The organism is Cupriavidus sp. 2TAF22, from assembly GCF_052115045.1.
In the GTDB taxonomy this organism is placed as follows: domain Bacteria; phylum Pseudomonadota; class Gammaproteobacteria; order Burkholderiales; family Burkholderiaceae; genus Cupriavidus.
The window spans coordinates 1-112848 of sequence record NZ_JBFRFX010000012.1 but is presented as its reverse complement, the minus strand read 5'-3'; the positions used below and the strand labels follow the sequence as shown (position 1 = coordinate 112848).

General features: G+C 68.5%; 101 protein-coding genes and 3 pseudogenes (1 of these 104 only partly in view). 47 read left to right on the top strand and 57 right to left on the bottom strand.

Going from position 1 to position 112848, the window contains the following annotated elements:
• Nucleotides 1-1266: the 3' portion of an aminotransferase-like domain-containing protein gene (locus AB4Z48_RS16155; RefSeq protein ID WP_441615626.1), read on the top strand. The gene continues 165 nt to the left of window position 1, outside the view; 1266 of the gene's 1431 nt are visible here — the last part of the coding sequence; its start codon lies beyond the left edge, outside the window; the stop codon is at nt 1264-1266.
• Between the two features lie 6 nt (nt 1267-1272).
• Here AB4Z48_RS16155 and AB4Z48_RS16150 read toward each other — a convergent pair whose 3' ends face one another.
• Nucleotides 1273-2850 carry an ABC transporter permease/substrate-binding protein gene (locus AB4Z48_RS16150; protein ID WP_441615740.1) on the bottom strand — a complete coding sequence of 526 codons (1578 nt, stop codon included), beginning with the start codon at nt 2848-2850 and terminating at the stop codon, nt 1273-1275.
• A gap of 164 nt (nt 2851-3014) precedes the next feature.
• Here AB4Z48_RS16150 and AB4Z48_RS16145 point away from each other — a divergent pair, with 164 nt between their 5' ends.
• The 15 genes and pseudogenes from AB4Z48_RS16145 to AB4Z48_RS16075 all read left to right on the top strand — a co-directional run bounded on the left by AB4Z48_RS16145 (nt 3015) and on the right by AB4Z48_RS16075 (nt 20240).
• Nucleotides 3015-4094 (top strand): LysR family transcriptional regulator, encoded by a 1080-nt coding sequence (locus AB4Z48_RS16145; protein WP_441615624.1) that lies wholly within the window; start codon nt 3015-3017, stop codon nt 4092-4094.
• On the top strand, nt 4091-5572 hold the full coding sequence (locus tag AB4Z48_RS16140; RefSeq protein ID WP_441615622.1) for an NAD(P)-binding domain-containing protein: 1482 nt from the start codon (nt 4091-4093) through the stop codon (nt 5570-5572). Before AB4Z48_RS16145 ends, AB4Z48_RS16140 begins: the two co-directional genes overlap by 4 nt.
• A gap of 72 nt (nt 5573-5644) precedes the next feature.
• Nucleotides 5645-6801, top strand: a pseudogene (locus tag AB4Z48_RS16135) (CMD domain protein).
• Nucleotides 6802-7069: 268 nt separating this feature from the next.
• Nucleotides 7070-8836 (top strand): ABC transporter ATP-binding protein, encoded by a 1767-nt coding sequence (locus AB4Z48_RS16130; RefSeq protein WP_441615620.1) that lies wholly within the window; start codon nt 7070-7072, stop codon nt 8834-8836.
• A gap of 128 nt (nt 8837-8964) precedes the next feature.
• Nucleotides 8965-10674 (top strand): ABC transporter substrate-binding protein, encoded by a 1710-nt coding sequence (locus tag AB4Z48_RS16125; RefSeq protein WP_441615618.1) that lies wholly within the window; start codon nt 8965-8967, stop codon nt 10672-10674.
• Between the two features lie 12 nt (nt 10675-10686).
• Nucleotides 10687-11718: an ABC transporter permease gene (locus tag AB4Z48_RS16120; protein ID WP_441615616.1), complete on the top strand. Its 1032-nt coding sequence runs from the start codon at nt 10687-10689 to the stop codon at nt 11716-11718.
• Nucleotides 11715-12554: an ABC transporter permease gene (locus AB4Z48_RS16115; protein ID WP_441615614.1), complete on the top strand. Its 840-nt coding sequence runs from the start codon at nt 11715-11717 to the stop codon at nt 12552-12554. The genes AB4Z48_RS16120 and AB4Z48_RS16115 overlap by 4 nt, the downstream gene beginning before the upstream one ends.
• 21 nt (nt 12555-12575) lie before the next feature.
• Complete coding sequence (locus AB4Z48_RS16110) at nt 12576-13847, top strand: SfnB family sulfur acquisition oxidoreductase (RefSeq protein WP_441615612.1); 1272 nt, start codon at nt 12576-12578, stop codon at nt 13845-13847.
• Between the two features lies 1 nt (nt 13848).
• On the top strand, nt 13849-15111 hold the full coding sequence (locus tag AB4Z48_RS16105) for an SfnB family sulfur acquisition oxidoreductase (RefSeq protein ID WP_441615610.1): 1263 nt from the start codon (nt 13849-13851) through the stop codon (nt 15109-15111).
• On the top strand, nt 15111-16472 hold the full coding sequence (locus AB4Z48_RS16100; RefSeq protein ID WP_441615608.1) for an LLM class flavin-dependent oxidoreductase: 1362 nt from the start codon (nt 15111-15113) through the stop codon (nt 16470-16472). Before AB4Z48_RS16105 ends, AB4Z48_RS16100 begins: the two co-directional genes overlap by 1 nt.
• An 87-nt stretch (nt 16473-16559) precedes the next feature.
• Nucleotides 16560-17378: a MetQ/NlpA family ABC transporter substrate-binding protein gene (locus AB4Z48_RS16095; RefSeq protein WP_441615606.1), complete on the top strand. Its 819-nt coding sequence runs from the start codon at nt 16560-16562 to the stop codon at nt 17376-17378.
• A gap of 4 nt (nt 17379-17382) precedes the next feature.
• Nucleotides 17383-18543 carry a methionine ABC transporter ATP-binding protein gene (locus tag AB4Z48_RS16090; RefSeq protein WP_441615604.1) on the top strand — a complete coding sequence of 387 codons (1161 nt, stop codon included), beginning with the start codon at nt 17383-17385 and terminating at the stop codon, nt 18541-18543.
• Complete coding sequence (locus tag AB4Z48_RS16085) at nt 18524-19177, top strand: methionine ABC transporter permease (protein WP_441615602.1); 654 nt, start codon at nt 18524-18526, stop codon at nt 19175-19177. Before AB4Z48_RS16090 ends, AB4Z48_RS16085 begins: the two co-directional genes overlap by 20 nt.
• Nucleotides 19178-19569: 392 nt before the next feature.
• Nucleotides 19570-19851: a type II toxin-antitoxin system RelE/ParE family toxin gene (locus tag AB4Z48_RS16080; RefSeq protein WP_441615601.1), complete on the top strand. Its 282-nt coding sequence runs from the start codon at nt 19570-19572 to the stop codon at nt 19849-19851.
• Nucleotides 19852-19892: 41 nt separating this feature from the next.
• On the top strand, nt 19893-20240 hold the full coding sequence (locus tag AB4Z48_RS16075) for a HigA family addiction module antitoxin (protein WP_441615599.1): 348 nt from the start codon (nt 19893-19895) through the stop codon (nt 20238-20240).
• Nucleotides 20241-20255: 15 nt separating this feature from the next.
• Here AB4Z48_RS16075 and AB4Z48_RS16070 read toward each other — a convergent pair whose 3' ends face one another.
• From AB4Z48_RS16070 to AB4Z48_RS16030, 9 genes are all read right to left on the bottom strand, one after another.
• Complete coding sequence (locus tag AB4Z48_RS16070) at nt 20256-21497, bottom strand: acyl-CoA dehydrogenase family protein (RefSeq protein ID WP_441615597.1); 1242 nt, start codon at nt 21495-21497, stop codon at nt 20256-20258.
• Between the two features lie 62 nt (nt 21498-21559).
• The gene (locus tag AB4Z48_RS16065; RefSeq protein WP_441615595.1) at nt 21560-22768 is read right to left on the bottom strand and encodes a sigma-54 interaction domain-containing protein; all 1209 of its coding nucleotides are present in this window, start codon (nt 22766-22768) and stop codon (nt 21560-21562) included.
• Nucleotides 22769-22772: 4 nt separating this feature from the next.
• Nucleotides 22773-23957, bottom strand: a complete 1185-nt coding sequence (locus AB4Z48_RS16060; protein ID WP_441615593.1) for an acyl-CoA dehydrogenase family protein — start codon at nt 23955-23957, stop codon at nt 22773-22775.
• Nucleotides 23954-25102 (bottom strand): FMNH2-dependent alkanesulfonate monooxygenase, encoded by a 1149-nt coding sequence (gene ssuD / locus AB4Z48_RS16055; RefSeq protein WP_441615591.1) that lies wholly within the window; start codon nt 25100-25102, stop codon nt 23954-23956. The genes AB4Z48_RS16060 and ssuD overlap by 4 nt, the downstream gene beginning before the upstream one ends.
• Nucleotides 25103-25116: 14 nt before the next feature.
• The gene (gene msuE / locus AB4Z48_RS16050) at nt 25117-25683 is read right to left on the bottom strand and encodes an FMN reductase (RefSeq protein ID WP_441615589.1); all 567 of its coding nucleotides are present in this window, start codon (nt 25681-25683) and stop codon (nt 25117-25119) included.
• Nucleotides 25684-26177: 494 nt separating this feature from the next.
• On the bottom strand, nt 26178-26558 hold the full coding sequence (locus AB4Z48_RS16045; RefSeq protein ID WP_441615739.1) for a cupin domain-containing protein: 381 nt from the start codon (nt 26556-26558) through the stop codon (nt 26178-26180).
• A 126-nt stretch (nt 26559-26684) separates the two neighbouring features.
• A complete protein-coding gene (locus tag AB4Z48_RS16040) occupies nt 26685-27437 on the bottom strand; it encodes a DUF2968 domain-containing protein (protein WP_441615587.1) in 753 nt (250 codons plus the stop codon).
• Between the two features lie 39 nt (nt 27438-27476).
• Nucleotides 27477-27656, bottom strand: coding sequence for a hypothetical protein (locus AB4Z48_RS16035; RefSeq protein WP_441615585.1), 180 nt, complete (start codon nt 27654-27656; stop codon nt 27477-27479).
• A 182-nt stretch (nt 27657-27838) separates the two neighbouring features.
• Nucleotides 27839-31564: a DNA translocase FtsK 4TM domain-containing protein gene (locus AB4Z48_RS16030; protein ID WP_441615583.1), complete on the bottom strand. Its 3726-nt coding sequence runs from the start codon at nt 31562-31564 to the stop codon at nt 27839-27841.
• 272 nt (nt 31565-31836) lie between these two features.
• Between AB4Z48_RS16030 and AB4Z48_RS16025 the strand changes: the two genes are divergently transcribed.
• Nucleotides 31837-33054 (top strand): EAL domain-containing response regulator, encoded by a 1218-nt coding sequence (locus AB4Z48_RS16025; RefSeq protein WP_441615581.1) that lies wholly within the window; start codon nt 31837-31839, stop codon nt 33052-33054.
• Between the two features lie 29 nt (nt 33055-33083).
• Here AB4Z48_RS16025 and AB4Z48_RS16020 read toward each other — a convergent pair whose 3' ends face one another.
• Together AB4Z48_RS16020 and AB4Z48_RS16015 are read right to left on the bottom strand one after the other, a co-directional pair.
• Nucleotides 33084-33497 carry a DoxX family protein gene (locus AB4Z48_RS16020; RefSeq protein WP_441615579.1) on the bottom strand — a complete coding sequence of 138 codons (414 nt, stop codon included), beginning with the start codon at nt 33495-33497 and terminating at the stop codon, nt 33084-33086.
• A 210-nt stretch (nt 33498-33707) separates the two neighbouring features.
• Complete coding sequence (locus AB4Z48_RS16015; RefSeq protein WP_441615577.1) at nt 33708-34661, bottom strand: LysR substrate-binding domain-containing protein; 954 nt, start codon at nt 34659-34661, stop codon at nt 33708-33710.
• A 169-nt stretch (nt 34662-34830) separates the two neighbouring features.
• Here AB4Z48_RS16015 and AB4Z48_RS16010 point away from each other — a divergent pair, with 169 nt between their 5' ends.
• The gene (locus tag AB4Z48_RS16010; protein WP_441615575.1) at nt 34831-35451 is read left to right on the top strand and encodes an FMN-dependent NADH-azoreductase; all 621 of its coding nucleotides are present in this window, start codon (nt 34831-34833) and stop codon (nt 35449-35451) included.
• A 134-nt stretch (nt 35452-35585) separates the two neighbouring features.
• On the opposite strand, the gene AB4Z48_RS16005 is transcribed toward AB4Z48_RS16010, so the two are convergent.
• The 3 genes from AB4Z48_RS16005 to AB4Z48_RS15995 all read right to left on the bottom strand — a co-directional run bounded on the left by AB4Z48_RS16005 (nt 35586) and on the right by AB4Z48_RS15995 (nt 39223).
• The gene (locus tag AB4Z48_RS16005) at nt 35586-37124 is read right to left on the bottom strand and encodes an acyl-CoA synthetase (protein ID WP_441615573.1); all 1539 of its coding nucleotides are present in this window, start codon (nt 37122-37124) and stop codon (nt 35586-35588) included.
• A 54-nt stretch (nt 37125-37178) separates the two neighbouring features.
• The gene (locus AB4Z48_RS16000) at nt 37179-38300 is read right to left on the bottom strand and encodes a DUF5938 domain-containing protein (RefSeq protein ID WP_441615571.1); all 1122 of its coding nucleotides are present in this window, start codon (nt 38298-38300) and stop codon (nt 37179-37181) included.
• A 95-nt stretch (nt 38301-38395) separates the two neighbouring features.
• Entirely contained in the window at nt 38396-39223 is an 828-nt protein-coding gene (locus AB4Z48_RS15995; protein WP_441615570.1) for an SDR family NAD(P)-dependent oxidoreductase, read from the bottom strand.
• Nucleotides 39224-39395: 172 nt separating this feature from the next.
• On the opposite strand from AB4Z48_RS15995, the gene AB4Z48_RS15990 reads away from it, so the two are divergent.
• Both AB4Z48_RS15990 and egtB read left to right on the top strand, forming a co-directional pair.
• Nucleotides 39396-40088 (top strand): TetR/AcrR family transcriptional regulator, encoded by a 693-nt coding sequence (locus AB4Z48_RS15990; RefSeq protein WP_441615568.1) that lies wholly within the window; start codon nt 39396-39398, stop codon nt 40086-40088.
• A 205-nt stretch (nt 40089-40293) separates the two neighbouring features.
• Entirely contained in the window at nt 40294-41583 is a 1290-nt protein-coding gene (egtB, locus tag AB4Z48_RS15985) for an ergothioneine biosynthesis protein EgtB (protein ID WP_441615566.1), read from the top strand.
• A gap of 51 nt (nt 41584-41634) precedes the next feature.
• Here egtB and AB4Z48_RS15980 read toward each other — a convergent pair whose 3' ends face one another.
• From AB4Z48_RS15980 to AB4Z48_RS15960, 5 genes are all read right to left on the bottom strand, one after another.
• Entirely contained in the window at nt 41635-42333 is a 699-nt protein-coding gene (locus AB4Z48_RS15980; RefSeq protein ID WP_441615564.1) for an ankyrin repeat domain-containing protein, read from the bottom strand.
• Nucleotides 42326-43120, bottom strand: coding sequence for a TatD family hydrolase (locus AB4Z48_RS15975; RefSeq protein WP_441615562.1), 795 nt, complete (start codon nt 43118-43120; stop codon nt 42326-42328). The genes AB4Z48_RS15980 and AB4Z48_RS15975 overlap by 8 nt, the downstream gene beginning before the upstream one ends.
• 102 nt (nt 43121-43222) lie before the next feature.
• A complete protein-coding gene (locus AB4Z48_RS15970) occupies nt 43223-45022 on the bottom strand; it encodes an acyl-CoA dehydrogenase family protein (RefSeq protein WP_441615560.1) in 1800 nt (599 codons plus the stop codon).
• A gap of 56 nt (nt 45023-45078) precedes the next feature.
• Entirely contained in the window at nt 45079-46314 is a 1236-nt protein-coding gene (locus AB4Z48_RS15965; protein ID WP_441615559.1) for a CaiB/BaiF CoA transferase family protein, read from the bottom strand.
• A gap of 39 nt (nt 46315-46353) precedes the next feature.
• On the bottom strand, nt 46354-47331 hold the full coding sequence (locus AB4Z48_RS15960) for a tripartite tricarboxylate transporter substrate binding protein (RefSeq protein ID WP_441615557.1): 978 nt from the start codon (nt 47329-47331) through the stop codon (nt 46354-46356).
• 161 nt (nt 47332-47492) lie between these two features.
• On the opposite strand from AB4Z48_RS15960, the gene AB4Z48_RS15955 reads away from it, so the two are divergent.
• Complete coding sequence (locus AB4Z48_RS15955; protein WP_441615555.1) at nt 47493-48491, top strand: LysR family transcriptional regulator; 999 nt, start codon at nt 47493-47495, stop codon at nt 48489-48491.
• Here the strand turns inward: AB4Z48_RS15955 and AB4Z48_RS15950 are convergent.
• The 5 genes from AB4Z48_RS15950 to mltG form a co-directional block, all read right to left on the bottom strand.
• Nucleotides 48488-49009 carry a GNAT family N-acetyltransferase gene (locus tag AB4Z48_RS15950; protein ID WP_441615553.1) on the bottom strand — a complete coding sequence of 174 codons (522 nt, stop codon included), beginning with the start codon at nt 49007-49009 and terminating at the stop codon, nt 48488-48490. The genes AB4Z48_RS15955 and AB4Z48_RS15950 overlap by 4 nt on opposite strands.
• A 90-nt stretch (nt 49010-49099) precedes the next feature.
• Nucleotides 49100-49564, bottom strand: coding sequence for a PilZ domain-containing protein (locus tag AB4Z48_RS15945; RefSeq protein WP_441615551.1), 465 nt, complete (start codon nt 49562-49564; stop codon nt 49100-49102).
• A gap of 156 nt (nt 49565-49720) precedes the next feature.
• Nucleotides 49721-50728, bottom strand: coding sequence for a DNA polymerase III subunit delta' (locus tag AB4Z48_RS15940; protein WP_441615549.1), 1008 nt, complete (start codon nt 50726-50728; stop codon nt 49721-49723).
• Between the two features lie 73 nt (nt 50729-50801).
• A complete protein-coding gene (tmk, locus tag AB4Z48_RS15935) occupies nt 50802-51416 on the bottom strand; it encodes a dTMP kinase (RefSeq protein ID WP_441615547.1) in 615 nt (204 codons plus the stop codon).
• 10 nt (nt 51417-51426) lie between these two features.
• Nucleotides 51427-52422 carry an endolytic transglycosylase MltG gene (mltG, locus tag AB4Z48_RS15930; RefSeq protein ID WP_441615545.1) on the bottom strand — a complete coding sequence of 332 codons (996 nt, stop codon included), beginning with the start codon at nt 52420-52422 and terminating at the stop codon, nt 51427-51429.
• Between the two features lie 212 nt (nt 52423-52634).
• On the opposite strand from mltG, the gene ygfZ reads away from it, so the two are divergent.
• From ygfZ to AB4Z48_RS15915, 3 genes are all read left to right on the top strand, one after another.
• A complete protein-coding gene (ygfZ, locus tag AB4Z48_RS15925; protein ID WP_441615543.1) occupies nt 52635-53630 on the top strand; it encodes a CAF17-like 4Fe-4S cluster assembly/insertion protein YgfZ in 996 nt (331 codons plus the stop codon).
• A 29-nt stretch (nt 53631-53659) separates the two neighbouring features.
• Complete coding sequence (locus tag AB4Z48_RS15920; RefSeq protein ID WP_441615541.1) at nt 53660-53950, top strand: DUF4936 family protein; 291 nt, start codon at nt 53660-53662, stop codon at nt 53948-53950.
• Between the two features lie 123 nt (nt 53951-54073).
• Nucleotides 54074-54898, top strand: a complete 825-nt coding sequence (locus AB4Z48_RS15915) for an NRDE family protein (RefSeq protein WP_441615539.1) — start codon at nt 54074-54076, stop codon at nt 54896-54898.
• Between the two features lie 56 nt (nt 54899-54954).
• Here AB4Z48_RS15915 and AB4Z48_RS15910 read toward each other — a convergent pair whose 3' ends face one another.
• Nucleotides 54955-55437, bottom strand: a complete 483-nt coding sequence (locus AB4Z48_RS15910; protein ID WP_441615537.1) for a hypothetical protein — start codon at nt 55435-55437, stop codon at nt 54955-54957.
• Between the two features lie 102 nt (nt 55438-55539).
• Entirely contained in the window at nt 55540-56415 is an 876-nt protein-coding gene (locus AB4Z48_RS15905; protein ID WP_441615737.1) for a class I SAM-dependent methyltransferase, read from the bottom strand.
• A 91-nt stretch (nt 56416-56506) separates the two neighbouring features.
• On the opposite strand from AB4Z48_RS15905, the gene AB4Z48_RS15900 reads away from it, so the two are divergent.
• A complete protein-coding gene (locus AB4Z48_RS15900; protein ID WP_441615736.1) occupies nt 56507-56980 on the top strand; it encodes a helix-turn-helix domain-containing protein in 474 nt (157 codons plus the stop codon).
• Here AB4Z48_RS15900 and AB4Z48_RS15895 read toward each other — a convergent pair.
• Nucleotides 56958-57857: a LysR substrate-binding domain-containing protein gene (locus AB4Z48_RS15895; RefSeq protein ID WP_441615535.1), complete on the bottom strand. Its 900-nt coding sequence runs from the start codon at nt 57855-57857 to the stop codon at nt 56958-56960. The two genes, AB4Z48_RS15900 and AB4Z48_RS15895, sit on opposite strands and share 23 nt — an antisense overlap.
• Nucleotides 57858-57975: 118 nt before the next feature.
• Between AB4Z48_RS15895 and AB4Z48_RS15890 the strand changes: the two genes are divergently transcribed.
• Nucleotides 57976-59265 (top strand): MFS transporter, encoded by a 1290-nt coding sequence (locus tag AB4Z48_RS15890; RefSeq protein ID WP_441615533.1) that lies wholly within the window; start codon nt 57976-57978, stop codon nt 59263-59265.
• Between the two features lie 6 nt (nt 59266-59271).
• Here the strand turns inward: AB4Z48_RS15890 and AB4Z48_RS15885 are convergent, their stop codons facing one another.
• The gene (locus AB4Z48_RS15885) at nt 59272-59697 is read right to left on the bottom strand and encodes a GNAT family N-acetyltransferase (RefSeq protein ID WP_441615531.1); all 426 of its coding nucleotides are present in this window, start codon (nt 59695-59697) and stop codon (nt 59272-59274) included.
• Nucleotides 59698-59921: 224 nt separating this feature from the next.
• On the opposite strand from AB4Z48_RS15885, the gene AB4Z48_RS15880 reads away from it, so the two are divergent.
• The 7 genes from AB4Z48_RS15880 to denD all read left to right on the top strand — a co-directional run bounded on the left by AB4Z48_RS15880 (nt 59922) and on the right by denD (nt 67074).
• Entirely contained in the window at nt 59922-60674 is a 753-nt protein-coding gene (locus AB4Z48_RS15880) for a FadR/GntR family transcriptional regulator (protein WP_441615529.1), read from the top strand.
• Nucleotides 60658-61599 carry an L-threonate dehydrogenase gene (gene ltnD, locus AB4Z48_RS15875; protein WP_441615527.1) on the top strand — a complete coding sequence of 314 codons (942 nt, stop codon included), beginning with the start codon at nt 60658-60660 and terminating at the stop codon, nt 61597-61599. Before AB4Z48_RS15880 ends, ltnD begins: the two co-directional genes overlap by 17 nt.
• Before the next feature lie 119 nt (nt 61600-61718).
• The gene (gene otnK / locus AB4Z48_RS15870) at nt 61719-63020 is read left to right on the top strand and encodes a 3-oxo-tetronate kinase (protein ID WP_441615525.1); all 1302 of its coding nucleotides are present in this window, start codon (nt 61719-61721) and stop codon (nt 63018-63020) included.
• A complete protein-coding gene (gene otnC / locus AB4Z48_RS15865) occupies nt 63017-63655 on the top strand; it encodes a 3-oxo-tetronate 4-phosphate decarboxylase (protein ID WP_441615523.1) in 639 nt (212 codons plus the stop codon). Before otnK ends, otnC begins: the two co-directional genes overlap by 4 nt.
• A gap of 162 nt (nt 63656-63817) precedes the next feature.
• Nucleotides 63818-65170 carry an MFS transporter gene (locus AB4Z48_RS15860; RefSeq protein ID WP_441615521.1) on the top strand — a complete coding sequence of 451 codons (1353 nt, stop codon included), beginning with the start codon at nt 63818-63820 and terminating at the stop codon, nt 65168-65170.
• A gap of 58 nt (nt 65171-65228) precedes the next feature.
• On the top strand, nt 65229-66011 hold the full coding sequence (gene otnI / locus AB4Z48_RS15855; protein WP_441615519.1) for a 2-oxo-tetronate isomerase: 783 nt from the start codon (nt 65229-65231) through the stop codon (nt 66009-66011).
• Between the two features lie 76 nt (nt 66012-66087).
• The gene (denD, locus tag AB4Z48_RS15850) at nt 66088-67074 is read left to right on the top strand and encodes a D-erythronate dehydrogenase (RefSeq protein WP_441615517.1); all 987 of its coding nucleotides are present in this window, start codon (nt 66088-66090) and stop codon (nt 67072-67074) included.
• 99 nt (nt 67075-67173) lie between these two features.
• Here denD and AB4Z48_RS15845 read toward each other — a convergent pair whose 3' ends face one another.
• The 3 genes from AB4Z48_RS15845 to AB4Z48_RS15835 all read right to left on the bottom strand — a co-directional run bounded on the left by AB4Z48_RS15845 (nt 67174) and on the right by AB4Z48_RS15835 (nt 69935).
• The gene (locus tag AB4Z48_RS15845; protein WP_441615515.1) at nt 67174-67611 is read right to left on the bottom strand and encodes a YbgC/FadM family acyl-CoA thioesterase; all 438 of its coding nucleotides are present in this window, start codon (nt 67609-67611) and stop codon (nt 67174-67176) included.
• Between the two features lie 125 nt (nt 67612-67736).
• Nucleotides 67737-68723, bottom strand: a complete 987-nt coding sequence (locus tag AB4Z48_RS15840; RefSeq protein WP_441615513.1) for a tripartite tricarboxylate transporter substrate-binding protein — start codon at nt 68721-68723, stop codon at nt 67737-67739.
• A gap of 183 nt (nt 68724-68906) precedes the next feature.
• The gene (locus tag AB4Z48_RS15835) at nt 68907-69935 is read right to left on the bottom strand and encodes an alpha/beta hydrolase (protein WP_441615511.1); all 1029 of its coding nucleotides are present in this window, start codon (nt 69933-69935) and stop codon (nt 68907-68909) included.
• Between the two features lie 232 nt (nt 69936-70167).
• On the opposite strand from AB4Z48_RS15835, the gene AB4Z48_RS15830 reads away from it, so the two are divergent.
• Nucleotides 70168-71316, top strand: coding sequence for an iron-containing alcohol dehydrogenase (locus tag AB4Z48_RS15830; RefSeq protein WP_441615510.1), 1149 nt, complete (start codon nt 70168-70170; stop codon nt 71314-71316).
• Nucleotides 71317-71416: 100 nt separating this feature from the next.
• A complete protein-coding gene (locus AB4Z48_RS15825) occupies nt 71417-71938 on the top strand; it encodes an O-acetyl-ADP-ribose deacetylase (protein ID WP_441615508.1) in 522 nt (173 codons plus the stop codon).
• Between the two features lie 41 nt (nt 71939-71979).
• Here AB4Z48_RS15825 and AB4Z48_RS15820 read toward each other — a convergent pair whose 3' ends face one another.
• The 15 genes and pseudogenes from AB4Z48_RS15820 to AB4Z48_RS15750 form a co-directional block, all read right to left on the bottom strand.
• Nucleotides 71980-72687: an aspartate/glutamate racemase family protein gene (locus AB4Z48_RS15820; RefSeq protein ID WP_441615506.1), complete on the bottom strand. Its 708-nt coding sequence runs from the start codon at nt 72685-72687 to the stop codon at nt 71980-71982.
• A gap of 131 nt (nt 72688-72818) precedes the next feature.
• A complete protein-coding gene (locus AB4Z48_RS15815) occupies nt 72819-73739 on the bottom strand; it encodes an alpha/beta fold hydrolase (RefSeq protein WP_441615504.1) in 921 nt (306 codons plus the stop codon).
• Between the two features lie 106 nt (nt 73740-73845).
• Entirely contained in the window at nt 73846-74748 is a 903-nt protein-coding gene (locus AB4Z48_RS15810) for an SDR family oxidoreductase (RefSeq protein WP_441615502.1), read from the bottom strand.
• Between the two features lie 70 nt (nt 74749-74818).
• Nucleotides 74819-75760 (bottom strand): glutathione S-transferase family protein, encoded by a 942-nt coding sequence (locus tag AB4Z48_RS15805; RefSeq protein WP_441615500.1) that lies wholly within the window; start codon nt 75758-75760, stop codon nt 74819-74821.
• A 79-nt stretch (nt 75761-75839) separates the two neighbouring features.
• Nucleotides 75840-76660, bottom strand: a pseudogene (locus AB4Z48_RS15800) (SDR family oxidoreductase).
• 4 nt (nt 76661-76664) lie between these two features.
• Entirely contained in the window at nt 76665-77519 is an 855-nt protein-coding gene (locus tag AB4Z48_RS15795) for a class II aldolase/adducin family protein (RefSeq protein WP_441615498.1), read from the bottom strand.
• Nucleotides 77520-77590: 71 nt separating this feature from the next.
• On the bottom strand, nt 77591-78601 hold the full coding sequence (locus AB4Z48_RS15790) for an NADP-dependent oxidoreductase (RefSeq protein ID WP_441615496.1): 1011 nt from the start codon (nt 78599-78601) through the stop codon (nt 77591-77593).
• Nucleotides 78602-78691: 90 nt separating this feature from the next.
• Nucleotides 78692-79999, bottom strand: a complete 1308-nt coding sequence (locus AB4Z48_RS15785) for a serine hydrolase domain-containing protein (RefSeq protein WP_441615734.1) — start codon at nt 79997-79999, stop codon at nt 78692-78694.
• Nucleotides 80000-80187: 188 nt separating this feature from the next.
• Nucleotides 80188-80631 (bottom strand): PaaI family thioesterase, encoded by a 444-nt coding sequence (locus tag AB4Z48_RS15780; protein WP_441615494.1) that lies wholly within the window; start codon nt 80629-80631, stop codon nt 80188-80190.
• Nucleotides 80632-80724: 93 nt separating this feature from the next.
• The gene (locus AB4Z48_RS15775; RefSeq protein ID WP_441615492.1) at nt 80725-81507 is read right to left on the bottom strand and encodes an SDR family oxidoreductase; all 783 of its coding nucleotides are present in this window, start codon (nt 81505-81507) and stop codon (nt 80725-80727) included.
• Between the two features lie 73 nt (nt 81508-81580).
• Nucleotides 81581-83431 (bottom strand): acyl-CoA dehydrogenase, encoded by a 1851-nt coding sequence (locus AB4Z48_RS15770; RefSeq protein WP_441615490.1) that lies wholly within the window; start codon nt 83429-83431, stop codon nt 81581-81583.
• Between the two features lie 217 nt (nt 83432-83648).
• Entirely contained in the window at nt 83649-84077 is a 429-nt protein-coding gene (locus tag AB4Z48_RS15765) for a PaaI family thioesterase (RefSeq protein WP_441615489.1), read from the bottom strand.
• A 16-nt stretch (nt 84078-84093) separates the two neighbouring features.
• Nucleotides 84094-85272: an acetyl-CoA C-acyltransferase gene (locus AB4Z48_RS15760; RefSeq protein WP_441615487.1), complete on the bottom strand. Its 1179-nt coding sequence runs from the start codon at nt 85270-85272 to the stop codon at nt 84094-84096.
• Nucleotides 85273-85332: 60 nt separating this feature from the next.
• Nucleotides 85333-85986 (bottom strand): bifunctional nicotinamidase/pyrazinamidase, encoded by a 654-nt coding sequence (gene pncA / locus AB4Z48_RS15755; RefSeq protein WP_441615485.1) that lies wholly within the window; start codon nt 85984-85986, stop codon nt 85333-85335.
• Between the two features lie 36 nt (nt 85987-86022).
• Complete coding sequence (locus AB4Z48_RS15750; protein ID WP_441615483.1) at nt 86023-88104, bottom strand: 3-hydroxyacyl-CoA dehydrogenase NAD-binding domain-containing protein; 2082 nt, start codon at nt 88102-88104, stop codon at nt 86023-86025.
• Nucleotides 88105-88591: 487 nt separating this feature from the next.
• Between AB4Z48_RS15750 and AB4Z48_RS15745 the strand changes: the two genes are divergently transcribed.
• The 3 genes from AB4Z48_RS15745 (at nt 88592) to AB4Z48_RS15735 (ending at nt 92635) form a co-directional block, all read left to right on the top strand.
• On the top strand, nt 88592-90097 hold the full coding sequence (locus AB4Z48_RS15745; RefSeq protein WP_441615481.1) for an amino acid permease: 1506 nt from the start codon (nt 88592-88594) through the stop codon (nt 90095-90097).
• A 180-nt stretch (nt 90098-90277) separates the two neighbouring features.
• Complete coding sequence (locus tag AB4Z48_RS15740) at nt 90278-91651, top strand: esterase-like activity of phytase family protein (protein ID WP_441615479.1); 1374 nt, start codon at nt 90278-90280, stop codon at nt 91649-91651.
• A gap of 414 nt (nt 91652-92065) precedes the next feature.
• The gene (locus AB4Z48_RS15735; RefSeq protein WP_441615477.1) at nt 92066-92635 is read left to right on the top strand and encodes an imm11 family protein; all 570 of its coding nucleotides are present in this window, start codon (nt 92066-92068) and stop codon (nt 92633-92635) included.
• A gap of 13 nt (nt 92636-92648) precedes the next feature.
• On the opposite strand, the pseudogene AB4Z48_RS15730 reads toward AB4Z48_RS15735, so the two are convergent.
• From AB4Z48_RS15730 to AB4Z48_RS15700, 7 genes and pseudogenes are all read right to left on the bottom strand, one after another.
• Nucleotides 92649-93122 (bottom strand): annotated as a pseudogene (locus tag AB4Z48_RS15730) (POTRA domain-containing protein); the annotation flags it as partial.
• A 308-nt stretch (nt 93123-93430) separates the two neighbouring features.
• On the bottom strand, nt 93431-94144 hold the full coding sequence (locus AB4Z48_RS15725) for an ABC transporter ATP-binding protein (RefSeq protein WP_441615475.1): 714 nt from the start codon (nt 94142-94144) through the stop codon (nt 93431-93433).
• On the bottom strand, nt 94144-94917 hold the full coding sequence (locus AB4Z48_RS15720) for an ABC transporter ATP-binding protein (RefSeq protein WP_441615473.1): 774 nt from the start codon (nt 94915-94917) through the stop codon (nt 94144-94146). Before AB4Z48_RS15720 ends, AB4Z48_RS15725 begins: the two co-directional genes overlap by 1 nt.
• Nucleotides 94914-96233 (bottom strand): branched-chain amino acid ABC transporter permease, encoded by a 1320-nt coding sequence (locus AB4Z48_RS15715; protein ID WP_441615471.1) that lies wholly within the window; start codon nt 96231-96233, stop codon nt 94914-94916. Before AB4Z48_RS15715 ends, AB4Z48_RS15720 begins: the two co-directional genes overlap by 4 nt.
• A 4-nt stretch (nt 96234-96237) precedes the next feature.
• Entirely contained in the window at nt 96238-97185 is a 948-nt protein-coding gene (locus tag AB4Z48_RS15710) for a branched-chain amino acid ABC transporter permease (RefSeq protein WP_441615469.1), read from the bottom strand.
• 179 nt (nt 97186-97364) lie between these two features.
• Nucleotides 97365-98603 (bottom strand): branched-chain amino acid ABC transporter substrate-binding protein, encoded by a 1239-nt coding sequence (locus AB4Z48_RS15705; RefSeq protein WP_441615468.1) that lies wholly within the window; start codon nt 98601-98603, stop codon nt 97365-97367.
• 148 nt (nt 98604-98751) lie between these two features.
• On the bottom strand, nt 98752-100377 hold the full coding sequence (locus tag AB4Z48_RS15700; RefSeq protein ID WP_441615466.1) for a 3-(methylthio)propionyl-CoA ligase: 1626 nt from the start codon (nt 100375-100377) through the stop codon (nt 98752-98754).
• A 408-nt stretch (nt 100378-100785) separates the two neighbouring features.
• Between AB4Z48_RS15700 and AB4Z48_RS15695 the strand changes: the two genes are divergently transcribed.
• The 5 genes from AB4Z48_RS15695 (at nt 100786) to AB4Z48_RS15675 (ending at nt 104797) form a co-directional block, all read left to right on the top strand.
• Nucleotides 100786-102342 carry a protein adenylyltransferase SelO gene (locus tag AB4Z48_RS15695; protein ID WP_441615464.1) on the top strand — a complete coding sequence of 519 codons (1557 nt, stop codon included), beginning with the start codon at nt 100786-100788 and terminating at the stop codon, nt 102340-102342.
• Nucleotides 102343-102508: 166 nt separating this feature from the next.
• Nucleotides 102509-102955: a peptide-methionine (R)-S-oxide reductase MsrB gene (gene msrB, locus AB4Z48_RS15690; RefSeq protein WP_441615462.1), complete on the top strand. Its 447-nt coding sequence runs from the start codon at nt 102509-102511 to the stop codon at nt 102953-102955.
• A gap of 70 nt (nt 102956-103025) precedes the next feature.
• Complete coding sequence (locus AB4Z48_RS15685; RefSeq protein ID WP_441615460.1) at nt 103026-103565, top strand: septation protein A; 540 nt, start codon at nt 103026-103028, stop codon at nt 103563-103565.
• Between the two features lie 118 nt (nt 103566-103683).
• Nucleotides 103684-103998 carry a BolA family protein gene (locus AB4Z48_RS15680; protein ID WP_441615459.1) on the top strand — a complete coding sequence of 105 codons (315 nt, stop codon included), beginning with the start codon at nt 103684-103686 and terminating at the stop codon, nt 103996-103998.
• 4 nt (nt 103999-104002) lie between these two features.
• Nucleotides 104003-104797 (top strand): peptidylprolyl isomerase, encoded by a 795-nt coding sequence (locus AB4Z48_RS15675; RefSeq protein WP_441615457.1) that lies wholly within the window; start codon nt 104003-104005, stop codon nt 104795-104797.
• A gap of 146 nt (nt 104798-104943) precedes the next feature.
• On the opposite strand, the gene AB4Z48_RS15670 is transcribed toward AB4Z48_RS15675, so the two are convergent.
• Entirely contained in the window at nt 104944-105627 is a 684-nt protein-coding gene (locus AB4Z48_RS15670) for a TetR/AcrR family transcriptional regulator (RefSeq protein WP_441615455.1), read from the bottom strand.
• A 117-nt stretch (nt 105628-105744) separates the two neighbouring features.
• Here AB4Z48_RS15670 and AB4Z48_RS15665 point away from each other — a divergent pair, with 117 nt between their 5' ends.
• Complete coding sequence (locus AB4Z48_RS15665) at nt 105745-107385, top strand: isovaleryl-CoA dehydrogenase (protein ID WP_441615454.1); 1641 nt, start codon at nt 105745-105747, stop codon at nt 107383-107385.
• Between the two features lie 37 nt (nt 107386-107422).
• Here AB4Z48_RS15665 and AB4Z48_RS15660 read toward each other — a convergent pair whose 3' ends face one another.
• The gene (locus AB4Z48_RS15660) at nt 107423-108646 is read right to left on the bottom strand and encodes an HD-GYP domain-containing protein (RefSeq protein ID WP_441615452.1); all 1224 of its coding nucleotides are present in this window, start codon (nt 108644-108646) and stop codon (nt 107423-107425) included.
• A 347-nt stretch (nt 108647-108993) separates the two neighbouring features.
• Between AB4Z48_RS15660 and AB4Z48_RS15655 the strand changes: the two genes are divergently transcribed.
• A complete protein-coding gene (locus tag AB4Z48_RS15655; protein WP_441615450.1) occupies nt 108994-109287 on the top strand; it encodes a putative quinol monooxygenase in 294 nt (97 codons plus the stop codon).
• A 30-nt stretch (nt 109288-109317) separates the two neighbouring features.
• Here AB4Z48_RS15655 and prpR read toward each other — a convergent pair whose 3' ends face one another.
• Nucleotides 109318-111330 carry a propionate catabolism operon regulatory protein PrpR gene (gene prpR / locus AB4Z48_RS15650; RefSeq protein ID WP_441615448.1) on the bottom strand — a complete coding sequence of 671 codons (2013 nt, stop codon included), beginning with the start codon at nt 111328-111330 and terminating at the stop codon, nt 109318-109320.
• A 296-nt stretch (nt 111331-111626) separates the two neighbouring features.
• On the opposite strand from prpR, the gene prpB reads away from it, so the two are divergent.
• Both prpB and AB4Z48_RS15640 read left to right on the top strand, forming a co-directional pair.
• Nucleotides 111627-112535: a methylisocitrate lyase gene (gene prpB, locus AB4Z48_RS15645; protein WP_441615446.1), complete on the top strand. Its 909-nt coding sequence runs from the start codon at nt 111627-111629 to the stop codon at nt 112533-112535.
• 86 nt (nt 112536-112621) lie between these two features.
• A partial coding sequence (locus AB4Z48_RS15640) for a citrate/2-methylcitrate synthase (RefSeq protein WP_441615444.1) occupies nt 112622-112848 on the top strand: 227 nt, incomplete at its 3' end.

Here is a 112848-nt window from a genome sequence, read left to right as displayed (position 1 = left end):
GTACGGGCGCGCGAGCGCTCGGGCTACTACGTGACCGGCCCGGTCGGACGCACGCTGCCGTTGCCGCAGACCGCGGTGCGGCGCACGCACCAGGTCTCCACCGACGTGGATATCTCCAAGCTGGTGTTCTCCGTGCTGGACGCCGCCCGCGATCCGCAACTGATCCAGCTTGGCTCGGCCTTCCCGTCGCCCGAGCTGTTTCCGTGGGAGCGGCTGGGCAAGTCGCTGGCGCGCGCCGGCCGTGAGCTCGATCCGTGGTATTCGGTCAACGACATGCCGGCCGGGCATCTGGCGCTGCGCCAGCAGATCGGGCTGCGCTACCTCGGCGCGGGCGCGCCCCAGCCGACCGAGGAGATTATCGTCACCAGCGGTGCGCTGGAGGCGCTCAACCTGTGCCTCATGGCGGTGACCCAGCCCGGCGACGTGGTGGCCATCGAATCGCCAGGCTTCTACGCCTCGCTGCAGGCGCTGGAGCGCCTGCGCCTGCGCGCGGTGGAGATCCCCGTGGACCCGAGCGAAGGCATCGATCTCGAGGCGCTGGAAAATGCCCTCGAGCGCCACCCCATCAAGGCCTGCTGGTTCATGACACAGTTCCAGAACCCGCTTGGGGCCAGCATGTCCGAAGCACGCAAGCAGGCGCTGGTGACGCTGCTGGCACGCCACCGCGTGCCGCTGATCGAGGACGATGTGTATGGCGAGCTGTACTTCGGCAACCGCTGTCCGCTGCCCGCCAAGGCCTTCGACCAGGAAGGCCTGGTGATGCATTGCAGCTCCTTCTCCAAGACGCTGGCGCCGGGTTTCCGCGTGGGCTGGGTGGCGCCGGGACGCTACGGCGATATCATCCAGCGGCTGCGCCTGATGACCACGCTGTCGGCCGGCGTGCCGACCCAGGTGGCGCTGGCGGAATACCTGCAGAACGGCGGCTACGACAAGCACCTGCGGCGCCTGCGCCATGTGCTGGAAATACAGCAAGGCCAGCTGATCGCGGCGATCGGCCGGCACTTTCCGGAATCGGTGCGGGTCTCGCAGCCGGACGGCGGCTACTTCCTCTGGGTCGAGTTTCCCGAGGGCTTCGACGCACTCGCCCTGCACCGCGCGGCGCTGGAGCACGGCATCGGCATCGCGCCGGGGCCGATCTTCTCGGCGCGGCAGGGCTACCGGAACTGCATCCGGCTGAACTACGGCCATCTCTGGAGCGATGCGGTGGAGAACGCGGTGGCGACGCTCGGCGCGCTGGCCAAGGCCCAGCTTCAGCTTCAGCGATAGCGCTGCTCAGTGCCTGCTGCCGGTGCGTCCGTGCCGGCCCAGGTACCACTCCGCCAGCTCGAAGCCGCCCTGCACCACCAGCGCCAGCACGGCGGCCGGGATCGCACCGGCCATCAGCAGCCTGTCGTCGTTCAGCGCCAGCCCCGTGACGATGCGCTCGCCGTAGCCGCCGGCGCCGACAAAGGCCGCAATGGTGGCCGTGCCCACGCTGATGATGGTGGCGGTCTTGACGCCGGCCAGCAGCACCGGCATCGACAGCGGCAGCTCTACATAGCGCAGCACCTGGCCGGGCCGCAAGCCCAGCGCGCGCGCCGCGTCGCGCATGCCGGCGGGCACCTGGCGCAGGCCGGTCAGCGTATTGCGCACGATGGGCAGCAGCGCATAGAGGAACAGCGCCACCAGCGCAGGCCATACGCCGATGCGCCCCATCAGCGGGATCAGCATCGCCAGCAAGGCCAGCGACGGCACCGTCTGCAGCACGCTGACCAGCGCCAGCACCGCCTGCCCCGGCCGCGGCCGGCGCGCCGCCACGATGCCCAGCGGCACGCCCAGCAAGGTGGCCGCGCCCACCGCGCCGAGCACCAGCCCCAGATGGCGCCATGTCAGGTTCAGCGTGTCGCGGCTGAACAGTGTGCCGGCGAGCCCGGCGCGCGCGCCCGCCGCCGTCTCGCCCGCCTCCACGCCGCCGATGCCGCGCGCCAGGAAATTGCGCGCCACGGTGACGAACGAGTTTCCGTCCAGTTCGGCGGCCGCGTTCATGGCGATCATGTCCGCCGTGCTGATCTTGCCGGCCAGCCCTTCGAGCGCCTGCCAGGCACCGGGAAATCGTTGCGGCACGTCGCGCCGGTAGAGCACCACGGCGTCATAGCGCGGGAAATAGTGACGATCGTCGGCCAGCACGCGCAGCCCGTACTTGCGGATCTTGGCGTCGGTGGAATAAATGTCGATCGCGTCGACCTGTCCGCTGGCCAGCGCCTCGTAGGCCACGCCGTGGTCCAGCCCGAGCGGCCGCTGCCGCAGGCCGTAGCGCCGGGCCAGGCCGGGCCAGCCGTCCGCGCGGCCCAGGAACTCGTGCGACAACCCCAGGCGGAGATCGGGATGCGCGGCCAGGTCATCCAGCGTCGCCAGCCCGAGCCGGCCCGCCTTCGCGCCTGCCATGGCCACCGCGTAGGTATTCTCGAAGCCGAACGCGATGCCCGCCGCCAAGCCGAGCGGCGCCAGACCCTGGTTGATCTGCTCGAGGCTGGCGCCGGCCGGCAGCCTGAGGATTTCGCTGGCGATGGTGCCGGTGTAGTCCGGGTAGAGGTCGATGCTGCCGCTCTTGAGCGCCTCGAACACGATCGCCGTGTTGCCCAGGCCAGGCGTGTTCTCCGTGCTGGCGTGGGCGGCCGCGGTCTGGCTGAGGATCTCGCCGAGGATATAGGACTCGGTGAAGCGCTTGGAGCCAACCCGCAGCGTATCGGCGCGCACCGGCGCCAACAATGCCAGCCACGCCAGCGCCCAGCACAAGGCCAGCGCCAGCCGGGGCCGCAATGGATACCGGCGGGCGAAACAAGGTTGCGGTGTCGAAGGCAGGCTTTCCATGAGCGGCGGCATGCGGATGGCGACGTCGGTTGATCGCATGATACGTGCTCGCCCCATGCGGCGCCTCGGCCATCTGTCGTAGCACGAAGGAATGCAAAAATAGTATTTGCAATCAGAATACTTAACGATGGAGAATGCTAAAACCACATACATCGTGCCAAACCATGGAAATCCGGCAGCTGGAAGCCTTCGCGGCAGTCATCACCAGCGGCAGCATCACGGCTGCTGGCCGCCTGCTGGGCCGCTCGCAGCCTGTCATCACGCGGCTGATCCAGGAACTGGAGGCCGAGATCGGCTTTGCGCTGTTCGTGCGCAGCGGGCCGCGCGTGACGCCGACCGAGCGTGGTTTCCTGCTGTACGAGGACGTGGAACATGCGCTGGTGGGCCTGAAGCAGATCCGTGCCCGGGCCGACGAGATCGCCCGCGACGCGAACCGGCCGCTGCATATCGCCGCCACGCCGGCGCTGGCGGCCGGGCTGCTGCCGCTGGCGCTCGCCGGGCGCCTGCCGGATCACGCCGTGGGCCAGGCCATGGGCCAGGCCGCAAACCAGGCCGGCCATCCCGCGCACGGTACGTATGGCGCGCATGGCGTAGCGGGCCAGTCCAGCCAGATCCATATCGATAGCCTGTTCCCCGAGAAGGTCGTGCATGCGGTGCTGACCGGCGCCGCCGAGATCGGCGTCACCAGCCTGCCGCTGGAGCATCGCGGCGTGACCGTGCACTGGATCGGACAGGCCGCCTGCGTGGCCGCGGTGCGCGCCGACGATCCGCTCGCCGCGCTGGCTGCGATTCCACTGTCGGCCTGCAGCGGCCGGCGCATCATCACCATGCACAACCCTTACCGGCTGCGCCGCCGCGTGGACGAAGGCTTTGCCCGCGCCGGGGTGACACCGGCCGCACTGATCAATACCAATTCGTCCTTCAATGCGCTGACCTCGGTGCGTGCCGGCCTGGGCATTGCCGTGCTGGAGCCGGTTACCGCGCGCGGCGTGCCGCTGGCCGACATCGTGGTGCGCCCGATCGATACCGACATTCCCTTTTACTTCGGCGTGATCACGCCCCAGGGCCGCCCGGCCAGCGCGGCGGTGCTGGCGCTGATCGACGCCCTGGCCGATGCAGCCCGCGCGCTGCTTCCCGACTTCACGCAGCGCGGCCCCGAAGAGCATAGCGCGCTGCTGCAAGCGCTCTATGGCCCCGCCGACGACGCGCACGCCTCCCAAGATACGGAAACGAACGAATCATGACCCTGACTGCCGACATCACCCCGGCCCGGCCGGCCGCCGCCGGCGCCGCCCAAGGCCTGGCCGCACTGGAAGCACGCCTACGTCAGGACCTGGCCTGGCTTGAGCTGCCCGCCAAAGCGTGGGTTCCCGCGCGCACGCATCAGGGCCAGCCGGTGCTCGACGTGGCGGTGGTCGGCGGCGGCATGGCAGGCATGGCCGCGGCCGCCACGCTCAAGCACCTCGGCATCGCGGTGCGCATCTTCGACCGCTCGCCCGAAGGCTTCGAAGGCCCGTGGGCCACCACCGCGCGCATGGAGACGCTGCGCTCGCCCAAGCAGCTCACCGGCCCCGCGCTCGGCCTGCCCGCGCTGACCTTCCGCGCCTGGTTCGAAGCGCAGTTCGGCACGCCGGCCTGGGAGGCGCTGGACAAGATCCCGCGCCTGCAATGGATGGACTACCTGCGCTGGTACCGCCGCGTGCTCGAACTCGATATCCGCAACGCGCACACCGTGGCGCGCGTGCTGCCGCGCGCCGACGGGCTGGTGGCGCTGGAAATGCGCACCCCTGACGGCATGCAGACCGTGCTGGCGCGCCGCGTGGTGCTGGCCACCGGCCGCGACGGCCTCGGCGGCGCCTATGTGCCACCCTTCGCGCAAGCGCTGCCGCGCGCGAGCTGGGCGCATTCCAGCGACGAATTCGACTACGGCACGCTGCGCGGCAAGCGCGTGGGCGTGATAGGCGCCGGCGCATCCGCCATGGACAGCGCCGCCACCGCGCTGGAAGCGGGCGCGGCCAGCGTGGACCTGCTGATCCGCCGCGCCGACATCCCCCGCGTGAACAAAGGCAAAGGCGCCGGCAACGCAGGCATGACGCATGGCTATCCGGGGCTGCCCGACGAATGGAAATGGCGCATCCGCCATTACATCAACGTGCAGCAGGTACCGCCGCCGCGCGGCAGCACCCAGCGGGTGTCGCGCCACGCGAACGCGCGCTTCAACCTCGGCTGCGCGATCGGGCGCATCGAGCAGGCCGGCGACACCTTGCGCGTCCATACGTCCAGGGGCGTGTTCGAGCTGGACTTCCTGGTGTTCTCCACGGGCTTTCGCATCGCGCTCGAGAGCCGCGACGAGTTCGCCGCCTTCGCCCCGCATATCCGCTACTGGCGCGACCGCTACGCGCCGCGCGCGGGGCAGGAAGACCAGGAACTGTCGGACTCGCCGGACCTCGGCCCCGCCTTCGAATTCCTGGAGACGACGCCGGGCGCCTGCCCGGGGCTGTCGCGCATCCACTGCTTCAACTACCCCGCGGCACTGACGCACGGCACCGTGTCGGGCGACATCCCGGCCATCAGCGATGGCGCCAGGCGGCTCGGCCAGGGCATTGCCGCGCTGCTCTACCAGGAAGACGTCGAGACGCACTACGCCAATCTGGAGGCGTTTGCCGAGCCCGAGGTCTTCGGCGACGAATGGGTGGCCGCCGACCCGCCGCCAGCGCGCTGATCCCGCCATCCGGACCAACCGATTCCCGAGCCAGAACGAAACCGTCAACCGAACCGAGACGAAGACAAGGTCATGACCCAAGCCAACCCCAATCCCGACGTGGTCGACCGCGTGGCCGGCATCGCGGCCGGCTCCGCCACGCATGCGCTGCGCCACCAGCGCGACAAGGTAGCAGCCGCCACCCAGGGCAGCTACGATGCCCTGTTCGATCCCGCCCTGCCCGGCCTCCCGCTGGCCGAGCGCCTGCTGGTCGCGCTCTATGCGGCACGCCTCACGCCCTCGCCGGAACTGGCCGCGCACTACCGCCAGCGCCTGGAGGCAGCCGGCGCCGACGCCGCACTGATCGAAGCCGCCGGACATGGTGATCCAGCCACGCTGGCCGACGCGCGCCTGCGCGCCATGCTGGCCTTCACCCGCACCTTGATCGAGAACCCGGTGGCCGGCGACGAAGCCGCGCTCAGGACGCTGCCCGCGGCGGGCCTGTCCACGCCGGACGTGGTGACGCTGGCGCAGCTGATCGCATTCCTGTCCTACCAGGTGCGGCTGGTGGCCGGCCTGAAGGCCCTCAAGACCCTGCAAGCCGAGGAGAACGCAGCATGAGCGCGCCCGCCAACTTGTCCGCCAACTTGCCCGCCAACGCACCCATCAAGGCCCACGGCTTCACCAACGAAGTGCTCGACTGGAAGGCATGGCTGGATGTGGCCCGGCTGGACCAGGCCACGCCCGCACAGATCGCGGTGCTGGAGGAAAGCCACCCCAAGGCCAAGGTATCCGACTACTACCTGTTCCTGGTGCACCAGCCCGAGATCCTGCGCCAGCGCTCCACCGCCTTCAACGCCATCATGTACGCCCCCGGCGGCATGGCGCGCGCCGAGCGCGAGCTGGCCAGCACGGTGGTGTCGCGCGTCAACGGCTGCGTGTACTGTGCCTCGGTCCATGCCCAGCGCTTCGAGCAACTGGCCAAGCGCAACGACGTGATCGCCCAGGTGTTCGAAGACCCGCGCGGCGCCGGCACCACCGCGCGCGAGCAGGCCATCGCGAAGTTCTCCATCGAACTGACCGAGCAGCCCGACGAAGTCAGTGCCGACAGCCTGCGCGCGTTGCGCGAAGTGGGCGTAAGCGACGCCGAGATCCTGGACCTGATCCACTCGATCGCCATCTTCGCGTGGGCCAACCGCCTGATGCTGAACCTGGGCGAGCCGGTGTTCCCGGCGCCGCAAGCCGCCTAGGCTGGCCGGGGGCGGGCACGCGCTGCCCGCCTGCCAACATGGCGCGCGCAAACTGCATGCCCGCCAGCAGGCGCCGCCGCGCCGCCCAGGTGCGCGAGCGCCGCCACGCAAGCAACGCCCGTCCCGCCAGCCCAGGCGCCATGGGGGTTGCGCGCCCTGCGCCGCGCCGCGCTAGCACAGCGCGCCGGCAGCCACAAACGCATATCCGAGTAAGCATCTACGCAAATATTCGTGGGAAGACCGCGGGGTGCCATGCTGCAATGCACGCATGGTTTTTCCTGCCCAGACTCCCCGATCCGATGCCACCCCGGCCGCCAGCATAGCCGCGCCGCTGCTCGCCGTGCGCGGGCTCGATGTGCACTTTCCCGGCAAGCACGCCGTGCAGGGACTCGACCTGCAGCTCGCCGCCGGCGAGATGCTGGCGCTGGTGGGCGAGTCCGGCTGCGGCAAGTCGAGCGCCGCGCTGGCGCTGATGGGCCTGCTGCCCGCCTATGCGCGCAGCACCGGCAGCGTGCGCCTGGACGGCCGCGAACTGATCGGCCTGGGCGAGCGCGCGCTGAGCGCCGAGCGCGGGCGCAGCGTGTCGATGATCTTCCAGGAACCGATGACCTCGCTGAACCCGGTGCTCAGCGTGGGCCAGCAGGTAGCCGAGGCCATCACCCTGCACCAGCCGCTGTCGCGCCGTGCCGCGCGTTCGCGCGCCATCGAGCTGCTTGAACTGGTGCGCCTGCCCGAACCCGCGCGGCGCTTCGACGCCTATCCGCACGAATTCTCCGGCGGCCAGCGCCAGCGCGTGATGATTGCCATGGCGGTGGCCTGCGGCCCGCGCCTGCTGATCGCCGACGAGCCSACCACSGCGCTCGACGTYACCATCCAGGCGCAGATCCTGGCCCTGATCGACAGCCTGCGCCACACGCTGGGCATGGCGGTGCTGCTCATCACGCACGACCTCGGCGTGGTGGCGGACTACGCCGACCGCGTGGCGGTGATGCACGGCGGGCGCAAGCTGGAGGAAGGCGCCACCGGAACCTTGTTCGCCGCGCCGGCTCATGCCTACACGCGCGGCCTGCTGGGCGCCTCGCTGCACGTCGCCGGCGGGCTGCACTATAGCCGCGACAGGCTGGCGGAGATCCGCGCCGGGAGCGACGGCGATTTCCGGCTGGTGACGCCGCCCGCCGCGCCACGGCGCATCGAATCGCGCGCTGCGGCGGCCGCCATGCCACTGCTCAGCGTGCAAGACCTGACGCTAAGCTACCCCGGCGACGATCACCAGCGCGTGCGCGCGGTGGACGGCCTGTCGCTCGACATCGCCGCCGGCGAAACGGTGGGCCTGGTGGGCGAATCGGGCTGCGGCAAGTCCAGCCTGTCGCGCGCCATCGTGCGCCTGGCGCAGGCCGATGCCGGCCGCGTGCTGTTCGCCGGCCAGGACCTGCTGGCGCTGGCGCCGCCCGCCCTGCTGCCGTGGCGGCGGCGCGTGCAGCTGATCTTCCAGGACCCATACGGCTCGCTCAATCCGCGCCAGCGCGTGGAAGAGATCCTCGGCCACGCGCTGGCCATCCACGGCGTGCGCGAGCGCCCCGAACGCGCGCGCCGCATTGCCGCCATCCTCGACGACGTGGGCCTTGGCCGCGCCGCCGGCGGGCGCTATCCGCATGAGTTTTCCGGCGGCCAGCGCCAGCGCATCGCGATTGCGCGCGCACTGGTGCTGCGCCCCGAGCTGGTGATCTGCGACGAGCCAGTCTCGGCGCTGGACGTGTCGATCCAGGCCCAGATCCTGAACCTGCTGGCGGACCTGAAGGCCGAGCATGGCCTGACCTACCTGTCTATCTCGCACGACCTGTCGGTGGTGCGCTATATCGCCGACCGCATGTGCGTAATGCAGGCCGGACGCATCGTGGAAAGCGGCACGCCCGATGCGCTGTGGGCCAGCCCGCGGCACCCGTACACGCGCTCGCTGCTGGCCGCCGTGCCGGGCACCGCGCGGCCGTGCCGCGACGATGCGCCGGCACCGCCGCAACTGGCGCTGGCCGGCTGATTCGATTCCATTCCGTCTGACTTCGTTTTCCTGCGCTACGCCTTCGCTGCACCTTCGCCGCTTTCATCGCGCCGCTTTCGTTCCTTCGCCCTTTCCAACATTCCGCCTTCCGGCCTCACAGACGCCCCATGACCGCTCCAGACCGCGCCATCGCCGATCCGTCCTCCGCTGCCGACGCAGCCTCTCCCGGCACCGCCGACCTGCAGAGCCCGCAGCGCCGACAATGGCTGGGCGCCGGCGGCGCGCTGCTGGCCGGCGGCCTGTTCGGCGGCCTGTTGCCCGAGGCACAGGCCCTGACCAAGTCCGCGCCGAATACCGAGCAAGGCGCTCAGCGCGGCGGCGCGCTCGATGCCGTGGTGCACCCCGAGCCGCCCACGCTGGCCTTCTTCATCAATACGTCGACCCCGGGCCGCACGGTGGTCAGCAAGATCTTCGACGGCCTGCTCGACTACGGCCCCGACCTCAAGCCGCGCCCGCAACTGGCCGAGAGCGTGGACGTCTCGCCCGATGGCCTGACCGTGCGCATCAAGCTGCGCCGCAATGTGCTGTGGCATGACGGCAAGCCCTTCGGCGCCGCCGACGTGAAGTTCTCCGCCGAGCAGATCTGGTCCAGGTACGCGCCGACCGCGCGGCGCGTGTTCCAGCACCTGCGCAAGGTGGAGACGCCCGACAACTACACCGTGGTGCTCACGCTGGCCAAGCCGACCCCGGTGATCCTCAACGCGCTCGACGTGGTGGCCGCGCCGGTGCTGCCGCGCCATCTCTACGAAAACACCGACATCCCCAACAACCCGTACAACAACAAGCCGGTCGGCACCGGCCCCTTCGTCTTCAAGGAGTGGGTGCGTGGCCAGCACATCGCACTGGAGCGCTTCGACAAATACTGGGCGCCGGGCCTGCCTTACCTTGACAAGCTCACCTTCAAGATCATTCCCGACGTGGCCGGCCGCGCCACCGCGCTGGAAACCGGCGCGGTGCAATACGGCGAGCGCAACCCGGTGACCTTCGCCGATGCCGACCGCCTGGCCAAGTCGCCCAACCTGGTGGTCAGCACCGAGGGCTACAACGGCTTTGCCGGCTGGCTGTGGCTGATCCCCAACCTGCGCGACCCCATCATCGGCAAGCTCCAGGTGCGCCAGGCCATCCTGCACGCGATCAACGACCAGGCGCTGGTCAAGACCGTGTGGGGCGGCTACGCGGAACCCGCCACCGGGCCGGTGTCCTCGCTGCTCAAGACCTTCTACACGCGCGACACCAGGCAATACCCATACGACCGCAAGAAGGCCGAAGCCCTGCTCGACGAAGCCGGCTTCCCGCGCAAGGCCGACGGCTGGCGTTTCAAGCTGGACCATGACTACATCCCCTTCGGCGACGATTACCGCCGCACCGGGGAGTTCGTGCGCCAGTCGCTGCGCGCGGTGGGCATCGACGTGAACCTGCGCGGCCAGGACCTGCCCACCTGGACCAAGAACGTCTTCAGCGACTACAACTTCCAGCTGGTCAGTTCCTGGGGCATCAACTGGCAGGACCCGCAGATCGGCGTCGAGCAGCACTACTGGTCCAAGGCCGAATCGAAGGGCACGCCGTGGCAGAACGCCTCCGGCTACGCCAGCCCGGAAGCGGACCGCCTGCTCGAAGCGGCCCAGGTGGAACCCGACCCGGCGCGCCGCGTGCGGCTCTACCAGGATTTCCAGAAGCTGGCCCAGCAGGACCTGGCGCTGCTCAACCTGTTCGAGTTCCGCTGGTTCGGCGTGTGGGACAAGCGCCTGCGCAACGTCACCGACACCTTCGACCACAGCCAGAGCAATTTTGCCCGGGTCTGGCTGGCCGCCAAGTAAAGCGAGGACGCCGTGCGCATAGCCAGATCCCTGCTCAGGTCGCTGCTCAGGCGCCTGCTGCAACTCCTGGGCGTGGTGTTCGCCACCGCCGTGCTGGACTTCGCCCTGCTCAAGGCGCTGCCGGGCGACCTGGTCGACGTGATCGCCAGCGAGAGCGGCAACGTGCCGCCCCAGTACGTGGCACAACTGCGCCAGCTCTACGGGCTGGACCGCAGCCTGCCGGAACAACTGCTGGCCTACCTGGGCCGCATCGCGCAGGGTGACCTGGGCTACTCGTTCCGCTTCGGCGAGCCGGTGCTCAACCTGCTGCTGGACCGGCTCGGCCCCACGCTGGCGCTGGTCGGCGCGGCGCTGCTGCTGTCCACGCTGGCCGGCGTGCTGCTGGGCGTGGCGGCGGCGCGGCGCCCGCACGGGCTGACCGACACCGTGCTGTCGGCGCTGGCCACGGTGGGCTATTCGGCACCGATGTTCTGGACTTCGCTGATGCTGATCGTGCTGTTCGGCGTACAGCTCGAATGGCTGCCGGTAGGCGGCCTGCGCGAGGTCAACGCCGGCTACCACGGCGTGCAACTGTGGCTGGATTACCTGCGGCACCTGGCGCTGCCGGTGCTGACGCTGGCGATCTACTACGTGGCGGTGTACGCGCGGCTGGCGCGCGCCGCCATGATCGAGACGCTGGCCGAAGACTACATCCGCACCGCGCGTGCCAAGGGCGCGCGCGAGCACCAGGTGATCTTCCGCCATGCGCTGCGCAACGCGCTGCTGCCGGTGGTCACCATGCTGGGCGTGCAGAGCAGCGCCCTGCTGGGCGGCTCGATCGTGGTGGAGACGGTGTTCGCCTGGCCCGGCCTCGGACAGTTGTCGTTCGAAGCCATCAAGAGCCGCGACATCCCGGTGCTGCTGGCCGTGCTGATCTGCAGCGGCGTGCTGGTGGTGCTGGCCAACGTTCTCGTGGATCTGGCGCAGGCCGCGCTCGATCCGCGCGTGCGCCGCGCGGCCTCGCCGGCGCGCCCGCCTGCATCCGCTACCGGGAGCGCCGCATGAAACGCTGGTACCTGCAACCTTCGATCTGGCTCGGCGGCATCGTGCTGCTGGTGGTGGCCGCGGCCGCCGCGCTGGCCGGCGTGCTGTTCCCCGACGACCCGCTCGACATGGTGGGCGCGCCCTACACCTGGCCCGGCGCCGGTCCCGCCACGCCGCTCGGCACCGACCTGATGGGCCGCGACCTGCTGGCCGGGCTGGCGCACGGCGCGCGCGTGTCGCTGCTGGTGGGCGTGTCGTCGGCGCTGGTGGCGCTGGCCATCGGCGTCACGGTGGGCGCCGTGGCCGGCTTCTACCGCGGCCGCACCGACGCCGTGCTGAGCCGCATCACCGAGTTCTTCCAGACCATCCCGGCCTTCCTGCTGGCCATCATCCTGGTGGCGGTGCTCAAGCCCACGCTGGGCACCATCGTGTTCGCGCTCGGCGTGACCTCGTGGACCAGCGTGGCGCGGCTGGTGCGCGCGGAATTCCTGTCGCTGCGCGAGCGCGAGTACGTGCGCGCCGCGGTGGCGGTGGGCGCCGGCGACGTGCACCTGATCTTCCGCGAGATCCTGCCCAACGCCTGGACGCCGATCATCGTCTCCACCGGGCTGCTGGTGGCCAACGCCATCCTGTCCGAGGCCGGGCTGGCCTTCCTCGGCCTGGGCGACCCCAATGTGGTGAGCTGGGGCTCGATGATCGGCCTGGGCCGCGACGCCCTGCGCACCGGCTGGTACATGACCGCCATCCCCGGGCTGGCGGTAGTGCTGACCGTGCTTGCGCTCAACCTGCTCAGCGATGGCCTTCAGGCCGCCCTCAATCCTCGCCTGCGCCGCGTCCGCACCACGGCGCCGGCCTAGCTTTTCCTTTCCTCGACTGCCATGACCCGACTGTCAGATTTTCCTGCTTCCGCCCTGCCGGCCGCGCCGGCGCGCCTGCCCGACCCCGAGCGCGTGCGGCGCATCGCCACCGACGCCCAGGCCCTCGAGGCCGCGCGCGATCTTGCCACCCGCTTCGCAGAGGGCGCGTCCGGGCGCGACCGCACGCGCCGCCTGCCATGGGAAGAACTGGACCTGTGGTCCGAGAGCGGCCTGGGCGGCATCACGGTGCCGCGCGCCTACGGCGGCGCCGAGGTGTCCTACGCCACGCTGGCCGAGGTCTTCGTGATCCTGTGCGCGGCCGATCCGGCGCTGGGCCAGATCCCGCAGAACCACTTCGGCCTGCTGGGCGTGCTGCGCGAAGCCGGCTCCGCGGCGCAGAAGCGCCGCTTCTACAGCGAGGTGCTGTCCGGCGCGCGGCTGGGCAACGCCGGCCCGGAACGCCGCTCCGAGCATAGCCCGGACGTGCTGCAAGGCACCACGCGCTTGAGCGAGACGCCGCAGGGCCTGCGCCTGAACGGCCGCCGCTTCTATTCCACCGGCGCGCTGTTCGCGCACCGCGTGCCGGCGCGCGCGCTCGATGCGCAGGGCCGCGCGGTGCAGGTGTGGTCGCCGCGCGAGGCGCGCGGCCTGTCCATCGTGGACGACTGGTCCTCCTTCGGCCAGCGCACCACCGCCAGCGGCGGCGTGGTGTTCGACAACGTGCCGGTCTCGCCCGACGACGTGCTGCCGGTGTGGCAGCTGGCGGAGCGCCCCGGCCTGTACGGCGCCACCTCGCAACTGATCCAGGCCGCCATCGACCAGGGCATCGCAGAGGCCGCGCTGGCCGACGCCATTGCCTTCGCGCGGCAGTACGCGCGCCCGTGGATCGACTCCGGCCTGGAGCACGCCACCGACGACCCCCATCTCATCGCCGACGTGGGCCGCCTGCAGATCGATGTGCACGCCGCGCGCGAAGTGCTGCTCGAAGCCGGCCGCGCGCTGGACGCCATCGCCGCCGCGGCCGCGCCGCAGGGGCCGGACGCCGAGGCCAGCGCACGCGCTTCGGTCGCCGTGGCCGAGGCCAAGGTGCTGACCACCGAGGCCGCGCTTGCCGCCAGCGAAAAGCTGTTCGAGCTGGCCGGCTCCTCCGCCACGCGCGCGCGCCACAACCTCGACCGCCACTGGCGCAACGCGCGCACCCACACGCTGCACGACCCGGTGCGCTGGAAGACCCACCTGATCGGCAACTACTACCTCAATCACGTGCTGCCCGCGCGCCACTCCTGGAACTGACATGTCCTTGCTACTTACCCCGGTTCCCGCCGACGACAGCCCCGCCAGCCGCCCCGCGCCCGCCGCGCCGCCGGCGCAGGCGCCCGCCCTGATCCGCGACGACGCCGACGCCATCGCCACCGCACGCCGGCTGGCCGCGCAGTTCGCGCCCGGGGCCGCGCTGCGCGACCGCGAGCGCCGCCTGCCCTGGGCCGAGCTCGACGCCTTCAGCGCCAGCGGCCTGTGGGGCATCACGGTGCCGCGCGAGTTCGGCGGCGCCGGCGTCTGCACCGTGACGCTGGCCGAGGTGATCGCCACCATCGCCGGCGCCGACGGCTCGCTGGGGCAGATCCCGCAGAACCATTTCTATGCGCTGGAAGTGCTGCGCGTGGGCGGCAGCGAAGCGCAGAAGCGCTTCTTCTACGCACGCGCGCTGGCCGGCGAACGCTTCGGCAACGCGCTTGCCGAGATCGGCCACAAGGACTTCAAGCGCCGCACCCGGCTCAGCCCCGACGGCGACGGCTGGCGCGTGGACGGCAAGAAGTTCTATTGCACCGGCGCGCTCTATGCGCACTGGATCCCCACGCTGGTGGTGGCCGAGCAGGACGGCCGCGAGGTCACGCTGCTGGCGGTCGTTCCGCGCACCGCGCCGGGCGTGACCATCACCGACGACTGGGACGGCTTCGGCCAGCGCATCACCGGCAGTGGCTCTGTCACGTTCGAGAACGTGCGCGTGGAGGCGGACTGGGTGGTGCCCTTCCTGGCCTCCTTCGAGCAGCCCACCACCATCGGCCCGGTGGCGCAGATCATGCACGCCGCCATCGACCTCGGCATCGGCCGCGGCGCCTTCGAGGCCACGCTGCCCTTCGTGCGCGAGCAGTCGCGCCCGTGGCTGGATGCCGGCGTGGCGCGCGCCGCGGACGATCCGCTGACCATCCACCAGGTGGGCGAGGTGGCGGTGCGCCTGCGCGCGGCCGAAGCGCTGCTGCGCCGCGCCGGGCGCATCGTCGACGTGGCCCAGGCCGCGCCGGACGAGCGCAGCGTGGCCGCGGCCTCGATCGCCGTGGCCGAGGCGCGCGCGCTCACCACCACCGCATCGCTGCTGGCCGGCAGCAAGCTGTTCGAGCTGGCCGGCACCAGCGCCACGCTCGATGGCCTGGGGCTGGACCGCTTCTGGCGCAACGCACGCACTCACACGCTGCATGACCCGGTGCGCTGGAAGTACCACGCGGTCGGCAACTACTACCTCAACGACCGCCTTCCCACCCGGCACGGAGCCCTCTGATGGCACGCAAGCAAATCCTGCTCAACGCCTTCAACATGAACTGCGTGGGCCATATCAACCACGGCCTGTGGACGCATCCGCGCGACCGCTCCATCGACTACAACACGATCGAATACTGGACCGGCCAGGCGCGCACGCTCGAGCGCGGCCTGTTCGACGGCCTGTTCATCGCGGACATCGTGGGCGTGTACGACATCTACCAGGGCAACGTGGACGTGACGCTGCGCGAATCGATCCAGTTGCCGGTCAACGACCCGCTGCTGCTGGTATCGGCGATGGCCGCCGTGACGCAGCACCTGGGCTTCGGCGTCACCGTCAACCTCACCTACGAGCAGCCCTACCTGCTGGCGCGGCGCTTCTCCACGCTTGACCACCTCACGCGCGGGCGCGTGGGCTGGAATATCGTCACCGGCTACCTGGACAGCGCCGCGCGCGCGATGGGACTGGACAACCAGATCGCCCACGACGAGCGCTACGACCGCGCCGACGAATACCTGGAGGTGCTCTACAAGCTGTGGGAAGGCAGCTGGGAAGACGACGCGGTGCGGCGCGACAAGGCCGCGCGCGTGTTTGCCGACCCCGGCCGCGTGCACAAGGTGAACCACCAGGGCAAGTACTACAAGGTCGAGGGCTGTCACCTGGCCGAGCCGTCGCCGCAGCGCACGCCGGTGCTGTTCCAGGCCGGCAGCTCGGGGCGCGGCCAGCAATTCGCCGCGCGCCACGCCGAATGCGTATTCATCTCGCCGCCCAGCAAGGAAGCCGCGCGCAACACCGTGCGCGCGCTGCGCGAGCAACTGATGGCGGCCGGCCGCCGGCCCGACGATATCAAGGTATTCGCCGGCGCCGCCGTGGTGGCGGGCCGCACCAATGCCGAGGCGCGCCAGAAACACGCCGACTACAAGGACTACGCCAGCCGCGAGGCTGGCCTCGCCCACTTCGCCGCCAGCACCGGCGTGGACTTCGGCCGCTACGACCTCGACGCACCGGTCGACTACAACGGCGGCAACGCCATTGAATCCGCCACGCGCACAGCCCAGCAGCACGGCTGGACGCGCCGGCGGCTGCTGGAGCTGTTCGAGCTGGGCGGGCGCTATCCGGCCATCGTCGGCGACGCCGCGCAGGTGGCCGACGAGCTGCAGTCCTGGATCGACGAGACCGGCATCGACGGCTTCAACCTGAGCCGCACCGTGGTGCCGGAAAGCTACGAGGACTTCGTCGAGCTGGTGGTGCCCGAGCTGCAGAACCGCGGCCTCTACAAGACCCGCTACGCCGAGGGCAGCCTGCGCGGCAAGCTGTTCGGCGAAGGCGATCGCCTGCCGGCGCGCCACGCGGCGGCGCAGTTCCGCCGGCTGTCGGACTAAGGCGGCCGGGCAGGTTTCAAACAACTGCGCAAACAACCGCGCAAGCCACTGCGCATCCACTTCCGTTTCAACCGGGCATCCAAGCAAATGACACTCAAGCGACTGTTGATTTCCGCCCTCGCGGGCTTCTCCCTGGCGACGGCCCTGCATGCCGCCCATGCCGCGCCGCTGCGCATCGGCGTCACCCCGGGCGCGCTGGCCGACTCGGTCGAAGTGGCCGCGGCCGAGGCGCGCAAGCAGGGCCTGGACGTGAAGGTGGTCGAGCTGACCGACTGGACCACGCCGAACGTGGCGCTGGCGTCAGGCGATCTCGACCTCAACTACTTCCAGCACCAGGCCTTCCTCGACAATGCCGTGAAGGAACGCGGCTATGCCTTCAAGAGCGTGGCAGTGGGCGTGTTGCCCAATATCGGCCTGTACTCCAGCCGCATCAAGCGCTTCGACGAGCTCAAGGACGGCGCGCGCGTGGGCGTGGCCAGCGACCCCGTCAACCAGGGCCGCGGCCTGTTGCTGCTGCAGAAAGCCGGGCTGATCAAGCTGCGCGACGGCGTGGGTGCGCGCGGCGGGCTCGACGACATCGTGGCCAACCCGAAGAAACTCAAGTTCGTGGAGATCGAAGGCCCGCAACTGGTACGGGCGCTCGACGACGTGGACCTGGCGCAAGGCTACCCGGCCCACTTCGTCAACGCGGGCAAGCCGCAGATCGCTGGCGCCGGCCTGCTCTATTCCGGCGTGGACGACGTCTACTTTGCCATCCGCTTCGTCAGCCGCCAGGACAATGCCGGCGACCCGCGCATCGCCCGCTTCGTCAGGCTCTACCAGGAGTCGCCGGCCGTGCTGCAGAAGCTGCGCGAGTCCTACGCCAATAACGACAAGCTCTATAGCCTGCCGTGGCGCAAGCAGTGACGCCATGGGCACGCTGACCTTCCTGCGCCGGCTCGGAGCCGCGCCCGACCGGGCGAGCCTGCCCGCCCATGCCGGCAGCCCGCGCGATGCCGCCACGAACACCAGGCAGGCCACGAACGCCGCCGGCGCCGTCGCCTTCCGGCAGGTCTGCAAGGTCTACCACACGCCGGCCGGCGACGTGCATGCGCTGCGCGAGATCGACGTCGACATCCCCGCCGGCGGCGTGTTCGGCATCATCGGTCGCAGCGGCGCCGGCAAGTCCAGCCTGCTGCGCACCATCAACCGGCTGGAAACGCCCAGCAGCGGCAGTGTGCTGGTGGACGGCGCCGACCTTGCCACGCTCGACGCCGCCGCGCTGGTGGCCTTGCGCCGCCGCATCGGCATGATCTTCCAGCACTTCAACCTGCTCTCGGCCAAGACCGTATGGGACAACGTGGCGCTGCCGCTCAAGGTGGCCGGCGTGCCGCGCGCCGAGATCGCGCCGCGGGTAGAGGAACTGCTCGGCCTGGTCGGGCTGGACGGCAAGCAGTACGCCTACCCGGGCCAGCTCTCCGGCGGCCAGAAGCAGCGCGTGGGCATTGCCCGCGCGCTGGTGCACCGGCCGCAGATCCTGCTGTGCGACGAGGCCACCTCGGCGCTGGACCCGGAAACCACGCAGTCCATCCTGGCGCTGCTGCGCGACATCAACCGGCGCTTCGGCCTGACCGTGGTGCTGATCACGCACGAGATGCGCGTGATCCGCGACATCTGCGACCGCGTGCTGGTGCTCGAGGGCGGCCGCATCGCCGAACATGGCCCGGTCTGGGAAGTGTTCGGCAATCCGCGCCATGCCGCCACGCAGGCGCTGCTGCAGCCCCTGCAAGCCGGCCTGCCCGAAGACCTCGCGCAGAAACTGCAGGCCGCGCCGCCGGCGCACGGCGCCTGCGAACAACTGGTCGAGCTGCGCTACAGCGGCGCAGGCGCCGCCCCCGAGCTGGCCGGCATCGCCGCCGCGCTGGGTGGCCGCGTGCGCCTGCTGCACGCCGGCATCGACCGCATCCAGGGCCACAGCCAGGGCCGCCTGCTGCTGGCCGCGCCCGGTACCAGGCTGGCGCCCGAGGCGCTGGCCGCCGCCATCCAGTCCCAACACGCCAAGGTGATCGGCTATGTCCCCACTGACCATTGAACGTATCTGGCAAGGCTTGTTCGATACGCTGACCATGGTCGGCGCCTCGGCACTGGTGGCGGTGGCGCTGGGCATTCCGCTGGCGCTGGTGCTGGTGCTCAGCGCGCCCGGCGGCGTGCTCGCGTCGCCGCGCCTGCACCGCGCCCTGGGCAGCGTGGTCAACGGCTTTCGCGCCACGCCCTTCATCGTGCTGCTGGTGGCGTTGCTGCCGTTCACGCGCCTGGTGGTGGGCGCGACCATCGGCGTGTGGGCAGCCGTGGTGCCGCTGTCGATCAGCGCCACGCCTTTTTTCGCCCGCATTGCCGAGATCAGCCTGCGCGAAGTCGACCGCGGCCTGGTGGAAGCGGCGCAGGCCATGGGCTGCCAGCGCCGCCATATCGTCTGGCACGTGCTGCTGCCGGAAGCGCTGCCCGGCATCGTGGGCGGCTTCACCATCACCGTGGTATCACTGGTAGGCGCGTCGGCSATGGYCGGCGCGGTSGGCGSSGGCGGRCTCGGCGATMTCGSCATCCGCTACGGCTACCAGCGCTTCGACACCACCGTGATGGTGGTGGTGATCGTGCTGCTGATCGGCCTGGTCAGCATCATCCAGTGGCTGGGCGACCGCTGCGCGCGGCTGCTGCGGGCGCCCTGAGCGCGGGCCGGGCCGGCAGGGCCCGATACGGCCGACTAACCGGGCGCCTTGAGAATCGTCCCATGCATGCCCGGGGAGAGCGGATTTACGCTCTCTGGCTGGACCGCGAGCGGTTCGCCATGCATGGACCTCATGAAACCTCCGCCTTCAGCACCCCGGACGTCCCGGCACGCTTCAACACCCGGGCGTCTTCGCCCCCGCGCCTTGCGCATGCCGCGAGGCGCGGTTGCCTTCCCCCAGGCGCCTCGCGCACCCGTTTCTATTTCCGCAAGCGTCATATCGGCGCCGCCATCCGCAACCCCAGCGTGCCGGCGTGTGCATCGCGCGGACGCGACTTAACGTGAAGCGAATAACGCTTGACGTTAAACTCAACGCATTATAGGATTGCCGACATGATTCGAAGCTTCGCCAGCAAGGCCACCGCAGCGGTGTACGCCGGCAAGTTCGTGAGCAGCCTTCCGCGCGAAATCCAGCGGCCCGCGCTCCGCAAGCTCGAGATGCTCGACGCGGCGGCCGCACTCGAGGACCTGCGGGCGCCGCCCGCCAACCGGCTGGAGGCACTCAAGGCTGACCGCAAGGGCCAGTGGAGCATCCGGATCAACGACCAGTGGCGGATCTGTTTCCGCTTTGGCAGCGGCGACGCCTACGAGGTGGAAATCACCGACTACCACTGACCACACCGACCACATCGACCACATCGACCATCGAGGCCACCATGACGATCAAGCGCGCGGACCTGAACAAGGTCGATTTCTCGGATGTCGCCACCGGCGAAAGCATCGAGCCGGTCCACCCCGGCGAGATCCTGCGCGAGGACTTCCTCGTTCCGAACAACATGACGGCGCATGCCCTGGCCATGGCCCTGCATGTCCCGGCACCCCGCATCAACGACATCGTGCGCTGCAAGCGCGCCATCTCGCCGGAGACGGCACTACGCCTGGCACGCTACTTCGGCACCACGCCGGAATTCTGGGCGAACCTGCAGGCAGCCTACGACCTGCGCGTGGCGTGGGCAGCGTCGGGCGAGGCTATCGCCCGCGAGATCGTGCCGCTGGCGGCCTGAGCCCCACCGGACCGGTCAGGCCGCCTTGGCGCCCACCGACCAGTAGTAGGTAGGCGCGGCGCCATTGATCGCGTTGTCCCCCACCGCCCTCGCCTTGTAGATGGCCGGATTGTGCGAGGCCAGCGTGCGGGCATTGCGCCAGTGCCGGTCCAGCCGGCGGCTTTCGTCGAGGGCCGAGGCGCCGCCGATATCGAACAGGCGCGTGGCGGCTGCCAGCACCAGGTCGGGCACCACCGACTGCGCCTTGGCCGCGCGCAGTTCCACCTCGTCGAGCAGGGCCGCGGGCACGGTCTCGCCGCGCTGGCGCACGCGGTCCACTTCGCCCAGGCCCTGCGCCACCGCGGCGACCGCGCTGGCGGCGACGAAGGCGGTGCCGCTCAACTGTCCCACCACTTGCTGCACCAGCGGATCTTCGGCCGGCGTGGCGCCGCTGCCGTGGCTGTAGACGCGGCGCCGCGCGCGCACGAAGGCGGCGGCGTCGCGCTCGACCGCGCGCGCGATGCCGGCCAGCGTGGCCAGGTGCACCAGCTGGAAGAAGGCGGTCATGGAGGTGGGCACATTGCGCGGGAAGCTCAGCACCTGCGCATCGCCGACCGTCACGCCGTCGAAGCGCGTGGTGCCGGAGCCGGTCAGGCGCTGTCCGAAGCCGCGCCAGTCGTCGACGCGCTCGATGCCGGCCGCATCGGCAGGCACCAGCACGTAGACCGTATCGACGGTGTCGGGCGCGCTGTCCTCGCCGACACGGTTGGCGGCCACCGCGATCCAGTCCGCATAGAGCGTGCCGGTGCTGTAGAACTTCTCGCCGTCCAGGCGCCAGCCTTCGCCGTTGCTTGCGTCACGCGTCAGCGTAGTGCGATGCCGGCCCAGCGTGCCGTCACCGGTCTCGGTGGTGGCGTTGCCGAAGATGGTGCCTTGGGCCACCAGCCTCAGCCAGCGTTCGCGCAGCGCGGGCGCCACCTCGGCATAGAGGCGTTCGACGAAACCGAAATGCGCGCGCAGGATCTGCGGCAGGTTGGAGTCCGCCGCGCCCAGCTCGACCAGCAGTTCGGCCAGTTGCTCGGGCGAGGCGCCGAACCCGCCTAGCGCCACCGGCACCCGCAGCGCGCCGAAGCCGGACTCGCGCAGCAGTTTCACGGCATCGAAGGCCAGTTCGCGCGTGTGCTCGCGTTCGGCCGCGCGTTCGGCGATCCCGGCGAACAGTGGGCGGAAGCGGGCGGCCAGTTCGGCCGACGCGGGGAAATGATCTTTTTCTGGCATGGTGGAAATGGCGGTGTTGCGCCTGGTTGGATTGTTGCCCTGGACGCCGGCCTGACCCAGGTTCAGATGGCGATGGCGAATACCTTCGCGGCGCCGGCTTGTGCCGTGCCACCGGCGGCCTCGCCGATGCCGGCCGGATCGGTGCTCGCCGGCTCTTCTGGCTCGCCCGGCTTGCGCCGGTTGACGCGCAGCTCGCCAAGCTGGATCAGCCTGGCGCGCGTGATGTTCCGGCTCAGGCCAAGCAGCGCCGCGGTGTGGACCTGATTGAAGCGGCAGTAGCGGAAAGCGGCGCGCAGCAGCGCGCTCTCCACGGTTTCGTGCACGCCTTCCGGTGCTTGCTCGAACAGGCGCAGCAGCGCGCGTTCCAGCAAGGCGGAGGCAGCTTCATCGTCCGGCCCGGCGGCGGCCGGCATGGCGCCCGCGGCGAGCGCCACGCCGGGAGCCGCATCGGGCAGCACCGCGGTGACGTCCCCGCCCGGCTCCCGCACATGCAGGTCGCCGGCGTCGATGCAGTCGTGCTGGCAGGTCAGCAAGGCGTGGTGCAGCACGTTCTCCAGCTCGCGGATATTGCCGGGCCACGCATAGCGCTGCAGCTTGCGCTGCGCGTCCGGGCTCAGCGCGACCTCGCCGTAGCCGAGCCGCTCGCCGTACTTGCGCAGGAAATGCTGCGCCAGCGGCAGGATGTCGCCGGGGCGTTCCTGCAGCGCACGGATCTCCAGCGTCACCACGTTGAGGCGATAGAACAGGTCCTTGCGGAAGCTGCCGTTGCGGATGGCTTCGTCCAGCGGCCGGTTGGTGGCGGCCAGCACGCGCACGTCGATCGGCACCGGCTTGCGCGAACCCAGCCGCACCACTTCGCGCTCCTGCAGTACGCGCAGCAGCTTGACCTGCAGCGACATCGGCAGGTCGCCGATCTCGTCGAGGAACAGCGTGCCGCCGTCGGCTTCCTCGAACCAGCCCGGCTTGGCGCCGAGGGCGCCGGTGAAGGCGCCCTTCTCGTGGCCGAACAGTTCGGCATCGACCAGCGACTCGGAGAACGCGCCGCAGTTGACCGCGACGAAGCGCCGGTGGCGGCGCGCGCTCAGGTTGTGGACGTGGCGCGCCATCATCTCCTTGCCGGTGCCGGTCTCGCCCACGATCAGGATGCTGGCCTCGCTGGGCGCGACCTTTTCCACGTGGCTGAGCAGGGCCAGAGATCTCGTGTCGGCGAAGACGTGCGCGAGGTGCTGCGCCGGACGCGACGCCGGCGGTGGCCAGGACACTAGCTGCATGGGATCATGAGTAGAAGGATGGGCTTGGCACGGCGCCGTTCAGTGCCCAGTCGCCGAGTTCGTGGAGCTTGTAGTCGAGCGGGTCGTGCAGCGACTGCGTGCGCAGGTTGCGCCAGTGGCGGTCCAGCCGCAGCGCGCCGTGCGTGGCGCGCGCGCCGGTGACCTCGAAGATGCGGCTGGCGAGGTCGAGCCCGGTGCGGGTCGAAGCCACCTTGGCCGCGGCGATGTCGACCGCGAGCGCGCCGCGCGCATCGGCATCGAGCCGCTCGCCGGCCTGCCAGGCCTTGTCGAAGTGGGCGGCGGCGCGCTCCACCAGCAGCCGCACGCTTTCCAGGCCGACCCAGAACTCGCCGTAGCGCGCCAGCACATAGGGATCCTCGGTGACGTGCGCGGCCGCGGAGCGGAACCACGGACGCGCCTCGTTCCGCGTATAGCCGCGCGCTTCCTCGAAGGCGCCTTCGGCGATGCCCAGGAAGGTATGGCAGAACACCAGTTGCGCCAGCAGCGGCCGCAGGCACGCGAACGGCGTGCTCAGCGGCCCCGGGTCGAGCAGCAGTTCCTGCGCCTCGACGCGCACGCGCTCGAAGGAGACGCTGCCGCTGTCGGTCTGGCGCTGGCCGATGCTGTCCCAGTCATGATGCGGCGTGATGCCGCTGCGGCTGGTCGGCAGCGCGGCGATCAGCAGGCGGCCACTGCCATCTTCCAGCGCCGATGCCACCAGCATCTCGGAATCGAGGGCACCGGAGCAAAAGCTCTTCTTGCCGGAGAATTCGTAGCAGGCCGCGCCACGGCTGGCCACGGTGCGCGCATCGAGCGGGTTCAGCGCGTTGCCCCAGAACCAGCCGCGCAGCGCGGTCTGCTCCCACCACGGCCGCCACTGGCCGGCGTTGCCGAACAACCGCAGCGTGGCCAGTGTCAGGTGATGGAAGCCATAGACATGGGCCAGCGACGCATCGGCGCTGGCCAGCGTGCGCACCACGGCCAGCATGTCGGCCCAGCTGCCGCCCAGCCCGCCGAGCTCGGCGGGAATGGTCAGGGCCAGCAGGCCGCTGGCGCGCAGCGCATCGCGCTCGGCCTTGGGGGTGCCGCCGCGCGCATCGCGCTCGGCGGCGGTCCCGGCAAAGTCGCGCGCCAGCGCCTGGGCCGTGCGGCGCGGGTCCAGCGGCACCACGCGCGGGCGCACGCTCATGCCGCGGCCTTGCTGCCGGGCAGCACGTCGTTGGCGATCATCTCGCCGAACGGTCCGGTCAGGTTGGTGGCGCCGCCGCGCGCAAGGCTGGCATACGGCTCGGGCAGCAACGGGAACACCAGTTCGGCGAAACGGTAGGCTTCCTCCAGGTGCGGGTAGCCCGAGAAGATGAAGCTCTCGATGCCAAGATCGGCATACTCCTTGATGCGCGCCGCGACCTCCTGCGGGCTGCCCACCAGCGCGGTGCCGGCGCCGCCGCGCACCAGGCCCACGCCGGCCCACAGGTTGGGATAGATCTCGAGCTGGTCGCGGCGCCCGCCATGCAACTGCGCCATGCGGCGCTGGCCGACCGAATCGAAGCGCGCGAACGATGTCTGCGCGGCGGCGATGGTCTCGTCGGATATCTGCGCGATCAACTGGTCCGCGGCGCGCCATGCTTCCTCGCTGGTGCGGCGCACGATCACGTGCAGCCGCACGCCGAAGCGCACCGTGCGCCCGAGCCGCGCGGCGCGCTCGCGCACGTCGGCGATCTTCTGCGCCACCGCGGCGGGCGGCTCGCCCCAGCTCAGGTAGACGTCGACCTGCTCGGCCGCCAGTTCGTGCGCCTCTTCCGAGGAGCCGCCGAAGTACAGCGGCGGATAGGGGCGCTGCACCGGCGGATAGAGCGCCTTGGCGTTCTCCACCTTGATGTGCTCGCCCGCGAAATGCACTGCCTCGCCTTCGAGCACGCGGCGCCATACGCGCAGGAATTCGGCCGACGCGGCATAGCGCTGGCTGTGATCCAGGTAGAGGCCGTCGCCGCGATTCTCGTCGGGATCGCCACCGGTGACCACGTTGATCAGCAGCCGGCCGTTGGTGATGCGGTCCAGCGTGGCCGCCATGCGGGCCGACACCGTGGGCGAGATGATGCCCGGGCGGATGGCCACCAGGTAGCGCAGCCGCTCGGTCCAGGGCGCGACAGCCGAGGCGATCACCCAGGAGTCCTCGCAGGAGCGTCCCGTGGGAATCAGCACGCCGTAGTAGCCGAGGTCGTCCGCGGCCTGCGCGATCTGCTTCAGGTAGCGCAGCGAGACCGGCCGCGCGCCTTCGGTGGTGCCGAGGTAATGGCCGTCGCCGTGGGTGGGAAGGAACCAGAATACGTTCATCGCCGGCGTGCTCCTCAGGCGGCGCGCTGCAGCGCCGTGCGGCGGTGCGCGGCAAACAGCGGCGCGGCGCGATCGGCGGCCAGGCGGATGCGCTCGGCCAGCGCGGGGCTGCTCACCTTGTAGTGCTCGAACTCGCCGGGGCTGCCGTACACGCCGATCGGCAAGGTCAGCGCCTGCATGAAGCCGAACAGCGGCCGCAACTGGTGCTCCAGCACCAGCGCGTGGCGGTCGCTGCCGCCGGTGGCGGCCAGCAGCACCGGCTTGTCGACCAGCGCCTCCTGCCCGATCAGGTCGAACAGGTGCTTGAAGTGGCCCGGATAGGAACCGCGGTAGACCGGCGCCGCCACCAGCAGCAGGTCCGCCTGCTCGATCGCCACCAGCTCGCTTTCGATCTCGTGGGGCAGTTCCGCGCGTGTCAGCGCGGCGCCCAGAGGCCGCGCGATGTCGCCCAGGTTGACGATGCGGCGCTGGATCGCGAGCCGCGCGTCCAGCTCGTCCAGCAGTGCCTGGACCAGCGCCAGCGTGCGCGACGGTTGCTGCGCGCTGCCGTTGACGGCAACTACGTTCAGCGGTTTAGCCATTGAGAAAACCTCCTGAGGAATGGATCCGGATTGACGCCGCGGGGAAAACGATCGGCCGTCCGCCGGCGCTTGCCGCGTGCGCTTGTCGGCTGACGACGCAAGAAGCAAGCCCGCACGGATCGCCCGCGATTGGAGCTATCCGCGGCCATTTGCGGCCACCTGCGACGATCGGCGGCGCGATCGCAGCAGCTGCAGGCGCAGCTTGTTGAATCGCTGTTGCACCGGCAACAGTGGCGGCGCGTGCCCGCGCTGGCGAGGACTCGGGGAGCCGCGCGGGTAGCCGCGCCTGGAGCGGGAAAGACATGATTCGGGATGGGCGGGTTATCAGGCCGCTGGATACGCGGCGAGCCCGCTATGGACTGGTTGGCTTGCCAAGCTCACACGATAGCCGAGCGGCGCCCCGCGCCGAAGCGCGCATTTCGTCTATGCATAGAGCAGCGGCCCGCATATGGGTATGCGGGTGTCGGGCATGCGGATGCGGGACGAGCGCTGGCTCAGCCTTGCGCACCCGGTTCGCAATGCACGGCGAGCCAGACCGAAGGCTGCGCCGCATCGGTCCAGGCCACGCGATGGCGGCAATGCGCCGGCAGATACAGCCAGTCGCCGGGCAGCAGGCGGCGCGCTTCGGCTTCGCCATCGATGTGCAGGCCGGCGCTGCCGCTGAGCAGCAGCACCCATTCGTCCTGCGCGCTGTCGTACCAGAAGTCCGGCGGGCTGGCCTGGCCATTCGAGACGATGCGCTCGATTTTCAGGCCAGGGCGCTCGAGCAAGGCGTCGAAGCGCTCGGCGGCGCGCTCCACCGGCACGCCGGCCAGCAGATTGCCATGCGGGATTGCCGGCGGCGTGGCGCCGGCCGGCTTGTCTGTCGTGTCCATCATCGTCTCCACAGCGCGGGCGGCCGGCATGGCGCAATGCATGCCGGTCCCGCATTGTGCCGGCTCACGCGGGCAAATTGTGCGCAGGTGTGCCGAGGCGTGCCGGGCGGCTCGCCGTACGCGTTCTCAGCGGCCCGGCAGATGCGGCAAGCCTTCGCTCTCGGCCAGCATGAGCTGGTGGGCCTGGCGGGTGGACTTGTTGAGCTGGGCCTGGGCGGTGACGCGCAGGCCCTCGAGCCGGGCCAGTTCCCTGCGCACCTGTTGCTGGCGGCTGCCCAGCGCCTGGTCCTGCATGGCAACGCGCTGCAGGTCGCTGCGCAGGCGCTCCGCTCTCTGCTCCGATTGCTCGAACATCCGCGCCATCTGCTCGTTCCTTGCCTTGACCAGCGCGCAGCGTGCCTCGCCCTCGGCCCAGCGCCGTGTACGCTCCTCGAAGTGGACGAAAACCGACTCGCTGGCCTCGTGATCGACGGAAGTCATCACGCGCCAGGGAGAACCGTCCTGGTAGAGCACGGTATAGAAGACCATCTCCGCGGCGTGGAAGAACAGGACCACTGAGTAGCCGAAGCTGCGGAACACGCGGAATTCCGTCAGCGCGTTCTGCTCGACGAGTCGCTCGAACCCGGCGATGTCGGCCACCTTGACGGTGCGCGCGCCGGACTGGGCGGAGGCGACCGCCACCGGCAGCAGCCGCGGGAACTGGCGCGGGCCCTCTTTGCCATCGGGCTGGCCGGTCGCGGGATCCGCAAGCTCGCTGCCATCGATGGCGTCGTTGGCGTCGATGGCGTCGATGGCGTCGGCATCCTCGCCAAGGACCTGCCTGAGCGGAGGCGGCTCATAGTTGTCCGCATCCAAGAACTGTTCGGCGACATTTTTCACTGGAGATCCTTTAGCGCTCGGGAACCGGTTGCAGAGATGTCAATCCCACTGGCGCTGTCGTGCGCAGCGCATCTGATTGGCCATGATCGCCTTCTGCTCGCACTCGGCGACGACCCGCAGCGTCGCCTCCTGCAGTAGCGAGCCCTGCGTCAGCACGGTGGCGAACGCCTTGAGCTGGTCGAGGGAAAGGGAAACCGGGATTGTCTGTTCTTCGCCCATGCTGGCCTGCCGAAGTTCGATGACCCCAGCATATTGGAGGCGGCGCGACGCGCAGGCGGACATTAGCGAGGAAAAGATGGCGCTATTCGGCCATTGCGCACGGGATGTGCGTCTTCTTGCATGCCGGCAGCCCGGCAAGGCGGGATCGGCGCCGCAAACCCCGGCCCCGACCCCGCCGCGGTCTAGTCGCCGGAGCCTGGCGCGAGCACGTCGCGCGCGCCGTTGCGGCCCATCGGCGAGACCAGGCCCGCCACTTCCATCTGCTCGATCAGGCGCGCCGCGCGGTTGTAGCCGATGCGCAGCTGGCGCTGCACGGCGGAGATCGACGCGCGCCGCGTATTGAGCACGAAGGCCGCGGCTTCGTCGTAGAGCGGATCTGCCTCGATATCGCCACCGCCTTCGCCGAACAGGTCGGCGGCCGCGGCCTCGCCCGGGTCGCCGGCGAGGATCGCTTCGTCGTAGTCAGGCTCGCCGAACTGCTTCCAGTGCTCGACCACGCGGTGCACTTCCTCGTCGGCCACGAAAGCGCCGTGCACGCGCTGCGGGTAGCCGGTGCCGGGCGGCAGGAACAGCATGTCGCCCTGCCCCAGCAGGCTCTCCGCGCCCATCTGGTCGAGGATGGTGCGCGAGTCGATCTTGGACGAGACCTGGAAGGCCACGCGGGTCGGGATATTAGCCTTGATCAGGCCGGTGATGACGTCCACCGAAGGCCGCTGCGTGGCGAGGATCAGGTGGATGCCGGCCGCGCGCGCCTTCTGCGCCAGGCGGGCGATCAGTTCCTCGATCTTCTTGCCGGCCACCATCATCAGGTCGGCCAGTTCGTCGATCACCACCACGATCAGCGGCAGCTTGCGCAGCGGCTCGGGCGCGTCCGGCGTGAGCGAGAACGGGTTGGGCACGTGCTCGCCCGCGGCCTCGGCGGTGCGGATCTTCTGGTTGAAGCCGGCCAGGTTGCGCACGCCCAGCGCGGACATCAGGCGGTAGCGTTTTTCCATCTCGCCCACGCACCAGTTGAGCGCGTGCGCGGCCTGCTTCATGTCGGTGACCACCGGCGCGAGCAAGTGCGGGATGCCTTCGTAGACCGACAGCTCCAGCATCTTGGGGTCGATCATGATCAGGCGCACATCGTCCGGCGTGGCCTTGTAGAGCAGCGACAGGATCATGGCATTGACCGCCACCGACTTGCCCGAGCCGGTGGTGCCGGCCACCAGCAGGTGCGGCGCGCGCGCCAGGTCCGTCAGCACGGGATTGCCCGTGATGTCCTTGCCCATCGCCAGCACCAGGTGCGAATTGTGCGCGAGGAAGGACGAAGCCGCCACGATCTCGGACAGGCGGATCATCTGGCGCCGCGCATTGGGCAGTTCCAGGCCCATGCAGGTCTTGCCGGGAATGGTTTCCACCACGCGGATGGAGGTCACCCCCAGCGCGCGCGCGAGGTCCTTCATCAGGCCGACCACCTGCGCGCCGCGCACACCCATCGCGGGGTCCACCTCGAAGCGCGTGATCACCGGGCCGGCCGAGGCGCCGACCACCGACACCGGCACCTTGAACTCGGCCAGGCGCTGCGCGATCAGGTTGCCGGTTTCCTGCAGGCGTTCTTCGCTGACCTGCTCGACATCGGACGAGGCGGCCTCCAGCAGCGCCAGCGGCGGCAGGCGGTAGTCGGCGATGCGGGCGGGCGCAGGCGTGACGGCGATGGCCTGCGCGGGCGGCAGCGCCGGTGCAGCGGGGGCCAGCGGCACGGTCTTGCCGACCACGGCGGGCAGTACGATACGGGGCTTCGGCGTGGGGGCGGCGGGAGCCGTCCCGGGCTGTGGAGCGGGCGCGGGCGCGGCCGCGGCCGTTTCCATTTCCGGCGCCGGCTCGGGCTGCGCTACGGCTTCGGCTTCGGCTTCGGCTTCGGCTTCGGCTTCGGCTTCGGCTTCGGCTACGGCTACGGCTTCGGCTACGACTTCTTGTTCGGATTCGGTGATTTCGGGTGCGTGGACAACATGACCCTCCGGCCCGGCGCCGGCACCTGCATCCGTAGCGGCATCGGCATCGATATCCGTCCCCGCTCCAGACTCGGCCCCTGCCCGGGCTCCCGCATCGTCGGCAACATGCAGCCCTGCTTCTGGCTCTACTTCCGGCTCCACCTCCGGCTCCACTTCCGGCTGCGCTTGCGGACCGGCCCGGTCTGCCTCGGACGCCATCTGGCCGGCGGCCACGGCAACGCTTTGCGCGATGGCGGCAGTTGCAGCCGCCGCGATGCTCTCGCCGCGATGCTCGACCAGCAGGTTGGCATCGAGCACGCTGTCGGCGCCCTCTTCCGTGCCAGTCTCCGTGCCGGTCTCCGTCCCGGCTATCGCCTCCGGCTCGTCCGCGGCGGGCGCCTCCAATGCGTCAGCGAGCAGGATGGGCTCGCGCAACGCAGCCGGAGCCGCTTCGGCGATCGCCGGCTGCGCGGCCTGAATACCGGCGGTATCCGGTGCGGCGTCGCTATCGGTGGCGCCAGGCGTTCGGGCCTCGACCTGTTCGGCCAGGTCGGCTTGCTCAACTATCCCGGCTTGCCCGACCGTCCCGGCCACCGGCGCATCCGCCCCTGCGTCCGCCTGCGGCGCCGCTTGCCGGCCGGCAGCCAGCGCCTTCAGTTCGGCCAGCAGCGTCTCCGCCTCCTGGCGGATCTGTTCCAGCGTCACATCATGCGTCTCGACGCCGATGCCGGCGCCGGCGGCGGCAGCAGCGGGTGGAATGGCCACATCCTCCGCGGACAGCACAGCCACCGGCTGCAGCGTTTCGGGGGCCGTGGCCGGGGCATCGGCCACCAGGACATCGGCCTCGGGCGTCTCGGTGGCGGCTTCCGCGGCCGACTGCGCTTGCGGCTGGGCGATGACGTCAGACCTGGCGGCCAACGGTTCGTGTTCGGGGGCCGCCGCGGACTGCGCGGTTGTTTGCGCGATGCCGGCCGCGGCGGGCTCGGCCGCGGGCGGGGACGCCGCAGCCGCTGCTGCGCCGGCCGGCTCCGGGCGGCGCGCCTGCGCGGCTTCGGGCAGGGTCGTGATGGCCGCGCGCTGCGCGGCGTTCGGCTGGCGGAACGGGCTGCTGACCACGGTCGCGCGGGGTGCCGCGGCAACGGGCAAGCCGACGGCGGCGCGCGCCTGCGCTACCGCGGCCGCGCGCCCGGCAGCCCGCGTGGCATCCTGCGGCTGGCTGGCCGGGCGTTCCTGGGCTGGCCGGGAGGGTGCCCGCGCGGCCACCGGCGGCGGCACCGGCGCCACCGGTTCGGGCGTGACCGGGCCCGGCGGTGCGGCCTGCTGCAGCCAGATCTCGCCCGGTTGCGGCGGGGAATTGCGGGTACGCGTGGGCGGTTGCCAGACCGGCTGGCGCCGTGCCGAAACCGCCTCGATGCCCTTGTGGCGCGGCACGTAGTCGACCGCGCCCGGGATGGCGGAATGGGTGGCGCCCAGATGCGTCGTCTCCCAGCTGTCAGGCTCGCGCGCGCCCCGGGCCGGCGCGCGTGCCGGGGTACGGACCGGTGCGAAATCTTCCTCTTCCGGTTCGGCCACCTGCGGCTTGCGCGAGAACAGGCTTCGCCAGGTCTCGCCGAAGACCATGGGAGCGGCCAGTGCCAACACCCCCAGCATGATCAGCAAGCTGACGCTCCAGCCGAGCATGCCGCTCAGCAGCCCGCCGAGCGCGCGCCCGGCGCCGCCTCCCGACGTGCTTGCCGCCATGCCGCCCTCGCCCGCGGCGCCCGTGAGCGCCTCCAGCGACGCGCTCGCGCACAGCACGATCACCGTGCCCACCCAGACGCGCAGCGTTCCGCGTCCACTGAAGAAGCGGCGCTCGCCGGCGAGCAGGCGCGTCACCATGCGCCACAGCAGCGGCAGCAGCCACAAGGTCGAAAATCCGAACCAGCCAAAACCCATTATGGAAACGCCATCATCAAATACCTCGGGCAGCGATTGTAGCGGGTCTGGACGCCGTGGCACCGCGCAACTTGGCTACCGTGGCGGAATACCCGCATTTCTGTGGCGGCGCGCACTGGCTTGTTCGCCGGGCGCGGCGGTAACGGCGCGCACGACGGCATGCCCGCCGCGCGGCATGTGAGCTACTATGGCGCGACGCCCGCCCCGATTGCCGGAGGCGCGGCCTGACCCAATCGAAGCCGAACCCTGGCGCTCCCGCCGCCGAGCCAATCATGCAGACACGCTATGCCGGACTGTCGGCCCTGGTGGTCGATGACCACCCATTCCAGCTGCTGGCGGCAGAGCAGTTGCTGACGCAGCTGGGTGTCACCGACGTCCATGGCGCAGCCGACGGCCGCGTCGCGCTGGACCTGCTGGCTGCGCGCAAGTTCGACCTGGTGCTGTGCGATATCGAAATGCCGGGCCTCAACGGGCCGGCCATGATGGACGAGCTGACCCGGCGTGCGGACCACGCCTTCGTGGGGGCGCAGCCGCTGTGGGTATGGGTGTCGGCGCTGGAAGACGACATCATCGATTCCCACGTGAGCCTGGCGGATTCGGTCGGGCTTGCCCATGTGCGGGCCGTGCGCAAGCCGATCTCCGCCGTGGTGCTGGAAGAGATCCTGCAGGACGTGCTGGCGCGCGACCTGACCGCCGCGGCGCCGGTGGCCGCGCAGAACCAGCCAGACGATGCCGAGCTGCTGGCCGCGCTGCGCACGTCCGGCGCCATCTTCATCATGCTGCAGCCGCAGTTCCATATCGTCAGCGGCAAGCTGGCGGGAGCCGAGGCGCTCTGCCGCTGGCGCCATCCCTCGCTGGGCCTGATCCGGCCCGACCTGTTTATCCCGCGGCTGGAAACGCTGGGCGAGGCGGATGCGATTTTCCAGCTGGCGGGCCAGCAGTGCCTGGCGGTGCAACGGCAATTGCTCGCGCGCGGCGTACGCATCGCGCTGAGCATCAATGCATCGGCGCAGACGCTGTGCCGGCCTGGCGTGCTGGATGCCTTCGATGCCATGGTGGAAGCGAGCGGCATGCCGCGCCAGTTGCTGATCATCGAGCTGACCGAAGGCTATCCGGTACACGACACGCGCGCCTTGTCGATCGCGCTGAACCGCCTGCGGCTGCTCGGCTACGGCGTGGCGATCGACGATTTCGGCGTGGGCATCGCCACCCTGAAGCTGCTGGCCGACCTGCCCTTCACGCAGGTCAAGCTGGACCGCTCCTTCGTGGTAGCGGTGCCGGGCAACAGCCAGCGCGCGGCGATCTGCCGCAATATCATCAACCTGGCGCGCGATCTCAAGCTGGAGTGCGTGGCCGAAGGCATCGAGACGCCCGCGCAGCGCGATGCGCTGCAGGCGCTGGGCTGCGACCTCGGCCAGGGCTATCTGTGGTCGCCGGCGCTGCCGCCCGATATGTTCGTGGCCGAGGCCCTGGGCCGCTGGGCCACCTGAGGAGGCGCGCCGGCGGGCCCGGGCGGGCGCTAGTTCCAGCGCCCGGCGATACCGCCCACGCTCATGCGCCCGGCGCCCAGCAGCAGCACCGCAAGTGCGCTGGCCAGGTACAGTGCCTGCAGCTCCACCGCCCAGCCGCCGGTGTCGTTGATCAGGCCGAGCTGCTTGGTATGCACCAGCGCCACCGCCACCAGCATGTTGACGGCCACGATCAGCGCCGCGATGCGCGTCCACAGGCCAATGATCAGGAGGATCGGCGCCACCACTTCGCCGATATAGACCAGGTATGCGACGGCCGGCGGCAGGCCCGCCTGCGCCACCATCTGCGTGACGAAACCGGGGCCGTTGATCAGCTTGGCGACGCCGTGGAAGAGAATCAGCGCGCCGAGCACGATGCGCAGTATCGCCTTGCCGAGGTCCTGGGTTGCCTGAGTACCGCTCATGGTCGTCACTCCTTGTCCGGTCTTGTCCGGTCTTGTCCGGTCGAAACGCCCGGAAAGCGCCCGGAGAACCGGGACGCCGGCCGGTGGCCGATGCGCCTTTCGCTCCACGCGGGGCGCGCATCTGTACCTTAGTGCGCGCCGCCGTGAAGGTAAAGCCACAAGTTGCGCGCACGCGTCACGGCACGGTGGCCGCGCGCCGGGCAGGCGCTGTCAGGCCTGGCCAATCGGCCGGTGCATGCCCGGCTGGCGCAACTGCATGCCGGCCTTGCGCGCGGTCTCCGGCAGGATCTCGGAGAGAAAATCGAGGAAGCGCCGCAGCGCCGGTGGCATGCCTTTGCGCGAGGGGAATACCGCGTGCAAGGTGCCGACCGGCATGATCCATTGCGGCAGCAGCACCTCCAGCTCGCCGCTCTCGATGGCTTCGCGGCAGAACATGCGGGGCAGCATGGCCACCCCGACGCCGGCGATGGCGGCCTCGCGCAGCAGTGCGAATTCATCGGTGATCAGGCGCGGATCGTAGGCGATGTGCAAGGCCTGGCCGCTGTCGCAGCTCAGCGTCCATACGTGTTTGCCGTCGTGCGGCTTCTGGTTCACGCCGGGCATGCCGTCGAGCGCCTGGGGGGTGCGGGGCCGGCCGATGCTGTCCAGCAGCGTGGGGCTGGCCACCAGCATCAGCGGGCTCTCGCCATAGGTGCGCACCACCAGCGAGGAATCGTCCATGACATCGCGCACGCGCAGCGCCAGGTCGAAGCCTTCGCCGATCACGTCCACGCGCCGGTTGGTGGCTTCGATCTCCACCCGCACGCCGGGATTGGCCTGCATGAAGCGGCCGATCTCCGGCGCCAGCAAGCTTTGCGCGATGGCCACCGGGCAGCTCACGCGCAAGGTGCCGCCAGGTTGTTCGCGCGCTTGCTCGATCACCTCGTGTGCCGCTTCCGCCTCAGCCAGCATGGCCCGGCAGCGCTCGTAATAGGCCTCGCCGATGGGCGTCACGCGCACCTGGCGGGTGGTCCGCCGCAGCAATTGCACGCCCAGCTCGCGCTCGAGCTGCGCAATGCGCCGGCTCAGGCGCGATTTCGGCACGCCGCTGGCACGGCTGGCAGCGGAAAAACTGCCGTGCTGGACTACCTGGGCAAACAGCGAAAGATCGTTCAGGTCTTGCATCGGACTGCCTTTCGGGTAACGGGCCGGGGCCACCGGCTGGAGTTGCTTAGCCAGGTGTTCTGCCCTTGGAACAATAAGTTCTATTTTGCACCACTACCGGCATCAATGGCAGACCGCTATCTTTTGCTTCACCTAACCCCGAAACACAAATTCCCCAGTGGAGCTGAACATGAACATCCTGCAAATCGACTCGAGCGTACTTGGCGGCCATTCCGCTTCCCGTAGCCTGACCGCACAGGTCGTGGCCGATCTGCGCGCCAAGAACCCCGCCGCCAGCCTGACCGTGCGCGACCTGGACCAAGACGCCCCCGCCCACCTGTCCGGCGCGCTGCTGCCGGTGCTGGGCGGCCCGAAGGACGGCCTGAACGCCGTGCAGGAAGCCGAACTGCAACGCACCGAAGCCTTCCTGAAGGAATTCCTGGAAGCCGACGTGCTGGTGGTAGGCGTGCCGCAGTACAACTTCGGCATTCCCAGCCAGCTCAAGTCGTGGATCGACCGCATCGCCCAGGCCGGCCGCACCTTCCGCTACACCGAGAAGGGCCCGGAAGGCCTGGCCGGCGGCAAGCGCGTGATCGTGGTCTCGTCGCGCGGCGGCGTGCGCGCGGATGCATCCGCCCTGGACCTGCATGAGCAGACCGTGGACGTCGTGTTCCGCTTCCTCGGCATCACCGACATCACCTACGTGCGCGCCCACGGCCTGGCCTTCGGCCCCGACGCCCGCGAAGCCGCCCTGGTGTCGGCCCGCACCGAAGTGGCAGCACTGAACGACGCCGCCGCCCTGGCAGCCTGATCGCCCTCCAGGCGGCATTGCGCCGCCCGGCACAGGCGCACGGCCAGACTCCCGCCCGCGATTGCCGCCGGCGGGAGTTTTTCATTGCGGGCATCGGCATGGCGCTAGTGCTAGTGCCAGTGGTAGTGCCAGTGCTAGTGCGGATCCTCCAGCAGCCTGGCCCGGATGTCCTTTTTCAGCACCTTGCCAACCTTGGAGCGCGGCAGGTCAGGCCAGATTTCGATCTGCTTGGGCGCCTTCACGCTGCCGATGCGCGCCTTGGCAAAGGCCTTGATCTCGTCGCCGTCCACCTGCCGGCCGGGATGGAGCTGCAACACGGCCACCACGCGCTCGCCCCATTTCTCGTCGGGCAGGCCTACCACCGCGCTGTCCTGCACGTCGGGATGCTGCATCAGGACCTGTTCCACCTCGGTGGAGTAGACGTTGAAGCCACCCGATATGATCATGTCCTTGGCGCGGTCGACGATATAGAGGAAGCCGTCCGCGTCCAGGTAGCCGATATCGCCGGTGTGGTGCCAGCCATGGCGCGACGCTTCCTGCGTGGCTGCCGGATCCTTGTAGTAGCCCATCATCACCAGYGACCCGCGCACCACGATCTCGCCGCCCTGGCCGGCGGGCAGCAGCCGCCCGTCCGGGTCCATGATGCCCACCTGCACCAGCGGGCCCGGCCTCCCGGCGCAAGCCAGGCGGTGGCGGGCCACCGAGCCGTCGGCATTGAAATGCTCGGCCGGCGACATCATCGAGACCATCATCGGCGCCTCGGTCTGGCCGAACAGCTGGGCCATGACCGGGCCAAGGCGCTGCAGCGCCTCTTCCAGACGCGCGGCCGACATCGGCGCCGCGCCGTACCAGAAGCACTGCAGCGAATCGAGCGTGGCCGCAGGCAAGTCCGGATGCTGCAGCAGCATGTAGATCAGCGTGGGCGGCAGGAAGGTATGGGTCACGCGGCGCAGCGCGACCAGGCGGAGGAATTCGCCGAGGTCCGGCTTCGGCATGATCACGACCTCTCCGCCTAGCGCCATGACCGGCAGGCACAGCACGCCGGCCGCATGGGTCAGCGGCGCCAGCGCCAGGTAGACGGGCCGCCCGCGGAACGGATAGCCCATCAGGGTCAGCGCGGACATGGCCTCGAGGTTGCGGCCGGACAGCATCACGCCCTTGGGCTTGCCGGTGGTGCCACCGGTGCCGGCGATCATGACGAGGTCATCCGCCGCGGGCTGCTCCAGCGGCTCGCCGGAGCAGCCCGCCAGCCATTGTTCCAGTGAGGGCGCGAATGGCTGGGCGCGGTCCAGGCACACCACTTCGCGCAGCTTGGGCAGGTCGGCGCGCAGTTGCGCCACCAGTGGCGCGTAGTCGCTATGGAAGATCAGGCAGGCGCAATCGAAGGCGTCGAGCACGTAGCGGTTTTCGGTCGCTTCGTTGCGCGGGTTGACCGGGCACCAGACCGCCGCGGCGCGCGACAGGCCGAATACGCAGGCAAAGGCGCTGGCGTCGTTCGACGACAGCACCGCCACCTTCTCGCCCGGCCGGATACCGTTGCGCTGCAAGGCGCGCGCAACACGGTTGCTGAATTGCTGCACGTCGGCGTAGGACAGCCGTGCCTCGCCCATGGTCAGGCAGGGCGCGGCGGGATCCAGCGACGCGCCCTTGTCCAGGTAGTCGATCAAACGCATGCGGTTCTCCGCGAGAGGGAATGCCGGGGCCCGCCGGCCCCGGCGCAGGCCGTGCTAGCGATGAACCGTCAGCACCGGTTCCATCACCAGCCCGAAGCTCTTGAGCACGCCCAGCAATTCGCGGTGCCCGAAGGCCTGGCAGCCGGAGGCCAGCCCCGCCCGCCGTGGCGCCTGTTGCAGCAGCGAGTACGCGGCATAGGCCTGCAGCAGGCCGGTCTGCTTGTAATTGCAGTTGCCGTGGATCACGCAGTGCGCGCGCCCGAGCGGCCCGGATGCATAGACCGAATCGAGCGAGTTGTTCAGTCGCGGGTTCTCGCGCGGCGGCATGCCGGCCTGCACCGACGCCGCGATGTCCGCCAGCGCGGCTTCCTGCTGGTCCAGCGGCAGCACCTTGATCTTCTCTTCCACCATCTGCGCGGTCGCGATCACGCCCTTCATGACTTCGCGCGAGAACACGCCGCCGGCCACCTTGCAGTTGGCCACGCGCGGATCGTCCTTGAACCAGACCGGATGGGAGGTGCCGCCCCATGGCAGCGCCAGCGCGCTTTCGTGCTGGCCGGGGACGTTCACCTCGAAGCTGGTGCCGGGCGCCCATTCGACATACTGGTTGTTGACCAGGTGGTACCACTTGGCCTTGAGGATGGTGAAGATGGTCTGGGTGGACGCATAGGTGGGGAAGCCCTTCCACAGCACCAGGATGTCGAGCGTGTCGAGCCCCGGCATTTCCAGGCAGATATTGGCGGCGATCTCGCCGGTGGTGTACATCTGCGCCAGGCCCGGCGACAGCAGCAGGCCCTTTTCCTGGAAGGCGGCGCCGAAGCGCGCCTGCGCATCCAGCAGCCAGTCCTGCTCGCCGGTGGTGTCCATGTAGTGGCAACCGGCCGACAGGCAGGCCTGCGCCACCTCGCCGCCGAACTTGATGAACGGCCCGACCATATTGCAGACCACCCTGGCGCCGTGGAACAACTCGGCCAGCGCGGCCGCGTCGTGATCCACCTCGGCCACTTCGTAGTCTGCGGTCTCGATGCCCGGGATCCGGTCCATCACCGCCTGCACGCGCGCCGCGTCGCGCCCCGCGGCGATGAAAGGCACGTTGAATTCGCGCAGGTATTCGCATACCAGCCGTCCGGTGTAGCCCGAAGCGCCGTAGACCACGACGGGTTTCTTCTTGCTCATGATGTGTCTCCTGTTTTCTTGCCTGGTTCTCGCTTGCCTGGTTATCGCTTGTCCTGCCCTCCTGCCCTCCTGCCCTCCTGCCCCGGCCCCGCGCGCTACATGCCCATGCCGCCATCGACCGGCAGGCCCGCGCCAGTGATAAAGCGCGCGGCATCGGAGCACAGGAAGACCACGGCGTCGGCCATGTCGGTGACCTCGCCCAGGCGCGCCAGCGGGGTCTGGCCGATCACCTCGGTCACGGCCGCCTCGGCCGTCGGCCAGAAGCCCGCGGCGACGAGGTCGTCGGCGAGTTGCATGCCCATCTGGGTCGGCACCAGGCCGGGGTAGACGCAGTTGACCCGCACGCCGTAGCCGAGCTTGCCGGACTCCAGCGCGGCCACGCGCGTGAGGCGGTCCACCGCTGACTTGCTGGCCGAGTAACCGGCGATGGCCGGGAACGCGATGGTGGCGGCGACCGAAGAAATATTGACGATGGCCCCGCCCTTGCCTGCCTGCGCGCCTGGACCCGACTGGCCGGCGCCCTGCGGGCGCATGGCGCGAAAAGCGTGCTTGATGCCCAGCGCGGTGCCGATCACGTTGACGTCGAACATGCGGCGCAGGCTGGCAGCGTCGATATCCGCCACCAGCGAGGTAATCTCGATGCCCGCGTTGTTGACCAGGATGTCGAAGCCGCCGAGCGCGTGGCCGGTGGCGGCGACCGCCTCGATCCAGCTCTCCTCCCTGGTCACGTCCAGCGGCACGAAGCTGGCCTTGGCGCCCGACGCGGCAATCCGGGCCGCGGTCTCGCGCCCCAGGTCGGCGAGCAGGTCGCCGATCATCACGGCCGCGCCGGCGCCGGCCAGCGCTTCTGCAATACCTGCGCCAATACCGCGCGCGCCCCCGGTCACCAGGGCCTTGCGCCTCGTGAGGTCGAATCTAGCCATCGCTGTCTCCTGTCTGGTTTTTTGATTGCGGATGGAGACTTCATGCTAGAAATCGTCTTGACACTCGTCAAGTTTTTATTGGTCAAGTGTCAAGTTTTTTGCTGTGCAGTACGTAATGCCGAAAAGCGCCGTGCTATGCTTCGTGAACACTTTGCCGGGCAAGCATCAGACCATGCCGTCCACACAGGAAAAAAGCGCGCAGCGCGTGCCGCGCAAGCGCATCGACAAGTTCGCCGAACGCCGTGCCGAACTGGGTGAAGCCGCCCTGGCAACCCTGGCCACGCTGGGCTACGCACGCACGAGCCTGCGCGAGATCGCGCAGAACTCGGAGTTCTCGCATGGCGTGCTGCATTACTACTTCAACGACAAGACCGACCTGATCGTCTGCAGCGTGCGCCAGTACAAGGCCCGCTGCGTCACGCGCTATGATCGCGTGCTGGCCGAAGCAAGCAGCTACGGCGGCCTCATGGCAGGCTTCCTGGAGATCCTCGGCAGCACCTTGCGCGACGAAGCCCATATGCACCGGCTCTGGTACGACCTGCGCGCCCAGTCACTGTTCGAGCAAGCGTTCAGGGCGGACGTGGCGGAGATCGACAAGAGCCTGCAGGACATGACCTGGCGCATCGTCAGCCGCTTTTCGGCGCTCTCCGGCACGCCGGCCAGCCTGTCGCCGGCGGCGGCCTATGCCGTGCTCGACGGCCTGTTCCAGCAATGCCTGCTGGCCCATCTGTCCGGCAGCGCCGGCGCCGTCGCGGCGATGCAGGCCGAGGTGGGGCAAGTGATCACCGGCCTGTTCGGCCAGCCCTGTCCCGCCGATCGCGCCGATCCCGCCGCCGTGTCAGCTGCTGCGCTTCCCCCTCTTTAGTAGGCACGCGCCGGCTATGCCCGCTGCGCGATCGGGTCTATCATGGTTCCGGACGCACGCCGTTCGCGTGCGGATCCTTCCAGGGACACGCTCGCAGCGCCACGCAGCTCGGCCCGGGCATTGACCTGCCTCACCCACACGCCACGGCCGACCGCTTGCGCGAGCGGCACCCGCGGCAGATGCCAAGTCCGATCCGGGAGCCCGCATGTCTTCTGCCCTGCTGCCTGCCAGCGCCCTGCATCCTCCGCACGAACCCGCCCTGCTCGGACGGTATCGCCATGTGCGCGAAGCGACAGAGGCGATGGTGGCCGACCTGACCGACGCCGACGCCACCGTGCAGTCGATGGACGACGCCAGCCCGGCCAAATGGCATCTGGCGCATACCACCTGGTTCTTCGAGGAATTCGTGCTGGCGGCCCGCATCCCCGACTATGAGCCCGTCGACGAACGCTACCGGTATCTCTTCAACTCCTACTACGAAGCGGTCGGCGCGCGCCATCCCCGGCCGCGCCGCGGCCTGCTGACGCGGCCCTCGCTGGACGAGGTGCTGGCCTATCGCGAGGCGGTCGACGAGGCCATGCTCGGCCTGCTGATGCATGCGCAGACCGATGCCGAGGCGGCCCTGATCGAGCTTGGCCTGAACCACGAACAACAGCACCAGGAACTGCTGTTGACGGACATCCTGCACCTGTTCGCGCAGAACCCGCTCAAGCCGGCCTTTGCCCCCGAACTGCTGGCGCCGGTGATCGCCGATCCGCGGCCGGCGGCGGAGTGGATCCGCTTTGCCGGCGGCGTGGTCGCCATCGGCCATGACGCAGACGGCTTCGCCTTCGATTGCGAGGGACCGCGCCACAACGTGCTGCTGCAGCCCTACCAGCTGTGCTCACATCCGGTCTGCAACCGGCAATGGTTCGAGTTCATCGAAGACGGCGCCTACCGCACCGCCGGGCTGTGGCTGTCCGACGGCTGGCGCTGGGTGACCGAACAGGGGATCGAAGCGCCCCTGTACTGGGAAGAACGGGAAGGCACATGGTGGCAGATGAGCCTGCGCGGCATGCAGCCGGTGGACCCGGACAGCCCCGTCACGCATATCAGCTTCTACGAGGCCGACGCCTTCGCGCGCTGGGCCGAGCGGCGCCTGCCGACCGAAGCCGAATGGGAGCACGCCGCGCGCAACCTGCCGGCCACCGGCAACTTTGTCGAAGGCCGCGTGCTGCGCCCGCTGCCTGACCGCCAGAACACGGCCGGGGCATTGCGCCAGATGTTCGGCGACGTGTGGGAATGGACCGCCAGCGGCTTCCAGCCCTATCCGGGCTTCCGGCCGAGCGCCGGCGCGGTCGGGGAGTACAACGGCAAGTTCATGTGCAGCCAGATGGTGCTGCGCGGCGGCTCATGCGTGACGCCGGAATCGCATATCCGCGCGAGCTACCGCAATTTCTTCTACCCGCACCAGCGCTGGCAATTCACCGGCGTCCGGCTGGCCGACGACGCATAGGCCGGGCAACCGGAGGCCGGCGCTCGGTTCCAGCCCCTTAGTCCCAGCCCCTCAGTTCCAGCCCTTCTGCGGCGCCTGGGCGCCCATCGGCGTCTGCGGATACAGCTTCTGCCAGCGCGCCTTCAGCCCGCTGGCGATCTCCGCCTGGTGATAGCGCTCGGCGAAATCGATCACCGTCATGCCCTGCTGGTTGCGCAGGCGCATGTCCGCCCCCTCGTCCAGCAGCAGCTTCACCGTCTCGATATGGCCGCCGCGTGCCGCCATCATCAGCGGCGTGCTGCCGTTGGGGCTTTCGGCATCGATATAGGCCGCGTGGTCGACCAGGTATTTGACGATCTCGTTGTTGCCGTTGGTTGCCGCGTAGTGCAGCGGCGTCCAGCCGGTCTTGTTGATCTCGACCTCCATCTGGTCGACCATCAGCTTGACCATGTCGAACTCGTTCTGCAGGCTGGCCATCATCAGCGGGGTCTCGCCGGCGGCGTTGGCCTTGTCGAAATCGATGTTCTTGGCGCGGATCAGCACCGCCGCCACCTTCAGCGACTTCTCGCGCAGGGCCACCACCAGCATCGGATTGCCCTTGGCATCGACCAGGTTGGGACCGACCCCGCGCGCCAGCAGTTTCTGTGCGGTATTGGCGTCGTCGAACTCGACCGCCTTGCGCAGGTCGTCCACCGGTGCCGCCCATGCCGCATTGCCCGCCAGCAGGACGGCGGCAGCGGCCAGGCACCGGATGTATTTCATGTTAAGCATGAGCATTCCTGTCTATATGCTTGAAAAGACGGAAGAAGTTTTCCGTGGTTTGTTCCGCCAGTGCTTCCACCGGCATGCCGCGCAGATTGGCGATGAACTCGCCCACATGGCGCACCCAGGCGGGCTGGTTGGTCTTGCCGCGGTACGGCACCGGCGCCAGGTAGGGCGAATCGGTCTCGATCAGCATGCGGTCCAGCGGCACCTTGCGCGCGGTTTCCTGCAACTCCACCGCGTTCTTGAAGGTCACGATGCCGGAGAACGAGACATGGAAGCCCTCGTCCAGCGCTTGCCGCGCGATCTCCCAGGTTTCGGTAAAGCAGTGCATCACGCCGCCGACGGCGCCCGCGTCTTCCTCGCGCATCAGGCGCAGCGTGTCGTCCGCGGAAGAGCGTGTATGGATGATGAGTGGCTTGCCGGTCTGGCGCGCGGCACGGATATGCGTGCGGAAACGCTCGCGCTGCCACTCCATGTCGGCGATGCTGCGGCCGTTGAGACGGTAGTAGTCAAGCCCGGTTTCACCGGTGCCGACCACGCGCGGATGCGCGGAAAGCGCCAGCAGGCGCTCGAGAGTGGGATCTTCGCCCTCTTCGTAGTCGGGATGCACGCCGACCGAGGCATAGAGATGCGGGTGCTGCTCGGCCAGCGCCAGCACCTTCGGGAAATCTTCCAGCGTGACCGAGATGCACAGCGCATGCGTGACCTGGTTGGCCCGCATATTGTCCAGCAGTTCGGGCAGGCGCGCGACCAGGTCGGGGAAATCTAGATGGCAGTGGGAATCGACAAACATGGGGACGGTATCCGGAAATCGGCGCCGCCATTCGGCCTGGGGCGGCGCCACCTGACATTGTATCCGGTCGCATCCCGGCAGCCCGCTGCCGGGCGTCCCGCCTCAGACGGCCAGCGCGATGGCGGCGCTGGCTTGCGCGGGCGTGACCGGCGCGCTCCCCAGCAGCAGGTCGCCGCAGGCGGACTCGCCCGCCGCCCCGGCCGCGCCCGGGGCGGCCAGCGGATCCGCCGGCTGCAGGCGGTGCCGCAGCAGCGCGTGGGCCAGCAGCAGCCGGCGCGCATCGGTGCCTGGCTGGCCGCCTTCCCAGGCCATCAGGATGGCAGCACTGGCGTAATAGAGCGCGCTGGCGGCGCGCCGGGTATCGGCCTCGTGCGCGTCTGCGGCAGCCACCGCCTCGGCCAGCGCGGCGGCGCGCTGCCAGGCCTGCCACAAGGCCTGCCGCAGCGGCGCGGGCATCTCGGCTTGTTCCAGGCGCGCCACCAGCAATGTCTGCAGCGCGCGGTGCGCGCGCTCCTTGCCCACGGCGCGACGGATGGCGTCCAGCGCGTTGATATTGCTGGTGCCCTCCCACAGCACGCCGATATGGGCATCGCGCACCAGCCGCGCGTTGACGAAATCCTCGATATAGCCGTTGCCGCCGCGCACCTCCATCGCGCCGGTGGCCACCGCGATATTGTCGCGGCAGGCGCGCAGCTTGATCAGCGGCGTCAGCAACCGCACCGCCTGGTGCGCGGTGGCGTCGCCCTCGCCGGCACGCCGCATGGCGTCGGCGGTGGCCATGGACATCGACAAGGCGGCTTCGGCAGGCACCATCAGCTTGAGTAGTTGGCGGCGCAGCAGCGGATGCCCGATCACCTCGCGCCCGAACGCGCTGCGGTGCCGCGCCGCCTGCAACGCCTCGTTCAGGCAGCGGCGCATCATGGCGGCGGCGCGCACCGCGTGCGACAGGCGCGACAGGTTGACCTGCTCCATCATCTGCTTGAGGCCCTGGTCGAGCGCGCCGACCGGATAGGCCAGCGCGCCTTCGAGCCTGACCTCGCCGCTGGCCATCGAGCGGGTGCCCAGCTTGTCCTTGAGGCGCACGATGCGATAGGCGTTGCGGCTGCCGTCCTCCAGCCGGCGCGGCAGGGCGAACAGCCCCAGTCCGCGCGTGCCGGCCGGCGCGCCTTCGGGCCGCGCCAGCAGCAGGACCACGTCCGCGTCGGCATGCGAGCAGAACCACTTCTCGCCGTACAGCCGCCAGTGGCCGCCCTCCTCGCGGGCCACCGTCTCGATGGCGCCCACGTCCGAGCCGCCGGCCTTCTCGGTCATGAACTGCGTGCCCTTCCACAGTGCCGCCGGATCGGCCGCCAGCATGCGCGGCAGCAACTGCTGCTGCAGCGCCGGGCTGCCGAACTTGCGGATCAGGTGGACCGAAGTGTCGGTCACGCTGATGGGGCACATCTGGCCGAACTCGGACTGGACGAAGAGGTACTGGAAGGCATACTTCGCCACCGGCGACAGCGGCGCGTCCCAGCCCAGCACGCCGGCGCGGTGGCTCATGGCGTGGAACTGGAAATCGCCGAAGGCGATGTGCTCCATCTCCTGATAGGCCGGGTGGTATTCGATCCAGTCGTGATCCTCGCCCCAGCGCGTGCGCGCGTGCAGTACCGGACCGTGCTTGTCGGCCACGCTGGCCAACGTGTTCAGGCGCCCGCCGGCCAACTGGCCCATGCGCTGGAAATGCGGCAGCAGGTGCCGGTGCTCGGCGCCCGGCAGGTATAGCGCGAGCAGGTCCTGCAGGCCGCGATCGAGCGCCAGGAAATCCAGGCCGGCGCAGTCGGGCGCCAGGTGGCGGGAACTGGTTCCGGCATCGGCCGGGCGCGGACTGGTGAATTCGGCGTAGCGGGCTTGGAACGGCATCGGGGTCTCCGGCAAGAAAAAGGATTCAGGGATCGGCGGGTCCGGCGCGGCGCGCTTCAGATCACGCCGGCGCCGCGCAGGCGCGCAAGCTCGTGCGCGCCCATGCCGAGGCATTCGGCCAGCACCGCGTCGGTGTGCTCGCCGAGCATGGGCGGCCCCACGCGGTGGTCCAGCGGCGTGGCGGAGAAGCGCATCGGACTGGCCACGCTGGGACAGGTGCCGCCGAAAGCCAGCGGCAGGTCCACCCGCACGCCGCGCTCGCGGACCTGCGGGTCATCGTAGGCCTGCGCGAAATCGTTGATCGGCCCGCACGGCACGCCGGCCGCCTCCAGGCGCGCGAGCCAGGCCGCGGTGGTGTCGGTGCGCATGACACCGGCCAGCAGGGGCAGCAGCACCTCGCGGTTGACCAGCCGGCCGCTGACGCGGGCGAAGCGGTCGTCGGCGGCCAGCTCGGGCCTGCCCAGCACCGCGCAGTAGGCGGCGAACTGGCTGTCGTTGCCGACTGCCACGATCAGCTTGCCATCGCTGCTGGAAAAGACCTGGTAAGGCGCCGCGTTGGGATGCGCATTGCCGTAGCGGCGCGGCACCTTGCCGGTCGTCAGGTAGCCCACGGCCTGGTTGCTGCCGAGCGCGAGCGCGCAGTCGAGCAAGGCCATGTCGATATGCTGGCCCAGGCCACCGCGCTCGCGCCACGCCAGCGCTGCCGTGATCGCCAGGCTGGCGTACAGCCCGGTGGCCAAGTCGGCCACCGCCACGCCGAACTTCTGCGGGCCGCCGCCTTCGCAGTGCCCGCAGGCCTCGTCGGGCGCGCCGGTCAGGCTCATCAGCCCGCTCATGCCCTGGAACACGAAGTCGTAGCCCGGACGGTGCCGGTACGGCCCGGTCTGCCCATAGCCGGTGACCGAGCAATAGACCAGCGCGGGGTGGTCCGCGCGCAGGTCTTCGTAGCCCAGCCCGTAGCGGGCCAGCGTGCCCACCTTGTAGTTCTCCACCAGCACGTCGCAGGTGGCCACCAGGCGCCGCACCACGGCCTGGCCCTCCGGGCTGGAAAAATCCACCGTGACCGACTTCTTGCCGCGGTTGGCCGACGCGTAGTACGTGGAATCGCGCCGCTCCTGCCCCGCCCCGGCCGGGATCCACGGCGGCCCCCAGCCGCGCGTTTCGTCGCCCTCGCCGGGCCGCTCCACCTTGATGACCTCGGCGCCGAGGTCGGCCAGGTTCTGGGTGCACCAGGGCCCGGCCAGCACCCTGGTCAGGTCGAGCACGCGGATATGGGATAGCGGCTTGTGCATGCTGGCTTGTCTCCTGTGATTCGCCTCGGATTGCGTTTCTTATTCGGCGCGGATGTGCGCGGTGGCGATGACCTTGCCGTAGCGCGCCGTCTCGTCGCGGATGTACGTGCCGAAGGCCTCGCGGTAGTAGCCCAGCGGTTCGGCGCCGCTGCGCAGCAGGGTCTGCCGCACGGCAGGGTCGGCCATGATGGCTTCGATCTCGCCGGCCAGCGTCTGGACCACGGCGGGCGGCGTGGCGGCCGGCGCCACCAGCCCCACCCAGGCCGACATCTCGATGCCGCCATAGCCCAGCTCGGCGGTGGTCGGCACGTCGGGCAGCACGGCGGAGCGGCTGGCATTCATCACGGCAAGCGCACGCAGCTTGCCGGCGGCGATCTGCGGCAAGCCGGTAAAGGCCGGTTCGAAGGTCATCGACACTTCGCCGGCCATGACCGCGGCCTTGGCGGGCGCGCTGCCCTTGTACGGCACGTGGAGCAGGTCGATGCCGGTGCGCGCCTTGAGCATCTCGCCGGCCAGGTGCGCGCTCGAGCCGTTGCCGTACGAGGCGTAGCTCAGGCTGCCCGGCCTGGCCCGCGACAGCTGCACGACCTCGCCGACGGTCCTGGCCGCCACGCCGGGATTCACCACGATCACGCTCGGTGCGCTGGCGACCAGGGCGATCGGGGCGAAGCTCTTGAGCGGATCGTAGGGCAGCCTGGGATAGAGCCAGGGGTTGATGGTCAGCGTGGTATTGGTGGCCGCCAGCAGCGTGTAGCCGTCCGGGCTGGCGCCGGCCACCACTTCGGCGCCGACGATGGTGGCCGCGCCGGGACGGTTCTCCACCACCACCGGGCGGCCCAGGCGCACGCCGAGCCGCTGCGCGATCACGCGCGCCACCACGTCGGTCATGCCGCCTGGCGCGTAGGGCACGACGATGCGGATGGGCTGGCTCGGATATGGCTGAGCCTGGGCCCTGGCGGCGGCGCTGGCGACCAGCAGGGGGACGGAAAGCAGAACGGCAAAGATCTTCAGCTTCATGGCGGTCTCCTCGGTTCTTTTTTTGTGCCATGCGCCGCGAGTGCCGCGGGGGACGGCTGCGGCGGCCAGGCTGAAAATCATTCTCGGCGTCGCGAGTTATCTAGTCCAATATCGTTTTTTGCGCTATTTATATTGATATTGAATCAATCTACCGGGCACCCATGGACCTCAGGCAGCTGCGTTACTTCGTTGCGGTCGCGGAAGAACTGCACTTCGGACGGGCGGCGGAACGCCTTTCGATCTCGCAGCCGCCGCTGAGCTTCAATATCCGGCAGTTGGAAACATCACTGGGTTTCGAGTTGCTGCGACGCAGCACACGGGAGGTGGCGCTGACCCCGGCGGGCAAGGTCATGTACCAGGAGGCGCTCAAGATCCTGGCCCTGGCGCGCGATGCGCAGGGCCTGGCGGGCCGGGCCGCCAAGGGCGAGACCGGCACGGTGCACGTGGGCCTCGTGGGTTCCGCCCTGCTGACCCGGCTGGCCGCCGCAATGCGCGCGTTTGCCACGGCGCGGCCCGGGGTCGAGGTGGTAGTGCACGAGCTGAACAGCTTCGAGCAGATCGACGTGCTGCAGCGAGGGCAGATCGATATCGCCATCGCCCATCCGCGCGTCATTCCGGCCGGACTGTCGGCACGGGTGCTGCACACCGAACGCTTTATCTGCCTGCTGCCCTCGCGCCATGTACTGGCCGGGCATGCAGCGGTCGACCTGAGGCAATTGCGACAGGAAGACTTCATCCTGTTCCCGCGCCATTTCGCCCCGGAGTATTACGACAAGATCGTTGCGCTGTGCATGCGCGCGGGATTCACGCCATGCATCCGGCACGAGGTGCGCCATATGCTGACGATCGCCACGCTGGTGGCGCAGAACTTCGGTGTTTCGCTGGTGCCGGAATCCGTGCAGCTGATGCAGCTGCCCAACCTGGCCTGCCGGCCGCTGGCGAAGGAGGGGCGGCGCTCCGAGCTGCACGGCATCTGGCGCGACGACGAACAGGCCCCCGCCGTGCTGGGCTTGCTCGCGGCGCTCGAGTCCGGCGCGCCGGGCGGCGCGGCATCCGGTGCCGCCGGAGCGGAAGCAGCGGAAGGAGCCGAAAGCGCGAAAAGCGCGGCCGATGCGCGCGCGAGGCGAGGCGGCAAGCGCTCCGCCTCGCGCCTTGCCTAGGCTGCCGGCTTGGTCAGGTGCCGGCCCAGGATGACCAGGTCGCGCTCCACGCCGTCGAGCACGGCCACGCGCGGCAGGTTGCCCCAGCGTTCGAAACCCAGCGAGGCGAACAGGCCCAGGCTGGGCTCGTTGTGGCCGAAGATGAAGCCGAGCAAGGTGTGCACGCCGATCTGCGGGGCATGGCCGATGGCCTTCTCCAGCAGGTGCCGGCCCAGGCCCTGTCCGCGCCGGTCGGCATCCAGGTAGATGGAAACCTCGGCGGTGGCGCCGTAGGCCGGGCGGCCGTAGAAATCGGAGAAGCTGAGCCAGCCGGCCATGCGCCCTGCGCTGTCCTGCGCAACCCACAGCGGGCGGCGCTCGGGCGGATGGGCATCGAACCAGTCCTGGCGCGATGCCACCGTGACCGGCTCGGTGTCGGCCGTGACCATGCGCGAGGCGACCGTGCTGTTGTAGATGGCCACGATGCCGGGCAGGTCCTGCGGCTCCGCGTTTCGAATCGTGAAAGCGATATTACTCATGCTCGTTGCTCTTGCTTCTTCTTTAACGTCTTGAAATCAATGCCATGGACGCGAAAGCCAATGTTTCACCTGACATGCCGGCGCGGTCGCCTACAGCGTCTGCGTGGGCCGGCCGGACTCCATGGCCTTGCCCAGGATCTCTTCCACCGCGCGGCGCAGGTTGCGGCCGTTGTCGTCGTCCGGCAGGTGGATGCCGATACCGGGCGTCTTGTTGGGCGTGCCCACCGGCGTGATCCAGGCCACCTGGCCCGCGATCTGGTATTTCTGCGGCCGGTCCAGCAGTGACAGTACGAGGAATACCTGCTCGCCGAGCCGGAACGGCCGGTTGCTCGGCACGAAGACGCCGCCGCGCTGCAGGAACGGCATATAGGCGGCGTAGAGCCCCGCCTGGTCCTTGATGGAGAGCGAAAGCACGTTCGGCCGCGACGCCGCGCCCGGCGCGGCGCCCGGCACCGTCGGCGCGCCTATCGCGCCTATCGCGCCGGCCGGCGCCGCGCCCAAGCCTGCGGCGCCGGGAGCGCCTTGGCCCCGGTCCCCTGCTGCTGCTGTGTTCATGACTGACCCCTTGTTGCGAACCGCGGCCTTTTGGCCTTATTGGAATGACTGACCTGGACAACTACAGCAAGACAACGACAGCGAGACAACTGCAGCGCGACAATTGCAGCGACACGACTACGCCGATACGACTGCCGAAACAGCTACCGAAACAAGCTACCGAAACAACTGCCGGTACTCGAGAAACACCGCCTCCATCACCAGCCGCGCGGCGAGCGGATGATTCTCGCTGCGGCGGTGGTTCGCCAGCCGTGCCAGGAAGGCCTGCAGGCGATGCGCATCGGTGGCTTGCGCGCAGCGCGCGACCGCAGCCTGCTCGCGCGGGAAATAGCGCGGCGCCTGTGCCGCCGCCAGGCATGCTGACAGCAGATCGTACGTCCAGCGCTGCAAGATGCCAAGCACCGCGGGCACTGGCATCTTCTGCAGGTGCTCGGCCGCGCCCAGCACATCGAACCCGGCGCCCCCGCCGAGCTGCGCCACCAGCCAGCGCTGCAGCGGCTGTTCCTCGGCCTCGGCGGCGTGCAGCGCGGTCAGCGGCGAGCCGCCGGCCAGCGCGAGTTGGGCCTCGGCGTCGCCCACGCCCTGCCCGCGCAGCCAGGACAAGGCCTCGGCCGGCGTCGGCCGTTGCACCGAGAACTGGCGGCAGCGCGACAGGATGGTGGGCAACACGCGGTCCAGCCGGTCGGTGACCAGCAGGAACACGGTCGACGGCGGCGGTTCTTCCAGCGTTTTCAGCAAGGCGTTGGCGCCTTCGTTCTGCAGGGCATCGAGCGGATACACCACCACCAGCCGCAGGCCGGCGCGGTGGGTGCCAATGCCCACGGTATCGATCAGGGCGCGCACCTGCTCCATGCGGATGACCTTGCTTGGCGCCTTCTTCTTGCCGCTGTCGTCCGTTTCCGCTTCGCCCGCGGCTTCCATGGCCTCGGGGCGCACCACGGTGAAATCCGGGTGGTTGCCCTGGCTGAACCAGTGGCAGGCCGCGCAGCTGCCGCACGGCTGGCCGTCGGCGCGCGGCGTGTCGCACAGCAGCCCCTGGGCGAAATGCAGCGCCAGGTCGCGCTTGCCGATGCCTTGCTGGCCGTGGATGAGCAGCGCATGCGGGAGCCGCTCGCGCAAGCCGGTCAGCCGTTGCCAGTCTTCTGTCTGCCAGGGATAAAGCATGCGAATCAGGGAGTTAGGTGAAGGACTTCATCAGCTTCTTGCGATATCAGCAAGGCATGATAGTGCCACTGAATCAAAGCGTTGCGAGAATGTTTTCAAGTTCCGCCTGAATCTCGGCAATGGTCCGCGTGGCGTCGATCACGCGGAAACGCTGCGGCGCTTCCGCCGCTCGCCGCAGGTATTCCTGGCGTGTGCGCTCGAAGAAGGCGCGCGACTCGGCCTCGAACTTGTCGGGTTCGCGGGCGCCGGCCAGGCGTGCGCTGGCAGTTTCCAGCGGCACGTCGAACAGCAGGGTCAGGTCGGGCTGCAGGCCGTCCTGCACCCAGGTCTCGAGGACCTCGAGGCGGGCACGCGGCAGGCCCCTGCCCCCGCCCTGATAGGCGAAGGTGGCGTCGGTGAAGCGGTCGGAGACGACCCAGTCGCCACGCGCCAGCGCAGGTTCGATGATTTCCGCGATGTGCTCGCGGCGCGAGGCAAACATCAGCAGGGCCTCGGTTTCCAGGTGCATCTTGCGGTGCAGGAGGATCTGCCGCAGGTCCTCGCCCAGTGGCGTGCCGCCGGGCTCGCGCGTGGTGACCACGGCTGCGCCGCCGGCCAGGCGCGCGCGCAGGCGCTCGGCCACCCACTCAATGTGGGTGCTCTTGCCGGCACCGTCGATGCCTTCGAATGTGATGAATTTTCCGCGCATGGGGAGAGACTTATTTGCCGCGCTGGTACTTGTCGACCGCGCGGTTGTGTTCGGGAAGCGAGTTGGAGAAATGGCTGCTGCCGTCGCCGCGCGCCACGAAATACAGCGCATCGGACGGCGCCGGCGCGGTGGCGGCGGCCAGCGAAGCCAGCCCGGGCAAGGCGATCGGGGTGGGCGRCAGGCCGGTACGCGTGTAGGTATTGTACGGGGTGTCGGTCTGCAGATCGCGCTTGCGGATATTGCCGTCGAAGGCTTCGCCCATGCCGTAGATCACGGTGGGATCGGTCTGCAGCATCATGCCCTTCCTGAGGCGGTTGACGAACACGGCGGCGATCATGGCGCGCTCGCCGGGCTGGCCGGTTTCCTTCTCCACGATGGAGGCCATGACCAGGGCCTCGTATGGCGTCTTGTACGGCAGGTCCGGCGCACGGGCGTTCCAGGCATCGGTCAGGCGCCGCTGCATGGCGCGGTAGGCGTGGCGATACAGTTCCAGGTCGCTGCTGCCGCGGGCGAACAGATAGGTATCCGGGAAGAACATGCCTTCCGGCGCCGGCTCAGGCGCGCCAATGGCCTTCATCAGCTCGGCGTCGGACAGGCCGCGACTGTCGTGCCTGAGCGCCGCGTGGGCATCCACGGCGGCACGCATCTTGCGGAATTCCCACCCTTCGATCACGGTCAGCACATAGTGCGTGACCTCGCCGCGGGCGATCTTGCCGATCATCGACAGCGGCGTGGCGCCGGTCTCGAACTCGTAGCCACCGGCCTTGAGATCCCCGCCGTGTCCGCTCAGCCGCACCAGCAGGGCAAACAGGCGCGGATCCACCGGCACGCCGCCGCGCTGGATCTGGCGGCCCACGCTGGCCACGCTGGAATTGGGCTTGATCACCACCTCGACCGGCGAGGCCGGCAGGTCGAGCGGGCGGTTGGCCCACCAGGCCAAGGCGCCCGCGGCGGCAATCGCAAACACCACGGCGACCATCAGCAGTCGCAGGAAAATACGTTTCATGTAGGGATGGAAATAGCGGCGCCCCGTGCGCCCGCGCGCGCCGCGGCAACAACGGCGGCCCGCGGCAAGGACGGCGGGCGCGCCGGCCGAAATGGCGACAGGCCCATATAATACCGGGAGCCTTGCGCCACCACGAGCGTGCGCAGCATGTCGCACCCGTCATCCGGCGCGCCCGCGCGCCACTTGCCCAGCCTAACCGGCCCATACCTGCCATGAATTCCCCTGCCCCAGACCTTGCTACCCAGTTCGAAGCCGTGCGCCAGGGCGGTGTTGTCTGCCGACCCGCACAACTGGGCCTGATCCGGGTTGCCGGCGACGACGCCGGCAGTTTCCTGCATACCCAGCTGACCAACGCCATCGACGACCTGGCCACCGGCACCGCGCGCCTGGCCGGCTATTGCTCGCCGAAGGGCCGCCTGCTCGCCAGCTTCCTGGTCTGGCGCGACGAGCAAGGCATCGTCCTGCAGTTGTCGGCTGACATCCAGGCCGCCATCCAGAAGCGCCTGGGCATGTTCGTGCTGCGTGCCAAGGCGCGCCTGACCGACCTGACCCCGGCGCTGGCAGTGATCGGCGTGGCCGGCCCCGGCGCGGCCGCCGCGCTGCAGGGCGCCGGACTGCCCGCCCCGGCCGCGCCCTGGCAGACCGCCGCGGCGGCCGGCGCCACCGTGATCCGCCTGCCGGATGCTGCCGGCCTGCCGCGCTGGCAGATCGCCTTGCCGGCCGAACAGGCGCCGCAGATGCAGGCCGCGCTGTCGGCCACCCTGCAGCCGGCGGATGCTGCCGTGTGGGACTGGCTGGACGTGCAGTCGGGCGTGCCGCGCATCGCCGCCGCCACGCAGGAACAGTTCGTCCCGCAGATGATCAACCTGGAACTGGTGGGCGGCGTCAGCTTCCGCAAGGGCTGCTACCCCGGCCAGGAGATCGTCGCGCGCAGCCAGTACCGCGGCACGCTCAAGCGCCGCATGTGGCTGATCCACGGCGAAGGCGAAGTGCCGGCCGCGGCCACCGAGATCTTCCGCCCCGAAGACCCCGGCCAGCCCTGCGGCATGGTGGTGAATGCAGCCGCCGCGCCGCAAGGCGGCTGGGACGGACTCGCCGAGCTGAAGATCGATGCCGCCGGCGGGGCCTTGCACCTGGGCAGCGCCACGGGCAGCCCGGTGCGGCCGGGCGAGTTGCCCTACGCGGTACCATTCGGCGAAGCGGCCTGAGCATCCGCCGGCGCGAGCGAGAGGCAGTCATGAGCGATCACCTTTACGTCTATTTCCGGGTGCCGGAAACCCTGGCCGAGCAAGCGCTGCCGCACTGGCACCGCTGGATGGAGACCGTTGCCGAGGCGGGCGGAATTGGTGGTACGCTCTTACGCAGGCCCGAGACGCGCGACGGCATGCAGACCTGGATGGAAGCCTATGCCGACGTGCCGCCCGCCTTCGACATCCTGCTCGACGGGCTGTGGCGGCAGAGCGGCCTGCAGCGCTTCGTCAGCGGCGAGCGGCAGGTCGAGCGGTTTGTCGACCTGGACCAGCTCTGAGCCGGCCTCGCCGCGCGGCGCAGCGCAAACCGGATACGCAGTGGACGTGCGGCGCACCTGCAGCGCGCGCGCCATGGATATTGTGATCGCAGTGAATGCAGCAAATGCAGTAAAGGAAGCACTATGTGCCTGATTCTGGTGGCCTGGCAATCCCACCCCGACTATGCCCTGGTGGTGGCCGGCAACCGCGACGAGTTCTACGCCCGCCCCGCGGCGCCGGTGCACTGGTGGGAAGATGCCCCGCAGGTGCTGGCGGGTCGCGACCTGGCTGAGGTGATCGGCGAGCCGGGCACGTGGATGGGGCTGGCCGGCGACGGCCGTTTCGCGGCCCTGACCAACTACCGCGCGCCGTCCGAGAAGCGCACCGAGGCCCGCTCGCGCGGCGAACTGGTGGCCGGATTCCTGCGCGGCGAGGACGATCCCCATAGCTACCTGTCCGGGCTGAAGCCGCGCGCCGGCGCGTACAACGGCTTCAACCTGCTGGCGAGCGACCTGCGCGAGCTCTGGTGGTACAGCAACCGCGGCACGGCGCCCTATCCGCAACGGCTGAAGGCGGGCCTGTACGGCTTGTCCAACGCCTTGCTGGACACCCCCTGGCCCAAGGTGGTCAGCCGAGTCGGCGCGCTGGCGGAAACGCTGGCGGCCGATACCGGCCAGATCGGCGCCAGCGCCGATCCCTACTTCGACCTGCTGGCCGACACGCGCCAGGCGCTGGATTTCGAACTCCCCCGTACCGGGGTGACGCCGGAATGGGAAAAGGTGCTCTCGTCGGCGTTTATCCGCTCGCCCAGCTACGGCACGCGCGCCAGCACTGTGCTGCGGGTGCGCCACGACGGCCGCTTCGAGCTCAACGAACGTAGCTTCGATGCCAGCGGCCGCACTGGCGAAGTCTCTTACCGCGGCCACCTGCGCGTGGCGCGCGACGCGGGCCAGGTACCCGCGCCCTGAGACGCGAGCGCCGGCCTGCGGCGCCACTCCCTGCCTGCCGGCCGGCGCCGGAACCCTCAGTACTGCCGCGCCTGCAGTGCCAGCGGCCGCAGCGCAGCGTCGAGCGCGCGGATCGCGCCGGGGTCGTTGCGCACGGCCAGCAGCCACGCATCGTCGAAGCCCCCGATCTCCAGCAGTTGCATGCCGTGCGGCGCCAGCTCGCGGTTGACATGGCTCAGGTAGAGGGCCGCGGGCTCCATATCGAAATCATTGTCGTCGCCACCGAGCGGAATGCCGTCTTCGTCGTAGAGATCGTCGACATCGATGGCGCGCACGCCGGCAGCGCGCAGCACCGCGAGCGCGGCCACGACCTGGGCGCCATGCGTGCTGAACTCGCGCCAGTCCACCTGCGCCAGGCAATGTCCCGCCAGCCAGGGATGGAGCCAGGCTGACAACAGGGCCTCGCCGGCCGGCGGATCGCCGACTGGCGCCGCGGCGGATTCGAGGGCGGGAATGGCATCGGCGAGGGCCTGGAGCAGGCGGGAACGGTTCTCTGGCATGGCGTGGACGGAAGCGGGCGCCACCGCAAGGCGGGCGGCAAGAAATCAAAGACCGCGATGATACCGCCCCGCGCGCCGCCGCTTCGTAGCTGGTACCAGGTACTAGGCGCCAGCAACGGCCGCTGGCGCGGACGGCGCGCGGGCACCGACCATCCAGCAGGCAGCGGTAAAGCGGACTTCGGCGCCATGCACATAAGGCGCGAAGGCGGCGCGGACGGTTTCGATGACCTGCGTGCGGGTGCGTTGGTCCGCCTCTTGCAGGATCAGGCCAACGGGACCGAGCCGGGTCAGGTAGCCGACCAGCTCGTTCTCGGGCAGGGTGCAGGCCACATCGATCGGACGGACATCGATCCCGGCCCAGCCGCTCTGCGCCAGGATGGCGCAGATCCGGTGCTGGTCGGCGAAGGCGAACTGTCCCGGCGCGCCCGGCCGGCGGGCGGGAAGGTTCGGCAAAAGCGGTGCCGCGGCGCGCTCGGCCGTCGTCATGAACGGATTCTCCGCGGCGCTCCGCCAGGCGACGAACCGCAGCCCGGCGTCGTCCCGCGCGGCTCGCCGCAGGTTGGCAAAGGCCCGGACCGCGTCATCGAAGAACATGACGCCGAAGCGCGAAATGATCATGTCGAAGCTTGCCGGCTCGAAGGCGTGGACCTGCGCGTTGGCGCAGATGAAGCTTGCCGGCATGCCTTCCCGTGCGGCGCGGGCCCGCGCGGCGGCGATCATCGGCTGCGAAATGTCGATGCCGGTGCAGCGGGCCGTTGCGCCGCGCAGCCGCGCAACGGCGAGCGTCGTGCTGCCCGTGCCGCAGCCCACGTCGAGCACCCGGCCTGCGGTTCCGGCCGAGGCGGCTTCTTCGACGAGCAGGTCTTCGAACGGCCTGAACATAGCGTCCAGCGATGCCTGCGCCTCGACCCAGGCGCGCCCGGCGTGACCGTTCCAGAGCCTTCCCTGCTCATCATCAGCCTGCTGCATGACTTCCATGATCATCCCCCCTTTGCTTGCCTTCAAGTAGCGGAGGTTGCACTATACAAATTCAAGTCGACTTGAGGTCAAGAGGGTGAAAGATCCGGACATGAACCTGGACATAGCCGAGGTGGCGCAGCGATCCGGCGTGCCGGCCTCGACGCTGCGGTTCTATGAGGAGAAGGGGCTGATCGCCTCGATCGGCAGGCGCGGCCTGCGCCGCCTGTTCGGTCCCGGCGTGCTGGAGCGGCTGGCGCTGATCGCGCTGGGGCGCGCCGCCGGCTTTTCGCTGGACGAGATCGCGCTCATGTTCGCGCCGGACGGGCGCCCGCGCATCGACCGGCAGATGCTCGCGGCCAAGGCGGAGGAACTGGACAAGACGATCCGCAACCTGAGCGCCCTGCGCGACGGCCTGCGGCACGCCGCCGCCTGCCCCGAGCCGAGTCACCTGGAATGCCCTACCTTCCGCCGCATCCTGCGGGCTGCCGCGTCCGGCGCCATCGGAGCCCGGAGAAAGACGACCCCGCGGGCCGGTTCACCGGGCGGTCCGGTACGCCAGGCTAAGCGGCTTGGGCCAGCCTGACCGGCAGCGCCTCGCGCACCGCCTCGGCGACGATGCCCGCCAGCCGTGCGGCCGGCGCATCCAGTTCGTCATCCTTGCGGTAGAGCGCCAGCGCCAGCGCAGGCAGCCGCGGCAGCCCGCCCTCGCCCGCATCCCAGGCCCGGACCGATGACGGCAGGCCCATCGCCGTGCGGATCGTCAGGCCCAGCCCCGCGGCCGTGCCGGCCCACAGGCCGCCCAGGCCCGGGCTGGTGAAGGCCACGCGCCAGGCAATGCCGGCGCGATCGAGCGCGGCGGTGCCGGCCGAGCGAAAACGGCATGGCGGCTCGAACGCGACCAGCGGCAGCGGTTCGCCCTCGTGCCACGGCACGTGCGCGGCGGCGGGGCCAATCCAGCACATCGGCAACTCCGCCACGCGCTCCATATGCGGCATGCGCACGCCATCGTCCCACGCCAGCGCCATGTCCAGCCGGCCGGCGGCAACGCCGTCCAGCAGCTCGGCATTGCGCGCCACGCGCGCTTCGATGCGCACCTTCGGATGCGCGCGTGCAAAGCGGCCCAGCACCTCCGGCAGCAGCATCTCGCCGAAATCCTGCTGCAAGCCGAAGCGCACCCAGCCTTCGAGCGCCACGCCATGCACCGCGGAGGCGGCTTCGTCATTGAGCTCCAGCAGCCTGCGCGCATAGGCCAGCATGGTTTCGCCGGCCTCGGTCAGGGCCAGGCCGCGCCCGGCCTTGCGGAAGATCGCCGTGCCTGCCTGCTCCTCCAGCTTCTTGAGCTGCGCACTGACCGCCGAGGTGGAGCGGCCGAGCCGGTCGGCGGCCCGCGCGAAGCTGCCAAGTTCCATCCCCGCCACGAAGCTGCGCAGCACGTCGAGGTCGAAATTCACCGAAGCCATGTAAATCGTCCTGATATTTGGGATGTTCAGTAAAAAATTATCTGATATTCGGGATTATTTTCGACTGAGAGAATCGGGGCGTCAAGGCCATTCGTGCCGCTTCTTCCCAGGGGATTCCATGTCGCGCGCTTCATCTCCAGCCACTTTGCCCGCCGCCGCCCGGCCTGCGAGCCTGCCAGGTTCCCCACGCCACCAGCCCGGCCACCGCTGGAAAGTGCTGGCCACCGGCGTGGCGGCCAATGCCAGCTTTGCCGCCGCGTTTGCCGGCATCCCGACCACGGCCGTGCTGATGCGCAGCGGCTACCGGCTGGACGACGGCGAACTGGGCTTCTGCCTCGGCATGATGGGACTCGGCATCGCCCTGAGCGAGGTGCCTTGGGGCCTGCTGACCGACCGCTGGGGCGACCGGCGCGTGCTGCTGACCGGCCTGCTGGCCACCGCGCTGTGGCTGGGGCTGATGGCAGCGTCGATGGCGCCGGCGGCAAGCCATGTGCCGGGCCACGCGCTGCTGGCGCTGGGCTTGCTGGTGCTCGGCCTGCTGGGCGGCAGCGTCAACGGCTCCAGCGGCCGCGCGGTGATGGCATGGTTCCGCGAAGGCGAACGCGGCCTGGCCATGAGCATCCGCCAGACCGCGGTGCCGGCCGGCGGCGGCCTGGGCGCGCTGGCCTTGCCGTTGCTGGCGCAGGCCCTGGGCTTCGCCGCGGTCTACGGTGCGCTCGCCGTGCTTTGCGCGGTGACCGCGGTGTTTGCCTGGTGCTGGGTCCACGAGCCGCCGTCCGCGCAGCCGGCCAGCGGCCCGTCGCTTGTTGCCGGCCCGGGACGCGGCCCGCTGCGCGATGCGCGGGTCTGGCGGCTGGTGGGCGGCATGGGGCTGATGTGCGCGCCGCAGGTGGCCGTGCTGACGTTCGCCACGGTGTTCCTGCACGACTTCGGCCGCATCGGCGTCGCCGCCGCCGGCATGACGGTGGCCGCGGTGCAGACCGGCGCCGCCGTGATGCGTGTGTGGAGCGGCCGCTGGACCGACCGCCGCGGCAATCGGCGCGGCTATATGCGCGGTTGCAGCCTGGTGACCCTGTTCGTCTTTGCCGCGCTGGCCGCCCTGACCTGGCTCAGTGCCGCCGCGCCGGGCTGGCGCGCCCTGCTGCTGCCGGCGCTGATGGCCTGCCTGGTGCTGGGCGGCATCTGCGCCTCGGCCTGGCACGGCGTGGCCTTTACCGAGCTGGCCACCATCGCAGGCGCGGCGCGCGCCGGCACCGCGCTCGGACTGGGCAATACCTTTGCCTTTTCCGGTTTCTTCCTGGTACCGCTGGCGATCCCGGGGATGGCCGCCGGCTTTGGCTGGCCTGGTGTCTGGCTGGCGGCGAGCGCCTGCGCGCTGCTCGCCCGGCCGCTCTTCCCGCGCGCGTAACGCCGCTCAGCGCAGCGACTTGCGCATCTCCACGTGGGGAATGCCGACTTCGTCGAACGGCTCCCCGACCTGCTCGAAGCCCACGCGCGCATAGAACGGCGCCGCGTGGCTCTGGGCGCTGAGCACCAGTTCGGGATAGCCAAGCTCGACAGCCTTGGCCATCAGCGCCTCCAGCACCTTGGCGCCAACGCCGGTGCCGCGCGCCGCCTTGAGCACGGCCATGCGCCCGATATGGCCATCGGGCAGCAGCCGGCCGGTGGCCAGGGCACTGCCGTCCCCGGCCAGCGCCAGCGCATGCCAGCTCACGTCGTCCCATTCATCCCACTCGAGTTCCACCGGCACGCCCTGCTCTTCGACGAACACGGCGTAACGGATGGCGCGCGCGGTTTCGCGCACTTCGGACCAGGGAGCGAGGCGGATGGAAGTGGTCATGGTGTATCTGCTGCAGCAAAGGTGAGAGGCCGGCGGCAGGCAGGCCTGCCCGGGCGGCCGTCATGATACTACCCACGCGCGCAGACGGCTGGCGCGGCCGCCGCGCGGCCATTTCGGCGCACCCGGCGCGCCCGTCACGCAGCCGCGCTAGGGGTAATTCCCGATCGGCATTTCCGCGTCTAAATTTGTATGATGACCATATTACCTAATCACTTGAGACCGCCGTGTTCCAGAAAGTCCCGGCCCGCGCCCTGACCGATACCGTTGCCGAGCAGTTGCTCGAGAAGATCAATGGCGGTGCGTTCGCGCGCGGCGACAAGCTGCCTACCGAGGCCGTGTTGTCCGAGGAATTCGGCGTCAGCCGCACCGTGATCCGCGAGGCCATTGCCCGGCTGCGCCACGAAGGCGTGGTGGAATCGCGCCAGGGCAGCGGCGTATTCGTCACCGAGCAGGCGGGCATCCAGCCCCTGCGCATCGACTACACCGACATCGACACGCTGGAATCCGTGCTGCAGATCGTCGAGCTGCGGCGCGCGATCGAGGCCGAGGTAGCGGCGCAGGCCGCGCGCGGCCGCACCGATGCCAGCATGATGTCCATCGACGCCGCGCTGGCACGCATCGATGCCGAGGAAGCCGCCGGCGGCGACGGCGTGGCTGCGGACGTGGCCTTCCACCGCGCCATTGCCGAGGCCACCGGCAACCCTTATTTCCTCAAGACGCTGGCCTTCCTCAGCCAGTACCTGGAAACCGCCACGCGCGTGACCCGGACCAACGAAGCACGCCGCGCGGACTTCTCGCGGCAGGTGCGCGAGGAGCACCAGTCCATCGTCGCGGCAATCCGCGCCGGCGACGCGCTGGCCGCCCGCAACGCGGCCCAGACCCATATGTACAACGCGGCCCGGCGCCTGTCGCAAGGCAGCCAGCCGGACACCGGGGCCGACCTCGGTGGTGCCGCCCCGCGTGGTCCGTCCAACTGACCGCCGCCCTTTTCGCAGGAGTTCCCTCATGAGTAAATCGATTGGCGTCATCGGCCTTGGCGCGATGGGCAATGGCGTGGCGCATAGCCTGCTGCGCGCCGGCTTCAAGGTGCACGCCTGCGACCTGCGGCCCGAAGTGCTGCAGCGCTTTGCCGACGCCGGTGGCACGCCCTGCGCGAGCCCGCTTGAGCTCGGCCGCCAGTGCGATGTGGTGGTGACGCTGGTGGTCAACGCCGCGCAGACCGAAGCCGTGCTGTTCGGCGAGAACGGCGCGGCGGGCGCGATGCGCCCCGGCACGCTGGTGATCGCCAGCGCCACCGTGCCGCCGAGCTTTGCCGAAGCACTGGGCAAGCGCCTGGGCGAGGCCGGCATCCTGCTGCTGGACGCGCCGGTCTCCGGCGGCGCCGCCCGTGCCGCCAGCGGCGAGATGACCATGATGACCTCCGGCCCCGCCGAAGCCTACGCGCTCGCCGAAGACGTGCTGGCCGCCATGGCCGGCAAGGTCTACCGCCTGGGCAACGCGCACGGCGCGGGGTCCAAGGTCAAGATCATCAACCAGTTGCTGGCCGGCGTGCATATCGCCGCGGCCGCCGAGGCCATGGCGCTGGGCCTGCGCGAAGGCGTGGACGCCGACGCCCTGTACGAAGTCATCACCAACAGCGCGGGCAACTCGTGGATGTTCGAGAACCGCGTGCCGCACATCCTGGCCGGCGACTACACGCCGCTGTCGGCGGTAGACATCTTCGTCAAGGATCTCGGCCTCGTGCTCGACACCGCGCGCGCCAGCAAATTCCCGCTGCCGCTGTCGGCCGCGGCGCACCAGATGTTCATGATGGCCTCCAGTGCCGGGCATGGCGGCGAAGACGATTCCGCCGTGATCAAGGTGTTCCCCGGCATCGAGCTGCCGCCGGCCAAAGCCAGCTGAGGCCAGCTGAGGCCAACTGAGGCCAGCTGAGGCCATCTAAGGCCAGGCCAGACAGGTCCGCGCGCGGCCAGACGAAAGCCCGCGCGAGACGCCATGCAAGAGCGAACGAGACAAACGAGATGACCACGCCCAATCCGCCGCGCGCCCTGCTCGGCTGCATCGCCGACGATTTCACCGGCGCCACCGACCTCGCCAACACGCTGGTGCGCAATGGCATGCGTACCGTGCAGACCATCGGCGTGCCCGCCGGCGGCGCCACGCTGCCCGGCGTGGAACAGGCCGACGCGCTGGTGGTGGCACTGAAGTCGCGCACCATTCCCGCCGCCGACGCCGTCGCGCAATCGCTGGACGCGCTGCGCTGGCTGCAGGCCCAGGGCTGCCGCCAGTTCTTCTTCAAGTACTGCTCCACCTTCGACTCCACCGACGCGGGCAATATCGGCCCGGTGGCGCAGGCGCTGCTGGCCGCGCTGGGCAGCGATTTCACCATCGCCTGCCCGGCCTTCCCGGAAAACGGCCGCACCATCTTCCGCGGCCACCTGTTCGTGGGCGACGCGCTGCTCAATGAATCCGGCATGGAAAACCACCCGCTCACGCCGATGCACGACGCCAGCCTGGTGCGCGTGCTGCAGCGCCAGAGCGAGGGCAAGGTGGGCCTGCTGCGCTACGACACCGTGGCGCGCGGCAGCGACGCCACCGGGCAAGCCATCGCCGCGCTGCGCGGCGATGGCGTGCGCATGGCCATCGCCGATGCGCTCAGCGATGCCGACCTGCATACGCTTGGCGAGGCCTGTGCCGGGCTGCCGCTGCTCACCGGCGGCTCCGGCCTGGCGCTCGGGCTGCCGGCCAACTTCCGCCGCGCCGGCCTGTTGCCCGAACGCGCCGACGCCGACCAGGTCGCGCCGGTCGACGGCCCGGCCCTGGTGCTGGCCGGCAGCGCGTCGAAGGCGACCAACGGCCAGGTGGCGCAGTGGCTGGCGCAGAACCGCCCCGCCCTGCGCCTCGATCCGCTGGCGCTGGCCGAAGGCGCGCCGCTGGTCGACGAGGCGCTGGCACTGATCGCCGCCCACCGCGAGCCGGTACTGGTCTACGCCACCACCACGCCCGAACAGGTCAAGGCCGCGCAGGCGGCGCTGGGCGTGGAACGTGCCGGACACCTGGTCGAGCAGGCCCTGGCCGCCATCGCCGCGCAGGCGAAGGCGCGCGGCACGCGCCGCTTCGTGGTGGCGGGAGGCGAGACCTCCGGCGCCGTGGTGCAGGCACTCGGCGTGCAGGCGTTGCGCATCGGCGCGCAGATCGCGCCGGGCGTGCCGGCCACCGTCACGCTCGAAGCGCAGCCGCTGGCGCTGGCGCTCAAGTCCGGCAACTTCGGCGGCGTGGATTTCTTCGACGAAGCGCTGCGCCAGCTGGGAGGCCAGGCATGAGCAAGGAAGCCGGCCTGCGCGAGGAGATCTGCCGCATCGGCGCAAGCCTCTACCAGCGCGGCTACACGGTGGGCAGCGCCGGCAATATCAGCGCCCGGCTCGACGACGGCTGGCTGATCACGCCGACCGACGCCTGCCTCGGCATGCTGGACCCGGCCGCCATCGCCAAGGTGGACAGCGCCGGGGCCTGGGTGGCGGGCGACAAGCCCTCCAAGACGCTGACCCTGCACCGTGCCATCTACGACAACAACCCGCAGGCCAACGGCGTGGTCCACACGCATTCCACCCACCTGGTGGCGCTGAGCCTGGCGGGCGCCTGGCAGCCGGACGACGTGCTGCCGCCGATCACGCCTTACTACGTGATGAAAGTCGGGCATATCCCGCTGATTCCGTATCACCGCCCGGGCGATCCGGCCGTCGCCGCGCGCGTCGCCGCGCTGGCCGCGGAAGTGCGCGGCGTGCTGCTGGCCCGGCTGGGGCCGGTGGTGTGGGAAACCACGGTTTCGCGCGCGGCTTTCGCGCTGGAGGAACTCGAAGAAACCGCCAGGCTCTGGCTGATGCTCAAGGACAAGCCCGATCCGCTCGACGAGCACGCCCTGGCCGAGCTGCGCGACACCTTCAAGGCGCGCTGGTAGCGCCAGGCCCGCACGGCGCGCGGCCAGGCCGGGCGCCGGCAGGAACCGATCACAAACCAAGCAGGACCGCTGCACCGCACGCCCGCCGCTGACGCCCGGGCCGCGGCAAGGACAGCGTTCGCCCGCGAGCCGCGCAACGGCCCGCGCAACCAGGAGACGACAATGACCACATCCACCGAGGCCTCCCGGGCAGCCATGCCCGGCGCCCCCAAGGGCGCCGCCAGCGCGCTCGACCACGACATCGAGAAGCGCGCCTACAGCAAGGTGTTCTGGCACATCATGCCCTTCCTCATGCTGTGCTACGTGATCGCGTATCTCGACCGCGTCAACGTAGGCTTCGCCAAGCTGCAGATGGCGCAGGACCTGGCCTTCTCGGAGACCGTGTTCGGCCTCGGCGCCGGCCTGTTCTTCATCGGCTATTTTCTCTTCGAGGTGCCCAGCAACCTGCTGATGCACAAGCTCGGCGCGCGCATCTGGATCGCGCGGATCATGATCACCTGGGGCCTGATCTCGGCGCTGTTCGTGTTCGTCAAGACGCCCACCACCTTCTACATCATGCGCTTCCTGCTCGGCCTGGCCGAAGCGGGCTTCTACCCGGGCGTGATCCTCTACCTGACCTACTGGTATCCCGCGCACAGGCGCGCCAAGATGATCGCGCTGTTCATGTCGGGCATTCCGGTGGCCGGCATGTTCGGCAATCCGCTGTCGGGCTTCATCATGGACGCCTTCCACGACTACGGCGGCATGCGCGGCTGGCAATGGATGTTCCTGCTGGAGGCCCTGCCCGCGCTGCTGATCGGCGTGGTCACGGTGTTCGTGCTCAAGAACGGCATCGACCAGGCGCCGTGGCTGGACGCCGACGAAAGACGCGTGCTCAAGCGCAATATCGAGGAAGACGCGCGCCAGGCCGATGCCTCGGGCACGGGCCACTCGCTGCGCGCCGTGTTCTCCGACCGCCGCGTGTGGTGGATGTGCCTGATCTACTTCTGCTTCGTCACCGGGCAATATGCACTGACCTTCTGGATGCCCACGCTGGTCAAGACCAGCGGCGTGCAGGGCAACCTCAATATCGGCCTGCTCAGCGCGATTCCGTTCCTCTGCGCCATCGTGGTGATGAACGTCCTCGGCCACAGCGCCGACGCCCGCCGCGAGCGCCGCTGGCACCTGATCGTGCCCTCGCTGATGGGCGCCGTCGGCTTTGCGATCGCGGCCTCGTTTACCCACAATACGGTGGTGGCCATCGCCGCGCTGTCCCTGGCCGCCGCCGGCGTGCTGACCTGCGCCCCGTTGTTCTGGTCGCTGCCCACCGCCTTCCTGTCCGGCGTGGCCGCCGCTTCCGGCATCGCGGTGGTCAATTCGGTGGGCAACCTGGCGGGCTTTGTGGCACCTTACATGGTGGGCTTCCTGACCGACCTCACGCACAGCACGCAGTCGAGCATGTATGTGCTGTCGGCCATGCTGGTGATCGGCGCCACGCTGGTCTGGCTGACGCCGGCGAAGCTGGTGAACCGCTGAGGCTCGCCACCAAGACAAGCACGACGAGACAACAACGCAATCTCTCCTGGAGTACCGCATGCCGCGCTTTGCCGCCAACCTCTCGATGATGTACACCGAGCACGCCTTCCTGGACCGCTTCGCCGCCGCCGCGGCGGACGGCTTCAAGGCCGTGGAGTACCTGTTCCCGTACGAGCACGCCGCCGCCGAGATCCGCGCGCGCCTGGATGCCAACGGGCTGGCGCAGGCGCTGTTCAACGCGCCGCCGGGCGACTGGAACGCCGGCGAGCGCGGCATGGCCGCCCTGCCCGGGCGCGAGGCCGAGTTCCGCGAGACCGTGGCCCGCGCGCTGCAATACGCTGCCGTGATCGGCAATGACAAGATCCACGTGATGGCCGGGCTGGTGCCCGCCGGCGCGGACCTCGCGCGCCATCGCGCCTGCTACCTGGAGAACCTGGCGTATGCCGCGCGCGCCGCCGCCGCGCAGGGCGTGACCGTGCTGATCGAGCCGATCAACGGGCGCGACATGCCTGGCTATTTCCTCAGCCGCCAGGACGACGGCCAGGCCATCTGCCGCGAAGTCGGCGCGGCCAACCTGAAGGTGCAGTTCGACTGCTATCACTGCCAGATCGTGGAAGGCGACCTCGCCGTCAAGCTCAAGCGCGACTTCGCCGGCATCGGCCATATCCAGATCGCCGGCGTGCCCGAGCGGCACGAACCGGACCTGGGCGAGCTGAACTATCCCTACCTGTTCGAGGTGATCGACAGCCTGGGCTACGACGGCTGGATCGGCTGCGAATACCGCCCGCGCGCCGGCACCTCGGCCGGGCTGGGCTGGCTCAAGCCCTACCTCAAGGGCTGAACGCTTCAAGGCGTCAAGCAAATCAAGCAAATCAAGCAACGCATGCCGCCCCCGGCGGCATAACCGGAAGACAAAGATGCACGTACTGATCACCGGCGGCGCGGGCTTTCTCGGCCTGCAGCTCGCCCGCCTGCTGCTCAAGCGCGGCTCCCTGGACATCGGCGGCAAGCCCGTCGCCATCGAAGGCCTGACGCTGCTCGACGTGGTCGCGCCGCCTCCGCTCGACGACGCGCGCGTGCGCGTGGTCACCGGCGACCTGTCGGACTCCGCCGTGCTGGCGCAGGCCATCGACGCCCGCACCGGCGCCGTGTTCCACCTCGCGGCCGTGGTCAGCGGCCAGGCCGAGGCGGATTTCGAACTCGGCATGCGCGTCAACCTGGATGCCGCCCGCGCGCTGCTGGAAACCTGCCGCGCGCTGCACCAGCAGCACGGCCACCGCCCGCGCGTGGTGTTCACCAGCTCGGTCGCGGTGTACGGCGGCACCCTGCCCGCCGTGGTACAGGACGATACCGCCCTCAACCCGCAATCGTCCTACGGCGCGCAGAAGGCCATCGGCGAACTGCTGCTGTCCGACTACAGCCGGCGCGGCTTTGTCGACGGCCGCGTGCTGCGCCTGCCCACCATCAGCGTGCGTCCGGGCAAGCCCAACGCCGCGGCCTCGTCGTTCGCCAGCGGCATCATCCGCGAGCCGCTCGCCGGCGAAGCCGCCAACTGCCCCGTCGCGCCGGATACGCCGCTGTGGCTGCTGTCCCCGCGCGGCGCCATCGCGGCGCTCGTGCGCGGCATGGAACTCGACGGCGAGGCCTTCGGCGAACGCCGTACCGTCAACCTGCCCGGACTGTCGGTCACGCCCAGGCAGATGGTGGCGGCGCTGCGGGAAGTGGCCGGCGATTTCGTCGCCGACCGCGTGACCTGGGAGCGCGATGCGCGCATCGAGAACATCGTCGGCACCTGGCCGGCGGCCTGGAATACGGCGCGGGCGCTGGCGCTTGGCTTTGTCGGCGACGACAGGTTCGAGTCGGTGATCCGCGGCTATATGGAGGATGCCGGGATCGCGGCGTGACCCCGTGAAACAGTCGGCTTCGCGGCATCAGCTTTGCGGCATCAGGTGCGCCGCGAAGCTGCCTTGCCGCCTTGCCACGGAAGCCGCGCCGGGCGCTGCTCAGCCCTCCGGCGTCACCACCTCGTAGCTCAGGATCTTCTCCCGCACCGCGCCCGGGACGGGTGTCGACTTGCGGCTCTCGGGATCGGCGCACACATAGACGATCTCGCCGGTGATCAGGTGCTCGTCGCCCCTGTACATCTCCACCCGGAACAGCATGCTCGAGCGCCCCATGCGGGCAATCCGGCCGCGGATGTCCAGCACATCGTCGAAGCGCGCCGAAGCGTGGTACTCCAGCGTCGACTTGACCACGAAGATATCCACGCCATGCGCGTGCAGCACGTCCTCGGGATAACGGATGCCCACGTCGCGCCAATACTCGGTCACGCAGATATCGCAGTAAGTCAGGTAGTGGGCATTGAAGACGATCGATTGCGGATCGACCTCGGCCCAGCGCACGCGCAGCGGCATGCTGTGGCGGAATTGTTCCTTGGCCATGCGGCTTGTCTCCTGGCGGCCGCGCAGCGGCCTGGGCCAAAGCGGGGCCTGGATGGTAAAGCGGCGCCGGCCCATGACGGGCCGGCGCCGTGAGGCTGCGGGCGCGGCAGCGCCCCAGTCGTCGATTATTGCGGCTTGTTCAGGCCCAGCTTGTCGATGATGGCCTTTTCCTTCTTCACCGTCTCGGCGGCGAAGCGGGCGTACTGCTCGCTGTTCATGTAGTACGGCTCCATGTCGAACTTGGCCAGCGACTCGCGGTAGTTCGGCATCTCCATGGCCTTCTTGAAGGCGTCATGCAGCTTCTTGACGATAGCCGGGTCGGTGCCCTTGGGCGCCACGATGCCGAACGGCGAAGTCTGCACGATGCCGATGCCCAGTTCCTTGAGCGTCGGTACGTTGGGGAAGCGCGCCGAGCGCTTCTCGCCCCAGGTCGACAGCAGGCGCAGCTTGCCGGACTCCACATACGGCGCCCAGGCCGGGGTATCGGCCACCGACATCACGTGGCCGCCCAGCAGGGCCTGCATCGATTCCGAGTTGCCCTTGTACGGGATATGCGAGAACTGCACGTTCTGCTTCATGGCGAGTTCTTCCATGGTCAGGTGCAGCGTGGTCATCGAGCCCGGCGAGCCGTAGGTGAGCTTGCCCGGATTGGCGCGCGCGTAAGCGATGTATTCCTGCATCGTCTTGATCGGCGAATCCACCGGTACCACCAGGCCGAACGAATAGCCGGCCAGGTTGATCACGTAGCTCAGGTCCTTGACCGGATCCCAGTTGATCTTGGTGGTGTACGGCAGGCGGTAGACGGGCATGGCGACCTGCGCCAGCGTGTAGCCGTCCGGCTGGGTCGATTGCATCAGCTGGGCCGGCAGCACGCCACCCGCGCCAGGCTTGTTCTCGATGATCACCGGCTGGCCGAGGATCTTGGAAGCGTTTTCCGCCAGCACGCGGAACGGCAGGTCGGTCGAGCCGCCGGCGGTATAGCCGATGATCAGGCGCACCGGCCGTTGCGGGAATTTGTCCGCCTGTGCCTGGGCGGGCGCGCTGGCCAGGCCCAGGGATGCCGCGGTGGCGGCGAGCACGCCCGCATGGGCGAGGAATTGGCGGCGTTGCATGAGTCTCTGTCTCCTATTGCTACGGTTGCTACTGTTGCTGTTGCTATTGCTATTGCTTCTTCTGCTTCTGCTTCTGCTTCTGCATCTACTTCTGATTCAAGCGATACGCCTGGGGCCCTGCGGGTGAAGCCGGGCCATCGGGTTTTGCGGCCGCGTCCTGATGGCTGCCAGCGGCAGCCCTGCTCAAGCGTGGCCGAAAGCGGTACGCAAGGCAGCGACGGCATCCGCGTGGGCGCCCGCCACCGCCGGGACGAAACGTCCCAGCTTGAAGAAATCATGGATCATGCCCGGGTAGTCGGCCAGTACCGCCGGCACGCCCGCGGCACGCAGCTTGGCCGCGTAGGCCACGCCTTCATCGTGCAGCGGGTCATAGCCGGCCACGGCGATCCAGGCCGGGCAGCAGCCTTGCACATCGGCGCCGCAGCCGCCGCCATCGAGCGGGGCGAAGCGCCAGTCGTCGCGGCTGGCCTCGTTATCGAGGTACTGCGAGAAAAACCACTGGATCATCGGACCGGTCAGCAAGTAACCCTCGGCCAGCGCACGGTGCGAAGGCGTGTCCTGACGCGCACTGGTGCCGGGGTAGACCAGCATCTGCAGCACGGGCGCCAGGCCAAGGTCGCGCGCGTGCACGGCGCAGGCCGCGGCAAGCGTGCCGCCTGCGCTGTCGCCGCCCAATGCGATGCGGGCGGGGTCGGCGCCAAGGCGGGCGGCTTCGTGGAAAACCCACTGCATGACGTCGAACGCGTCGTTGGCCGCATAGGGAAACTTCCACACCGGACCGAGCCGGTAGTCCACCGACAGCACCATGCAGTCGCCGTGCGCGCAAAGCAGGCGGCACAGCGGGTCGTGCGAATTGACGCTGCCAACCGTAAAGCCACCGCCGTGGAAGTACAGCAGCAGCGGCAGCGGCTCGGCCCAGCTGGCCGCGCGCGGCGCGTACAGGCGCGCGGGGATCTCATAGCCATCGCGCGCCGGCACCGTCAGGTTTTCCACGCTGTGCACCGGCAGCGGCGCGATATCCATGATGGGCGCGCTCTTCTCGTACGCGGTCTTGGCGTCGATCGGGTCCAGCTCATGGATGCTGGGCCGCTTGACTCGCCCGATCAGCTCCAGCAGCGCCGCCACCTGCGGATCGAGCGCAGCCGAAGGCATGCCGGGCATGGCAGGCGCAAGCTGGGCGGACCCGGTTGGCGAGGCAGGAGCAGCGGTCATAGGCGGTCAGTCCAGGGTTGGCAGACTTCCGGCGCGAGCCGGAGGTCGGAATCCGGGCGATGCGACCCGCCCGGGTTCGAATTGTGAACGATCGTTCGATTTTAGTATGATTCCAGATGTTTCGGCAGCAAAGCAATGGAAATTTCCCCGGGGCTGGTCAGCCCGGCACGTTTTGCGCGATCATCGACCATCGTCAAACAATAAGACATCCTCACCGACGGAGACAGCATAGATGGCCTTCATTTATTACCTGACCCACATCCACCTGGACTTCGGCACCATCGGCCAGCTCAAGGCAGAGTGCGAGCGCATCGGCATCCGCCGCCCGCTGCTGGTGACCGACAAGGGCGTGGTTGCCGCCGGCGTGGCGCAACAGGCCATCGATGCGCTGGGCGGCCTGCCCCATGCCGTGTTCGACGAAACGCCTTCCAACCCGACCGAAGCCATGGTCAAGAAGGCCGCGGCCCTTTACCGCGAAGGCGGCTGCGACGGCCTGGTGGCGGTGGGCGGCGGCTCGTCCATCGACCTGGCCAAGGGCATCGCCATCCTGGCCACTCACCCCGGCGAGCTGACCACCTACGCCACCATCGAAGGCGGCAGCGCGAAGATCACCGAGAAGGCCGCGCCGCTGATCGCCGTGCCCACCACCTCCGGCACCGGCAGCGAAGTGGCGCGTGGCGCCATCATCATCCTGGAAGACGGGCGCAAGCTCGGCTTCCACTCCTGGCACCTGTTGCCGAAATCCGCCATCTGCGACCCCGGCCTCACGCTGGGCCTGCCCGCGGGCCTGACCGCGGCCACCGGCATGGACGCCATCGCGCATTGCGTGGAGACCTTCCTCGCCCCCGCCTTCAACCCACCCGCCGACGGCATCGCGCTGGATGGCCTGGAACGCGGCTGGAAGCATATCGAGCGCGCCACGCGCGACGGCCAGGACCGCGACGCGCGCCTGAACATGATGAGCGCCTCGATGCAGGGCGCGATGGCCTTCCAGAAGGGACTGGGCTGCGTGCATTCGCTGTCGCATCCGCTCGGCGGCCTCAAGATCGACGGCAGGACCGGCCTGCACCACGGCACGCTCAACGCCGTGGTGATGCCCGCGGTGCTGCGCTTCAACGCCGACGCGCCCGGCGTGGTGCGCGACAATCGCTACGCCCGCCTGCGCCACGCCATGGGCCTGCCCGAGGGCGCCGACCTGGCCCGGGCCGTGCACGACATGACCGCCCGCCTCGGCCTGCCCACCGGGCTGCGCCAGATGGGCGTCACCGAGGACATGTTCGACAAGGTGATCTCCGGCGCGCTGCTGGATCATTGCCACAAGACCAACCCGAAAGAGGCCAGCGCGGCGGACTACCGGCGTATGCTGGAGGAATCCATGTAAGTAGGGCGGCGGGCCGGCCAGCCAGGCGTGCAGGACCGCCGTGAAGATCCAGTTTCATCCAGGTTCATTCAGCTTCATCCCACCAGCACGGAGAGAAGTTATGACAGGGGAACACCTGCAGGTCTTGCACGGAGACATCACCCGCATGGAGGTTGACGCCATCGTCAACGCCGCCAACAGTGGCCTGCTCGGCGGGGGAGGCGTCGATGGCGCCATCCATGGCGCCGGCGGGCCAGCCATCATGGCTGCCTGCCGCGGCATCCGGGAAACCAAGGGCGGCTGTCCCACCGGACAGGCGGTCATCACCACCGGCGGCCTGTTGCCCGCGCCCTATGTGATCCACGCGGTCGGCCCGGTCTGGGAAGGTGGCGACAACAACGAGGATGCCCTCCTCGCCAGTGCCTACCAGTCCAGCGTGGCGCTGGCCGCCCAGCACAAGCTGCGCACCATCGCCTTTCCCAATATCAGCACCGGCATCTACGGCTTCCCGCGCGAGCGCGCCGTCGACATCGCCATCGACGCGGTGCGCAAGGCGCTGGCCTCTGCGCCCAGCATCGAGCAAGTCAGTTTTGTCTGCTTCGATGATGAGAACTACAGGCTCTACCGGCAGCGCCTGAGCTGAAGCCGGCCGCCCTGCGCGCGCGGCCATGCGCGCGCAGGCGGCTATGCAGCCACCACTCCCTCCAACGCCCGGCTCACCGCCGCCTGCGCATGCAGCGCGGTGGTGTCGAACACCGGCAGCGGCACGTCGTCCTGGCCGATCAGCAGCGCGATCTCGGTACAGCCGAGGATCACGCCGCCAGCGCCCTGCGCGCGCAGGCCGTCGATGACGCGCTTGTACGCCTCGCGCGAGGCTTCGCGCACCACGCCGTGGCAGAGCTCGTCGTAGATGATGCCGTGCACCAGCGCGCGCTCCTCCCGGCCGGGTACCACCGCCTCGATGCCGTGCTTCTCCAGCATGCGGCCGCGGTAGAAGTCCTGTTCCATGGTGAAGGCGGTGCCGAGCAGGCCCACACGCATGATGCCGGCATCGCGCAGCGCTTGCGCGGTGGGGTCGACGATGTGGAGAAAGGGAATGTCGAGGGCCGCTTCGATGGCGGGTGCAACGCGGTGCATGGTGTTGGTGCAGAGCACCACGAAATCCGCGCCGGCGGCCTGTACCTGCAGCGCAGCTTCCTGCATGCCCTCGGCAAGCTCGTCCCAGCGTTCGGCATGCTGGAGCGCCTTGACCTGCTCGAAACTGACCGTGACCATGACGCTGCGCGCGTTGTGGTGGCCGCCGAGGCGCCGTTTCATGTCCTGGTTGATCAGCCGGTAGTACTCGGCCGAGGACTCCCAGCTCATGCCGCCGATCAGTCCGATGGTTTTCATCTTGCCCTTCCCTGCGCACCCGGCGCTGTCCGAATCGGGCCACTGTAGCAGGCGGCGGCGCCCCGCCCCATGCACAGTGGCCGGCATTGCGGCCGGGCCAGCGCTGCCAGGCCGGCCCGGCCGCCCGGCGCTCAGGGCAAGGCGCTGCGGATCAGCAGGTTGATGCGCTCTGGCTGCTCGTGCACCACCCAGTGGGTGCCGTCGGGGATACGTTCGAGCCGCATGTCCGGCACGAACTGCTCGAGCCCGTCCAGCAGGCTCTTGGGCAGCGCGGTATCGCGCTCGCCCCAGATCACCATCGTGGGCACCCGCACCGTGAAGGCGGCCGGATCCAGCTTGGAGATATCGGGCGGCGTTTCGCCAGGGCCCGGCGGATGCATGGGCGAGGCGCGATAGTAGTTGACGCCGCCGGTCAGCGAGTGCGATCCGGCCGCGCCCGGCTGCGACCAGGCCGCGTGGTATTTTTCGCGGGTTTCGCCGCTGAACCAGGGCGCCGGCTGCTTGCCCTGCCCGTGCAGGAAGCTCTCCAGCCTGGCGAAGCCGTCCGCGGCCAGCGCCTCTTCCGAGCCCGGCTGGCGCAGCCAGTTCATATAGGCCGATGCGGCCTGCTGCTCCGGATTGCCGACCAGCGCCTTGGCGAACAGATAGGGATGCGGCGAATTGATGATGACCAGCCGCTCGACCAGTTGCGGGAACTGGATGGCCAGGTTCCAGCAGATCGCCCCGCCCCAGTCATGCGCCACCACCACGCAACGCGAATAGCCCAGCGCGTTGACCAGTTGCACCAGGTCCTCGACGATGTGGCGTGGCCGGTAAGCCTCCACCTCGGCCGGCTTGCTGGACAGGTTGAAGCCGCGCAGGTCCGGCGCCACCGCGAAATGGGTCTTGCCGAATTCGGCGAGCTGGGCTTCCCACTCGAACCAGAATTCCGGGAAGCCGTGCACGAACAGCACCAGCGGCTTGCCCCGCTCGCCCGCGCTGGCGTAATGCAGGCGCGTGCCGTTGGGCAGGGTGGCGAACTGCAGGTGACGAATGACTGCAGGTTTGGTCATGGATTCCTCCCTTGCCGCGATGGACGATTGTCTGTGACTGCCGCGCCGGAAGCGGATGCCCGCCGCCGGCGCTCCAAAGGATAGCCTCGCTGCGTTGCCGCCCCGGTTACCCGCGCAGCGCCGCCACCAGCCCCGCGCGCACCTCTGGCTTGTCGCTGAACGGGTCGCTGGGGTTGCGCTGGTTGATGATATCTTCGAAACGCTGCTGCACGGGAGCCAGTTGCTGCGGATGCGAGTAGATATAGAAGCCATTGTCGCGGATCGCGTCGAAGGTGATCTGCGCCACTTCCGCAGCCGTCACCTTGCCCGAGCTGACCGCCTTGTCCGACATGGCCTGCGAGACCAGCTGCGAGCGCGTGAGCGGGCCCTCGTTGGCCAGGTCCGCCGGGCGGTTGCGGCCCGACTTGGTGATGCCGGTCGGCACGAAATACGGGCACAGCACCGAGCAATGGACCTGCTCGCTGACCAGGCTCAGGTCCTGGTACAGCGATTCCGACAACGAGACGACCGCGTGCTTGGACACGTTGTACACGCCCATCGCCGGCGGGCTGAGCAGCCCGGCCATCGAGGCGGTATTGACGATATGGCCTTCGAACGAAGGATCCTTCTCTGCCGCGGCCAGCATCAGCGGCGTGAAGATGCGCACGCCGTGGATGACGCCATAGAGATTGACGCCCAGCACCCACTCCCAGTCGCGCTCGGAGTTTTCCCACATCAGGCCGCCCGCGCCCACGCCCGCGTTGTTGAACAGCAGGTTGACCTGTCCGAAGGCGGTCATCGCGGCATCGGCCAGCGCCTGCACCTGTTCGGCCTTCGACACATCCACGCGCACGCCGATCACCTGCACGCCCTGGGCCTTGAACTCGGCGACCGTGGCGTCCAGCACGTCCTCCTGCACATCGGCCAGCACCAGCTTCATGCCGAGCCCGGCACCGATCCTGGCGAACTCCTTGCCGAAACCGGATGCGCCGCCAGTGATCACTGCCACTTTGCCCTGGAATTGCTTCATGTTGTCTGCCTCTCGTTGATACGTTGTCGTATTGGCATTGCTGCGATGCCTTCCCTGTGCGCCGCCGGCCTTAGCCGGCCCGCCTGACTTCGTAACCCTGCCGCGGGAAATGCACGTTGACCGCGCCGGCGCGCGGGTCCTGGCGCCGCAGCACGGCACGCTGCGCGTCCAGCGCCACCAGCACGCCCGCCACGGGATCGCGCGCGTAGTCGGTCGGTGTCACGGTGACCGCTTCGCCGGCCTCGAAGCCTGAGCCCGCGGACACGCTGCCGGGCTGCGCCACGGGATCGGCATGCTGCGCCACGTCCAGCGCCGCGCCGCTGTCGATCACGCGCACCTTGCCGTGGCCGAAGGCCTGCATGCGGGCATACCAGGCCTGCACGGCCGGATACGCGTCGAGCAGCCTGGCCAGCTCGCTGGCGCGGCGGATAAACCAGACGTTGTGGTAGAGCGAGAAGTCCGCCACCGACAGCGCCGGCCCCGCCACGTGGGCCACGCCTGCCTTGAACTGCTGCTCGAGGCGGCCGAAGGTCTCGTGCAGCAGCGCGATGGCCTCGGACAGCGGCATGCGCAGGCCGTTGCCGTCGCCGCGCATGGCCTTGCGGTCCGCCGTGAATGCCTGGATCTGCGCGGGCGTGAGATGGCCAAGCATGCTTTGCGCGCCGGCCGGCTGGAACAGGTAGGTGACGGCGACGGTAAACAGCGCCGTGTCGAGCCAGTGCGCGGCGATGCGCGCCGCGGCCGCCTGCCCGGCGGGATAGAGCGCCGGCGCCGGCGCCGGCGCCGCGGCGTCGATCACCTCGCAGATCAGCGCGGAGTCGCAATAGATGTCGGCGCCGACCTGCAGGATCGGCGTGCGGCGGTAACCGCCGGTGAGCGCCACCACATCGGGCTTGGGCAGGATCGGCGGGATTTCCACCGCCTGCCAGTCCAGGCCCTTGGCACCCATCAGCAGGCGTACTTTTTCGGAGAACGGCGAGGTTGCGTACTGGTGGAGGATGAAGTCTGCCATGTTGTCGGTGATCGCCCCGTGTTTGTCTTGCCGTGGTTGCCTGTGATTGCCTGCGCGCAAGGGCGCCGGCGGTTGCCCGTCAGCGCCCTGCCTGCTTCAGCGCCTTGAGCGCCATGTTTTCCACCAGCGCCGGCGCGAGCAGGCGCAGCCAGAGGCCGAAGCGGCCCTTGGCGGTCATCACCAGTTCGCGCTTGCGCGCGGCCATGGCGCGCAGCATCTGGTGCGCGCACTCCTGCGCGCTCATGGCGCCGTCCTCGCGCAGGCGGCTTTCGCCGAGCGCGCGCCCATCGGGGCCGAAGCCGTTGATGCGCGTGTCGGTCGCCACCACGCCGGGGAAGACCACGCATACGTCCACGCCGGTGCCGCGCAGTTCCGCGCGCAGCGCCTCGCAGAAGCCGGCCAGCGCGAACTTGCTGGCCGAATACGCGGTGCGGCCCGGCACGCCGATCTTGCCGGCGAGACTGGACACCGCCACCATCAAGCCACCGCGCGCGCGCAGGTGCGGCAGCGCCTCGCGCGTGCACCACATGGCACCGAAGTAGTTCACGCGCATGACCTGCTCGTAGTACCCGAAATCCGACACCTGCTCGAAATACCCATGGGCGGACACGCCGGCATTGTTGACCAGCACGTCCAGCCCGCCGAAATGCCCGACCACGTCGGCCACCAGGTGCCGGCGGCCGCTTCGTCCGACACATCGACGCGCCAGACCGCCGCCTCGGCGGCCGGGCACTGGCGGCGGATGCGCTCGGCCAGGGCGTCGAGCATGTCCACGCGGCGTGCCGCCAGGGCCAGCCGCGCGCCCTGCCGCGCCAGCAGCATGGCCAGCTCCGCGCCGATGCCGTCCGAGGCGCCGGTAATCAGCACCACCTTTCCCGTGAAGGATGCGAGGGCGGCCATGGTCTCAGTCCAGCAGGTCGGGCTGTTCCTTCACGATGCGGGCGTACAGCGGCTGGAACTGGAACCAGCCAGCCTGCGCCGTGCCGACGATCGAATACGCCTGGCGCGCCGCGGCGTCCGAGATCATCTTCAGCGGCGCATTGGTGCGCGCGGCGGCGGCTTCGGCCAGCAACTGCACCTGGCACGAGCGTTCCATGGTGATGAACCACCACGCGGCCTCGTCCACCGTCTTGCCCACGGTCAGCAGGCCGTGGTTCTGCAGGATGGCCGCCTTGTTGGCGCCGAGCGCATTGGCGATGCGCTGGCCTTCGTCCAGCTCCACCACCACGCCGCCGAATTCGTCGTAGACCGCGTGGTCGCCATAGAAGGCGCACACGTCCTGGGTCAGCGGATCGAGCGGGCGCCCCAGCGTGGACCAGGCGCGGCCGTGCGTGCTGTGCGAATGCGCGGCGGCCACGGCGTCCTCGCGGGTCTGGTGCACGCGCGAATGGATGGCGAAGGCCGCGGCATTGACCGGGTAGTCGCCCTCCACCACATTGCCGTGGTGATCGCAGCGGATCAGGTTGGACACCTTGACCTGGCTGAAATGCACGCCGAAGGGATTGACCCAGAAGGTGTCGGTGAACTCGGGGTCGCGCGCGGTGATATGGCCCGCGACGCCTTCGTCGAAGCCGAACTTCGAGAACAGGCGGAATGCCGCCGCCAGCCGCTGCTTGCGGTGCAGGCGTTCCTCGGCCGGGGTGTCGAACTTCGGCGGGCGCGGGAGCACACGGTACTTGGCCTTGACCTCTTCGGACAGGCCGGCGGCCATGTCGTCCGGGTTGTCTTGCGGCATGGTGTTTTCTGCCGGGGCATTCATGGGGAGTCTCCTTTTTTTGTTTGGCGGCCGGACCGGGCCATGCCCGGGACGGCCGAAGGCACCTTGCCGGCTTACACCAGCTTGACCAGCTGCTTGCCGAAATTCTTGCCCTTGAGCAGGCCCATGAAGGCCTCGGGCGCGCTGGCCAGCCCCTGCGCCACGCTTTCACGGAACTTGAGCTTGCCCTGCGCCACGGCGGCGCCCAGTTCCTGCAATGCCTGCGGCCACACGTCCATGTGCTCGGACACGATAAAGCCTTCCACGGTCAGGCGCGATACCAGGATCAGCTGCGGGTTCTTCAGCGGCATCGGCTGGCCGTCGTAGCCGGCGATCATGCCGCAGACCGCGATGCGGCCGAAGGCGTTCATGCGGGCCAGCACGGTGTCGAGGATCTCGCCGCCCACGTTCTCGAAGTAGCCGTCCACGCCATCCGGCGTGGCTTCCTTGAACATGGTGTACAGCTCCTTGCTGTCCTTGGCGGCTTTGTAGTCGATGCAGGCATCGAAGCCCAGTTCATTCACCACGTAGTCGCACTTGTCCTTGCCGCCGGCGAAGCCCACCACGCGGCAGCCCTTGAGCTTGGCGAGCTGGCCCACCACGCTGCCGACCGCGCCGGACGCGGCGCTGACCGCCACGGTCTGGCCAGCCTTGGGCGCGATGATCTTGTTCAGGCCATACCAGGCCGTCACGCCCGGCATGCCGACCGAACCCAGGTAGGCCGACAGCGGGATATGGGTGGTATCGACCTTCTGGATGCCGGTGCCGTCGCTCACGCCGAGTTCCTGCCAGCCGAGCATGCCGACCACCTTGTCGCCCACGGCGTACCTGGCGTTCTTCGACGCCACGATCTCGCCCACGGTGCCGCCGATCATGACTTCGCCCAGCGGCTGCGGCGTGGCGTAGGACTTGCTGTCGTTCATGCGCCCGCGCATATACGGATCGAGCGACAGGTAGTGGTTGCGCACCAGGACCTGGCCTTCGGCCAGTTCGGGCACCGGCGCTTCTTCCAGCCGGAAATTGTCGGGCGTGACCGCGCCGGTGGGGCGCGAGGCCAGGACGATACGCTTGAAGGTGTTCGACATTTTGGCTTCCTTACGGTGAAATGGACAAGGACACGCGTCCTTTGTCGTTCGTTGTTCTGGTGGACCGTCGCTACGCAGTTGCCGGACGGCTTACTTCATCAATGCCAGCGCCAGGGCCCGGTACGCGCGATGCGTGACAGGATCGTTGGCGCCGTTGGCGGCAATCGGGTGCGAGGCGTAGCGCACGATGGTGAGTTCCGCCCTGGGATCGACATAGATGCGCTGGCCGTGGATGCCGCGCGCCTCGAACACGCCGTGGTCGTCGTTCGAGACCCACCACATCGAGCGGTAGCTCCAGCCTGGCAAGGTGGCATAGCCGGCCTTGGCGAACTTGGCCGGGTCACCGCCGCCGCGGATATCGGCCACGACCTGCGCCGGGATGATCTGCTGGCCGTTGAAGCGGCCGTTGTTGCGCATGGTCTCGCCGAAGCGAGCCAGGTCGCGCAGCGTGGTGTTGAGCCCGCCGCCGCCGGATTCGCTGCCGACGCTGTCGACCATGAAGTAGGCATCGTTCTCGGCGCCCATCTTCTGCCACACCCGCTCGGACAGCAGCCTGGCCAGCGGCTGCCCGGACACGCGCTTGACGATCCACGCCAGGACTTCGGCATTGACGGTCTTGTAGGCGAAGGCCTGGTCGTGCTCGCCTTCCTTCTTCAGCGTGGCGAGGAACTCATAGAACGTCCCGGGGCCGCGATAGCCCGGCTCGCGCGGCATCATGCCGCCGGCGCGGCTGTAGTCCCAGATCTCGGCCTTGGGGTCGGCATAGTTCTCCGAGTACTTCACCCCCACGGTCATGTCCATCACCTCGCGCACGGTGGCGTCGCCGTAGGCGGTGCCCGCCATCTCCGGCAGGTAGCGCGTGACGGGCGCGGCGGGATCGAGCTTGCCGTCGGCCACCAGCATCGCCGCCAGCGTGCCGACGAAGGACTTGGTCACCGACATGGCGATGTGCGGCGTATGGTCGTCTAGCGCACCGAAATACTTCTCGTAGACGACGCGGCCCTTGTGCATCACCAGGATGCCGTCGGTGTAGGTCAGCCCCAGCATGTCGGCGAAGGTGCGCCGCGTGCCGTCGGCATCGGTGAAGGGCGTGCCGCCGATGTCGCGCTCGGCGCGCGGCAGGGCCGACGCGGGACCGCGCCCGTGCCAGACCGCCGCGGTCGGCACCAGCTCGCGAATATGCGAGAAGCTCCAGCGTGTGCGCGGGAAGCCATTGCTGGCGGGAGCGAAGCTGATGACCTTGTCCGGCACCGGCGGAAAGCCCTGCATCCAGCCCGCGGTGACGGGATCGGTGGCGGCGGCATCCGGGAACACCGGCACGGCCTGCGCCACCGGAGCGGCGACCGGCGCGCCGGCCGCGGGAACAGGGGCATTCTGGGCTTGGGCCGGCTGGTACATGGCAAGGGCTCCTGCGCCGCACGCGGCGAGTACGGTCAGTCTCAGGCGCCGCGCGGCGGCGATCCGTTCAAACAGCATCTTGTCTCCGTTTTTTTGGTTTTATAGCTGCTGCGTGCCGGCTTTTCCCACCGGTCTTGACATCCTCTGCTCACCCCTCCGAAGGTTCGGGCATCACAGGCAATGCGGACTCAGCCGTCAGCGCCGCTGTCCGATGCGCCGGCGGACGCGCGCTGCGGCGGCACGCGCTTGACGTACTTGAACGTGCCCGATCCGCGCGATACGGTCTTGCCGTCCTCGTCGACGATCTCCGCCTCGCAGAACGCCATGGTGCTGGTGCGGTGCACGCACACGCCGCGCGCGCGCAGCCTGCCCCGGCCCGGTGCCATGAAGCTGGTCTTCATCTCGATGGTCACCAGGCCACGGCCCTCGGTGTCGGCGCCGCGCCCGGCAATGGCCATCGCCACGTCGAGCAGCGTCATCAGCACGCCGCCGTGGGCCATGTCCCAGCTGTTCTGGTGCCGTTCTTCGAGCGCCAGCTCGATTTCGCTGCCTTCCTTGTCCATGCGGTTGCACAGCACGCCGAGCGAGGCGAGGAAGGGAATCTTGAGGGGAAAGCCGTTGGTGTCGGTCATGGTTCGTTAGTGATGCGTGAAACGATATCGGTCTGCGGGCGGCATGCAAACGCAAGCAGCATGCCCGCCGCTCCGACCGAATTAAAGCATGGCTCAGACCGCGCTCACGCCACCGTCCACGGCCAGTACCTGCCCCGTGATGTGCTTGCCGGCCGCGCTGGCGAACAGCAGCGCGGCGCCCTTCAGGTCTTCGTCGTCGCCCAGGCGGTGCAGCGGCACGCCGGCGCACATGGCGTCCACGCCCATGCGGTCCAGCGAACCCTGCGTCATCTTGGAGGGGAAGAAGCCCGGCGCCAGCGCGTTGACCGTGATGTTGTGCTCGCCCCACTCGGCGGCCAGCGTGCGCGTGAAGTTGATCACCGCGCCCTTGGAGGTGTTGTAGGCGATGGTTTCCATCGATCCCGGCGGGTTGCCCGCCAGCCCGGCGATGGAGGCCACGTTGATGATGCGGCCATAGCGGCGCGGGATCATCGAGAGCTTGCCGATGCGCTGCGAGAGCAGGAACACGCCGCGGATATTGAGGTTCATGACCTTGTCCCAGGCCTCTACCGGGTGATCTTCGGCAGGCGCGCCCCAGGTGGCGCCGGCGTTGTTGACAAGGATGTCCACATGGCCGAGCTTGGCCAGCGCCTCGTCGGCAAGGCGGGCGATATCCGCATCGCGCGCGCCGTCGGCGGCGATCCATTCGGCGTCGATGCCGCGCGCCTTGAGGTGGGCCTGGGCCGATTGCAGCTCGTCGGCCTTGCGCGCCGACAGGACCAGGCGCGCGCCCTGCTCGCCGAGCGCCTCGGCGATCTGCAGGCCGAGCCCGCGCGAGCCGCCGGTGATCAGCGCAGTCTTGCCCTTGAGGTCGAACAGTTGCTGGATGGTGTTCATGGTGTCTCCCGATCTGGAATTGCGCGCGCCCGGGCAGGCGCGCACTGGTGTTGTCGTGTGGGCCGCCGGATCCTCAGAACCAGGCGTCTTGCATATCGAGCGTAGTGCGGTCCAGCGAGGCCAGCAGGTCGAGCTGCGGCCCGATCTTGGGCAGCTCCCAGCGGAAGAAGTATGCCGCCGCTGCCAGCTTGCCGCGATAGAAGTCCTCGTCGTCGCCGGCCGGGGCGCCCTTGAGCGCAGCCTGCGCCAGCAGCGCCTGTTCCAGCCAGATCCATGCCACCACCGCGTGGCCGAAGGCTTCCAGGTAGACCGAGGCGTTGGCCAGGGTCACCTTGGCATCCCCCGCCGCCCACAGCAATTGCGTGACTTCCGCCACGCGCTTGACGGCAGCACCGAGCGCGCGGGCGTGGCTGCCGAGCGCGGCGTCGCCGCTGGCCAGCGCCCGGCCGATGGTGGCCTGGATTTCCTCGCCGAGCGCCTTGAATGCCGCGCCGTCCTTCATCACCACCTTGCGGCCCAGCAGGTCCAGCCCCTGGATACCGTGGGTGCCTTCGTGGATCGGGTTGAGACGGTTGTCGCGGTAGAACTGCTCGACGTTGTACTCGCGCGTGTAGCCATAACCACCGTGCACCTGGATCGCCAGGTTGTTGGCTTCCAGGCACCATTGCGACGGCCAGCTCTTGGCGATCGGGGTGAGGATGTCCAGCAGCAGCGCCAGTCGTTCATGCGCGGCGCCCTCGGCGGCACGCTCCTGGTCCACCAGCTGCGCGCAATACAGGTTGAGCGCCAGCCCGCCTTCCACATAGCTCTTCTGCGCCAGCAGCATGCGGCGGATGTCGGCATGCTCCACCAGCCGCACCTGCGGGCTGGCCGGATCCTTGCCGCCGGGACCGATGGGCCGGCCCTGCGGGCGGTTGCGCGCATAGTCCACCGCGTGCAGGTAGCCGGTATAGCCCAGCATCACCGCGCCGAGGCCCACGCCGATGCGCGCCTCGTTCATCATGTGGAACATGCAGGCCAGGCCCTTGTGCGGCTCGCCCACCAGGTAGCCGATGGCGCCGGCCTTGCCGCCCGGCTGGTACTTCATGCCCTCGCCGAAGTTCAGCAGGCAGTTGGTGGTGCCGCGGTAGCCCATCTTGTGGTTCAGGCCGGCCAGCACCACGTCGTTGTGCTCGCCCAGGCTGCCGTCGGCGTTGACCAGGTACTTCGGCACGATGAACAGCGAAATGCCCTTCACGCCCGGGATCAGCTTGCCGTCCGGGCCGGGGATCTTGGCCAGCACGAGGTGCACGATATTCTCGGAGAGCTCGTGCTCGCCGGCCGAGATCCACATCTTGTTGCCGCGCAGGCGGTATTGCTGGCCCAGCGGCGATTCGCCTTCATGGTCGGCGCGCGTCGTGATGTCCGACAGCGACGAGCCGGCCTGCGGCTCGGACAGGCACATGGTGCCGAAGAAGCGCCCTTCCATCTCCGGCTTGACGAAGGTTTCCACCTGCGCCGGCGTGCCGTGCGTGAGCAGCAGGTTGGCGTTGCCGATGGTCAGGAACGGGTACGAGCTGGTGCCGACGTTGGCGCCCTTGAAGTAGGCAAAGCCCGCCTTCTCGACCACCACCGGCAGCTGCATGCCGCCGATCTCGTAGTCCTGCCCGGCAGCCATCAGCCCGGCCTCGCAGAATGCCTTCAGCGCGGTCTTGACCTCGGGGATGATGGTGACGGTCTCGCCATCGAAATGCGGCTCGTGCTGGTCGTTCTTCTTGTTGTGCGGCGCGAACAGGTCGGTGGCGATCTTCTCGCAGGTATCGAGCGCGGCGTCGAAGGTCTCGCGGGAATGGTCGGCGTAGCGCGGGATGCGGGCCAGCTCCTCGACCTTGAGCCACTCGTACAGCATGAAATTCAGGTCACGGCGGGAAAGGATCAGCGACATGGCAGGAAATGGCTCCCAGACTGAAAGGGAAAATCAGGAATGCGCGATCCGGCCACTGCGCACCGCATGTTCCGGCGGCCTGGCGGCTGGGATCGTCGCTGTCTCCACGGCGGCACGCTGCATGGCGCGCCGCGAATTCGGTTTCTGTTCTGTCTATGTTGACGGCACGGCGAATGAAAAAGGCGCTCGCGCGCCCTTTCCTGCCCGGCCCTTGCTGCTAGCTACCGTCGCCCAGGCGTGCGATGGTGCCCTGCGCGACCGCGCAGAGCTTCTCCTCGCCGTCCTTGCGCACGAACACATCGCAGCGCACCACCGCTTGCTGGCGGCCGCGGCTGACGCATTCGGCACGGGCGATCAGCAGGTCGCCGATCGCCGGACGCAGGTAGTTGATCTTGTACTCCGAGGTCACGACCGGCACCGCCATGGCCGCGCCGCCCGCATAGGTCAGGGCGTTGTCGGCCAGGTAGCTGACCACGCCGCCGTGCAGGAAGCCATGCTGTTGCTGCAGGTCCTGCCGGATCGGCAGGCGCAGCTCGGCACGCTCCGCGCTCAGCACGGCCAGCTCCGCGCCAACCAGCACCGAGAACGGCTGGCTGGCCAGCACCGCGCGGCCATGCGCGAGCAACGGATCGGCGTGATCGTTCACGGTGCCGTGCCGCCGCTCAGAGGACTTCGAACAGGCCGGCCGCGCCCTGGCCGCCGCCGATGCACATGGTCACCACCACGTACTTGACGCCGCGGCGCTTGCCTTCGATCAGCGCATGGCCGACCAGGCGCGCGCCCGACACGCCGTACGGGTGGCCGACCGCGATGGCGCCACCGTTGACGTTGAGGCGGTCCATCGGGATGCCCAGCGTATCGGCACAGTACAGCACCTGCACGGCGAAGGCTTCGTTCAGTTCCCACAGGCCGATGTCGTCGACCTTCAGGCCGGCCTTCTTGAGCAGCTTGGGCACCGCGAACACCGGGCCGATGCCCATTTCGTCAGGCTCGCAGCCGGCCACGGCGAAGCCGCGGAACACGCCCAGCGGCTGCAGGCCCCTGGCCGCCGCCACCTTCGCATTCATCACCACGGCAGCCGAGGCGCCGTCGGAGAACTGCGACGCGTTGCCTGCCGAGACCACGCCGCCGGGCATGGCGGTGCGGATCTTGGCCACGGCTTCGAGCGTGGTGTCGCCGCGGATGCCTTCGTCGGCCGAGACCGTGACTTCCTTGGTCATCAGCTGGCCGGTGGCCTTGTCGGCCACGCCTGCCAGCACCGTGATCGGCACGATCTCGTCGTTGAACTTGCCGGCTTCCAGCGCGGCGAAGGCGCGTTGCTGGCTGCGCACGCCGTACTCGTCCTGGCGCTCGCGCGAGATGTTGTAGCGCTTGGCCACGTTCTCGGCGGTCTGCAGCATGTTCCAGTAGATTTCCGGCTTGTTCTTGGTCAGCCAGCTTTCCTGGATCATGTGGCGGTTCATTTCCTGCTGCACGCAGGAGATGGACTCCACGCCGCCGGCCACGAAGATGTCGCCTTCATCGGCGATCACGCGCTGCGCGGCCATGGCGATGGTCTGCAGGCCGGACGAGCAGAAACGGTTGACGGTGGCGCCGGGCACGGTGACCGGGCAGCCTGCGCGCAGCGCGATCTGGCGCGCGATATTGGCGCCGGTGGCGCCTTCCGGGTTGGCACAGCCCATCAGCACGTCTTCCACTTCGCCGGCTTCGATCTTGGCGCGGGCGATGGCGTGCTGGACCGCGTGGCCGCCCAGGGTGGCGCCGTGGGTCATGTTGAAAGCACCCTTCCAGCTCTTGGCCAGGCCGGTCCGTGCGGTGGATACGATGACTGCCTCGTTCATTTGTTGCTCCTCGGAATCTTGGTGTCTGCGCAAGGTGTTCTTGCGAGTTGTTCGGTTTGTCTAGCGTGAGGGCGGTGAGGGCACGGCGGCAAGCACGTCGGCCGACTGCAGGCGCTGCACGCCGGCGGCGGACAGGTCCTGCCAGGCGCGTTCGAGCGAACCGTCGAGGTCGATGGCGCGACATGCGTCCTCGACCACGGCCGCTTCGAAGCCGGCGGCGCGCGCATCGAGCGCGCTCCAGGCCACGCAGTAGTCGGTCGCCAGGCCCACGCAGAACACGCGGCGCACGCCCTGCTCGCGCAGGTAGCCCGCCAGCCCGGTGCGCGTGGCACGGTCCGCCTCCATGAAGGCGGAGTAGCTGTCCACGTCGCGGTGATGGCCCTTGCGGACCACCAGCCGGGCATGCGGCACGTGCAGCCCCGCATGCAGCGCGGCGCCTGGCGTGTCCTGCACGCAGTGCACGGGCCACAGCACCTGCTGGCCATACGGCAGCGCGATGCTCTGGAACGGCTGCGTGCCGGCATGGCTGGCGGCGAACGACGCGTGTCCGGCTGGATGCCAGTCCTGCGTCACCACCACATGCGCGAACGCCTGCGCCAGCCGGTTGACCACGGGCACGATCTCGTCGCCGCGCGGCACGGCAAGCGCGCCGCCCGGCATGAAATCGTTCTGCACGTCGATCACCAGCAGGCAGTCCTGCGCGCCGTAGCTCATGGTTGCTTTCGCCCTTGCGTCGCCCTCACCTGCGGCTTAGTCGTTGAAGCCCTTGCCTTCGGCCGCCAGCTTCTCCAGCAGCGCGGCCGGCTTCCAGGCTTCGCCGTGATAGCCCTTCGCATAGCGGTTCATCGCCTGCGCCACGTTGAACAGCCCGACCTGGTCCGCGTACAGCATCGGGCCGCCGCGGAACAGCGGGAAGCCGTAGCCGGTCAGGTAGACCATGTCGATATCCGAGGCCTTGGAAGCAATGCCTTCCTCCAGGATCTTGGCGCCTTCGTTGACCAGCGCGAACACCAGGCGCTCGACGATTTCCTCGTCGGAGATCTTGCGGCGCGTGATGCCGAGGTCCTTGGAGTGCTGCACGATCATGTCGTTGACCTGCTGGTTCGGGTACGGCTTGCGGTCGCCCGCCTTGTAGTCGTACCAGCCCGCGCCGGTCTTCTGGCCGTAGCGGCCTTGCTCGCACAGCAGGTCGGCGGTCTTCGAGTACTGGATGTCCGGCTTGTCCACCGCGCGGCGCTTGCGGATGGCCCAGCCGATGTCATTGCCGGCCAGGTCGCCCATGCGGAACGGACCCATGGCGAAGCCGAACTTCTCGATGGCCTTGTCGACCTGCTCCGGCAGCGCGCCTTCGTCCAGCAGGTAGCCTGCCTGGCGGCTGTACTGCTCGATCATGCGGTTGCCGATGAAGCCGTCGCACACGCCCGACACCACGGCGGTCTTCTTGATCTTCTTGGCGATCTGCATGACCGTGGCCAGCACGTCCTTGCCGGTCTTCTCGCCGCGCACCACTTCGAGCAGCTTCATCACGTTGGCCGGGCTGAAGAAATGCATGCCGACCACGTCCTGCGGACGCTTGGTGAACGAGGCGATCTTGTTGACGTCCAGCGTGGAGGTGTTGGAAGCCAGGATCGCGCCCTGCTTCATCACTTCGTCCAGCTTCTTGAAGACGATTTCCTTGACGCCCATTTCCTCGAACACGGCTTCGATCACCATGTCCGCGTCCTTGATCTCGTCATAGGACAGCGTGGTGGTCAGCAGGGCCATGCGCTGCTCGACCTTCTCTTGCGTGAGCTTGCCCTTCTTGGCGCTGTTCTCGTAGTTCTTGCGGATCGTGGCCACGCCGCGGTCCAGCGCTTCCTGCTTGGTTTCCAGCATGATCACCGGCACGCCGGCGTTCAGGAAGTTCATGGTGATGCCGCCACCCATGGTGCCGGCGCCGATCACGGCAACCCGCTCGATCTTGCGCACCGGGGTGTCGCCGGACACGTCGGGGATCTTGCTGGCCGCGCGCTCGCCGAAGAAGGCATGGCGCAGGGCGCGCGATTCCGGCGTGGTCACCAGGGCCATGAAGCCTTCGCGCTCGGCCTTCAGGCCGGCCTCGAACGGCTTGAGCGATGCCGCCACGGCATCCACGCACTTCAGCGGCGCCGGGAAGTTCTTGGCCACGGCGGCCACGGTGTTGCGGGCGAAGGCCAGGAAGCCTTCCGCGTTCTCGTGCTTGACCTTCAGGTCGCGCACCTTCGGGTACGGGCCGGGCGCTGCCGCCACGTTCCTGGCGAAGGTCACGGCCGCGGGCAGCACGTCGCCGTCGACGATCTCGTCGAACAGCTTGGTGCCGGCGAACTTCTCGCTCGGAATGGCGGTGCCCGACACGATCATGTTCAGGGCGGCCTCCAGGCCGATCACGCGCGGCAGGCGCTGCGTGCCGCCGGCGCCGGGCAGCAGGCCCAGCTTGACTTCCGGCAGCGCGATCTGCGCGCCCTTGGCCGCCACGCGGTAGTTACAGCCCAGCGCCAGTTCCAGGCCGCCGCCCATGGCCACGGAGTGGATGGCCGCCACGACCGGCTTGGACGATGCTTCGATCGCACGGATCACCGAATGCAGGGTCGGTTCCTGGGTAGCCTTGGGGGTGTTGAATTCGCGGATGTCGGCGCCGCCCGAGAAAGCCTTGCCGGCGCCGGTGACGACGACGGCCTTGACGGCCGCATCGTCCAGCGCACGGGTCAAGCCTTCGACGATGCCAAGCCGGGTGCTATAGCCCAGGCCATTCACGGGGGGATTGTCGAGCGTGATGACGGCGACGCCGTCCTGAACCTGATACTGCGCTGTCATGCTGGTTCCTTTGTACTAGAAGTTGTCTCGGGATTCGAATTCTCGAATTATGTTTTTCTGCATTGGCCGGACCATGCGCGGCGAACCCATTGTCCGCCTTGCCGCCGCCTCCGGCTACCGGGAAAACCGCCTGCCGGCGCCCTTGCGCCGGTGCCCGCCCTGGTGCGAGCGGATCAAGCATACACAAAATAGCACGGTCGTTCAATTTCAATTTGGCGGTCCGGCAGGCGTGTCATGCGCCGCCTTTATGGCCGGCCTCGCCGGCGTGCATGCCAGTCCCGCCAAGCCGCATGCGAATGTCCCCGCAGGGCAGGCGCAGCGCCCTATGCGGCACTTCCCGCCCGATATGACGATGTCCTCTAATCACAGTCGGCGCGTTCTGTGCCACGCCCCTCGGATTTACCCTGAGAAGCCGGTAAACTCCCGCCCTTTGCCGCGCGCGGCCGCCCCACGAGGGCGCCGCCCTGCCGACACGCCAGCGACCCTGATGTCCTCCCTACCGTCTTCTTTCGCCCAGCCGCACCATCCCGTCATCGAGCACGACGCGCTCCAGCGCAAGCTCAAGGCCCGCCACCTCACCATGATCGCCATCGGCGGCGCCATCGGCACCGGCCTGTTCGTCGCCTCTGGCGCCTCCATCGCCCAGGCCGGCCCTGGCGGCGCGCTGCTGATGTACGGGCTCATCGGCCTGATGGTGTACTGCCTGATGACCAGCCTCGGCGAGATGGCCGTGCACATGCCGGTCGCCGGGTCCTTCGTCACCTACAGCGCGCTCTATGTGGAGGAAGGCTTCGGCTTCGCGCTCGGCTGGAGCTATTGGTTCAACCTTGCGGTGACCATCGCGGTGGAACTGGTGGCGGCGCAGCTGGTGATGCAGTACTGGTTCCCGGGCGTGCCCGGCGTGGCGTGGAGCGCGGCGTTCCTGCTGCTGATGTTCGGCCTCAACGCGATCTCGGTGCGCGGCTTCGGCGAGGCGGAATACTGGTTCGCGCTCATCAAGGTGGTCACCGTGCTGGTATTCCTCGGCGCCGGCCTGCTGATGATCTTCGGCATCCTGCACGGCGGCCCGCAGGCCGGCTGGCACAACTTCACCGTCGGCGACGCGCCCTTCGTGGGCGGCGTCCCCGCGATGTTCGGCGTGGCCATGATCGCCGGGTTCTCGTTCCAGGGCACGGAGACCGTGGGCGTGGCGGCCGGCGAAGCGGCCGACCCGGCGCGCACGATTCCGCGCGCGATCCGCCAGACGTTCTGGCGCATCCTGCTGTTCTACGTGCTGGCCATCCTCATCATCGGCGTGCTGATTCCCTACACCGACCCCAGCCTGCTGCGCAACGACGTGACCGACATCGGCGTGAGCCCGTTCGCGCTGGTGTTCCGCCGCGCCGGCCTGGCCTTCGCCGCCGGGCTGATGAACGCCGTGGTGCTCACCGCCCTGCTCTCGTCGGGCACCTCCAGCATGTACGCCTCTACCCGCATCCTCTATGGACTGGCCGTCAGCGGCCGGGCCCCGCGCGCGCTGGCGCGGCTGTCGGCCGGCGGCGTGCCCTACCTGGCCCTGGCGGCGACAGCCGCGGTGGGCGCGCTGTGCTTCCTGACGTCGCTGTTCGGCGACAAGGCCGTCTATATGTGGCTGCTCAACACCTCCGGCATGACCGGCTTCATCGCGTGGCTGGGCATCGCGGTGAGCCACTACCGCTTCCGCCGCGGCCTGGTTCGCCAGGGCTACAGCGCCGCGGACCTGGCCTACCGCTCGCCGCTCTACCCGTTCGGGCCGATCTTCGCCACCGTGCTGTGCGTGATCATCGTGCTGGGGCAGAACTACCAGGCCTTCGGCGACGTGCGCGGGCGGTGGGTGGAAATCCTCGGGACCTATATCGGGGTGCCGGTGTTCCTGCTGCTGTGGCTGGGGTACCGCCTGGCCAGAAAGACGCGCGTCGTCCGCTACGAGGACATGCCGTTCGACATCCCTGCGCGCCGCGCGCAGGCAGACTGAGAGGCCGGAGGGCGGACAAGCGAGAGGCCAGATCTTCCGACTTGTTGCCCGCCATGTTGCGCGCGAGATACATCACGCACCCTCGCCCGTCGTGGCGTTTGTGACTGCCTTCGAACTGTCATGCGCCCGTCACGATGGCCGTGCATCGTAGTGGTCTTTCGAACAGATCACCCCGCCTACATGCGCCTGCTTCCGTCCGCGACCGTCACCGCAGTCATCGCCATCACCGCTGCCGCCTGGTCCCTGCCCGCCGTCTCGCAGACGGCCGCCGCGCCCGCCTATCCGGCCACGCTCGCCGGCCACGCGGTCATGCCCGCGCAGAGCTTCATCGACGCGCCCAAGGATGCGCCGCAGGACCTGAAGACGAGCGGCAAGTTCACCACGGCCGGGCGCGCGGAGAAGATCGGCAGCGTGGAAGGCAAGTCGAACGGGCGCCCGACCGGTGTCTCCGTGCCATTCAGGGGACAACCGCTGCAAGGCCACTCCGGCATCAAGCACATGGCCGACGGCAGCTTCTGGGTACTGACCGACAACGGCGCCGGCAGCAAGGCCAATTCGCCGGACTTCATGCTCTACCTGAACCACTACAAGGTGGACTTCAAGAGCGGCAAGCTGCAGCGCCTGGGCACCGTGTTCCTGCACGATCCCGACAAGAAGGTGCCGTTCCGCATCGTCCACGAAGGCACGAAGCAACGCTACCTGACCGGCTCCGATTTCGACACCGAAAGCTTCCAGTTCGCCGGCGGCGCGCTGTGGATCGGCGAAGAGTTCGGGCCGTTCCTGATCAAGGCCGACCTGCAAGGCAAGGTGCTGGCCGTGTACGACACGCTGGTAGACGGCAAGCCCGTGCGCTCGCCCGACCACCCGGCCGTGACGACACCCGGCGTGCCCGGTGGCGCGGTCGACTTCCAGATCAAGCGCTCCAAGGGCTTCGAGGGCATGGCCGCGTCGCCCGATGGCAGCAAGCTCTACGCGCTGCTCGAAGGCCCGGTCTGGAACGCCCAGGCAAAGGACTACGAGCGCATCGACGGCAAGGAAGCGCTGCGCGTGCTCGAGTTCGACACGCTCGCCGGCAAATGGACCGGGCGATCGTGGAAGTACCCGCTCGAGGCCAACGGCAACGCCATCGGCGACTTCAACATGATCGACGCCACCACCGGCCTCATCATCGAGCGCGACAACGGCGAAGGCACAGCCGACAAGGCCTGCCCCGAAGGCCAGAAGCGCGACGACTGCTTCGCCGATATCGCCAAATTCAAGCGCATCTACAAGGTCGAACTGACCGAGGCCAACGCCGGCGGCGCCGTGCGCAAGATCGGCTACATCGACCTGCTCAATATCGCCGACCCCGACAAGCTGGCGCGCAAGCCGCTCAACGACGGCGTGCTCAAGTTCCCGTTCTTCACCATCGAGAACGTCGACGTGGTCGATCCCACTCACATCGTGGTGGGCAACGACAACAACCTGCCCTTCTCGAGCAGCCGCGAGCCGAACAAGGCGGACGACAACGAACTGGTGCTGCTGGAGGTGGGGGAGTTCCTGAAAGCGAAGTAGGACGGCAGGTTCGCAGGAAATGACAAGGCGCTTCGGTCCCTGCGCGGGACGAAGCGCCTTTTTCGTGCCCCGCCGGATGGCAGGTCAGTCGGTCAGTCGCGGCAACTGAACGAGGCAATCCCCTGGTAAGCGGCGCCATTGGCGAGCGTGACCCTGTACGGTACGATCACCAGCACGCCATCGGCGGGGCCGCCGCTGCCGATCACAAGATCAGGCCAACAAGGTGTTTGTGGAGGGCCATAAGGGACCCCCATGAAGCCGCGTATGAGAATTGGACAGTGCAGTGCGAGGTATTCCGAGGAATACCTCAGAGTATCAACAGGCTCTGAGCTCAGCACTGGAAAAAATTAAGACAGAAATAGCTACACCGGGCACGAACTTGAATAACCTGGTGACCAAGAAATGAGGGACGAGATGAATTTCTATAAGATCGGCCTTGATTTCAATTTCCCAGATCAGTGGCATCTGGAGCAGCCTGTTGATAATACCGGGCAAGAGGTGGTTGCGGGCGGATTTGGCCTTGGTAAGCCATGGGACACGAAAATCCCGCTCCGAAGCAGAATTTACCATCCAGGGCATGCGGTGTCCTTTTCGCTCAGTGGGCTCGGCGACTATTTTGTCAAAAAGACATTGATGGATACGCTATTGGCAGCCCTGCCTGAGGGTACTGTGCAAGCGGTGCCTGTGGAGATAGAAGGCGTCGGCGAGCCATACGAAATCCTCAACGTGCTGGACATTGTTGATTGCGTGGACGAGACGAGGACGGGTTTTTCCATGTTTCCGCGTTGGACCGAGGATGATGGGCGCCCGGACAAGATTGGCGACTATCGCATCGACATTTTGCGGATCGATCCTGCAAGGGCTGCAGGGCACGGGCTCTTCCGAACCAAAGGCTGGTTGGTTGGGCTCGTATGCTCAGAGCGAATTCGGGACCTTTTGATGGCGCAGGGCGCAACGGGGATTCGCTTTACGCTTGTTAGCTAAAACGCTGGTGCGTCAGCGTGCCCGACGCCATGTCCTGCTCGGGCACCAGCACGCGCGTAGTGACGTACCCCTTCGACAGGATCGTCTGGGAAAGACCCTTCACCAGCGTCTCGACACCCTGCTTGCCGATGCATTCGTCCTGGTAGTGGTCGAGCCACCGTTGTGCGAAGGCAAAGGGATCCATCGGCAGGGCCGACGCACCGCGTGCCTGCAACGCGGCCGGCAAGTCCCTGGGAACACCCAGGACGAAGCGGCTGATACGGAAGCATGGGTCTTCCTTCGGCAGGGCCGGAAACTCGGCGTGGGCGACAACTTCGGCGCGAACGGCGGGAGCATTGACAATGCCGGCGCGCTCGCGGGCCTCCTGCTGCTGGCGGGTTCGCTGTTCCTGTTCAGTGGCGGTGGTCAAGGCCGGGCCCGGTATTGCTTGTGCGAATGTTGCACGACATGCCAGCAAGAGACTGGCAGCAAACGGCCACAGACTTATGGCTGAAATATGTAGGTGTGAGACAGAAATAAGTCAGCTAATAGAAAGAAACAGCAAGAACGAGGGCTGCTACTGCCGGCATTCGATATAGCCTATCTATCCGTAAACGGATGTAAAGAATCCGCCGACAAGTTGTCTAAATTCCTCGCTTGCTGCGCCTCCTCCGATATCTATCCCGACATGGAATAATGTGTGACACCGAAAGAATCGGCAACTGCGAGCGCGCCTCACCAAATGCAAATCCCCCCAACAAAGTGGGGGGACCCGGTACCAACGTCTACGCCATCAGAAAGTGCGGCAGTGCTTTCCTACACCTCCAGCCACTCCTTCCGGATGGCCGCGTTCGCCTTCAGGTCCAGCGGCGTGCCCTCGAACACGATGTGCCCGTGCCCCATCACGTAGACCCGCTGCGAGATGTCCAGCGCGATGGCCAGCTTCTGCTCGATCAGCAGCACGGACACGCCGCGCTCCTTGAGCGTCTTGAGGTAATCGCCGACCAGCGTGACGATCATCGGCGCCAGGCCTTCGGTGGGCTCGTCGATCAGCACGAGATCGGGGTCGCCCATCAGGGTGCGGCACAGCGTGAGCATCTGCTGCTCGCCCCCGGAGAGCACGCCGGCGGCGGTGTTCTCGCGCTCCTTCAGGCGCGGGAACATGTTGTACATGTCCTGCACCGTCCAGCGCGGCTTGGCCTGGCGCGGATTGCGCTTTTCGCCGAGCAGCAGGTTCTGGCGCACCGTGAGCGTGGGGAAGATGTCGCGGTTCTCGGGCACGTAGCCCACGCCCAGGTGGGCGATCTCGAAGGTGCGGCGGCCGAGGATCTCTTCGTCGCGAAAGCGCACCGAGCCTTCGGCCTTGACCATGCCGAGGATGGCCTTGGCCATGGTGGAGCGCCCCACGCCGTTGCGCCCGAGCAGCGCGACGATCTCGCCTTCGTCGATATGGGCGTCCACGCCGTGGAGGATGTGGCTCTTGCCGTAGTAGGCGTGCAGGCCTTGCACGTCCAGCATGCGCTTGCCCATCAGTGCGCTCCTTCGGTGGCGGGTTCGTCGAGGGTGGTGCCGAGGTAGGCTTCCTTGACCTTGCGGTTGGCGCGGATAGCCTCCGGCGTGTCGGTGGCGATCACCTCGCCGTAGACCAGCACGGAGATCCGGTCGGCCAGGCCGAACACCACGCTCATGTCGTGCTCGACCATCACCAGGGTCTTGCCCACCGTGACGCGACGGATCAGTTCGACTGCATGGTCGGACTCGGAGCGGCTCATGCCGGCGGTGGGCTCGTCGAGCAGGATGACTTCGGCGCCGCCGGCAATGGTGATGCCGATCTCCAGCGCGCGCTGCTCGGCATATGTGAGCAGGCTGGCCTGGGTATTGCGGCGATGGTGCAGGCCGATCAGTTCCAGTACTTCCTCGGCGCGCTCGCGCGCGTCGCGCAGCTCGGACAGGCGGTGCCAGAACGAGTACTTGTAGCCGAGCGACCACAACACGGCGCAGCGCAGGTTCTCGAATACCGAGAGCCGGTGAAAGATATTGGTGATCTGGAAGCTGCGCGACAGCCCCATGCGGTTGATCACGAAGGGCTGCAGGCCGCCGATCTCCTGCCCGTTGAGCTTGACCGTGCCCGAGCTGGGCGCGAAGCGGCCGGAGATCAGGTTGAAGGTGGTCGACTTGCCGGCGCCGTTGGGGCCGATCAGTGCGTGGCGCTCGCCCTTGGGGATGGTCAGGTTGACGCCCCGGATGATTTCGGTCTGGCCGAATTTCTTGCGTACATCGTTCAGTTCCAGTGCCGCGCTCATGCCTTGCCTCCTGCTGCTGCCATTTCGGCCTGTACCTTGTCCCAGGTGGCGCGCACGCGTGCGCGCGCCGCACGGCAGGCCAGCAGCCCGCCCACCCACAGCGCGGCCGCCACCAGCCAGGGCACCGCGGTGCCGGCGTCGAAACCGATGCCGAACAGCGACATGGCGGTGCCGTTGGCACTGTCCACCTGCACCTTGTAGACCAGCTCCACGGTGAGGATCACCGCGGCCAGCAGCACCAGCCCGGCACCCGCGGCGCGGCCGTAGTCGGGCAGCATGGCGCGCAGCTTGCCGCGCGCCAGCAGCGGCACCTGCATCATCAGCAGGCTGGCGATGCCGCCCGGCACGAACATGACCATCAGCACGAAGAACAGGCCCAGGTACAGCAGCCACGCCTTGGTCAGGTCCGACAGCGCCACCGCGAACAGGATGAACACCACGGCGCCGATCACCGGGCCGAAGAACACGCCGGCGCCGCCGATGAAGGCCGCCAGCAGCACGCCGCCGGAGCGCACCGCGCTGACGTTCTCGGCCGAGACGATCTCGAAGTTGATGGCGGACAGCGCACCGGAGATGCCTGCGAAGAAGGCCGACAGGATCAGCACCAGGTAGCGCACGCGCTGGGTGTTGTAGCCGATGAATTCCACGCGCTCCGGATTGTCGCGCACGGCGTTGGCGATGCGGCCCAGCGGCGTCTGCGTCCACGCGTACATGGCCGCCATCGACAGCAGGCACCACACCGCGATCAGGTAATACACCTGCCGGCCCGCGCCGAAGGTGATGCCGAGCACCGATTCGCCCACCACGCGGTTGGTGGAAATGCCGCCCTCGCCGCCGAAGAAATCCGGGAACATGAGCGAGCTGGCGAACACCATCTCGCCGATGCCCATGGTGATCATGGCGAAGGTGGTGCCGGATTTCTTGGTGGTGACGTAGCCGAACAGCACGCCGAAGAAGGCGCCGGCCAGGCCGCCCACCACCGGCAGCAGCGACACGGGCAGCCACACCTTGCCCGCGCCCACCATATTGAGCACGTGGATGGCGATGAACGCGCCCAGGCCCGCATAGACCGCGTGGCCGAACGACAGCATGCCCGTCTGGCCAAGCAGCATGTTGTAGGACAGCGCGAAAATGATCATGATGCCCATCTGCGACATCAGCGTGATGGCGAACCCGCCCGTGAAGAACAGCGGCAGCACCAGCATCAGGAGCGCGGTGCTGCCCCAGATCAGCCAGCGCGCCAGGTTCAGCGGGCGGTAGCGCATGGTGCGGCCGGTCACGACCGCCTCGCGGCGTTGTTGCATTGTCGTCTCCATGCTGTCAGCCCTCCCGGGTACCCATCAGACCACGCGGGCGGAAGATCAGCATCACCACCAGCAGCAAATATGGCAGCACCGGGGCGACCTGCGCCACCGTGAGCTTCCACAACGAGGACAGCGGCGTGCTGTCGGTCACCTGCAATCCGATCGTGCCCAGCAGGCCAGCCACCGAGGCATCCAGCGTGACGGCGAAGGTCTGCAGCACGCCGATCAGCAGCGAGGCGATAAACGCGCCCACCAGTGATCCCATGCCGCCCACCACCGCCACCACGAACACGATCGACCCCACCGCGGCCGCCATCGATGGCTCGGTGACGAAGGCATTGCCGCCGATCACGCCGGCCAGCCCGGCCAGCGCGGCGCCGCCGCCGAACACCATCATGAACACGCGCGGCACGTTGTGGCCGAGCGCCTCGACCATCTCCGGATGCGTGAGCGCGGCCTGGATCACCAGCCCGATGCGCGTGCGGGTGAGCACCAGGTAGATCGCCACCAGCATGGCCAGCGACACCAGCATCATGAATGCACGGTATTTGGGGAAGGACGAGGTGAAGACCGTGAACAGCGGGCCATCGAGCTCGGCCGGGATGCGGTAAGGCACGGCGGCCAGGCCCCACACCAGCTTGACGCCTTCCTCGATCAGGTAGGCCAGGCCGAAGGTAAACAGCAGTTCCGCCACGTGGCCGTACTTGTGCACGGTGCGCAGGCCGAAACGCTCGACCAGCGCGCCGGCACCTGCCACCAGCAGCGGCGCGAAGATCAGCGCCGGCCAGAAGCCGATCTTGCTGGCGATGGTATAGGCAAAATACGCGCCCAGCATGTAGAAACTGGCATGCGCGAAGTTCAGCACACCCATCATGCTGAAGATCAGCGTAAGCCCGGAAGAGAGCATGAAGAGCAACAGCCCGTAGCTGATGCCGTTCAGGAGGGAAATGACGAAGAATTCCACAACAAGTCCTTCATTCTGACGCCGGCCAGCCGGGCGGCCGCCGGCGGTCGGCCGGTCACAAAAGACTGCTCCAGGGGTGAACACAGCCCGCCCGGCGCGACCGCTGCCACCCGGGCCGGCCGGCGTATGCAGGATCGGATGGCGCGCCGGGATCCGCCGCGCCTCCGCCGGACGCAGGCTTAGCTCGGGCGCTTCATCTGGCAGGAAGTCGGCTGCGCCGCCACGTACTCGTCCATCAGCGCATTGGTCTTCCAGCCATAGCCGGTGTTTTCCTGGTCGTACTTGACTTCCTTGCCGTCGACCTTGGTCCAGGTGGCCACCACCAGCGACTGCTGGACCTGGTGGTCGGAGCCACGCATTTCCACGATGCCGTTCATGCTGTCGACCTTCATGCCCTCGAGCACCTTGGCCACCTTGACCGGATCGGTCGACTTGGCTTCCTTGAACGCCTTGCCCAGCATGGCGACGCCGGTGTACGCGGCCATCACGTAGAAGTCATCGTTGTACTTCTTCTTGAAGCCTTCGATGACCTCGGAACCCTTGAAGCCCTTGTTGTTGGCGTTGTAGTAACCCACGTACTTGACATGCTCGGCGCCGGACGCGCCCATGGCGGTCGGCACGCCGGTGGTGGCACCGTAGTAGGTGTAGTAGTTGGTGGTCAGGCCGGCATCCTTGCCCGCCTTGATCAGCAGGGCCAGGTCGCTGCCCCAGTTGCCGGTGATCACGGTGTCGGCGCCGGAGGCCTTGATCTTCGCCGCGTAGGGCGCGAAGTCCTTGACCTGGGCCAGCGGGTGCAGGTCTTCGCCGACGATCTGGATGTCAGGACGCTTGCGCTTGAGGTAATCCTTGGCGGCGCGCGTCACCTGATGCCCGAACGAATAGTTCTGGTTGATCAGGTAGACCTTCTTGACGTTGGCATCCTTGGCCAGGAAGGTGGTCAGCGCCTCCATCTTCATGTCGGAGTTGGCGTCGAGCCGGAAATGCCAGTAATTGCACTTGCTGTTGGTCATGTCCGGGTCTACCGCGGCGTAGTTCAGGTAGACGATTTCCTTGCCCGGATTGCGCTCGTTGTGCTTGGCCACCGCGTCTTCCAGCGCCAGGCCAACCGAGGAGCCGTTGCCCTGCACGATATAGCGGATGCCCTGGTCCACGGCCTGCTTGAGGATGGTCAGGCTTTCCTGCGGTGACAGCTTGTTGTCGAAACCGACCACCTCGAACTTGTTGCCGCCGCCCCAGTCCTTCTGGTTGGCGATGTCGGCGACGAACTGCCAGCTCTTGAGCTGGTTCTGGCCGACCGGCGCCATCAGCCCGGACAACGGATCGATAAAGGCGATCTTTACCGTTTCAGCAGCCGCGACCCCGGAACCCATTGCCGCAAACAGTGCCGTGGCGGCCACGAGCGGACGCAATCTGATCATGCTTGTCTCCTTCGGTTTTTTTGTTGGCTTTCGTTGATCCCGGTTCGCGCAGCGCCCTCTGCCGAAACCTCGGCGCGGCGCGGACCTGTCCTGCGGGCGCCGGCCGCATGGGCCGGCAAGCATCGGCGGCTCTGTGGCCGCCTTGGAATCAGGCCGACGGCAGTCGGTAGTCCTTGAACTGCTCGCGCAACCTGAGCTTTTGCATCTTGCCGGTGGCCGTGAGCGGAATCTCGGTGACGAAGGCGACGTCGTCGGGGATCCACCATTTGGCGACCTTGCCTTCGAAGAACGCYAGCAGCTCTTCGCGCGTCACCTCGGTGCCGGGCCGCTTGACCACCACCAGCAGCGGGCGTTCGTCCCACTTCGGGTGGTAGCAGGAGATGCAGGCCGCCATATGGACCGCGGGGTGGGCCGAGGCCACGTTCTCGATGTCGATGGAGGAGATCCACTCGCCGCCGGACTTGATCACGTCCTTGCTGCGGTCGGTGATCTGCATGTAGCCATCGGCGTCGATGGTGGCCACGTCGCCGGTGGGGAACCAGCCATCGACCAGCGGCGAAGCGTCGTTGCGGTAATAGTGCTCGATCACCCACGGGCCGCGCACATGCAGGTCGCCGAAGGCCTTGCCGTCCCACGGCAGTTCGTTGCCATCGCCGTCGACGATCTTCATGTCCACGCCGTAGATCACGCGGCCCTGCTTTTCCTGGATCTTCTGCTGCTCTTCTTCGGGCAGGTCGTTGTGGCGGGCCAGCAGCTTGCACGAGGTGCCCAGCGGCGACATCTCGGTCATGCCCCAGGCGTGGATGGTTTCCACGCCCAGTGCCTTGAGCGCGCGGATCATGGCCGGCGGCGCGGCCGAGCCGCCGATCACGGTGCGGTGGAAGGTGGAGAACTTGAGCTGGTTGCCCTGCACATACTGCAGCAGGCCGAGCCACACGGTGGGCACGCCGGCGGAGAAGGTCACCTTCTCCTGCTCGAACAGCTCATATAGCGACGCGCCGTCCAGCTTGGCCCCCGGGAAGACCAGCTTGGCGCCGACCAGCGGCACCGAGTACGGCAGGCCCCAGGCATTGACGTGGAACATCGGCACGACCGGCAGGATCACATCCTGCGCGGAGCAGCCCAGCGCGTCAGGCAGCGCCGACGCGTACGAATGCAGCACGGTGGAGCGATGCGAGTACAGCGCGCCCTTGGGGTTGCCCGTGGTGCCGGAGGTGTAGCAAAGGCTCGACGCGGTGTTCTCGTCGAACTGCGGCCAGGTGTAGTTGCCGTCTTGCGCGTCGATCAGGTCTTCGTAGCACAGCAGCGGCACCTTGGGGTTGGCCGGCATGTGCGAGCGGTCGCTCATCATCACCCAGCCCTTCACACCGGGGCAATGGGCCGCCACGCCTTCCACCAGCGGCAGGAAGGTGGCGTCGAAGAACACGTACTGGTCTTCGGCGTGGTTGATGATATAGGCCACCTGCTCCGGGAACAGGCGTGGATTGACGGTATGGCATACCGCGCCCGAGCCGGACACGGCGTAGTAGATTTCGAGGTGGCGGTAGCCATTCCAGGCCAGTGTGCCGACCCGCTCGCCCTGGCGCACGCCGAGCGCGGCGATGGCCTGGGCCAGCTTGCGGGCGCGCAGCTCGCAGTCGCGGTAGGTGTAGCGGTGCAGGTCGCCTTCGGTCCGTCGCGAGACGATTTCCGTGCTGCCGTAGTGGCGTGCGGCGTGCTTGATGATGGAGGAAATGAGCAGGGGCTCGCTCATCATTTGACCCATCAATGCCATGGAATAGTCTCCTGTGGTTTTTTAGATCCGCCAAAAAACGAACAACCGTTCTATTTTTTGGCCGATTGTTCCCATCCTTTGATGAAACGTCAACGGAATTCCGTTGTGCGCCGCCGTACCCGGAACGCTGGCAAGCCGCGCTCGCGCCCTGTGTCGGTGCATGCACGGCAGGGCTGATCGAGGGACATGCGGAAATAATGCGGCGGCAACGGCAGTCACAGATGGAGATGACGGCGTGGAAGTACAATAACGCCTGCCATGTTGCACCTCAACATGTCGTTTTCCCTAGCCTGCAAGCGCACTTGCGGGAAATTCGGCCAGCCGGCGCTGCACCGCCCAGCCACTCACAACGAAGCCCCCGTGAACTCTCCCGAGCCAAACGCCGCCCCCCCCTCCCTGTCCGAAACGATGCCGGACGGAACCAGCGCCGCGCCAGCCGACGCGGCCGTCCCGCAGGTGCCATTCACGACGGCGACGGGCTTCGCGGAGCTGGGCCCGCGCTTCTTCACCCGGCTCGCGCCCACGCCGCTGCCCTCGCCTTACCTGGTAAGCGTATCGCCGTCCTCGGCGGCGCTGCTGGGCTGGGACGCGCATGCCGCAACGCAGCGTAACTTCATCGAAACTTTTGCGGGAAATCAGGTCCCGGACTGGGCCGATCCCCTCGCCAGCGTCTATTCGGGGCACCAGTTCGGGGTCTGGGCCGGCCAGCTCGGCGACGGCCGGGCGATCCGCCTGGCCGAGGCGCGCACCGCCACCGGCCCGATGGAAATCCAGCTCAAGGGCGCCGGCATGACGCCGTATTCGCGCATGGCCGACGGCCGCGCGGTGCTGCGCTCGTCCATCCGCGAATACCTGTGCTCCGAGGCCATGGCCGCGCTCGGCATTCCGACCACGCGCGCCATGTGCATCGTCGGCTCGGACGCCCCGGTACGGCGCGAAACCATGGAGACCTCAGCCGTAGTGACACGCCTGGCGCCAACCTTTGTCCGTTTTGGCCATTTCGAGCATTTCGCTGCGCGCGAGGACACCAGCGCGCTGCGCCAGCTGGCGGATTTCGTCATCGACCGATTCATGCCCGAATGCCGCGAGGACAAGCAGCCCTACCAGGCGCTGCTGCGCGAGGTGTCGCTGCGCACCGCCGAGCTGATGGCGCAATGGCAGGCGGTCGGCTTCTGCCACGGCGTGATGAATACCGACAATATGTCGATCCTCGGCCTGACCATCGACTACGGCCCCTTCGGCTTCCTCGACGCCTTCGACGCCAACCATATCTGCAACCACACGGACACGCAGGGCCGCTACGCCTACAGCCAGCAGCCGCAGGTGGCGTTCTGGAACCTGCATTGCCTGGCCCAGGCGCTGCTGCCGCTGTGGCGCGAGGGCGACGGCAAGGGCGAAGAAGGCAAGGCAGCGAGCGAGGCCGCGGTCGAAGCCGCGCGCGCCGCGCTCGATCCCTTCCGTGAGCGCTATGCCACCGCCTTCTTCCAGCGCTACCGCGACAAGCTCGGCCTGCGGCCCACGGGCGGGCGCGACGAGGAGGACGAGCCGCTGCTGAGCGAGCTGTTCCAGCTGCTGCATGCGCAACGCGTGGACTACACCTTGTTCTGGCGCAACCTCGCCCGCATATCGTCTGCGGACGGCAGCCGCGATGCACCGGTACGCGACCTGTTCCTGGACCGCGCGGCATGGGATGCCTGGGCCGGCACGTACCGCGCCCGGCTGCGCGCCGAACAGTCCGACGATGCGGCGCGCGCCGCGGGCATGCTGGCGGTGAACCCGAAGTACGTGCTGCGCAACCACCTGGCGGAAACCGCCATCCAGCGCGCGCGGGAGAAGGATTTCACCGAGGTGGACCGCCTGCTGGACGTGCTCTCGCGACCCTTTGACGAGCAGCCGGAGGCCGAAGGCTACGCCGCGCTGCCGCCGGACTGGGCCGCGGGACTGGAAGTGAGCTGTTCGTCGTGAGCCCCCCCGGCAGGCAGGTACGCGGCGCGCCGCGATCACCCCGCCCGCAGGCACGACTGTAAGGATCGCGTGCCGGAAACGACCAAGTAGACCCAATGCTCCGGGCGGCGCACGCCAGGCAATGCAGCCTCTCGCGCCACCCGGCCAACCAGAAAGGAAGCCGAGCATGACCACGCAGAAAACCGACGCCGAGTGGCGCGCGCAACTCTCCGACATCGAATACCGCGTCGCCCGCGAAGCGGCCACCGAGCGGCCCTTCACCGGCCGCTACTGGGACCACTGGGACCGCGGCACCTACCGCTGCATCGGCTGCGGCACGCCGCTGTTCGAGGCCAGCACCAAGTTCGACGCCGGCTGTGGCTGGCCCAGCTACTTCCGTCCGATCAACGGCGAGGTGATCGACGAGCACACCGACCGCTCGCATGGCATGCTGCGCGTGGAGGTCCGCTGCAAGGAATGCGGCAGCCATCTGGGCCATGTCTTCGAAGATGGCCCCGCGCCCACCGGTTTGCGCTACTGCATCAACTCGGCTGCGCTAAAATTCGACGAGCGCGACCCTGCCGATTTCGAGGCGGGTGACGCCGCGCCGACATCGCCCGACACGCCGCGCTAAGGCCGAACCGCCCGCGCGGCGGTTCGCCGCCAACCCAGCCCCGACCTTTGCGTCGATCTATCCTGTCCGCATGAAATTCCTGTTCGACCTGTTTCCGGTCATCCTGTTCTTCGTCGCCTTCAAGTTCGCGGGCATCTATACCGCCACCGGGGTGGCCATCGTCGCCACGGTGGTGCAGATCGGCTGGGTCTGGCTGCGCCACCGCAAGGTCGAGCCGATGCAATGGATCAGCCTGGCGATCATCTCGGTGTTCGGCGGCGCCACGCTGCTGCTGCACAACGAGACTTTCATCAAGTGGAAGCCCACCGTGCTGTACTGGCTCTTCGCCGCCACGCTGACGTTGTCGGCGCTGCTGTGGCGCAAGAACCTGATCCGCGCCATGCTGGGCAAGCAGGTCAGCATGCCGGACAACGCCTGGGGCAAGCTCAACGCCGCCTGGGCCGCTTTCTTCGCCGTGATGGGCGTGGTCAACCTCTATGTGGCCTACCAGTTCTCCACCGACGCCTGGGTCAACTTCAAGCTGTTCGGCAGCATGGGCCTGATGCTGGTGTTCATCCTGGCGCAAAGCGTCTGGCTGTCGCGCCACATGCAGGAAACCCCCTCCGAATAAGGCGCCGGGCTCACCGGATTCACCGACTACACCGCGGGTGCGCTGCAAGCGCAGTGCGCCCGCCGGGCTCCATCCTCCGGCCCTGCGCCGGGGCCGATCCCACCACAGAGACCCCAAGATGGCCGCCGATCCCGCACATATCGAGGCGCTGCTGCGCGCAGCCCTTTCCCCCACCAGCGTCGCCGTGCGCGACGACAGCGCGCTGCATGCCGGCCACGCCGGCGCCGCATCCGGCGGCGGTCACTACCATGTGACCATCGTCAGCTCCCGGTTTGCCGGCAGCACACGCGTAGCGCGTCACCGCATGGTGTATGATGCGCTGCGCGAACTGTTCCCCACGCAAATTCACGCGCTGGCTGTCACCGCGCTGACCGAACAAGAACTTGAATCCCGCGAATCGTCCCGCGATTCCTCGAGCAACTCTCAGACCTGATTCCATGAAGACCACCGTCCTCTCGTTCAGCCTGGCGGCTGTGCTTGCCGCTGGCAGCTTGCCCGCCCTGGCCCAGAACGCCGCCGTCGTGAATGGCAAGGCGATCCCCTCGGCGAAGCTGGACAAGCTCATCGCCGGCACCGGCCAGCCGCCCAATGCCGAGTTGCGCGACCGCGCCCGCAACATGCTGATCGACCGTGAGCTGCTGCTGCAGGAAGCCAACAAGCGCGGCCTGACCCAGCGCGACGACCTGCAGGAACAACTGGAGCAGGCCAAGCTGAACGTGCTGGCCGGCGCGGTGTTCGAGGACTACGTCAAGACCCACGGCGCCAGCGACGAAGAGCTGCGCAAGCAGTACGACAAGATCAAGTCCCAGTTCGGCAGCGGCAAGGAATACCACGCCCGCCACATCCTGGTGGAAAAGGAAGCCGACGCGCGCGCCATCATCGCCAAGATCAAGGCCGGCGCCAAGTTCGAAGACCTGGCCAAGGCCTCGTCCAAGGACCCGGGCTCCGCGGCCAATGGCGGCGATCTCGACTGGGCCAACAGCAGCAGCTACGTGCCGGAATTCTCGGCCGCGATGACCGCGCTGAAGAAGGGCCAGATGACCGACACCCCGGTCAAGACCCAGTTTGGCTGGCACATCATCCAGCTCGACGACGTGCGCGACGCCAAGGTCCCCACGTTCGAGGAAGTCAAGCCGCAGCTCACGCAGATGCTGATGGGCGACCAGAACTGGCAGCGCGAGCAGTTCCAGGCCATGATGAAGGCGCTGAAGGAAAAGGCGAAGATCCAGTAAGCGGATCCGGCCTCGATGCAGCAGGGAAACCGGTGCCGATGGCACCGGTTTTCATTTAGGCGACGGGTTGCCGTTGGACCTGCCGTGGCCGGCTTCCCTCTCCCGTGCGCGGAAGGGGCGCGGCGCGAAGGGCGTGACAGCCGCCGTCATTGCGAATGGCCTCGGCGCACCGGGCCGGCTTCGTCCGGTTCGAACGGCGCCTCGCCCAAGGTAGCCAGGTACCCCTGCGCCGCGCCGCGCAGGCGCCGCGTCAGCCGCGGGAAATCGATTTCCTCCCCTTCCTCGATGCATGCATGCGCGATAAGGCCGTAGACGATGGCCTGCAGCGTCACCGAGGCTTCCTCGACCACCGCCGCCGGCGGCGCGTCGGCCGCGCCCAGCAGCGCCCTGCTCCACAGCGCAACGAAGCGCCGGTACATCTTCCGGTACGCCGCGCGCCCCGAATGATGCCGCTCCAGCAGGTAGATCGGCCCCCAGCGCTCGGGCGTCTCGCGGTGATGCGCCACGTTGACGGCAATCAGCGCATCCACCAGGGCTGCCATCGGTTCGCCGCGGCGCTGCGCCAGGCAGGCGTCCATGGCCAGCACGATGCGCTTGGCGCGCAGGTGCAGGCAGACCTGCGCCAGTTCCTCCTTGCTGCCGAAGTATTCGTAGAACGTGCCCAGGCCCACGCCAGCCAGGTCGACGATGGCGCGGATGGTCACCTGCGCGTAGTCGTGCGCCGCCAAAAGCCGAACAAAGGCTTCCTGGATGGCCAGCGAGGTCTGCCATGAGCGTGACTGCACCGGCCTGCGGCGGGGCTTCGCCGGGTCTTTGCGCTGCGGGTTCATGCTGCTCCGAAAGCCGAACATGCTGGCTGGGCATTGTATCTAGAATGGCCTTTCCAACGTAGCCCGGCGCGCCGGCATGCCTGGCCGCGCAACGCGAGACAGCAAGGAGACGCCACGATGAACTGGACCACCCACACCATCACCAACCAGGTGCCGGAGCTCAAGGACTACAACCTGTACACCAGCGACGCCGGCATCCGCCGCGCCGTGGAACGCGCCGGCGCCGGCTGGAGCGGCGCCGAGCTTGCGCGCCAGGGCGCGCTGCTCGGCGCGCAGGAAACCCTGCGCCATGCCGAGGACGCCAACCGCCACCATCCCGAGCTGCACACGCATTCGCGCGCCGGCGAGCGGATCGACCAGGTGCGTTTCCACCCCGCGTGGCACGCCATGATGGCCATCGCGCGCGCCAGCGGCCTGGCCAACCTGCCCTTCGCCGACGCGCGTCCGTCGGCATGGACGTCGTATGGCGCGGCGCTCTACATGCACAGCCAGATCGAATCCGGCTCGCTCTGCCCCACCAACATGACACAGGCCTGCATCCCCGTGCTGCGCAAGGAGCCGGGCCTGTTCGCCGAGCTCGGGGACAAGCTGCTGACCCAGGCCTACGACCCGCGCGACGTGCCGATCGCGCACAAGCCATCGATCAACGTGGGCATGGGAATGACCGAGAAGCAAGGCGGCTCCGACGTGCGTGCCAACACCACGCGCGCGATCGCGGTGCGCGGCGAGGGCCGCGGCGCCGAATACCGCATCACCGGCCACAAGTGGTTTTTCTCGTCGCCGATGTCGGATGCGCACCTGGTGCTGGCCAACACCGAGGCCGGCTCGTCGTGCTTCTTCGTGCCGCGCTGGCTTCCGGACGGCAGCAAGAACGCCATCGAGATCCAGCGTCTCAAGGACAAGGTCGGCAACCGCTCCAATTCGAGCAGCGAGGTGGAGTTCCGCGACGCCTGGGGCGTGATGGTGGGCGACGAAGGCCGCGGCATCCCGACCATCCTGGAGATGGCCACCTACAGCCGGCTGAACTGCGCGCTGTCGAGCGCGGGCTTCCTGCGCCAGGCGCTGGTGCAGTCGCTGCACTACGCGCGGCACCGCAGCGCGTTCGGCAAGCCGCTGGTGCGCCAGCCGCTGATGGCGCGCGTGCTGGCCGACATGGCGCTCGAAGCCGAAGCCGCGATGCTGCTCGCAATGGACCTGGCCACCGCGTTCGAGGCCACCGACGACGCCGACCGGCTGGCCTGGCGCCGCATCCTCACGCCCGCCGCCAAGTTCTGGATCTGCAAGCGCGCGGTGGAGGTTACCGGCGAAGCGATGGAGGTCTTCGGCGGCAACGGCTACGTGGAGGACGGCCCGATGGGCCGGCTGTTCCGCGACGCGCCGGTCAATTCGATCTGGGAAGGCTCGGGCAACGTGATGTGCCTTGACGTCCTGCGCGCCATCGGCCGCAATCCCGACGACTATCTGCGCGTGCTGGCGCGCCTGGAGGCCGTGGGTGCCGGCGAGCCCCGCATCCTGGCCTGCGTGGCCGGCCTGCGCGAGGCACTGCGCCTGCCGGAGCAGGCGCAGCAGGCGGAGGCGCGGCGCACCACCACGCGCCTGGTGCTGGCCGCGCAGGCCTGCCTGATGCTCGAGCACGCCGACGCGGCCTGCGCGCGCGCCTTCCTCGACAGCCGCTTCGATCCCGAATGGGGCGCGGTGATGGGCATCAGCGCGGGCGGCGATGCCGCGCGGATCCTGGAGATGGCCTGGGCGGGCTGACGGCCCGCGGCCATGGCGGCGCCGCTCGGACCGCTGCTCAGGCCGCCGCGCAGAGCTCCAGCAGCTGCTCGTCGCGCAGGCCCCACCGGGCAGGGTCCTCGAAGCCGACGATGGCGTCCTCCGTCTCGCGCAGGTCCAGCGTCTGCGGCGCGAGGTGCGCGGCGTCGGTGACCGAGTAGAAGACCTTCACGCGCGGGCGCAGCGGCTCGTTGTCGTGCTGCGCGAACACCACCGCCAGCCGCCCGGAGCGCAGGCGCAGCACGGTGCCCAGCGGGTAGATGCCGATCGAGCGCGTGAAAGCCTGGAACACGGTGCGGTCGAACAAGGTGTCCACCCGCACTGCCATGTACTCCAGCGCCCGCGCCGGTGACCACGCCTCGTGGCCGGGCCGGTCCGAGGTCAGCGAGTCATAGGTGTCGCATACCCCGGCGATCTTGGCATGCACGCTGATCTCGCTGGCGCGCAGGCCGAAGGGATAGCCGCGCCCGTCGATCCGCTCGTGATGGTGGATGCAGACGTCGAGCGGGATATTGCTGTAGAGCCTGGCCTCGTTGAGGATGCGATAGCCGACGGAGGGATGGCGCTGCACCACCTCCATCTCGGCCGCGCTCAGCGGGCCGTTCCGGTGCAGGACCTTGGCCGGAATCGCGACCTTGCCGATATCGTGCACCAGCCCCGCCAGGCCGAGTTGCTGCACGGTGCCGTTGTCCAGCCCGAGCGTGCGCCCGAGCGCGATCATCAGGACGCAGACCGCGAAGGAATGCAGGTAGGTGTAGTCGTCGCGCACCTTCAGGCGTGCCAGTGCGATCAGCGCCTGCGAATGGCGGGTCAGCGAGTTGGAGACCGAGTCGACCAGCAGCAAGGCACCTTCGACCTCCAGCGCGCGGCCCATGCGCGCGTCGGTAAACATCGACCCGACCACCGCCTTGCCGTTGCGCATCACGTCACGCGCCAGCCCCAGCTCCACCTCCAGCGGCACGCCCGAATGGGGCACCGCGCCCTGCGGCTCGTCGGCCACGGGATTCACGGTCAGCGAACCGGTCGCCGCCTGCGGCACCGGCGGCGCCGGCGGCGCGATGCCCTTGCCCTTGAGCAGGTCGATCCACACCTCCTCGACCGTCGAGGCGACCATCTGGTCGATCTGTTCCTGGCTGGTCACCGGGAAGCGCGAACGCCAGAACGGGTGCTCGATCCATGGCCCGCCCACCCTGGCCACGAACATGCCGACTTGAAGCTGTTTGGTCTTGATGCGTTTCAGCATGCCAGCTCTCCGGGTGCAGAGTGAATGGGGCGTGGCAGCTTAACGGCGGAACGCGGGAGAACTTTAGGGCGGTTCAGGGCGGTTCAGGGCGGAATATGCCGCTCGGGACGCGTGGCCTCGCCGCTCGGGCGACCGTGGCTTCACCGCCCCGGAACCGTGTGCCTCCGAAGGCCCGTCTCCATTCCAGGTTCGCGCGCAGAGCGGGCGCGCGGTTGCCGGATCGCCAGAACCACAACCGCACCCTCTGTCAACCACCGGGGAAATATCCGGCCCCGCCCCTCAGGCTTTCCGTCCGGGCAGCACGCGCAAAGCTACAATACGCCGCTACCCGCTTCGCCCGTCACACCATGCCCAGAACGTACACGCTCGTCGGTATCGCTCGCGCCAAGTCCCAGCACCGTGAGGTCCTGGGCGCCAAGCTCGACGCACTGCGCACGCGCGGTGCCATGGAGCCGGGATGCCTGCGATACCACGTGGGCGAGGACGCCGAGGACACCGAAGTGTTCGTGCTCTATATGGAGTGGAATTCCCGGCACGCGCTGGAATCCCACCTCAACAGCGAATATGTTCGTGACTTCCACGCCACACGACAGGATTTCCTCGAAGGCGACATCCAGCTTCGCTGGCTGAACGCCGCCTAGCCGCGGCGCGCCCCTCAAGCGGCCACCGGCCTACTTTCCGTCGTCCTTCAGGCGCCGCCACAAAGTGGTGGCGCTGATCCCCAGGGCATGGCACGCCGCGGCACGGTTGCCGCCGCACTGCGCCAGCACGCGCCGGATATGCTCGGCCTGGCTGGCGCGCGCCACGCCCGCCAGGGACTGGCCATTCTCCCCATCTTTGGCGCTACCCCAGGCCACCGGCGCGCTTTCGCCCTGCGGCGGCGGCCCGGCCTCGGGCGCCGCACCGAACAATTCCGGCGCGGCGGCCTGCAATTCGGCCAGCAAGTCGCGTGGCGCCAGCCTGCGGCCCACCACCAGCACCGCAATGCGCTCGGTCACGTTCTCCARCTCGCGGATATTGCCCGGCCAGCCGTAGCCCGACAGCCTTTCCCGTACCGCCTGTGGCAGAGGCTGGGGCTGCGCATGGCCCAGACGCTCCTGGGCGCGCCGGTACAGCAGTTCGGCCAGCTCCGGCAGGTCGCCGGCGCGCTCGCGCAGCGGTGGCATCTCGATGCGAAGGATATTGAGGCGGTAGTACAGGTCCTGGCGGAAGCTGCCTTGCCGCACCAGCGCGCCCAGGTCGCGGTGCGTCGCGGCGATGACCCGCACATTGACCGGCACCGAGTCGAGCCCGCCGATCGGCAACACCTGCTTTTCCTGCAGTACGCGCAGCAGCCGGGTCTGCAGTGCCGGCGGCATGTCGCCGACCTCATCGAGGAACAGCGTGCCATTGTGGGCAGACTCGAACAGGCCGGCCTTGCCGCCGCGGCGCGCGCCGGTGAAGGCACCTTCCTCGTAGCCGAACAGTTCACTTTCCAGCAGGGCTTCCGGAAATGCCGCGCAATTGACGGCCACGAAAGGAAAGACCCGGCGCGGGCTGGCGTCGTGCATGCCCTGCGCCAGCACTTCCTTGCCGGTGCCGCTTTCGCCACCCACCAGGACGGTGGAATCCACTGCCGCGTAGCGCCGCGCCAGTTCCCGCAGGTGATGCATGGCAGGCGAAGCGCCGGCGAGGTCGTCGAGGCTGTAGCGCACGCCCGCCGGCCGGGCGCGGCTGCGCGAACGCAGGTTGCGGTCGACCCGGTGGATGGCATTGGCATCCTGCAGCGTCAGAACCGCGCCGGCGGTGCCGGCGTCGGTGACGATGGGTATGCGGTTGACCACCACCATCTTGTCGCCGAGCTTGTGGATCGCCTCGAGTTCCTTGTTGCCGCTCTGCATGACATTGTCCAGCGACAGCGCGGGCGCCAGCGTCTGCAGCTTGCGGCCCAGCGCGGCCGGCGGGGCAATGCCGAGAAAGCGCTCCATGGCCGGGTTGTAGGTCTGGATGCGCCCTTCCGCATCGACCGCCGCCACGCCCTCGTTGAGGTGCGCCAGGATGGTGTTGACGTAGTCGCGCCGGCTGGACTCGATGCGCCGCAGCCGGGCTGCCTCGATGGCATCCTCCAGCGCGCCGCGCACCGAGACGCCGGAATAGAGGAACACGCCGATCAGGCCGATGCGGTCGGCCAGGTCGGTCACCATCCCGGGCCCCACCACCACCTGCACCCCTTCCTGCTTGAGCGCCTTCACGCGGGCCGCGGCGTCGTCCTCGGTCAGGTAGGTGTAGGCCGGGATCGACAGCGAGAAGGTCCGCACGAACTCGTCCACCTCGGGATAGGTCGCGGCGTGGGTCACCAGCGCCACACGGGGGGAAATGCGGCGCGCGGTCGAGAGCGCGCTCATCACGTCGAACCCCGTCACCTTGACCAGCACCACCGGCACGTCCACGTGCTGGCGCAGGTAGGCGCCGTTCGAGCCAGCCGCCACCACGGCATCGAGCCGCCCCTCGCGCGCCTCCCGCGCAATCGCGCTGGCAGCCGCGGCGTAGCCCTTGCCGAGGATGCGGAATTCCGCCTGGGCGGCGTAGCCCGGGATCAGGTCGGCAAAGGCGCGCGACAGGCGGCTGATGCCGATCGCCCAGATGCGCGGGCGTCCGGTGCCGGCGGCAGGCAGGTTGACGGGAGTGGTCAGGGCGTTACTCATATCGGCGCGATTGAGGGAAACTTGGGCGAGGATGGGTCAGGCGGACTAATCTTTGAATTGTGCGCGCCGACGGATTGCATTTCAATATTGAAATGCAATCTTTCATTTCAGAAATAGAAATGACATGCCGATAGCGCCTCAATCCTTGGGCGCGAAATGCCATGGACGGCGCCATCCCAGGCGAATCAAGGGCTTGCCGGCGCCAGCCGAGGCCGCCCGGCGGCTTGCGCGGGACCGCCGGGCCCGCTGGCACACCCCTTGCGCTATACAGCCCGTCCACCTCACAAGCCAAGATCATGACCTTCTCGACATCCGACCTCGCCCGCTCCGCCGGCGCCCGTTTCCGCCAGGCCCTGGCCGATGAGCATCCCCTGCAGGTCATTGGCACCATCAACGCCAACCATGCGCTGCTGGCCAAGCGCGCCGGCTACCGCGCGATCTACCTGTCGGGCGGCGGCGTGGCCGCGGGCTCGCTGGGCCTGCCCGATCTGGGCATCTCCAACCTGGATGATGTCCTGACCGATGTCCGCCGCATCACCGACGTGTGTGACGTGCCGCTGCTGGTGGACGTGGACACCGGCTTCGGCGCCTCGGCCTTCAATGTGGCGCGCACCACCAAGTCGCTGATCAAGTTCGGCGCCGGCGCGATGCATATCGAAGACCAGGTCGGCGCCAAGCGCTGCGGCCACCGCCCAGGCAAGGAAATCGTCTCGCAGGACGAGATGGCCGACCGCATCAAGGCGGCCGTGGATGCGCGCACCGACGAGAACTTCGTCATCATGGCGCGCACCGACGCGCTCGCCGTGGAAGGCCTGGACAAGGCCATCGAACGCGCCGTGGCCTGCGTGGAAGCCGGCGCCGACGCGATCTTCCCGGAAGCCATGACCGACCTCGACATGTACCGCAAGTTCGTCGACGCGGTGAAGGTGCCGGTGCTGGCCAACATCACTGAATTCGGCGCCACGCCGCTCTTCACCACCGACGAACTGGGCAGCGCCGGCGTGTCGATGGTGTTGTACCCGCTGTCGGCCTTCCGCGCCATGAACAAGGCCGCCGAGAACGTCTACACGTCGATCCGCCGCGACGGCACGCAGAAGAACGTGGTCGATACCATGCAGACACGCGCCGAACTGTATGAGAGCATCGGCTACCACGCCTTCGAGCAGAAGCTCGACGCCCTGTTCGCCCAGGGCAAGTCCAAGTAAGGACGCGGCAGCCACGCGGCTGCCGCCGCCATCACAAGCCAAGTCAATACAAGTCAGACAGCACAGCATTCCAAAGGAGACCCCACATGTCCGAAGCGCAACCGCTCGCCACCCCGAAGCCGAAGAAATCCGTCGCCCTGTCGGGCGTTGCCGCCGGCAATACCGCGCTCTGCACGGTCGGCCGCACCGGCAACGACCTGCACTACCGCGGCTACGACATCCTCGACATCGCCGAGACCTGCGAATTCGAGGAGATCGCCCACCTGCTGGTGCACGGCAAGCTCCCCACCCGCGCCGAACTCAAGGCCTACAA

Excerpts from the sequence above, each read along its gene's own strand:
- AB4Z48_RS16035 (WP_441615585.1), bottom strand. The coding sequence starts at position 27,656 with ATGGGCGAAGAACAGACAATCCCGGTTTCCCTTTCCCTCGACCAGCTC.
- otnC (WP_441615523.1), top strand. The coding sequence starts at position 63,017 with ATGAGCAAGGAAGCCGGCCTGCGCGAGGAGATCTGCCGCATCGGCGCA.
- pncA (WP_441615485.1), bottom strand. The coding sequence starts at position 85,986 with ATGAGCTACGGCGCGCAGGACTGCCTGCTGGTGATCGACGTGCAGAAC.
- msuE (WP_441615589.1), bottom strand. The coding sequence starts at position 25,683 with ATGGCTAAACCGCTGAACGTAGTTGCCGTCAACGGCAGCGCGCAGCAA.
- AB4Z48_RS15965 (WP_441615559.1), bottom strand. The coding sequence starts at position 46,314 with ATGCACAAGCCGCTATCCCATATCCGCGTGCTCGACCTGACCAGGGTG.
- AB4Z48_RS15815 (WP_441615504.1), bottom strand. The coding sequence starts at position 73,739 with ATGACCAAACCTGCAGTCATTCGTCACCTGCAGTTCGCCACCCTGCCC.
- egtB (WP_441615566.1), top strand. The coding sequence starts at position 40,294 with ATGTCTTCTGCCCTGCTGCCTGCCAGCGCCCTGCATCCTCCGCACGAA.
- AB4Z48_RS15950 (WP_441615553.1), bottom strand. The coding sequence starts at position 49,009 with ATGAGTAATATCGCTTTCACGATTCGAAACGCGGAGCCGCAGGACCTG.
- AB4Z48_RS15780 (WP_441615494.1), bottom strand. The coding sequence starts at position 80,631 with ATGACCGACACCAACGGCTTTCCCCTCAAGATTCCCTTCCTCGCCTCG.
- AB4Z48_RS16090 (WP_441615604.1), top strand. The coding sequence starts at position 17,383 with ATGGGCACGCTGACCTTCCTGCGCCGGCTCGGAGCCGCGCCCGACCGG.
- AB4Z48_RS15740 (WP_441615479.1), top strand. The coding sequence starts at position 90,278 with ATGCGCCTGCTTCCGTCCGCGACCGTCACCGCAGTCATCGCCATCACC.
- AB4Z48_RS16065 (WP_441615595.1), bottom strand. The coding sequence starts at position 22,768 with ATGCAGCTAGTGTCCTGGCCACCGCCGGCGTCGCGTCCGGCGCAGCAC.
- AB4Z48_RS15745 (WP_441615481.1), top strand. The coding sequence starts at position 88,592 with ATGTCCTCCCTACCGTCTTCTTTCGCCCAGCCGCACCATCCCGTCATC.
- AB4Z48_RS16025 (WP_441615581.1), top strand. The coding sequence starts at position 31,837 with ATGCAGACACGCTATGCCGGACTGTCGGCCCTGGTGGTCGATGACCAC.
- AB4Z48_RS16095 (WP_441615606.1), top strand. The coding sequence starts at position 16,560 with ATGACACTCAAGCGACTGTTGATTTCCGCCCTCGCGGGCTTCTCCCTG.
- AB4Z48_RS15895 (WP_441615535.1), bottom strand. The coding sequence starts at position 57,857 with ATGGCTTCGGTGAATTTCGACCTCGACGTGCTGCGCAGCTTCGTGGCG.
- AB4Z48_RS15825 (WP_441615508.1), top strand. The coding sequence starts at position 71,417 with ATGACAGGGGAACACCTGCAGGTCTTGCACGGAGACATCACCCGCATG.
- AB4Z48_RS16060 (WP_441615593.1), bottom strand. The coding sequence starts at position 23,957 with ATGAGCGTGCGCCCGCGCGTGGTGCCGCTGGACCCGCGCCGCACGGCC.
- AB4Z48_RS15750 (WP_441615483.1), bottom strand. The coding sequence starts at position 88,104 with ATGACAGCGCAGTATCAGGTTCAGGACGGCGTCGCCGTCATCACGCTC.
- AB4Z48_RS15670 (WP_441615455.1), bottom strand. The coding sequence starts at position 105,627 with ATGAACCCGCAGCGCAAAGACCCGGCGAAGCCCCGCCGCAGGCCGGTG.
- AB4Z48_RS15735 (WP_441615477.1), top strand. The coding sequence starts at position 92,066 with ATGAATTTCTATAAGATCGGCCTTGATTTCAATTTCCCAGATCAGTGG.
- AB4Z48_RS15900 (WP_441615736.1), top strand. The coding sequence starts at position 56,507 with ATGAACCTGGACATAGCCGAGGTGGCGCAGCGATCCGGCGTGCCGGCC.
- AB4Z48_RS15890 (WP_441615533.1), top strand. The coding sequence starts at position 57,976 with ATGTCGCGCGCTTCATCTCCAGCCACTTTGCCCGCCGCCGCCCGGCCT.
- AB4Z48_RS16105 (WP_441615610.1), top strand. The coding sequence starts at position 13,849 with ATGTCCTTGCTACTTACCCCGGTTCCCGCCGACGACAGCCCCGCCAGC.
- tmk (WP_441615547.1), bottom strand. The coding sequence starts at position 51,416 with ATGCGCGGAAAATTCATCACATTCGAAGGCATCGACGGTGCCGGCAAG.
- AB4Z48_RS15665 (WP_441615454.1), top strand. The coding sequence starts at position 105,745 with ATGAACTGGACCACCCACACCATCACCAACCAGGTGCCGGAGCTCAAG.
- AB4Z48_RS15785 (WP_441615734.1), bottom strand. The coding sequence starts at position 79,999 with ATGTACCAGCCGGCCCAAGCCCAGAATGCCCCTGTTCCCGCGGCCGGC.
- AB4Z48_RS16140 (WP_441615622.1), top strand. The coding sequence starts at position 4,091 with ATGACCCTGACTGCCGACATCACCCCGGCCCGGCCGGCCGCCGCCGGC.
- AB4Z48_RS15725 (WP_441615475.1), bottom strand. The coding sequence starts at position 94,144 with ATGGGCAAGCGCATGCTGGACGTGCAAGGCCTGCACGCCTACTACGGC.
- AB4Z48_RS15760 (WP_441615487.1), bottom strand. The coding sequence starts at position 85,272 with ATGAACGAGGCAGTCATCGTATCCACCGCACGGACCGGCCTGGCCAAG.
- AB4Z48_RS16075 (WP_441615599.1), top strand. The coding sequence starts at position 19,893 with ATGACGATCAAGCGCGCGGACCTGAACAAGGTCGATTTCTCGGATGTC.
- AB4Z48_RS16010 (WP_441615575.1), top strand. The coding sequence starts at position 34,831 with ATGAACATCCTGCAAATCGACTCGAGCGTACTTGGCGGCCATTCCGCT.
- AB4Z48_RS15680 (WP_441615459.1), top strand. The coding sequence starts at position 103,684 with ATGGCCGCCGATCCCGCACATATCGAGGCGCTGCTGCGCGCAGCCCTT.
- AB4Z48_RS15660 (WP_441615452.1), bottom strand. The coding sequence starts at position 108,646 with ATGCTGAAACGCATCAAGACCAAACAGCTTCAAGTCGGCATGTTCGTG.
- AB4Z48_RS15975 (WP_441615562.1), bottom strand. The coding sequence starts at position 43,120 with ATGTTTGTCGATTCCCACTGCCATCTAGATTTCCCCGACCTGGTCGCG.
- ygfZ (WP_441615543.1), top strand. The coding sequence starts at position 52,635 with ATGAATTCCCCTGCCCCAGACCTTGCTACCCAGTTCGAAGCCGTGCGC.
- AB4Z48_RS15805 (WP_441615500.1), bottom strand. The coding sequence starts at position 75,760 with ATGGCAGACTTCATCCTCCACCAGTACGCAACCTCGCCGTTCTCCGAA.
- otnI (WP_441615519.1), top strand. The coding sequence starts at position 65,229 with ATGCCGCGCTTTGCCGCCAACCTCTCGATGATGTACACCGAGCACGCC.
- AB4Z48_RS16110 (WP_441615612.1), top strand. The coding sequence starts at position 12,576 with ATGACCCGACTGTCAGATTTTCCTGCTTCCGCCCTGCCGGCCGCGCCG.
- AB4Z48_RS16030 (WP_441615583.1), bottom strand. The coding sequence starts at position 31,564 with ATGGGTTTTGGCTGGTTCGGATTTTCGACCTTGTGGCTGCTGCCGCTG.
- AB4Z48_RS15820 (WP_441615506.1), bottom strand. The coding sequence starts at position 72,687 with ATGAAAACCATCGGACTGATCGGCGGCATGAGCTGGGAGTCCTCGGCC.
- AB4Z48_RS15795 (WP_441615498.1), bottom strand. The coding sequence starts at position 77,519 with ATGAATGCCCCGGCAGAAAACACCATGCCGCAAGACAACCCGGACGAC.
- AB4Z48_RS15830 (WP_441615510.1), top strand. The coding sequence starts at position 70,168 with ATGGCCTTCATTTATTACCTGACCCACATCCACCTGGACTTCGGCACC.
- AB4Z48_RS15960 (WP_441615557.1), bottom strand. The coding sequence starts at position 47,331 with ATGAAGCTGAAGATCTTTGCCGTTCTGCTTTCCGTCCCCCTGCTGGTC.
- AB4Z48_RS15980 (WP_441615564.1), bottom strand. The coding sequence starts at position 42,333 with ATGCTTAACATGAAATACATCCGGTGCCTGGCCGCTGCCGCCGTCCTG.
- AB4Z48_RS15695 (WP_441615464.1), top strand. The coding sequence starts at position 100,786 with ATGCCGGACGGAACCAGCGCCGCGCCAGCCGACGCGGCCGTCCCGCAG.
- AB4Z48_RS15845 (WP_441615515.1), bottom strand. The coding sequence starts at position 67,611 with ATGGCCAAGGAACAATTCCGCCACAGCATGCCGCTGCGCGTGCGCTGG.
- AB4Z48_RS15995 (WP_441615570.1), bottom strand. The coding sequence starts at position 39,223 with ATGGCTAGATTCGACCTCACGAGGCGCAAGGCCCTGGTGACCGGGGGC.
- AB4Z48_RS15720 (WP_441615473.1), bottom strand. The coding sequence starts at position 94,917 with ATGAGCGCGGCACTGGAACTGAACGATGTACGCAAGAAATTCGGCCAG.
- AB4Z48_RS15905 (WP_441615737.1), bottom strand. The coding sequence starts at position 56,415 with ATGGAAGTCATGCAGCAGGCTGATGATGAGCAGGGAAGGCTCTGGAAC.
- AB4Z48_RS15655 (WP_441615450.1), top strand. The coding sequence starts at position 108,994 with ATGCCCAGAACGTACACGCTCGTCGGTATCGCTCGCGCCAAGTCCCAG.
- AB4Z48_RS15920 (WP_441615541.1), top strand. The coding sequence starts at position 53,660 with ATGAGCGATCACCTTTACGTCTATTTCCGGGTGCCGGAAACCCTGGCC.
- denD (WP_441615517.1), top strand. The coding sequence starts at position 66,088 with ATGCACGTACTGATCACCGGCGGCGCGGGCTTTCTCGGCCTGCAGCTC.
- AB4Z48_RS15955 (WP_441615555.1), top strand. The coding sequence starts at position 47,493 with ATGGACCTCAGGCAGCTGCGTTACTTCGTTGCGGTCGCGGAAGAACTG.
- AB4Z48_RS15675 (WP_441615457.1), top strand. The coding sequence starts at position 104,003 with ATGAAGACCACCGTCCTCTCGTTCAGCCTGGCGGCTGTGCTTGCCGCT.
- AB4Z48_RS15945 (WP_441615551.1), bottom strand. The coding sequence starts at position 49,564 with ATGAACACAGCAGCAGCAGGGGACCGGGGCCAAGGCGCTCCCGGCGCC.
- AB4Z48_RS15715 (WP_441615471.1), bottom strand. The coding sequence starts at position 96,233 with ATGGAGACGACAATGCAACAACGCCGCGAGGCGGTCGTGACCGGCCGC.
- AB4Z48_RS16080 (WP_441615601.1), top strand. The coding sequence starts at position 19,570 with ATGATTCGAAGCTTCGCCAGCAAGGCCACCGCAGCGGTGTACGCCGGC.
- AB4Z48_RS16020 (WP_441615579.1), bottom strand. The coding sequence starts at position 33,497 with ATGAGCGGTACTCAGGCAACCCAGGACCTCGGCAAGGCGATACTGCGC.
- AB4Z48_RS15915 (WP_441615539.1), top strand. The coding sequence starts at position 54,074 with ATGTGCCTGATTCTGGTGGCCTGGCAATCCCACCCCGACTATGCCCTG.
- AB4Z48_RS16000 (WP_441615571.1), bottom strand. The coding sequence starts at position 38,300 with ATGAGCAAGAAGAAACCCGTCGTGGTCTACGGCGCTTCGGGCTACACC.
- AB4Z48_RS15840 (WP_441615513.1), bottom strand. The coding sequence starts at position 68,723 with ATGCAACGCCGCCAATTCCTCGCCCATGCGGGCGTGCTCGCCGCCACC.
- AB4Z48_RS15790 (WP_441615496.1), bottom strand. The coding sequence starts at position 78,601 with ATGTCGAACACCTTCAAGCGTATCGTCCTGGCCTCGCGCCCCACCGGC.
- AB4Z48_RS16100 (WP_441615608.1), top strand. The coding sequence starts at position 15,111 with ATGGCACGCAAGCAAATCCTGCTCAACGCCTTCAACATGAACTGCGTG.
- AB4Z48_RS15970 (WP_441615560.1), bottom strand. The coding sequence starts at position 45,022 with ATGCCGTTCCAAGCCCGCTACGCCGAATTCACCAGTCCGCGCCCGGCC.
- AB4Z48_RS15835 (WP_441615511.1), bottom strand. The coding sequence starts at position 69,935 with ATGACCGCTGCTCCTGCCTCGCCAACCGGGTCCGCCCAGCTTGCGCCT.
- prpB (WP_441615446.1), top strand. The coding sequence starts at position 111,627 with ATGACCTTCTCGACATCCGACCTCGCCCGCTCCGCCGGCGCCCGTTTC.
- AB4Z48_RS16145 (WP_441615624.1), top strand. The coding sequence starts at position 3,015 with ATGGAAATCCGGCAGCTGGAAGCCTTCGCGGCAGTCATCACCAGCGGC.
- otnK (WP_441615525.1), top strand. The coding sequence starts at position 61,719 with ATGACCACGCCCAATCCGCCGCGCGCCCTGCTCGGCTGCATCGCCGAC.
- AB4Z48_RS16115 (WP_441615614.1), top strand. The coding sequence starts at position 11,715 with ATGAAACGCTGGTACCTGCAACCTTCGATCTGGCTCGGCGGCATCGTG.
- AB4Z48_RS16125 (WP_441615618.1), top strand. The coding sequence starts at position 8,965 with ATGACCGCTCCAGACCGCGCCATCGCCGATCCGTCCTCCGCTGCCGAC.
- AB4Z48_RS15860 (WP_441615521.1), top strand. The coding sequence starts at position 63,818 with ATGACCACATCCACCGAGGCCTCCCGGGCAGCCATGCCCGGCGCCCCC.
- AB4Z48_RS15685 (WP_441615460.1), top strand. The coding sequence starts at position 103,026 with ATGAAATTCCTGTTCGACCTGTTTCCGGTCATCCTGTTCTTCGTCGCC.
- AB4Z48_RS16015 (WP_441615577.1), bottom strand. The coding sequence starts at position 34,661 with ATGCAAGACCTGAACGATCTTTCGCTGTTTGCCCAGGTAGTCCAGCAC.
- AB4Z48_RS16150 (WP_441615740.1), bottom strand. The coding sequence starts at position 2,850 with ATGGAAAGCCTGCCTTCGACACCGCAACCTTGTTTCGCCCGCCGGTAT.
- AB4Z48_RS15770 (WP_441615490.1), bottom strand. The coding sequence starts at position 83,431 with ATGTCGCTGATCCTTTCCCGCCGTGACCTGAATTTCATGCTGTACGAG.
- AB4Z48_RS16070 (WP_441615597.1), bottom strand. The coding sequence starts at position 21,497 with ATGCCAGAAAAAGATCATTTCCCCGCGTCGGCCGAACTGGCCGCCCGC.
- ssuD (WP_441615591.1), bottom strand. The coding sequence starts at position 25,102 with ATGAACGTATTCTGGTTCCTTCCCACCCACGGCGACGGCCATTACCTC.
- AB4Z48_RS15885 (WP_441615531.1), bottom strand. The coding sequence starts at position 59,697 with ATGACCACTTCCATCCGCCTCGCTCCCTGGTCCGAAGTGCGCGAAACC.
- AB4Z48_RS15810 (WP_441615502.1), bottom strand. The coding sequence starts at position 74,748 with ATGAAGCAATTCCAGGGCAAAGTGGCAGTGATCACTGGCGGCGCATCC.
- AB4Z48_RS15910 (WP_441615537.1), bottom strand. The coding sequence starts at position 55,437 with ATGCCAGAGAACCGTTCCCGCCTGCTCCAGGCCCTCGCCGATGCCATT.
- AB4Z48_RS15705 (WP_441615468.1), bottom strand. The coding sequence starts at position 98,603 with ATGATCAGATTGCGTCCGCTCGTGGCCGCCACGGCACTGTTTGCGGCA.
- msrB (WP_441615462.1), top strand. The coding sequence starts at position 102,509 with ATGACCACGCAGAAAACCGACGCCGAGTGGCGCGCGCAACTCTCCGAC.
- AB4Z48_RS15775 (WP_441615492.1), bottom strand. The coding sequence starts at position 81,507 with ATGAACACCATCCAGCAACTGTTCGACCTCAAGGGCAAGACTGCGCTG.
- AB4Z48_RS15990 (WP_441615568.1), top strand. The coding sequence starts at position 39,396 with ATGCCGTCCACACAGGAAAAAAGCGCGCAGCGCGTGCCGCGCAAGCGC.
- AB4Z48_RS16045 (WP_441615739.1), bottom strand. The coding sequence starts at position 26,558 with ATGGACACGACAGACAAGCCGGCCGGCGCCACGCCGCCGGCAATCCCG.
- AB4Z48_RS15940 (WP_441615549.1), bottom strand. The coding sequence starts at position 50,728 with ATGCTTTATCCCTGGCAGACAGAAGACTGGCAACGGCTGACCGGCTTG.